The following is a 112024-nucleotide window of genomic DNA, read 5'->3' on the forward strand; positions in this document are numbered from 1 at the left end:
CACCACCCCCCCCCACACCCCCCCCCCCCACACCCCCCCCACCCCCCCCCCCCCCCCCCCCCCCCCCCACCCCCCACCCCCCCCCCCCCCCCCCACCCCCCCCCACCCCCCACCCCCCCCCCCCCCCCCCCACCCCCCACCCCCCAAACCCCCCCCCCCCCCACACCCCACCCCCCCCCCCCTTATCTCCTAAATCCCCCCTCATACTCCCCTACCTTCCTCTTTCCCACCCCTTCCAACCTCTCTCATTCCAACACATCTCTAAACCCACTCTTTTCCCCCTCCATACACCAAATCCTTTCTCCACTTTAATAAATTCTCCCTCCCTCCTCTTAAAACTATCACTAACCTTCCCTCCCTCCTAATCCCATCCTTAAACCCATTCTTTTCCTTATCCTTCCCCCCATCCACTACTCTTATAATAAATTCTCCCCTCCCCTATTAACCCATTATCACCCCTCCTCTCTCTTTTTAAACCCTTTCCTTTTTCTTTTTACCATATCCCCTTTCATCATCCCATTATCTTCTCCTAATTCACTTCCTCTCCATACCTTTCATCCTTCTCAAAATTCTCTCAATTCTCCATTTCCTCTCCTCTTATACTTCCTATACCCTTATCCTACATCCTCTTATATATAATCAACTATTCATATCACTCTTTCCTCTCACTTCCTTTTCTTATCTTCCTTTTATTATCATTACTCCTCTCTTCCTCTCTCTTCTCTTTACACACCTCACAATCCTTTTTAACCTCTTAACATATCCATCCTCTAACCCCTTTCTCCAAACTTCCCTATTATCAAACTCCCCCTTCCTAATACTTTTTACATTCCTTCCTTTCTTCCCACTCTCCTCTTTCTTACATTCTCATACACTCTTTCTCTCACTACTTTCTACTCTTATATCTCTCTACCTTCACTACTCTACTTTTTGCCTTACTACCTATTATCACCACTCTTTCAATTACTCATATAATTCATTATCTTCACATCCTCCCTTCTTACCCTCTCACTCAACTATTGTTCCGTCCCTATTTCTTTCTATCCTCCAAACTTCTACTTCTGTCCCTCCACTTATTAAAAAACCAATTCAACTCCTCCATGCTCTCCCACTCATCTTTTAATACTTTTTTCACCCTCTTACATTTCCAATCTTTTACACCACCTAATCCATCAAACATCATCACTGCCTCTTTATCTTTTCCCTATCTCCATTTAACCCTCATTCTCCTTTTCAACTCTTTACCTCCACCTCCTCAATATTATATCCTCCATCTCTTAACTCGCACACTCTTATCTTAAGGCTTCCATCCCTAACATTGGAGTCACTTCGATTAATCATTCTACCCTTCTTCTAACTCTTTACCCTATCACTATTCAATCCTTTTCCCCTCTCCAACTCCCCCATTACCCTATCTTACAAATCTTAACCTCCTACACCTACCCCTCCATTTAACCACCTACCAACCAAACAACAACCACCCAATAAAAAACCCCAACCAAAACCAACATACCCATAAAACCACACCCACATAAAACATTCACCTTTCCTCAAATCCTATTACCACCTATAACCCTACCTCACACCTCCAATTTCTCCTTACAACACTTTCCCCTACAATAAACTTCATCCTCCCCCATTCATCTCACAACTTCATCCTTCATCCCACTACTCATATAACACTCACCCCCCCTTAATAACATTCTCAACTCCCTTCTTATATTTAAATATCCTTACTCTACAAAAATAATATTTCACAACCATATAAAATAACAACTACCCCAACTTTTTACACATCTCATCCTTATCCCCTCCCTATTTATTTATATCTTCCTTCCCATTCTTTCCTTCTTTTATCTTTTCCAACTTATCCCCCCCTTATTATTTCAATCTATTCCCTACTTCTCCCTTTCAATCTAATTTATTACACTCCCTAAATCCTCATCTACCCCCTCCTTCCTCTAATTCATTATCTTATTTCCTAATCCCTACTTCACTCTTTCTCTTCCATTACCAATCCCAATCCAATCTCCCTACACATTTAATAAAACAATTACCTCCCCCTTTCCCATCCCAACAATACCAACCCCCACTTATCTTATTATTCCTCAATCCATATCCTATATCTAAAACCCATCATTATTTCCCAAATATCACTTCCAAACTAATTAATACTTCTTCTTATATATAAAACCTCAACCCCTCACCCACTTCTATCATCAATTAACCCCCTTATTTATTCACCTCCCTTTTACACTTTTTACTTTAATCCATATATACTATCATTTCAATTTCCCTTATTTATCCCTATCTCTTTCACCTCACTACCTCCCTAAACATAACCCTCTACCTATACCACCCTCACCAACTCTTCCCCCACAAACCAAAACCCCAACCACACTAATAATAATAATTCTCTCAATATAAATCTTCTACATAATTCATATCCTCATACCCTCCAAAATCCACATCTATTCAATTACCATACCCCCAAACTCTTTCCCTCACCCCATCTCCCTCTTCCTTTTCCCACCCCCACTACCCAAACTATACCCACTCTCCCCATCATCACCACACTATCATCATTTTACTCTAATTCCCCCCCCTCCACCCTGCCGATCGTTCGGCCCGGCCAGCGCGTTGTCGCTCGGTCGGACGGCAAGGGCGGCATGGTCGTCAGTGTCGAGAAGATCCAGGGCCGCGAGTTCGCGGTCAGCGCGCAGGTGACGGGGTACGTTCTGGACGCCCGGCTGCTGATGGACGTGCTGGGCAGCCTCAAGATGCCGGGCAGCTGGTTCCAGGTGTGGTGCAAGCTCGTGGCCGCGCAGGATCCGAGCTATCACGGGGTGGACCGGTCGAAGGCGCCGCGCGGGTACGTCCGGATCAACCAGCGCGAGCTCCAGAAGCGGTGCAGCCTGTCCGCAGCCTCGGTGAGCGAGCCGTCGCAGTTCTTCCACCACATCGGCTGGATGCGGACCGCGAAGCCCGGCGTGCTCCAGCTGAACCCGTGGCTCACGGTCGCCGGCACCTCTGCCGAGCAGGAGAAGTGGCAGAAGGAGTGGAACGCCGCGAAGGGCCCTACCTGCGTTATCCCGGCCCCGGACTACCCCGCCGAGTGGCGCGCGGAGCGGGCGAAGGCGAAGAAGGAAGCCGAGGCTGCGCGCCGTCGCGAGAAGGTCGTGGCACTCCCGCGGCGCCGGCTGCCCGCACGGAAGGCGAGCGCGTGACGCGGGCGGGCGGCATATCCTCAGAGCCAGACGACATCGACCAGGAGGCCCTCGTGAGCACCACTTACGTACCTGGCCCCCCGTCCGACGAGCCGATCGCGCTCACCCGCGACGCCCTACGGATGCTCGCCCTCGTGGACATCTCCTTGACCGCCCGGCGCGTGCTCGATGTCCTCCTGGCCTTCCAGGACCCCGACAACGGCGCCGTCGATATCAGCCAGGCCGAGATGGCTGCCGAACTCGGAGCAGGGAAGCCTGCGGTGAACCGCGGCTTCAAGGAGCTGAGGGAGGCCGGCCTCGCCTGGCTCCTGCGCCGCGGCTGCTACCAGCTCCACCCCGTCCTCACCGGCGGCCGGATCGCTGGCCCCGCGATGGCAGTGCCCGAGATCAACACGACGCCTGCAGAGGACTTCACCGAGCAGCGCCGGACCCGCTTCGCTGCCCAGGTCGCCAATCTCGCGCAAAGCGCCTGAGCGGCCGTACAGGGCTCTTCCTGATGCCACGGCGCCGCACCATGGGTGCAGCGCCGTTCACATACCCGGCGCGCCCCTTCCCGGTGGAGAGACCCGGCTCGCGGTCGGTATCACCAGGGGAACCGTCTTGTTCTGGTTCTCCAGAACAAGCACCGCGACGATGGGGCATGGCGGCGTCACCGTCCCCTCCAGAGGAAACCGCAGGTCAACGGCGTGCGGTGGGTCCGGACGGTATCACTAGGGGAACCGTCTTGTTCTGGTTCTCCAGAACAACCGGCGAGTGCTCCGGCAAGTGAGTACATCTTTGCCCCTGGCGGAGGGGAAACGCGCAGGTAGATGCGGCATGCGTGGCGGCTGGAGCAGGGGCCGTTGCGGCTGGCTGGGCGGCTGTACTGCGGACATCGTTCAAGAGCTGGGCTGCACCGCGGTGTTGCTACGCTGACGGCGAGGGACCCGGAGTCAATTCCAGTGACTCCGGGTCCCTCGTACGTGTGCGTTTGTCAGGCGGCCCAGCCGACGGAGGAAACGAAGGTGTAGGCGTCCCAATCTGTGCCCAGGCCGCCTTGGATGATCTCGTCCCAGATTGCTTCCAACTCTCGTGTGTCGCTGGCGATCCAGGCGTCGACAGCCCGGTCCCAGATGCTGCCACGTACGTTGATGGAACGCGGCTCCACATTGCGGCGGTGCCGGCGTTCGACCTGGGACTGGTCGGCCGGGTCGATCTCGATGCGGGTGCCGCGGCCGCGGTTATGGAGCCGGCGTTTGAGGTCGGCGACCACGTTGCGGCGGCGCAGTTCCCAGTAGGCGGCGTCCAGGCGGGCCAGGTTGGCTTTGCTGGGTGTCTGTTCCTCGGCCAGCCAGGCCATCAGGGTGCGGGGGCGGACGTGGACGCCAGCGCGGTCCATGGCTTCGTAGCCGGCGTCGGAGGCGGTCAAGTAGCGCAGACGGGCGGCCAGCCCGCGCTCGGAGGTGACGGGGGACTCGATGCCCGTGACCATCTTGTCGATGCCTTCGGCCAGCGCGACCCAGCCGGGCAGTCCTCGGGCGCCGAAGTGGCCGTACCGGCGCCAGCGGGAGTCCTCGGCCATCAGCGCGTCACCTTGCCGACGGTGTACTCACCAGAGGCTCTGGCGTCGCTGTACTTGATCTTCATCTGGGCGACGCCGCGGCCCTCGGGGAACACCTGGCGCCAGTCGCCAGTGAGGTGCAGTTCGTCGGTGCCCATCATGGCGACGACGTCCAGGCCGGCCTGATGAGCCTTGTACGCCTTGCCCCACAGGTTGGCGTACGCCTGACTGTGGATGATGTGCATCCAGTCCGGCCGCTCCATCTCCCGGTTGTGAATCGACTCCCCCATCGTGGAAACGAACTTCGAATACATCGCCTTGATGTATTCGAGGGTGATGGTGTCGTCCTCGGTAATGGCCTTCTCCCGCGCTGCCGTAAGGGTTTTGCGGAGGGCGTCGAGGAAATTCTCTGTCGCACCGCTGGTCCACGATTCGTGAATTTCGGGCGCTTCGAGAAGGCCGTATTTGGGCCCGGAGAGGCGCAGTAGCAGCCGGAGGGTGGCGTTGGTGACCCACAGGGGGCCGGGTCGCCATGACGTCGGGGATGGCGCGCTTGATCAGGGCCTGCAGCGCGACGTCGGCGTCGCCCTCGGCACGTTCCAGCTCCTCGTGCACCGCCCGGGCGATGAGGCCGGTGGTCTCCGCCTGGGCACGGGCCGCCGACTTCGTACGACGCTGCGGCCGCGTGGGCACCGGCGCTGCGACGGGCGAAGGCGATACCGCAGGAGCGGGTGCCGGGGCCGGCGGGTTCGTGGTGGGGGCGCTGGCGGCGTGGGGCTCTGCTGCGGGGGAGGTTGCGGCGGGGGGCTGGCACAGGGCGCCGGCGTGCAGCGGACGGCCATCGGTGGACTGGAAGTCCGTCACGACGCCGCAGCGGACACACGGGCCGGGTTCACCCCGGACGGCCAGGCCATCCGGAAGCCATGCGGTCTGGGCAGTGAAGTCCGGCGCCGGTGCGGCCGACGCTGAATTGGCGCCCTCGGGCGCCCGGGGCGGGGTGGGGGCGGGGTGGATCTGGGCGAGGCCCTCCAGCAACCGCAGGTACCGGGCCCGCCCCGGCGGCTGCGGGTCGGTGGTGCCGTCCTCCCAGTTGGCGATGGTCTGACGTCCGACGCCTACCGCCTTTGCCACCTGGGCGCGCGAGAGGTCGGCGGCCTGGCGCAGTCGCAGGCGCTCAGCCGGCTCTGGCATCCGCGCCGTCAGTCGCGCTTCCTCCAACAACGCTTCCACACTGTCGATTTGCTCATCGCTCATACGCCCAACCTACATCCAGCTAGGCGAAAACTGGAAGCAGATTAGGCAGTCATTAGCCATTCATTTGACGGTACCGGGCGCTGTGGCTTCCGGTCAGTCGATGCCGAGGGCGTCCGCGACAGCCTTGCGGGCACGGACGAGGTCAGCGTCGTTGACCGTCTCGTCGGCCTCCACGGTGCTCAACCACCCGGTGATGTCGTTGGGGTGCATCCGGTCGAGATCGCTTGGAATGACCAGAGGTCGGGTTGCGGTCATGTGCTTCTCCTTCGTGCTGGCTACCCCGTTCAACGGCCGTGGCGGGCGGCAGTGCCGCGCGGACCCGAAACAGGTGGGCAGCGGCCGAGCACGGTGCCGCGCACGTGTGACCGTTGCCGGTGCGGGGAGGCGCGCGGCGAAGCTGTTGGCTCGCCCGGGGAGAGGTGTCTGGTGACTCAGGAAACTGGTGCCGGGGAGGGTGCGGCTGCCGTTTCGGCGAGTTGGTCCAGCCGGTGGTACAGCGCGCGGACCAGGCGGGCCCGGTTCTGGCAGCACCGCAGGGTGTCCTGCCACGGGGTCGACAGGCGCCTGGCGGTCTCGCTGAGGATCGCGTCGGCGAGCACCCGCTGGAGGCTGCCCGCGGGGAGCGTGGATGCCGCGCGCTGGACGTCGGCGGCGACGGCACGGGCGTGCCCGGTCAGCTGTAGCGCGATGTGTTCGTAGTCGCGGGGGTGGGCGTCGTGGTCGCCGGCGGCCGGCTGGATCAGCAGGAGAGATGTTCCGGCTGGGTCGGATTCGGGAAGCTCGCTTTGGCCGCGTTCCAGTCCAGGCGGAACTGGGCGGGCAAGTCTTGGCGGTTGATGACACAGATCGCGATGGGGTCGATGGAGACGCGTTTCGCGTCCACGTGATGCACGAATCCGCGGGCCGCCAGCCGGTCGACGGATTCGTGAAGTTCGTCCGCCGTGAGGTAGCCGAGCGGGCTGAGGAGCAGCCCGAGCCCCAGGTTGTTGATCACCAATCCGTGAGGAGCCAGTGCCTCAGCACGGCCCAGAGCCAGCCGGATCAGGGCCGCCGCCTCGTAGGGGTAGTGCACCAGGTCGCGCATCGCCTCCTTGTGCATGGAGAGCACCAGTGTGTCCGCCGCGTCAGGATCCAGCTCCATACAGGTGCGGTCCGCATCCGGCGGCAGGATCCGGTGAGGCGGCAACGGCTCCAGGGCGCGCTGTGCGTCTCGGAGCCGTCCGCGGTGCAACTGCGAGCGTCCCGCCCGGTCGGGCGCACACTTCTCCCCCGGCGCGGCAAAGCAGTTCGGGCACGTACGGTTGCGGGCGCGTTCGCGGACTGCTGGTGGTACGGCTCGACTCACGCGTTCTGACCTTCGATGCGGGGGCAGCGTCTGCACAGCTTCTCCTGGGCAACGGAGCCATGGTGCGCAACGCGCCGTCTCCTGGGCTGCATGCCGGATTCTCGGCCCCTCTACCATCTGACCGTGAGGCGGCGGGGTGCAGGCCCGGAACGGTCCTTGGCCACAAGCACCTGGACCTCGGCGGGTTCGGTGCGGTCGACCAGGGCGAGAGTGTCGGCGTGGTACTCCAGCTCAGCGCCGATTCCCAGATCGTCGATCTCCAGCGGGTGGCCCTGACGGCGGGGCCGCTCCAGCCTGGCCACCAGCAGGATCGGTAGGTTGCCGAGCACAGGGTCTCCCAGCGCCATCCGCTTGAGATCCAAGCTGACCATTTCGGCATCCTCAGGCGTGCGTACTCGCTCCGCCTGCTCCGTATGCATCATCTGCAGCCGGTCGATGACGACGAGGTCCGCCGGCTCGCCCCGGCCAACCTTCGCCGTGAGCACGTCGTGCATGTGGTCGGTGGTCAGCAGTCGGGTCCGATCGATCGTCAGGCCCGGTACGGGGTTGCGCGCGGTGAGATCGGGGGCGAACAGGACTGCCCGTAGTCCGCATGCCACGTTGTGAACCGCAATGTCGTATCCAGCTTGGGCCTCTCGACTGCGTGAGCGTGTTCCCAGACAGGACAGACGGCCAGGGGACAGGTTGAGGACGTCGTCCATCTCCGGCCAGGGAGTTGTGACCTCCCGCTGTTCGGAGCGCTCCAGAATGTTGATGATGTGATGCAGCGACGTCCGCCCCACGAAGGGCGAGTTCATGCGCTGCGCCCAGTGGGCGAGCAGCCGGCTGGTTTCTGAGTCGTCGGCTTGGACCTGCTGCGGGATGGCGAGCACCCCGTTCCGGTTGACCCGGTGCTTCACCACGGTGAACAGGCGGTTGGCGCAGTCGGGGGCGTGAACAGGGTACGGGCCCCACTCCCATGCTGCCGGCTCGTGGCTCATGGCCAGCCCGGCGATGGTGATCGCCCCCGTCGGGCTGGGCTCGATCGAGTCTAAGCACACCGGGCAGTTGTAGTTCACGTTTGGTGCTCCTCCTCGGACGGTCGGGCCGGACGGACACTGGGACGAAGCCCTGCTGGCACGTCTGCCCGGCCGGTTGCTGCATCATCATGCGGAATCTATGTCGACATGGCAGCTTCCACATGGCCTGCGGCACAGTCGTGGCAGTACCAGCGATCGTGCTTCGGGTTCTGCGGCGAGGGGATGCTGTAGGCCGGTTCCCGATCCGGGGTCGTCGGGCGCAGGTCCGCACTGCACTCGCAGCACACCAGGTTCTTCGGGACCTCGTCCTTCCTCATCATCACCAGCCCGTCCCTCGTCGGCTGGAGGTAGCAAAAGGGGGGCGGCCCCAGCGTGAGGGTCCTGATCGTTCCATCCGGTTCAAGAGTCGGCCGGCCCATGAGTTCGACCAAGTCCTCGTACACGAAATGGCGAGCCTGAGACGGGCGCTCGAAGCGCAGGGCTGCGCACATCTCCCGTGTGACACGGTGCCCATTGATGAGGGGATGCTCGTCGTTGGGGTCAGGCGTCAGTGTCAGCTCTCGCTGTCCAAGCACATCCTGCCGCCAGTCGCCCGACTTGGCCTGCGGTCTCAGACGGTCCACGAGAACTTGGGCCTCGGTTTCGCTCCGCACGAGGTGCACGGAGATAGAGGGCCGGGTGCGGCGTGGCTTGTTCGACTTGTGTCGTCCCATACCTCGATGAACGCCTACGGGCGCGCCCTGTTACAGGTTCCATCTGCCGTGAGAGTGAGAGCCAGCCGGATCCGTCACCGCGTGGAGCAGGCACTGCAGGCGGTGGCCTTGTCGGGGTCGTAGCGGCGTCGGTGGCATGCACACCAAGGCCAGCCTGCGCAGGCTGGGCATCGAGTGTGAGGGGCGGCGACGGGCACGCCGCAGGCACCGTCCTGGCCGGTGCACTCGCGCATCGGCGGCCGGTAGGCGACCGCTTCGGCGGTGGTGCGGTCCGCGGCCGAACCCTGCTCCAGCTCCTCAGCGTCGTCCAGCTCGCGCCGTGGTACCAAGAGTCGTCCGCCCTGGCAGACGGTGCACGGTGCGTCGTCGCGGTTGGGCTGGTCAGCCAGGTGCCAGCCGTCCTCGCAGCGGCCCGCGCAGGCGGTGGGGGCCAGCAGCCACACGGCGACGTCGTCGGGTTGGTATCCCTCTCGGCTCGCCTCGGCCTCACGTTTGAGGGAACGTCCGGCCCAACTCCCCCACCAGCGCCGCTCCACCCGAGCCGCCAGCTGCCGCGGGGTGCGGTTCTGCAGCTCGGTGTGGATGGTGTCCATGACCGTGGGCGGGACGGCACCGCCACAGGCACGGACGACCTTGTCGGGAAGCGCCGCCAGGACCGCGCGCACCGGATCGCTCGCCGTGCCCGCGTCCTGGCAGCCATCGCACTGGTCCCAGTCCCACGTCCGCGGGAAGTACGTCATCGTCCACCGGTGTCGGTGATCCTTACGACGTTCCGGAGCCACGTGAACGACGTGGTCAGCCGGAGACCCGCGGTCCGGCAGCGGGGCGGAACAGGTCCGGCACATCCCCCGGCAGGTCCGGCAGCGTTGTCCGTCGCGGGTGGGAGCCTGGCAGGTGGGGCATTCGCGCCGGCACACCCGACATAGATGGTCCTCGGGATGGGGCTGCGGCAGCCAGCGGTGCTCGCCCTGGCAGCGCACGCACCGGCGCGGATCGGTCTCTTCGCGGTGGGTGGGCAGGATCGGTTGGCCCGGGCACTGGTCGCAGCGCACGATGGCTCGGTCCCGGTTGGGGGCGAAGCGCACGCTCATTCGGTCCTCCCGTGGTTCTGCGCCGCTGCGGCGGCGAGTTGGTCAGCGTAGTGGGTGGTGATCGCGCACCAGGTCGCGGTTGCCGCGGAACGCCGCCGCGCCTGCTCGGCCTCGGGAACCGAATCCTCGGTCGGGCCGTAGACAGCGATCGCGGCTCGGCGCGCGGCCTCGGCGGCGCGCGCCGCGATCGTCTCCAGGGCCTGCAGCTGTTCACGTACAGGCCGCGGCAGGATGTTCTCGTCCCCTGCCGATTCGTGCGTGGCCCCGACGGACATCAGCTGACCGGCCGACTGGAGGGATGGTGCTGCTGAAGCTGGAGTGCGCTGGGCCGGGAGTGCCGGCCGAGCAGCAAGGCGAGGCGGCAACGGGGCCTCCAGCGCTGCCTGCAGGGCCCGGGCTGCTTGGCGCCTCTCGTAGACAGCGAGCTCGCACAGGTCGCACCGGACGTTGTCGGTGGCCTTGCCCCGGACCAGATTCCGGCAGCCCCGCTGGGCGCACGGCACCATCGTCATCCCGCCGCGGGTGTAGGGCAGACCGATGCTCAGCGCCCACGAAACACCGTCCCGCCGGAAGGTATATGGGCGTTCCGCGGAACCGGTGGCCAACGGCCTAAGCCGTTCTCGCAGTCGCGCCGCGATCATCGCGTCATCCTCCCCCTCGATCAGCAGCCCGCGCACGAGCCGCTCCAGCCGGGCTTGCTGGTAGGCCGTCGGCGACGGTGCGACCTGGGCGAGGATGCCGGCCACCTGCGGCACCTGGTGACTCAGCGCAGGTCCGAGGCATCCAGGAGAGGACGGAGAGGGTGGGGTTGGCTGTTCCGCGCGTAGCGCGTCGTCCGCATCAGCCCCCGTCGCAGCAGGTGTATCGGCTACCTCGGGATCGACCTGGTCCTCGCGTGCGCACGCGCACTCCGGCACATCGCAGCACTCCACACGGCCGTAGCCGGAAAACCCATTACAACCCGCACTTTCATCTACCACCTGAGCCATAGGTGAGTGGTAAGCGTGAAGTCCTGCAGAAAGATCGCTTCCCTCACATACCGCTTCACCCTGCTTGACCTGCGATTTTGCCTTCTGGGCCAGGATCTGGTCCCGCCCTGCAGAAAGATCCACCCGCCGGGGACCCGGAACCAGCCTCCCAGGCCGGCCTGCAGCCCGCCGGAGGCGGCGCATCTCCCGGTACGCGGCCTCCACCGTCGGGATGACCAACTGCTCCCGCCCGCCCGTCGTCTGACGGACCTCCACGGCCCCCGCCACCTGCAGCCGGCCCAGAACCTGAGCACCAGCCGCCGACGAGCAGCCCAGCAACCGCGCCAGCGTCGCCGCCGGCCGCCCGTGCACATCCACCGCACCGCCACACAGCCGCACCACACCCGTCGGACGCGACTCCAACACCGCCAGCAGCAGCGCCAGACGATCCGTCGCCGCCCCCCGACCGGTCCGCCGGCCCAGCAACCCCGGCAGTGTCTGCGTGCCGTCGGAATGGGCCCAGCCCGGAGCGCACACGGCCTGCAACAGCCCGAGCAGAACGGCGAATTCCGGCTTCCCCAGCCGCAGCGGGTGGGTTGCGTCCTGGTGGTGACGGGCTTCCCACAGCGGCAGCAGCGGCCAGCGCACACCGGTCTTGATCCGGGTACCGGGCCGCAGCGTGTCCTCGGAGTTGGTGATCTGCCCCCGGTCCAGGTGAGGGCGCACCTCGTGTCCCACGGTCGATGCACTGACGCCCACCCAGCGGCCGAGCTCACGTGCCGTCATCTCCACCGCCAGGTCCGCGGCCGCGGCCGACGCCTTCGCCATGAGCACCAGTGCCGACATCCGCACCGGGTCCGACGCACCGACCAGGCCCGGTTGGTCCAGCAGCGCCTGCACCGCCGCCCGCAGCCGGTTCCGCATCGTGGTCGTCAGGGTCAGCGGATGCCCCGCCTCCCACGCCGGCACCAACTCTGCCGGCCGCGCGTTCACCGTCGCCCTGCTCACAGTCGCCTCCCACCAGCCGCGCGTCCGTACGCGGCGTGAGGGGCGACACCATCACCTGAACCGGACACGTCCGGCTTGGCGAGGAGAATGAGGGGCACGGTGAAGGAAGGCACTGGCCGAGGACCGCTGTTGGGCGCGGGAAAAGTGTTCATGCCGCACTCTGCGACGGATCGCCTGTGGATAGATTCCCCGCACCCAGCCGCTCCCGCCTGGCGGGAGCGGCCCGTCAGACTTCTGCATTTGCGTCCCGCCACGTGGGATCGGGGGCTGCCCACATGAGCGCGCGGCGTCCAAGACCGCTGACTACTAACCGAGGTCAGCTTCCGGCCGACCGCCGCATGGGCTTGCCGAAACGTGCCGAAATCCGTGAGCGAAGGACCCAGCGGACTGGGAACCCGAGAACTCTGCACGGCACCCACCGCCACGGCACTCACTGGTGCCCCCGGAGCGAGGTGGCGGACAGGCCCAGCTGAGCAGGAGCGACGTACGAAGCGATCACGTACAGAGAAGGGATCGCCGACCGGCCAGATGTGACAGGCAACCTGAAATCGATCATCCGGCCACGCTGAGGCGGCGTGCCTGGGGATAGCGGACGCCCCCGCGGCGCGACCGCGCCGAGCGACTGGAAGGCGCCGGCGGAGGTGGCGGAAACCGACCGGCGTGACGGCAAAAAAAGCCCAATCCGCGCCATTCGGGCATGGGTGGGCTGGCAGAAGGCACGAACGTAGTGCAAGATGTCACCGGGTCTCTTCTTAGTGGGAGGCACGACAAAGCCCACCTCGGTGGTGCTTGGTTCTGGGAGAACCTGAAAATCGCCTCGATCACCCGGCGCCAACCGGAATCGATCTAGGCCCCGGCCCGGTCGCCAAACCGGTCCGATGACACGAAGGCCGCGCACGGTGCGCCAACACCAGCGGCCAGGGCGGCAAAGCCGCCCAGTGGACTTACCTCATCTCCACCCCCTCCGGGGGAGAGGTACACCCGCGACCAGACCGTCGCGGAAGACGAGAGAAGGCGCCTGCCGGAGCGACGCGCGAGTCATCGCTGCTACGGCAGACGCCTTGCTGTGTGTACGCAAAAAAGTACGGGTATCCTTACCCACGTTGAGACCTTCCTTGTTAAGGTCCTTGGCCATGCCCCCCGGAGCGGTAACTCGCGGGGGGTTAGCCATGTCTGTATCGATCTTATCCTCAGACACGTTACCCCCCTCACGGGCAGCAACGACACCTCGGCACCACCCGTGTCGCCCTTGCGTAGAGCCTTTCTGACGCCCTGCCAGGCCGACGGCGCCCTGCCCCCTCGTCAACGGATTGGAGCTCATAACGGCATGATGAGCAGCATGCACGCGACGCCGACTGACCCTCTGGACGTGGAAACCTTCGCCCAACCGGTGCAACAGCACAGGTTCGTGGCAGCCATGGAGCGGATTGCCGCCAGCCGGGCTCCGGGAGCACTCACCCGCGTCTACATCAGCGTGCCTCCCCGAACGAGAAGCAGCGAGAAGTGGCAGAGCAGGCTTACCCAAATCACAGAGGCTCTGCCGGCGGGGGTTGAGGTGCTGCACTACGAGAATATTTTCGGTGGTGAACGAGCCTACGACTGGGAAGGTATTGCCGACGAACTCGACGGCCTGGTCGTTGTGGGCAGGGCGAAACGGCCTGGGAGTCGCGTCTACTTCCTGGGCCCCACTGCCCGCCACGAACTCCGGTCCCTCATCGCCCGTAAGCCCGTGCTCATCTACTCCCATAACCTCGGTCTGATCCCCGTCATCGACTGCAAGAGCCAAGTCCTCGACCACGATGACGCACCGCGACTGAAGCTCACCGCGCCGAAGCGATGGCAGCGGGATACTGCGACGCTCAACGCCGCACTCAACGCGCTCAAGCCAGCGGGGGCGGAACGCACAGCTGCGGCCGGTCACCTCGCTCATCCCTTCGCCACGCCTCCTTGGTGAGGTCATCTCAAACTGCTTGCCGTACAAACGTGCTGATCACCCATGATGTGAACAAACTTTGCTGTCGCCGCCAAGGGGATTCGAGTGGGCTGTTGCCGGCTTCCCGCCTGACGGGTGCCTTCGAGCCGTGCTCCCGTTAGGCGGGAAGCGCAGCGGTCGGCCGTCCGCGCGGCTTTGGCCTACTCAAGGGCATCAGCCCGCTCGGCGAGTTCAAGCAGTTCGCGAGGCGCATTGGGGCCGGCGATGAGTACCAGTTCACGGATGGTGGCGCGAGCTGCCTGGTGGGTCTGGATCATCTCGGGCGCGATGGCCTCCGCGCGCAGTAGGCAGTCGAGGGCTTCTCCTCCGTGCCGCCTCTGCGCGTGTGCTCGCCCCAGGTCCATCAGCACCCGCCCTCGACGCTCAGGTGACAGTTCGTCGGCGTTGATGCTGAGGCCGATGTCAAGCGCTTCTCCGGCGTCGCCAAGGTCAACTGCGGTGCTCACCGCTTGGACCTCGACGTTGGCCGGCCCGAACTCCAGGTTGAAGTCATTCCGGTCCTCACCGAGCTGAGTGGCGATCACGCGCGCCTGGTCGATCTCTGTCTTGGCATCGGCTCTGGCGCCGGCGCGGGCGTGAACGAGCGCGAGTGCCAGGTGGAGAGAGCCGAGGACCGACAGAGCCTCCGGTGAGCGACTTTCCTGTTCCCGCAATGCATCGATGGCCGTGCGAGCTGCGTGTTCGGCTTGGTCGAGACTCCGCAGCCGTACGAAGGCATGGACCAGACGAAAGACGCTGGCGCAGACGTGGAGGGGGTTCCCGGATCGTTCTGCGGCGAAGATGGCGCGGTCGGCGGCGACCCATGCGGCATCAGCTTCATCCTGCCGTACGAAAGCTGCGGACAACGCCTGGTAGGTCCGGGAGAGCAACAGCTGTAGCTCCGTGCGGTGCTCTTCCTCGGCTGTCCGGGCCCCTCGCTCGAGCTCGGGGAGCAGATCCGTTGCGAGGACGCTGACTTGTGCCAATTGTCCCCCGTGAGTGAGCTCCCAGAGGTCGTCGACATCGCCCCGGAGTGCCTCCAGCGGTTTCCCTCCGCCAGTACGGCTGCCGCTGAGCAGAGTGGGAAGCGCTGGGTGTCCGGAGATCAGCCGCCGGGTTTCCTCAAGGTCGTTGGCGAGCGAGAGAGCGGTGGGAGCCTGCGAACGCCCGCCCAGCTCCGGCGGCGTCCCGGGGCGCAGTTGCTGTACTGACACGCCCAGTTCGTCTGCGAGCTGCTGCAGCAGGTCGACCCGCTGTACTGGTTGGATGCCCCGCTCCACTTGAGACATCCAGCTGCTGGTTTTTCCGAGTGCCGCGGCGAGCTCGGTCTGTGTCCGTCCGCGATCTTTGCGGTACTTCTGGACGCGCTGGCCGAAGGCTCGGTCCTGCGGGTCGACGTTCTTCCCCGTTGGCTTCATCACCCCTCCATACCGGGGCGCTTGCTGACATCTGCCAGTTCCTTGAGGAAGGTCACCTCGGTGCTGGTCAGGAACTGCTCGCGGGTCGCGAGGAAGTGCCGGGTGTGTGGCTGCTCCTCATGGTCCTGGAAAGCATCCTGGTCCGCGTAGAGCTCGTAGAAGACCCGCACGAGCGGCTCCTCGATGGGCGTGTGCACGGCGTAGACGAGGGTCCCGGGCTCCATGCGGATACCGGCGGAGGTCCGCGCCACCAGCTCGTCGAACTGCTGGGCAGCCGCTGCATCTCGCAGGGTGAACCGCACTGTCAGTGCAAAGCCGCTGGCCACGGTGCACCTTCCTCTCTATGCCGCGATATCACGAACACAGATTCTCACACTCGACGCGTGAAGTGCTAGCTAGCACTGAATCTGTTGACTAGCACTGCAAGTGCTACTACTTTGGATGCGTGGCGCCGTTGAACGCGGACGGGCTTCCCTTTGGTCGTCCCTTGCTCGGAGCCACATGCACCACCGCGGTGGTTCGTCCGCCCCTCAGGGGTGGCCGGGAGTGATAGCACCACCAAATCCCCCGGGTTCTCGACCACTGCGTGCACGTCGCAGCGCTATGCGCTGTCCGTCCCCCAGGACGCCGGGTCGCCCCGTGCGCCTGGTGGGCGGAGAGAGCACCGCGACGCACCTCATCCCCCTCTCATTTGAGGAGTTCTCCATGGCCATCACCTCCGCGATGCCCACGACCGCCGCAACGCCCACGGCCAAGAAGCGGCCGAGGCGGACCCACACGAAGCGGGTCAGTCACCTGCCTGCCATCAAGCTCTCCCAGATCCCGCCCTCACACATCGACCTGCGGGACCCGCTGATGGCGGTCCTCTACTGCGAGAATTGCAAAACCTGGTGCCCCATCACCGGCATGCAGGGCCGCGAGCAAAAGCTCGTCCCGCACCACACCGGTAAGGCTGGCGAAGGCGCCGCGATCCGCTGCCGCAACAGCAATCGCCGCATCGAGTTCGACCTGACACTCCCCGAGTGGCACCGGGCCTTGGTCGACGCACACAACGACACACTGTCCCGCCGCCCGACCAACGTGCTGCGCAAGCCCAAGGTCGCGCCTGCGCCAGCAGTCAGCCAGATCGCCGCCCAGCTGCGATCGGTGGCGGACGACGGGGGCGACGGACGCACCCTGTGGTTGGTGCGGGAAATGGGCTGGGCCTCATCGGCGCCAGCGGTCAACGACGCCGACACCCGGCGCGCGCAACGACCCGCCGGTGATACGCCGCTGGGTAGCCCGCCGGTTCCGCTGACCACCCTTCACCCCCAGCGTCCCGTGCACTGATCCGCACGAACGACCACGGCCCCGACCACTCCGCGCTCGAAGCGGGTGGCCAGGGTCGTGGCTGCTCGTACGGCAGTCACAACGGCGACAGCCCCGGCGACTTGGAACCCCCCGGGGCTGTCCAGGACCTGCAAGGAGGACCTGATGCACAGCATCGCACAGTACGACGGCGACTCCGACCCGAACATGGACGAGGCCCTGCGCCGCGTCCGGAACGGGCGGTGAGCGGCATGGACTGGCGTCACCGCGCGGTCTGCCGCGAAGAAGACCCCGACCTGTTCTTCCCCCTCGGCAACACCGGACCGGCGCTCCTGCAGATCGAGGAAGCCAAGGCCGTCTGCCGCCGCTGCCCCGTCATCGAGCACTGCCTGCAGTGGGCACTGGAGGCCCACCAGGAACACGGCGTGTGGGGCGGGACGAGTGAGGACGAGCGGCGTGCATTGAAGCGTGCGGCTGCTCGTCGACGTGCCCGTCGCGCGGCAGCGGCCGGTCAGGCTGCTGCCGGCGTCGGAGCAAGGGGGGCTGTCTGATGGGGTGGATGGCCGATCAGATCGCTGATCAGGAAGCTGCTGACGCGCTCGCCCGGTGGCACATCGAGGAAGCCCAGCGGGCCGCGGAGGCCGCCGCAGCTGCGGCCCGGCAGGCAGCGGAACTTCGGGGTGAGCCCCAGTGAGTGAGCCCGACCCGCAGCACGACCGTGCCCCTGACACCACGGATCAGATGCCATCGCTGCCTCAGCGTCAGCCCGGGGGCTCGCTGTAGCAGTGACCTCCCGCCCGATACACCGGGCCCGTGCCGCGCAGCTTCGCGCGGCACGGGCCCTTGCCCTCTACGGGTTCGCGCATCCCGAAGCCCACAGCGCGCTGACAGCCGCCGCGGTGGCCGCCAGCGCGCTGTGGGACTCCGGCTATCCCATCCACGACCTGCACACACTCCGCTCTCGCCGAGGAGAAGCGATGATTCCCACCCAATTCCGGACCGTGCATGGCCCCTGCAGCCGCTGGACGCCCGCTGACTTCGATGCCTACGAGCACCTCGTCGAAGGCACCGATCCCGTTCTGGCCCGCGCCGCCTGCGACGGTCTGGTCGTCACCGGCCGGCACGTTGTCGACGGCGAGGTCGTCGTCAGCGTCGCCCTTTCGGCAGCCACTGGCCACGGCCTGGTCCTCACCGACTAACAAGGAGCCCCACGCACGTGATCGCCACCCAGATCGCCTGGCCCGAGGGTGTCATTGCCCGCTTCCTCACTGTCGCCGGCGAGGCCCTGCGCGACCCCGCCCTGACCGTCGACATCAGCCTCGCAGGCAGGCGCGGTTTCGCGACGGCGGCCTGCTCCGGCTGCGAGACCATCCACACGCCGATCAACTACGAGGGCTACTACCTGGACTGCGAGTACGCCCCCGAGGAGGCCCTCCAGAAGGCGCTCGACTCCGCCCGCGCGGACGCGTCGAAGTGGGCGCAGAGGCACGCCGAGAAGTGCCGCGCCCTCCCCCAACCTCAGCCCACCGCCTGACAAGGCAGGACAGAACCGGGCACCTCCGCTGATCACGCCATCTACCTCGATCGATCCAACGAAGGGAACACCATGCCTGCAACCAGTCGGCTTCGCCGTGCGAAAGTGCGTGGGAGGCGCACCACCAAGACCACCACTGGGTCCGTTGCTGAGCAGACGACCGTCATCATGCGCTTCCTGACCGCTGGTGGCGCCACCGTCGAGTTGCGCTCGCACCGCTTCTCCACCCGCTACACCGGACAGGGCCGGCCTTACGTCAGCGACGAGGTGCGCGACGTGGACGGTTTCGTCTGGAAGTGCCTGGGTTGCGACGCCGATGGCCGCAGCGACGGGCCCAACCCCATTCGCTTCGACGGCGGCCGCTACCTCCCGGGCGAGCGGGACGAGGCTCGCCGGGACGCCAACGCCCACGCACAGACGTGCCGCGCCATGCCCCTCCTGACGGCCTGACCGTTCTGTCGGTTGCCTCCTCAGCCCGCCCCACCGCCTGGTGGTGCGGGCTGAGTTGCAGGGAGCCGGACAGCCCGGACCGCACGTCGGACCAGGAGGAACACCATGGCACGCATCACCCGAGCCCGCATGAACAGCGACGCTGACTACTGGGAGAACACCGCCGCCCCGGCTGCGGACGAGGCGGCAGCCGACTGCAAGAGCGTCATCGCGGACCCGACTGCTTCCGAGTACGCGCAGCAGTCCGCCGCCCGGGCGCTCGACATCCACAGCGAGAACGCCGCCACGTACCGCGACATTGCGGAGTCCCTGCGCGCCGGCGAGGTCCCGGACGGTTACGAGTTCGACTGACCCGTCTGTCGGCTGCCTGACCCGTCCCACGGCACTTCTCCAGGCCGACCGCCTGCACCCCGGGCCGTCGGCCTTCCGCACGCCCCGGTCCGGGAACACCCCGGACTTCCGATCACGCAGGAGGACCGCAGATGCACACCATCCCGCTCCGTATGCCGCTGGACGACACCGGCCTGCCCCACCGCCAGGAGCCCAGCGCCCCGGCACCCGCTGCACCGGTCAACGCATCTCGGTACAACCACCCGCACTTCCTGGGCACCTCGCCGGGCGAGCGCGAGGGATGGATCGTCTACACCTTCGCGCCGTTCACCGGCACGGAGCCGACGCCGACGTTCCCCACCACCGCGTACGACGACACGTCGCTGACCTGGGAGCTGCGGGATTCGCTGCACGACCAGTACACCGCTGCCCGCATCGCGTGGTCCCACGCCCGGCTTCGACGCCAAGCCAAGGCACTCCTGCACAAGGCCGCGTCGCTCTGGACGGCCTGGACGACGGCACGGGACGAACTGATCGCCGTCTTCGAGGAGTTCTGGAGCACCAGCGACGGCCACTGGCGAGCGCAGCTGCTCCGCTTGACCGACGCGGAGCGCGCGGTGAACAAGGCAGCCGGCGACTGGGACACGGTCGCCGCGAAGCTCGCCAAGGTCGCCGCCGACCAGATCGACGTCGCCGGGTATGACGAGAAGCTGCCGCTCACCACCGTTGCCCAGGAGCTCGGGTACGACGCGTCGGACTGGATGATCCACCCCGTCGACGACTACGCCCACCCGCTCCCGCAGTACCGCATCGTCAGGAACGGCGTCGACTACTACGGCCGCGCCACCCCGCTGACCGCATCGGCCACGCAGCTGGTCGAAGCGCAGAGAGAGCGCCTGCGCGAGGTCGCCAACCTCGCTGGCGCCGCGGACCCGGCCGACCGCGCGCTCGACTGAGCTTCGCTCCCACCGCACGCCGTAGGCAGTTTCGAGCCCGCCCGGCAGCACTCCCCCAGACCGGCCGCCCATCCCCCGGGCCGCCGGCCTTCTTGTGCGCCCGGAGCGGGTAGAGCCGGTGTCCGTTTCGCAAGCAACCCTCCGCACCTTCCCTGACTTGAAACGAAGGAGGCCGTAGTGGCTAGCCCCAGTCCCCCACTTCTGGAACACGTGCCGTACAAGGAACAGGAATCCGAGTTGCCCGCAGACCCCGCGCCGCAGCGCGGTGAGCCTGGGACTCAGAAGGCGCAGCCCACGCGTGAGTCGCAAGTGATCGAGTGGTCGCGCGGTGAGAAGTGGCTGCTGGCGGCTGGAGTCGCCTCCGGCGTCGGCGTTGGCACGCTTGGTCTGGCGTCGTCGTACCGGGCACTGGAGCGCAAGGCCGCGGCGACGGCCGCCCGGGGCGGCTGGGGCTGGGGCGAGTACGCGTGGATGCTGCCGATCGGCGTCGACCTGGGCATCCTGACGTTCTCCATCGTCAACCTGCTGCTGGTGAAGGCGGAGAAACCGCTCGCCTGGGTCAAGTGGGTGCCCCGCGTCCTGACGATCGTGACCATCGTCCTCAACTGGTCGACGGGCGCGACACTCCCAGGCAAGCTCGGGCATGCCGCCCTCGCTGCTCTGTGGGTGGCCCTCTCCGAGATCGCCGCGCAGCTGTATGCCGCGCACATCGGCCGACTCAAGGGCCGTCGTCAGATGGAGCGGATCCGCGTCTCCCGCTGGCTATATCAGCCGGTCAGCTCGTTCCGCGTGAACCGGCTGATGAAGTCCTGGGAGATCACCTCCTACCAGGAGGCGCTGGAGCGTGACCGTGAGCTGATGGTCTACCGCTCCGGACTGCGCAGCGAGTACGGCCGCTGGTGGCGCTTCAAGGCCACGGAGGAAGACCTTCAACCGCTTCGGCTCGCGGCCTATGGCATGACCATCGAGCAGGCACTGGAGGAGCCCGACCGACAGGAGGCCGCGAAGGAACTTCGAGAGCAGAACCGGGACCTTCAGCGTGCTCGGGCACGGCTTCAGCGTATTGAAGCGGAATCTCAGACCAAGGCCGCAGAGCTTCAGGCGGAGGCCGCCGAGGTCCGGGCTGAGGGTGAACTGAGGGCAGCCAAGGCAGAGGCCGAGGCCGCGACCTCAGTGGCGGTTCAGCAGGCTGAAGCCGACCTTCAAGTCCGACGCGCGCAGGCGGATGCAGAGGCCAGGCGCTTGGCAGCCGAGGCCGACGCGAAGGTCAAGGAGCTGGAGGCAGAAGAGCAAGCACGCCAGGACAAGCTGGCCCGCCAGCGAGAAAAGGGCCAGCTCAGCTGGGAGTCGGAGCGCGCAGAGCTCCTCGCCCAGCAGAAGCAGGAAGAGCGTCGCCGCGAGCTTGAAGCCCGCCAGCTGGAGGCCGAAGGGCAGTTGAAGGAGAGCGCGGAGGCGGCCACCGCCCGCCGGATCAAGAAAGAGGAGGACAAGCGGGCCGCGGAGGCCGAGAAGGAGGCGGCTGAAGCCCGCAAGGCGGCACGTGAAGCGGATCTGAACGCCGAGCAGGACCGGTTGAAGAAGGCAAAAGCGGAATCCGAGGCGGAGGCGCTGGAGCGCAGGGCGGCTGAAGACGAGCGGGCCGCTCAGGCGGCCCGGTTGAAGGCGGCCGAGGACGAGCTGAGGGCGGCTGAGTTGGAGGCTGAAGCGCGGCTCACCCCGGCTGAACGGGAGGCTCGCAAGGTCGCCGACATGATCCGGGCAGAGGGCTTGAAGGCCGTCACGCTCACCCGGATCGAGCAGACCTTTGGCGTCTCCCAGGGCACCGCATCCGGCCGGCGCAAGCGCGCCATCCAGATCCTCCAAGACAACAGCGAACTGCCCGCCGAAGCTGCCTGAAATCAACCCTGACCTGCACTTTCGCCGAGCCGAGAGGACTTCAACATGAGCGACCTGACGTACGCGATCGGCCTGGTGCTCGCCCTGGTGGCCCTGGCCGCCGTGGTGGCCACGCCGTTCCTGCTGGCCCACGCCCGCACCGAGCACGACCACGGCCCCGGGTGCTGGTGGTGCCACCCCCGTCTGCTGCCGCGCAAGCGGCGCTGACCTGCACGAACCGCTGTTTCGACGGTTCCACCGGCCCCCGAGACGAAGGCAGCGCCTCGGGAGCGCGGTGAAGGCGCCGAAACGCCATCGCACAGCCTTCCACCTGGCTGTTCCCCGCACACCCCGAGACCTGGAGGTCTTGCCACATGTCCGAGATCAACAGCGCAGCCAGGTGGACGTCGGACCACCTGATGAAGCCCGGCGGCACCGCCCTGTACGGCGCCCAGCAGCGCGAGCGGCTGCGTCAGATGGCCGACGAGGTCAGGGCGCTGCTCCGCGAGTACCGGGCCGACCTGGAGAACATCAAGTTCGACGGGGACAAGCCCTTCGAGGCCCGCATCCGAGCCTTTCTCGCGTCGCGTCCGCTGGCGCAACTCGAAAGCGACCTTCGGCACGCCGTAAATCACGCCGGAAAGCTCGACGCCGAATACCAGCGGCGTTATGTCGAGCTGCCCGAAAAGCGTGAGAGGAAGGCGGAGAAGAAGGAGCTTGAGAAGGCCAGGAAGAAGGGCCTGAACACCGCCCGTGCGGTCGGCACCGCCGGGCATCTCAACGGCCTCTCGAACGCCCTGACCGAGCCGACCGGCGACGGGAAGGGAGTCGTGAAGAAGACCGCCACGGACGGTGGTGACCACACCTTCCTGGACTTCCTGGAAAAGAGGGCCCGATAAGTGGCCGCTCCGCTTTCCAAGGGCCAGGTCGCCCGCTGGGACAAGCGCCTGGCGGAGACCGCGACGAACAAGGCACGGGCGACCGCGCTGTGGGACCTGGCCCGCCTCCTGGCCGGCGCCGACGACAAGGCATGGGCCGACCTGGTCCTGCTGCTCCAGCGCTGGACGACGGAGCAGCAAGGCCGGCGGCCCGGGCCGTAACGCTCCGCGCTCATCACTGCTCATCATCACCGCTTTACTCCGTGAATCCGGGGGTCCTACACGCGCGCCTATACGCGCGCGTGAGACCTCCCGGGTTCATGACCCTGAGTGACTAATCGAAGGAGACGGCCGATGGCCGACGACGACGCCGGGGGGACCGTCCTCGGCTTCCCCGGCGGGCTGACGATCCCGGGGCCGGTGGGCAGCGGCCCGCCGCCGCCCGGGGCCGCTGCCCCGTCCCTGACCGACCTGCCCGAGCTGGCGCCCCCGCCCTCCCTGCTGGTGGCAGGAAATTCCGACGTCAGCGGCGGCGGCAGTACGACGACCGCACACACTGACCCCGGAATGCCGGACAGCTCGGAAGGGCAGGGAATCGCCGCCATGTCGGTGGTGATGATGGCCGGTATTACCGTCGCCGCAATGCGCGGCGCATGGAATGCAGCTGCTTATCTGAAAGCCCGCCACGAACACCATCGGGCAATTGCAGATCAGCAGCGGGCGGCGGCTGATAAAGCCGCGATCGGTGTTGAGGCGGCCCGCCAGAAAAGCCGCTTGCAGTCCGGTCCAGAATTCGGGCGCAGCATCCGCTCGGCAGGCGGCGGAGGTGGCCGGACAAACTCCGGAGAGAATTCCACGCCCAGCACGCTCCGCTCCTCCGGCGGCTCCAAGCCGTCGGGCGGCTCTAGGTCTAAGACGCCCAGCAAGACGCCTGGCGGCGGCTCTGGCGGCCGTACGCCCTCGCTGGGCACCGGCGGGTATGGAGGCAGTGGCGGAGGCCGTAGGGGCGCTCTGGAGCCCTCCGGGGCAAAGGGCGTCGGAAACACCGGGAATGGGGGCCGAAAGGCCCCGTCAACCGGTACGAGGAACAGCTCCGGCGGCCTTTCCGGAGCCGTTCGCGACCGTGCTGCCGACCGGATCCGCAACGGCCCGAGGCCGAAGAACGGGACCGGCCCCCTCGGCAAGGCCGGCTCGGGCGGCGGCACCACACCGTCCTCCGGGTCGAGGCCGGACCGCGGGACCGGCTCGAAGACCCCGACGTCGGGCACGAAGTCGAAGACGTCGGGGACGGGTTCGGGCGGCAAGGGCCGGGTCACGCTGCCCGAGGCGGTGGCGAAGGAGTCGGCGCGCCGGCTGGAGAAGCGCCGCAAACAGCTATCCCCGCCCGTCCTGACCACGGTCCGCAAGGGCAAGGGCAAGAAGGGCGCGGGGAAGCCGGGCAGCGGCGGCCCCGGCCCGAAGCGCAAGGGCAAGGGCCGGGTCACGCTGCCGGCGGCCATCGCGAAGGAGTCGGCGCGGCGGCTGAAGAAGCGCCGTAAGCGGCTGGACCCGCCGGTGCTGACCAAGGTCCCCAAGAAGAAGGGCAAGAAGCCCGCCCCGGCCCGGACGACACCGACGACGCCGAAGGTCGATCTGACCAAGAAGCCCAAGACCGGCACCACCGGCGCGGGCGGCCCGGCGGCCCCGAAGGTCGACCTCACGAAGAAGCCGAAGCCCGGCGCGGCCGACACCGGCGGCACGGCTCCGAAGGTGAACCTCCGCAAGAAGGTCAAGCTCACCAAGAAGCCGCGCAAGCCCGGGTCGGGCACGGCCGCCGCCGGCGGTACGGGACCGGCCGGGCCGAAGCCGACCGGGCCGACCACCACTGACCCCAAGTCGAAGGCGGACAAGAGCCGTTCCCGCCGCGGCTGGTGGGAGCGGGCGAGTGCTCGCCGCTCCGGCCGCCCGGCTCCCGACCCGTCCAGCTCCACCAGCTCCACCGGCTCCGGCACCGCGCCGGGTCCGGGCGCAGCACCGGGCGGAGGGTTCGGCCCACCCCCGGGCTGGGGCTACGCCGAAGGCACGACGATCACCGTCGAACAGGTCGGCGGCGAGGGCTGGACCGCCCGCCGACGGGAGAACCGCCGCGCGGCCGGCGTTCCCGCCGGGGCCATTCCGGCATCAAGGACAGGAGGAACCGGAGTGACTGTGCCCGTCCCGACGAAGGCACCGAACACCCAGTACGCGGACAGCGACCTGACGATCGCCGACGTCATCGACTCCGACGCCGACATGGCGGAGGAGATCATGGCGGGCGTCGACGAGGCCCGCGCCGCCGCTGAGGGCTGCGACAAGATGATGACGCGACTGGAGGCCCTGCACCAGAAGATCGTCGACCTCAAGGTGCCCGGCGTCCTGGAGGGCTGGGTACTGATCCTGGCGGAGAAGGCCGTCAGCGTGAAGGCGAAGGCGGAGGCCCTGGCGGAGAAGCTGCCCGCCGCCTCCGAGGCCATCGCCACCGCCGGCCAGAACGCGGAGCGACGCCACAAGCCGCTCGCCGACGCCGTCCGCGACGCCGGACACGCCGCGCCCGCTGAGCGCGACTACCACGTCGAATAGGAGAACCCACCGTGTCCGACCTCGTTCCCGTCATCGGCGGCGCCCTCCAGAAGACCGGCTCCGTCATCGTCGGCGCCGTCCGCTTCGGCATCGTCGTCGCGCAGCTGACCGCCGCCAGCGCCACCATGGCGGGCCTGTCCCACCAGGTCCGCTCCACATTCAAGTACGTGGAGGACTGCGCGGATTCGGTCGACAAGCTCGCCGACCTCGCCGCGTCCAAGGCTGTCGACCAGTCGACCGTCAACGAGCACCGCGAGGCGGCGACCGTGATGCGGTCCTGCAAGGAAGAAGCGGAGGCCATGGCCGTGGAGTGCGAGGAGATGTCCATGCTCTTCCACGAGACCGCCGACGCCCACATCGCCGACTACGGCGCGGTCGCGGACGCCGCCAACAACATGCCCGACGGCATCGAGATGGCCGACCGCACCTTCTACAGCAACCGCTGACCCACCCACCCACCGCACGAAGGGCGGCGAACCCACCACGGGTTCGCCGCCCTTCCCATGCCCTGACAAGGAGAGCCCACCGATGATCCGCCTCGGCCCCCTGCGCAGCCGCTTCGCCCTGGCCCGCAACGCCTTCGGCCGCGTCGCCACCGTGGCCGGCACCGGCGCGCTCGCCACCGGCACCTTCACCCACGACTTCTACGGCCCTTCCGTCCTGGCCGCCCTCGGCTGCGCCGGATGGGGCGCCCTGTGGTCGGCGACCCTGCCGCGCGATGCGGCGGGCAACACCGCCATGGGCCTGTATCTGTCCCCGTCGGTGTCGATGGCCGCGCTGCTCACCGCGCAGCGCATCGTGCCCGGCATCGACTGGTACTGGCAGCTGCTCGCCGACGCGGGCTGGACCGCCCTGGTGCTGTACGTGCGCCCGGCCCGCATGGCCCGCGTCCTGGTCGGCCGCGAGAAGTCGCTGACCCCCAAGGCAATCGAGCAGACCCAGGAGCTCCTGGCCGCCGACACCGACCAGGCCGGGCCGCAGCACCCGATGGCCGCCTACTGGGCGCAGCACGTCGCCATCGAGGGCGGCGCCGCCCCGAACACCATGCTGGAGCAGATCGAACGCACCGGTGAGGAGTCGATGACCGCCGTCATCCGCTCCACCCTCCCCGGCAAGCCGGTCCCGAAGATCGACCTGCTGGAGCTGTCCGCGGCCATCAACTGGCCCGAGGACGACATCGCCATCACCCCCGTGCCCAAGCAGGGCGCCGGGGTCCGGCGGCTCACGGTCGGCCAGGCCCCCGAAGAGGCCCTGGACATCTACACGGCCTGGGAGAAGCTCATCGCCCCCAAGGGCATGCCCTCCACCGTCATCACCGCGATCCGCACCGTCGACATCCCCGACGAGGAGACCAAGGAACTCCCCGCATGAGCAAGATCTACGAGCTGACCGTGGAAGCTGTGGAGGCCGGCGACATCATCACGTACCACCCGATGAAGCTTGCCAACGCCCTACGCATCAAGGACGTCAATCGGCTCGCGGTGGAGACCAGCGTCATGGGCGACAAGGCCCTGGTCACCATCTACCCGCACGACCCGCTCGCCCGCGTCATCCTCGCCGACCCGCAGATGCTAGTCATGGACGAACGCGGGCGCGTGTGGATCGGCCGCTACCACAACGGCCGGCCCTCCCTGCTGCGCCTGTACGACCCGGCGAGCGGCTCCGCGCAGCGCCTGCTGCTGTTCGGCACCACCGGCGCGGGCAAGTCCACGGCCGGGCAGATCATCCTCGCCGCGATGAAGCGGTCCGGGATCGCCGTGCTGTACGCCGACCTCAAGGGCGGCCAGTCCGCCCCCGAGGCGTACGGGCAGACCGGGCCCGGCGCGGACGGCAACGTCGCCTGGCGGGTCACCACGCAGGAAGGCACGATGGCGCAGCTGCGCACGACCTGGCTGACCATGATGGACCGCCAGGAGCGCTACGCCCGCCTGGGCCGCTCCAAGTTTCTGCGCGACCGGCCCGACCCGCTGCTCTACCAGATCGTGGACGAGGCCAACAGGCTGCTGGAGAAGGGCGCGCCCTACCGCGACGAAGCCACGTTCTACATCAAGGACATCGGCCGCACCGGCCGCTCGCTCGGGGTCGGCATCGGCCTGTTCGCGCAGGCTGGCCACCTCGAAGAGATGGGCGGCAGCGACACCCTCCGGGCGATGCTCAAGGAGGGCGAGGTCATCCTGCTCCGCTGGACGTCCAGCATGATGAAGCAGTTGGTGACCGACGGCCTGTTGCCCGCCGGTCAGGTCCTCGCCCCGATCCCGAAGTACGCGGGCGAAGTCGACCTCGTCTCGCAGTTCGACGAGGAACACACCGACGACGACCGGCCCGGCACCCAAGGCACCGCGTACAACGTCAACGGCCGCTACCCGACCAGCAAGATGCGGTTCTGGAACATCGGCTCCGACATGCCCACCGAGGGCCTGGACCCGATGGTCCTAGACCTGTATGGGCCCGGCGCCCCGCCGGAGATCGAGCAGGACGCCTGGGATCTCATTGGGGACGCCTACTGCCAGCGCCTGGACGGCATGGAGGCGTACCGGGCCGTCTTCCCCGAGCCCGAGGAAGACGAAGACGGCGAAGACGGCGGCGGAGGCAAGAAGAAGGGCGGCGGAGCCAAGACAGCCGCCTCCCCCGTCCCAGCCTCCCAGCCCAAGCCTCGCGCCCGCACCCTGCGCGACCGCATCCAGGCCGTCCTGGACGCGCACGACGACCCGCTGGACGCGCTCCAGATCCTGGAGCTGGTCAACGCTGACGGCGGCCGCGAGGTCAAGCTCGGCAGCGTCCGCAACACCCTGACCGCGATCAGGAACTGACCCCCCTCGCCCGGCCCCGCCGCCCTTCGCGCCCTCCCCGCCGCCACGGCAGGGAGGGCGCGCCCATACCCGAACGGAGACCAGCACGATGGACTTCCACCCCACCGACGGCCGCCCGATGTCCGACTCCGAGGCCACCGCCGAAGCCAAGCGGATCATCGAGACCGAGTTCCGGCCCGAGCAGCCGATCTGCCACTTCCCCACCTCGTTCCGCGACGACTCCCCCGCGCCCGCCTACGGCGACACCCCGCCCGTCCTCCAGCCCGACCATCGGATCGTGCCCGCGTGGGCGGCCGGGATCGCGGTGGCCTCCATCGGCGTCGGCGCCGGGGTCACCGGCATCGGCTGCGGTGCCTGGCTGGTTCTGCAGGGCCTCGCCTCGGTCACGCTGACCGGCGTCTTGATGGTCACCCTGCCGTTCGCCGGCCTCGCCATGGCCGCCACCGCGATCGGCGGCGCGATCAGTCGCGCCCGCTCCGCCGTCACCAAGAACGTCTACGCGGGCCCGGTCACCCACCACACCGAGATCCACAACAACAGCAGCACGAGCGGCTTCTGCGCCCGCACCCGCAACGACGTCCGCTGACCGGGCATCCTGCGTCGTACTTGAACCCCGCCCGCACGGCCGGGAGTCGAGTGCGGCGCAGGCCGCCCCGGGCAGCCCGCGCGATCAGTCGTCGTCCAGGTAGATCAGCAGGCGGCCGTACTCATCGACCTCCGCCTCATAGATCACGCCGTTGACGACCGCGTGGTCGACGACCACCTCGAAGTTGTCGTCGTCGTCGATCCACAGCACGCCGTCGTCGTCCGTGAACGCCGGATAGATCACCCCGTCGGCGATCACCGAGTCGAACTTGACTGCCATCGCGCCTCCTTGCTGCTCCCTGGCCTCGCCCCAGCCTGTCGCATCACCAGGCCCGGCAACAGGGCCATTCCCATCCCGTACGCAGCGTCACAGCCTTCGAAGGAGAAGCCGACCGTGGCTGACCACAACGACCGCACGCCGTACATCCCCGGCCAGCGCCAGGAGTCCTCGGCCGCCGACCACGGCCAGGCCCTCGACTTCCCCGAGGCCCCGCCGGTGCCCTCGCTCGAAGAACTCGACAAGGAGCCGCGGCTGGCGGGCCTGCGCGAGTGGTGGGCCGACGCCTGGGACGGTGGCGGCTTCCTGCACGACCGCTGGGAGGACCTGCGCCGCGCCCCCGAACTCGGCTGGCACGGCATGGCGAACTGGGTGAAGGCGGTGCTCGGACTCGCCGGGATCTGCGCGGCCCTCATCCTGCTGGACGGAGCGACCGACATCCTGGCCGACACGCTGCACCGCCTGCTGACCGCCGTGCCGCGCGTGCAGGTCGGCGCCGACACCTCCAACGGCGTCTTCGCCGTGGTCGACCAGCCGATCCGCTCGTACATCGCGGCCCACTCCGCCTCGCTGCCGATCAGCGCCTCCACCATCTACACCGTCTGGCAACTGGTCGGCATCTTTGGCCTGGTCGGCGGCTTCTTCCGCAGCAGCGGCGCCCGCCTCACCTGGACCGCGTGGGGCGCGGCCAGCATCGCCATGGTCTACAGTGCCGCGCCCGCCGACGGCCGCACCATCGCCATCGGGCTCGCCGTCCTCGCCTGGACCGCCGCCTCCGCGTTCGCGCTGCGCGGCCTGACCCTGCGCCCGACGATCTTCACCCACATCCACAACGCCGGTCACCAGATCGAGCCGCACATCCACCTCCCGGCCCCGCCCGCCCCGCCCGCCGAAGACAGTGCACCCCCTTCAGAAGCGCTGACCCGCCGCCCTGCCTGGTCCTCGCCCGCCCCGCGCGGGCGAGGACCGGACAGGCCGACCGGCCGCCTCACCCCACCCCGATCCCCGCGAAGGAGAGTCACCGTGGCTCCGTTTATCCGCCCCGCCCCCGCGCCCGAGGATCACCATCCAGATCGAGAACTGACAAGGAGGCCCCCATGGCCGTCCAGATCAAGGCCGACACCTTCGCCGCGCTCAGCGACTGCTTCGCCGCCGACCTCGCCGCCCTCATTGTCTGGACTACCCGCTCGGGCTCATCCCCCGCCCGCGCCACCGGAACGGCCGGCCCGCCCAGGTCGCTCCACACGGTCCAGCACCACCACCCGCTGGCGCGCCCGCGCAAGGCGCGCCTCGAATCCGAATGGAATCCCATGACGCTGCAGAAGAACGAGATCTGGGTCGGCACCTACCAAGGACGCCACGACGGCACTCAGGTCACGGTCACCGCCACCCGCGACGACACGCGCCCCGAGCCCTACGTCTGGACGTGCAGCTGCGGGGCGTCCCGGAGCTTCCCCGCCAAATACGGCGTGGACCGCAGCGCTTGGCGTCACACGCACCCCACCCGCTGGGACCAGCTGCGGCAGTGGACCGCCCGGCTATTCCGGACCCGGAGCACCAGCTGAGACCTGACGCCCTGCCTGGTCCTCGCCACCCCGCCCTGCGGGACCGGCGAGGACCGGACAGGCCGCCTGGCCGCACGCACCACCCCGCCAACGCAGCAACCGCCGGCGGGGCCTCGCGCTTCCGCAACCGCCGTACAGCCGACGCGCTGACGGCTACCCGTCCGACCATCCCTTGCGCGGGACCGGGACCGGGCGGGGAGCCGGAACAGCCGGCTCACACCACGCACAGACAAGGAGCAGCACGTGCCCGTCACCCTCACCGCCCACCAGCTCGGCCGCCTGATCGACCGCACCATCGACCACATCAGCGACGAACTCACCGAACAGCTGCACGGCATCCGCCTGGACGCCGACGACACCTACCTCTACGCGGTCGCCAGCGACCGCCACACCCTGGCTGCCGCCCGCTACCGCCACCACGGCCTGGACGGCCGCCGCTTCGCCTGCACCCTCCCGGCCGCCTCCCTGCACATGCTTCGCGAATGGACCGGCGCACAGCCCGGCAACGACACCGTCACCCTCACCCTGGAGGGCACCCGCCTGCAGTTCGCAGCCCCGGCCGGTGACCTGCGCATCGTCATCGACCCCGACCTCGCCTTCCCCGACTGGCGTGGCACCCTCCGCACCGTCCTCGACCAGAGCGCCCCCGCGGGCGGCGCGGCCTTTCCCGCCGTCGACACCCGTCTCCTGGCCAAGTTCCAGACCGCCGACAACATCATGCGCGTCCGCATCACCGCCGACCGCAAAGCCATCGCCTTCTTCGGCGAGGACTTCCTCGGCGCCCAGATGCCCTGCTCGCACCGACGGCCCGGCTTCCCCACCGACGAACCCGAAACGGTGGATCAGCTCGTCGCTTCCTGGCACCACACGTTGACCGGCAGCAGCCCCGCGCCGGTGACCACATTCGCCGCCACACCTGCGCACCCTGGCGACGAGGTCACCAAGGACATCACCGAAACCACTGCCGAGCTCCTACGCCAGACCCTGCACAGCACCCACAGCCTGCTCGGCGCGCTGCGCTCCCCCGAGGTGATCGCCGCCCACGCCATCGCCGGCGTGGGCGCGTGGACGGCCTACCGCTACCTCGACGCCCTCCACACCGCCGACCCCAAGCTCGCCGAGAAAGTGGTCGCCGACGTCGCCGAGGAACTCGATGCCGGGGAGCTCGGCGTCTACGCGTGGGACGCCGCTGAGCAGGCCGGCTACGACCCACGGCAGTGGCGGAAGGAGTTCGAAGCCGCAGCTGCCAAGGCCCGGATCACCACGGACGAGAAGCCCCCGCAGGCCGACACCGACCAGTCGGCCGCCTGACCGTTCTGACGGCTCTCTGTGCCGCCCCAGCCCACCTAGGCGGGGCGGTGCGGAGGACCGGACAGCCCGGCCCTGCCACCACCTCACAGAAGAGGAACTGCCGCATGTCGTACCGCAACGCCGCTGTCTTCGCCGCCTTACTCGGCCTGGGCCGTGCCGGCTCGAAAATCGGCGACTTCTGGGTACAGGACGACTTCTGTGCCCGTGTGAAGGGCGCCTCCGATGACCACCCGGTCACCTACCAGGACCCGGCCACTGAGAAGACCACCACCCACGGCACAGCCGATGGCCGCAAGGCGTGCCTTCACCACTGCCTCACCTACACGGCCACGCAGGCGATCGTTGCCGGGGCCGGCGCCCGCGCGCTCGGCATCCGGGTCCACCCGGCCGCCGCCGCGGCCGCGCTCGCCATCTCCTTCGGCACCCATTACGCCGCGGACCGCAGGGTGCCGGGCAAGGGCCTGCTGGAGAAGATCGCCACCAAGACCGGCAAGGGCGGCTTCTACAAGCTGGCCGACTTCGGCATGAATGGCGCCTTCCACCTGGACTCCGCCTGGCACCACGGCTGGGAGACTCTCGCCGCGCTCATCGCCAGCACCAAGGCAACCACCCGGTGACCGGCTGCGAATCCACCGTAAGCGGCGGGCAGATGATCGCCGACTCCGCCGCTTACGACGCGTGCGGATGGGACCAGGCCGTCTTCCGGTACCGAATGCCCACCATAGCGATCGTCGCGCGCACCGAGCTGGCCACCTGCCAAGCCAGGCAGGACGCGAGGCCGACCAACCGGCAGGTCCCAGCACAGACCATCGCCCGGCAGCACGCCGGCGTCCCGACCGGCGAGCAACTGCTCGCCGAAGGCTTCGACCAAGTCCACGACGCCGCCGACCTCGACCTGCTCTACCTGCTGCTGGCCCGCTCCGCTACTGCCAGCTTCGACCCTCTCGCCGAGATCCGCGCCACCTTCGGCCCGGACTCCGTCGGCGTGTTCGCCGTCGCCGGACGGCAGCTGACCGTGCGCCGGTCGGATCACGCCGAGGTCTTCGACCACCACTGGCAGGCTCACCTCCAGGGCCGGACCTGCGAGAGCTGCGGCGGCACGGCGTGGGTGAAAGTCACCGACGCCGCCGACCTACTGGCCGTCTACAACGGCCAACCACCCGAAGAGCTGTTCTGCGACTGGTGCGACGTCCCTGACTGGTACGCCGCCTGACCGACGAACCGACACCCCGTACACGACGAAGAGGCGCACCCCATGCCTGGACAGCCGGGTGCGCCTCTTCTGATACCCGCCCCGAGGGGCGGGATCGGAGCCTGCATCATGCCTGCCCTGACCGTCTTGCGCCAGCACCCCCGCACACTTCTGCTCACCGCGGCCGCTGTGCCACTTGCCCTGGCCGCCGTGGTCGATGACGTCCGCGTGCGTCGCCAGCTGGAGGTCGCACGCCGCGACCAGCTCACCGGCATGCCCTGCCGCGACGGCCTCACCGCCCACGACAAAAGGCAGTTCATCGCCCGGCACCGCGCAGGCGACCTCCTGGTCCTGGTCCTCGACGGCAACGGCTTCAAGGCAATCAACGACTCATACGGCCACTCCGCCGGCGACAAGGTCGTCATTACCCTCGCCCAACGGCTGCGCCAAGGGAGCGCCACCCGCCAGGGGCTGGCCGCGCGCCTGGGCGGAGATGAGTTCGGCGCCGCCGTCCCGGTGCCGCGCGCACGCTTCACCCAGGAGCTCGCCGGCCCGCGCCTTCACATGGACCGGCCCGTGCCGTACGAGGACCTGCTGCTGCCATTCATCGTGTCGATCGGCACCGCCTACGCCGTCGACCTGCCCGGCCGACCCTTCGGCGACGTCCTGCGTGCCGCCGACGTGGCCAGGTGCAAGGTGAAGACTGGCGAAGAGTCCTTCCCGCACCTGGGCACCGTGGCCGACGCTGACACCCCGGAGGTCAACGGCCGCCGACCCGGACGCCCCGGCACCGCCCTGCTGGAGCGTGCCGCATGACCGCCGCACTTGAAGGCGCGACTGGATCCGCGGCATCACGATCCGCCAGCCCTGGGCCACCTGCATCCTCGCCGGGAAAACCCCAGAGAATAGGCCCGTGCACTGGCCGTGGCGCGGCTGGGTGCTGATCCACGCAGGGAAGGAGCTGGAGCGCCCCGCGCTGCGCGACCCGCTGGTCGCCACGCGATCCGAGGCCGAGAGCTGCACCTCGGTGCGGTCATCGGTGTGGCCCGGCTTGTCGACTGCCACTTGGACCAGGGGCCTGAGCACTGCACCAGCTCCTGGGCCGAGCGCGGAGCGCACCACCTGGTCCTCGCCGACGTCCACGAACTGTCTTTGCCCGTGCCCGCCACGGGTGCGCTCTCTGCGGAAGCCGAGCCAGGACCTCGTGGACCAAGTCCTGCAGCAATCGCCTCGTCTGCGGCCGTGACCAGCAAGCGCGGCAAGAGGCCGCTGTGGGAGCCGGGCTGCATCCCCTCCCCGGGCGGCCTCCTGGACTGGCGCGACCTTCGCCATTTCGACGGTCGGCGGGACCTGCTGTGCGTGTTGTGCGAGAAGCCCACGCCGATGCGCTCTCACTACGGCGAGCCCGCCCACAAAGACCTGCGCCGGGCAATGGATCGCCGCGCATCCCACCGAGGCCCGCCGCGGCCGGTTCGCCTCCGACATCCACCCAAGCGCCGGCGCGACGACGACCACGCCTGAATTCCCTCCACTTGGAGGCACTCATGAGCAGCACCCCGCAGCACGACGTCGACCACGCCCTTGCCTACCCCGAGCCCCCCGCTCACCCGCTGTGGCGCCGGCACGGTCCGAGGCCCCAGCCGCTCACTGCCGACCAGCAGCAACGCAACACCGAGCAACTGCTTCGAGCCCTGCACACCAACCGCACCCGCTCCCCTCACCCCACCAAGACCCCGGCGGAGGCCAGCTGATGAACCCCCAGACGCACCTCGCCATTGACGGCTACGTTGACGCAATCCCGGCCCCCGGCACCGGCTGGGGCACCGCAACGTTCGACCTGATCCACTCCCCCGCCGACGCGGACCAGATCCCGCCCGACACCGCCGACACAGTGTTCGCCTGCACCACCGCAGACCCGCGCATCGCCGACGCGCTGCTACGTGAAGTACAGCCCGGCGACCTGCTGCACGTCACCGGCATCCTCGTCCAACCCGACGACCCGACCGCCCCGACCCAGCTCACCGTCGACGCCCTCGAGGTCCTGGCCACCGCGCCACTCCCCGTCCTGCACGACATGGTGCTGGAGCGATACGGCCCGTACGTCGTCGTGTTCGACGCCGACCGCGACCACGTGCCGGTCTTCACCCAGCACGGCAAGTGGGTCGGTGAAGCGGCGAGCCCCGACGCTATCGGCGCCCTCATCGCGCGTTACAAGAACGGCGGTGCTTCCCGATGAGCGAGGAACTCCCCCGTTTCGTCTACCTGCGAGCCACCTGCTGCGACCAGTGGCTCGCGCTGTTCGACCTGCCCAGCCAAGCTGAACCCAAGCTCGCCGACCTCGCGCCCAGCCGCGGGTGGGAACAGCAGGACGACGGCACCTGGCTCTGTGACGAGCACACCGCAACCAAGTAGCGCGCACCACCACGGAGCGCTGCGCCCGACCTCCCCGGCCTGACACGGCGCTCTGCTGCTCCTGTCCATCACCAGCAACCGGAGGCACCCTCGTGCGCCCGACGACCCACCCGATCCGCCTGATCTCGTTCGGCTACCTGCACCTCCCCACCGGCCCCGACGGCTCGCCCATCCCGCCGTCTGCCGACCGGATCGAGGACGTCCGTGACCGGCTCCGCGACCCCGCGGCCGCCCGCGACATCCTCGACCTGGACGGCTTCCACCCCCACGTCCAGGACGTCGTCTTGAACACCCCCGGCGCCCGCGAACTGCTCGCCAACCTCGCCGACTATGCAACCCTGCCCGCCGGCCCCCGCCGCATCGCCATCGGCTGTGCCGGTGGCCGGCACCGAGCCAGCGGACTTACGGAACTCCTTGCCCGAGTACTCCGGGACCGCGGACGCGAGGTCGAAGTCGAGCACCTGCACGTCCATCTGCCGCGCGTCCTCAAGGCGCCCGCCGACCCCCACACCGCCAACCCTGAGCAGGAGACCGCCCGATGATCCGTCGCATGTTCCGCCGCTACGCCCCCGCCCCCGCTCCCGAGGACCAGGCCGTCGTCGATGCGATCCGAGCGCTGATCGCCGCCGTGCGCGACCCGGAGCTCTGGACGCCCGGCCGCGCCCAGGACATCGCCGTGAGGGTTGGCCCGTTTATCGAGCGCGCGCACACCCGGCCCGGCGACGACCATGGCACCGACATGATCGCCGTGGCTCTGGTCCACCCTGATACCCCGCACGCTGCGGCCTACCTTCACGGCCGCCAGTTCGGCTACACCGACCGAGGCTGGCTGCGTTGCAAGACAACCGCGATCCTCGGCGTCTGGCAGTCGGCCTACACGATGCTCACCCACGCCGCCGCGGGCTTGTCCCTCCCCGATGACGTCGGCATGACCCCCGCTCACTACGCCGTCCACGTCGAAGCTCGACGCAGCGACGGCACCGGCTACACACTGCTCCGCCTCGGGCCCTACACCCAGACCTGGCTCGCCTCCCACGACGCCGACCGCCTCAACACCGAGTTGGAGGGCCGAGCGGCCACCGTCATCCCCGGCTTCACCGTCACCGCGAAGGATGCACTGTTCGACGTCAGCGACCACGAGAGCTACGCCGATCCGCACGGCACCGACATAGCCGCGCTCCTGGCCGACGCCGTCACAGGGGTGAGCCCGTGACCACCACGGTCCTGTACGAGATCGAGACCAGCGAGGGCGACGACGGCACCATGCACCCCGTCGAACAGCTCTGGACCCCCAGCGAAGACGCGGTGGAGAACGGCTTCGTCGCTCACCGCGGCCTGCACGTCATCGGGCTCGATGAGCCCACCGGCGATCACCTCTACCCGGTCGCGTTCCTCGTGCTCGGTCACCAGAGGTCGGCCGACATCAGCGAGGCCGCCGCCGCGTACATGGCCCACGTCCACGGCTGGCGCAACCTGCACCTCTACCCAGGCGACGGCCCCTCGGTACTCATCCCCCACATCCCGCGCGCCGTGCTGACCTGGGGCGTGTTCTTACGACACCCACACCCTGACCACGGCTGCGGATGCGAGTGGGACGACACCTGGCGCATGGCCTGGGCACCCAGCACCGAACCCGGCGCCATCCCGATCACCGCCATGCGCCACCCGGCTGCTCCGGTGACCGCCGCCGGCATCCCCAACCCTGATGAAGGTGCGCCCGCGACCTGGGCGACCTGACAGCCGAAGGCCTGGCTTCCCGCAGAGGATCGCGGGAAGCCGGGCCTTCTTGCGTTGGCGGGCGTCTACCTGTCCGAGAAGTTCTCCGTCACGCGTGCCATGTGTGGGGGGGCCGCTGCCTCCGGTGCGTCGATCGACCAGAGCGGGCCTGCGAGGAACTGGGCCACGCGGTCGGTGACCTCACCGAGGCGCTGACCCTCACCGGGGCCGACCGGCGCGATCGGCTGGCGCAGGCGCGCACGCATCTGCGCTTCGCCATCGAGATCACCCGCTGAACTTCCGCGAGTTGAGCGCACTCTGTGCCGCCCCGCCCCGTCACCACCGGGACGGGGGCGGTCGCAGCGGCCCCTCAACTGGCCGCTGACTGACGTGCCGGAGTAGTGCTGTGAGTGGGCTCAGCGTCATGTCGAACCACGGGGTGATTACGGCGTAATCACCACTCGCTCCACTGACTTTGCCGTTGAGGCGCGCTGCATGGCTCGGCCGCTGTGGTCGCGCGACGATGTCTCGCCTGTCGTGTGACCCTCTCATGTCGAGATGCGGGGCACGCCCAGGCCGTCGGCCGACCTGGCAAGGGGCGATTACGGCGTAATCACCCGTCTCTGACAAATATTTATGGAGACACTAACGTCCCGATGCTGGAATTGAGCTGACGCGTTAGTAAGGTTCTTTGTATGACGAGCAGTCCGCAAAGCGACCGCGAGAAGGTCGTATCCAAACTCCCCGCCGCCCTCTGGCAGGACCTCAAGGTCCGCACCGCACAGCGCGGCATCGCCCTCCAAGACGCTGTCGCCGAAGGCATCACCGCATGGCGCGGCCTCGGCTCCAACCTCTCCCCCATCGACACAGCCGGCGCAGAGACCTTCTCCACCTGGCTGCCAGAAGGCCTCTGGGAAGCCTTCCGCACCGATGTATCCGCCCGCGGAGTCTCGGGCATTCAGGGCCTGGCGCAGTCCGTGCAACTGTGGCTCGACACCAACCCGGCCCCCGCCGTTGAGCGCCCCACCATCCCCAAGCGAAAGATCATTTGCAACCAGAAGGGCGGCGTCGGCAAGACCGCCATGGCAGCCGGCATGGCACAGGCATACGCCGAGGACCCCAACACTCTCTTCCCCATCCGTGCCTCGAAGCAGATGACCGAGACCGGAAAGGAACCAGACCTCGAGCAACTGCCCGGGCACGGCCAGCGCGTGCTCCTGGTTGACTTCGATCCTCAGGGCCACCTCACCAAGCAACTCGGCCACGAACCACTCGATATGAAGGGCGACACGCTCTCCAAGCACATGGCCGCCGACAAGGACCGCGGAAACATCCGCGACCTCATCGTCAGCGTCAGCGGCGACCAGTTCGGCGGACGCCTGGACCTCCTGCCCGCAAGTCAGGACGCCTTCCTTCTGGACGTAAAGCTCTCCAGCGTCCGCGTCCGCGAAGCCGCACTGGAACGCGCCCTCTCACCCGTCGAAGGCGACTACGACGTCATCATCGTCGACTGCCCGCCAAGCCTCGGCCTGAGCATGGACGCCGCCGTCTACTACGGCCGCCGCCGAGACGGCGAACAACCCGGCCAGTCCGGCGTCGGCATCGTCGTCCAAGCCGAAGACAGCAGCGCCGACGCCTACGGCCTCCTCGTCTCCCAAATCGAGGACATGCGCGCCGACATGAACATCGAACTCGACTACCTCGGGCTCATCGTCAACCTCTACGATGCACGCCGCGGCTACATCGCCACCAGTTCCCTCGAGGAATGGAAAGCCATAAAGGATCCCCGCGTCGTAGCCGTCATTCCCGATCGACGGGAACAGCGCGAAGCCGTCCGCACCAAGACACCACTACTCGCCTACGCCTCCAACAGTGAGCAGGCGGTCAACATCCGCGCGCTGGCCCGGGAGATCGCATGAGCAGCAAGGCCGCAAAGCTCGGCGCTTCCGCTTCCTTCAGCCACGCCGCCCCCGCCGTCAGCGCCCGCCGCGCCGCGATCGCCGCAGCCACCGAGGCACCGACGAGCACACCGGCGCCCAAGAGCTCAAAGCTGTCTTTGAAGCTGATCAGCGAGAACCCCGACAACCCGCGTGAGCACGTCGGCGACGTTTCCGATCTTGCGCAGTCGATGCTCGAGGTCGGCCTCGTCAACGCCATCAGCCTCGTCACCGTCGACGCCTACCTCGCCGAGCGCCCCGATCGCGCCAGCGATCTCAAGGACGGCGCACGCTACGTCGTCGTCGACGGCCACCGCCGTTTCGCTGCTGCCCACGAGGCGGGGCTGCAGGAGATCAAATATACCGTCGACGACGCGTTCGCCACCTCGGACGAAAAGCTGCTGGAGGCAGCCTTCGTCGCCAATGTGCACGGCGAGAACATGACCGAGCTCGAAGAAGCCAACGCGCTCAAGAAGCTCGTCAAATTCTACGGATCGCAACGTAAGGCCGCCCAACGACTAGGAATTAGTCAAGGGCTCATCTCCCAGCGCCTCTCGCTCCTGCGCCTCGACCCAGCTCTCCAAGCTGAACTTGAGGCCGGTGAACGGACGGTCGAACACGTGCGGGGGCTCGGCAAGTTGCCGCCGCAACAGCAGCGAGCCGAGGCAGACAAGCGCGCCGCCGAGGCAACGAAGAAGGCTGAGCAGCGCAAGCGCGCAGGTAGCGACTCCGCAGCAGAGCAGCCGCACGCGAGTGATTACGGCGTAATCACTCAGCAGCCTGAGGGCTCGGCAGCCGCAGATGGAACCACCGCAATCAGCGTGCAGAGCACACCTGATCAGGGTCTTGGCAAGGAAACCCCAAGCAGCGACCGTGGGACGCAGCGGCCTGCAGCGTCGGCCGCTCCGCTTCCTGAAGCCCGAAGCGAAGGGCAAGAGCCGGCCGCTACCTCTCTGGACCTGCCATGGCAGGACGTCGATGCGATGGTCGCCCTCATCTGCCAGTACATGAACCCCGATCACATCCAGCAGCTGACCAAGAAGCTCGGGGCAGTTCACGCAAACTGAGACCACATGCCTCTTCAGGCCCCGCACTCCCGACGCTGGGGAAGCGGGGCCTGTTCCATGTGAATGCGCAAAGCCCCTCGGCAGCGGGCCGGAGTGATTACGGCGTAATCACCCGACGACGTCTTCAGCCCTGGGGGAGAGGCAGTGTGAGCGCGCCCTGCTAGGGATGTTGTTGACCGGGGCGCTCGCAGTCAGGCCCCAGGAGACACCCCACACACATCGACCCTCCTCGTCGCCGTTAGACCCCGTGTACCAAAACAGGCGTTTCTTCTCCTTCTGTCTGGGCTGGTGCATCCGCGGACATCAGGGGGACTACAAGGTGTTCACATTCGTCTGAGGACGGTGCCTGTACCCGGCGCCCATGCTTCCAGGCTCTGTGTCGAACACGTAGGTGCGTTCTTTCTGCGTGTCGCGGACCCTGTACAGCTCCCGCAAGCGATGCGCGTTCTGTGTTGGTGAGGACGTGAACGAGGCGCGGACACCTGCCCCGACAAGCACGATGTCAGGGGCCGGCAAGGATGTTGTGGGTGCCGATGCGGCGCCAGATGATGTGCTGCTTGCCGCGGACTATCTCCGGTCCGTAGGACCAGGTGGCCCGGCCGTCGCCGTCCCAGGTGAGTTCGTAGACACCGGGCGCGCTCTGGACGCCCTTAACGCGGAGGCCGGCGCGGAAGCGTCCGGCGCGCAGGTCGTGCACAAAGCCGGTGACGGTGCGGCGGAAGCGGCGGCGCTGTTCGGGAGTGAGGTGGTCCAGGTCGGCGGTGAAACGCGGCAGAGCCTCGTACGTCGGCACGATGGTGTCCTCCAGGAAGCACGAAGCCCCCGGCCGGGCGGCCGGGGGCGATGGGTGTCGGTGACGTGGTGCGGTCAGCTGTTGTGGTTAGCCGGGGGAGTGGCGGGTTGGTGCGTGCTGCTTCACCGTGGAGTCGGCTGCAGTGCGATTTCGGGGCTGGTGAGGCTCATGTGGTCGCGGCGCAGCATTCGCACGCTTGGTCAGGTCTCGTAGAGGGTGCGCATCGCCTCGGACCATTGCTGGGGCCGGACGGCCTTGAAGTCGGCGCAGCGGTATCCGCTTCCACATGTGGGCCGGGTGGTCCAGCTGAGCGGACGGGCGGCTGTGGCAGTTCCCGATCCGGGGGTGGCCTACGGCACAGCGGACAGGTGGTTCCGATTGGGCTTTGTTGGTCATGGGTGGGAGAGCGCGTAGGGCGGTGGCTTACCATCGCGTGCTGGCCAAGCGGCGCGCCCGGCGGGCGCCGCGGTACGGGGCTGGCTGAAGCGTCTGCGCGGCTGCTGATCAGTCATGACGTTGGGCCGGTCGGTCATGGCCGACCCGTCCTCCTGGGATGGCTGACCCGGATTACCCAACCGGCCATCGGTCACGGCACAGGCGCGCCTGCCCAACCGCGGGGAGCTGCGGGTATTCGCTGCGGGGTAAGCATGTGGGTAATCGGGCGGCGTCCCCGGGAACGAGCGGAACGCGGTCAGGGGGAGCAGTGAACGGACGTTGGCCCGCAGACGGCGCGGCCAGCCTGGGGTCAGCTCAACTACTCGTGATCAGAGCTGCGCCCAGAGTGCCGACGATCAAAAGCGGCCCGAAGGCCAGCGTGCTCTTGCGGTGTCCGCGCCGGGTGATCAGGAGCGCAACCGCCACTGTGGCGCCGAGGAGATAGGTCAAGACGAGCGCGAGGACTGCGGCCTGCCAGCTGCGCCAGCCGAGCATCGCACCGAGAGAGATCGCCAGCTTCGCGTCGCCCAGTCCCATCCCGCACAGCGCGAGCACCGTGAACAACCCTCCAGCCGCGGCCGCGACGGCCACGGCGCGCAGAAGGCTCCCGGCCTCGTGGTGAGCGGATGCCGAGGCGAGCAACGCCAGCGTGCCGACGGCGGCGGCCAGCGTCAAAACGTTCGGCAGTCGCTGCACCGCACTGTCGATCAGCAAAAGGGCGGCCCCGAGGAGCGCGATCCAGTACTGGGCGGCGGCGTACCAACCGGCGGCGCCACCGGCCGCGACCACAGCGAACGCGGCAGCGGTGGTGAGCTCCGGCAGCCAGGGCGCACACAGCCGCGCACGGCAGTTGGGGCAGTGGCCGCCGGGCGGAAGCAGCCGCAGGGCGTGCGGGCCCCACGCCGGCACCGGCCGCGGTGAGCAGGCCGGGCAGGTGACGCCGGCGGGCTGCCCGGCTGGGACGGCGAGAGCGACAACAACCGGGCGCAGTCCAGCTCCGGCCACAAGGCCCACAAGCGCGGCAAGCAGCTGGCTGAGCATGCGGCGTCCTCTCATACTGCGCCACCGGTGCGAGGCGCCCGGGTCGGTCAGGCGGACTTGCTGAGCTGGGCCAGGATTTCGGCGGTGGACTCCTCCATGTCGACGCCCAATTCCATGTTCAGCGTGTCGAGTTTCTCCGCGGCCCGCTCCAGCGCTTCGTAGTCGCCGAGGGCGGCGTAGGTGCGGAACAGGATGCGGTACAGGTTCTCCATCTCGGGTGCCGCGTCCAGCCCCTTGGTGGCCGCCCATAGCGCGCCGCGCGGATCGCCCTGGGCCAGGCAGTGCTCGGCCAGGTCCGCGGCGGCGTCCACGATCGCGGAAATCATGTCCTGGGCCTGATGCTCGGCCCAGGCGTAGCGCCGGCTGTTGACACCGGAGAACGGCCGACCCCGCACGAGTTCGAGCGCGGCGCGCAGCTGGACTGCGGCCTGAGCGCCGGGGCTCTTGACGGCTGCGGCGGTCAGGCGCTGGAAGTGGTGCCAGTCGGAGTCGACCGTCGGGGCCAGGGCGTAGCGGGCGTCGCTGGTGGTGGCGATGGGCGGGAAGAAGGGGTTGCCGTCTTCATCGATGCCCAGCCAGGTCCGCAGGCGGCTCACGGTGGCGTTGCGATACTTGCGGGCAGTCTCCCGGCCGGGCCACATCGCTTCGTCCACCGCATGGTGATCCAAGTTCGGGTGCAGCACCAGCCAGGCGGCCAGCTCGATGCAGGTCCGCTGGCGCTTGGACTCGATGCTGCCCCGGGCACCCACGATGTCCACGGGCCCCAGCATCCGCACCATGGGCCCGTCGCCCGCGGTGTCCTCCACCACGACCTCCGGCTCCGGCGACGGCTCCGGCGTCTCCTTCATCAGCGCGACATGTGCGTATACGGCCGGGCCGCGGTCCTCCGCCGCAGCCGAGGAAGAGCCGGACGGCGTGGACTCGTCCATCCCGCCAGCGGGGAGAGGAAGGCTTTCATCACCCTGGTCCCCGGTGTCGCCCACAGCGGCATCCGCCTCATCATCTGCTTCGGCCGGCGGTTCGTCTTCGTAGAGTGCGAACTGGGCCATCAGGCCCGGCACCTGGGCAGGGGAGCTGGCCGCCGCCGGGGGAGCGGCGGGCACGACCTCAGACTCCTCCGTCGCTGCCGTGTACTGCGGCAGATCCGGGACGGCCTTCGGAGTGGTGACTACGGGCTGGGCGGCGGGGACATCGTCCGCGCGGGTCGTCGCCAGCACCTCCAGTGCGTAGGCGTAGTCCTCATCGCTGAGCGCCTGCACGGTGCACGAGACCTCCACCTCGGTTCCCGGCAGCCGCAGCGTGACGGGCCCAGCCGCCGCATCGGCATCCACCACCTGGGCCCCGGACGGGACGGCAGCACCACTGCCGGTGGTCACCAGCGCGGTCGCCGACCGCGGAGAGTCGGCAACGACCTGCCGCAGCTCCTCAAACTCCCTGCCCGCACCGTCATCTCCATCACTGAACAAGAGGTGCGGGCACCACGCAGCGGCGGTCTCCTCCCCGGTCCGCGCGCGACGCAGACCAGGTACACCCAGAACGGCCAGGGCGCGCTGCTGCTCGGTGTGATGCGCCCGGAGAGCGCCCAGCGCGCTGGCGATGTCCGCATGCTCGATGACCCGCTCGGGCAGTTCCTCCCGCAGGCCGGGCGCCGACTGGCCGATGGCGGAGACGGTGAGGTGGTCGGCGAATTCGCTGGCCGCCAGCTCCAGCGCCAGGGTACGCAGCACCCTGTGCCGGTCGGCCCCTGTCAGGTGAAGGTGACCGGCGTTCTCCAGATCGAGCAGGATCAGGTGGCCCTGCTCGTCCCACCCGAGGGAAGCCAGCGTCGGGTAAGGAGATTCGACGTCGTCGGTCTGCTCCTGGGGCAGCAGTTCGCCCCCTCGCGTGGGGCAGGTCCACCGCTCAAGGGCCTCGGGGGCGGCGCTGAAGGGCGGTACGGGAGCTGCCGGTTCGGCCAGGTGCAGCACGATCTCGCGCGGACCGATCACCGCCGCCGACAGCGGCGGCAGTTCCCGGTCGGCAGCGGTGAGATGGACCGCTGCGGTGCGCAGGGCACCGTCGAGCATGGTCGTGTCCAGGGCCGCCTCAGCGGTACGCAGGTCTTGCTCGGTGGCCGCTGCGCCGTCCTTGGGAAGGGCGATCCGCCGACCGCGGTGCCGGCGGCGCTGTTGGAGGATACGGCGGGTGGCCACGGTCGACAGCAGAGCGGCGGCCAGGACACCACCGCCAATCGCGGCGATCTGGCTGGGGCTGACCTGGTTGGAGGCAACGGCGCGGGCGGGCCGGTACGGGGCAGGCGTGGCTTCGGCAGGAGAGTGCGGTGCCGACGGCTCAGCGGGATCGCGGTCGTCTCCAGCCGGTTCTCGCGATGGTGCCACGGTGTGCCCCTGCTGCCCTCCGTGCTTGCCGTCAGAGGCGTTTGGCACTGGGGGAGTCGGCTTGGCCTCGCTGCCTTCGCCGTGCTCCTGGCGCTCATGAGGGGGCGTGCCCTTGCTTCCGCCCTCCTTCTCGGGCGTGTGCTGCTCGTGCCTCGGGGCTGCATCCTGGTCGTGCTTGCTGCCTTTGCTCGGCGGGGCCGGGGTGACCTGCTGCCGGGGCAGGTCGAGACGCTGGCCGGGGTAGATCAGGTCGGGGTCGTGGATGGTGGTCTTGTTCTCGGCGTAGATGTCGTGCCACCGGTTGGCGTTGCCGTATTTCTCGTGCGCGATGCCGGAGAGCGAATCGCCCGTAGCCACCGTGTACGTCTCGTGTTGGCCGCTGCCGGTGCGGTCCCCCGGCGCCTGCTGCTTTCCGGCGCCGGCATCGACGGTCCGAGTCGCGGCGTCCTGCGGGGAGGGGCCGGTGCGCGCGTCGGCGGGGAGGCGGACGATGGTGCCGGCCGGCAGGGTTGCAGTGTCAGGCAGGTGAGGGTTCAGCGCGCGAAGCTCACCGTGTCGGCGGCCATCGCCCAGGTAGTGCTCGGCCAGGTCCCACACCGTCTCACCCGTCGCCCCCACCGTATGGGTGGGCCCCTCGTGCTGCGGCGCGGCCTGCTGCTGCACAACCGCGCCCTGCCGGGCGGTGGGGATGTGGGTGGCGGTCGCGGCCGGAGCTGCTGTCGCGGTGGCGGGTGCGGCCAGCGCGGTGGCGGGCGGCAGGAACAGCAGGCCGCCCAGCAGGACCGCGGCCAGGCGCTGCGGTGCGGCCAGTCCCCGGATCCGCGCCGCCGGCCGCCGGCGGAGCAGGGCGGCGGCCTCCACCAGGAGGGAGAGGACGAACCAGGCCCACAGGGCCCAGCAGATGAGGGTGATGGCGGTGAACAGCACCTGTCCGCCGTCGTCGGGCGCCAGGAGCCCTTGCCGGATGCCGTCCACGGTCGGGACGCCGACCGGGAGGGTGCCCACCTGCAGTAGGACCAGCGGAATGCCTGCGACGAGGGCGATCAGGGCGAGGAGGCTGCCGGTGAAGCGGGCGGCGGTCAGCGGCCACGGCCGGCGCGGCGACGGGCGGTGGGGCATCGGTTAGTCTCCGACCTGGTGGACGAGCTGGGCGGTGCCGTGTCCGGTGACGGGCAGGGTGGGGCGCCCGACACTGGCCAACAGGAGGCAGTGATAGGTGTCGTGGACGGTCACGGCAAGACGGCGTCCCCCGTCCTCGACGGTGACGGTTCCCTCGACGCCGGCCTGGTGCAGGAAGCTGCGGGCGGCGGAGGTGGCGGCGTCCGGGTCGACGACGACGGTGCCGCCGGGGATCGCCTTGCCGGCATCGATCTGCTGCCCGCCGGCCCGTGCCGCGGCGTTGGCGACGTCATCGGCGTGCGCGGAGGCTTTCAGCTCGCCTCCGCCGTCGACGACGAGGGCCAGCAGGGCGAGGAAGACGCCGGCGGCCACGACCCAGAACAACGTCGACGACCCCCGCTCACCGTCCCCACCGCAGCCGGCGAGGCGGCGGCGCAGCGTACGGCAGAGCCGCGTGGGGACGAGGTGCCGCATGGTGCCTACTTCCTGTCGGCGTACTGGTCGACGACGCTGATGGCTGAAGCGGTAAGCGTCTTGGATCCAGGCAGGCCGGGTACGGTCAGCTGCGAGAGCGGGATGGTGCAGGTGACGGTGGCGGTCACGCTCGCGGCCTGGCCGGGCGGGGCGGAAAACGCGCTGGTGTCGATGCGGATGGACCGGCTGGTGCAGTTGCGATCGTCCTGCCGCAGCGCGGCCTCGGCAGCGGTACGGCCGCGGACCTGCGCGATATCGGCGTCGGCAGCCTGGGAGGCGGCGCGGGCTGCGGAACTGGCAGCGCCTTCCACGGAGTTGTCGAAGATGCCAGCCAGGCCGTAGGCAGCCAGCAGCCCCAGGAACGGGATCAGCACCGCCACACAGATGACGGTCTCCAGCGTGTAGGAGCCGCGGTCCTGCCGCCACCAACCCACCACCCACTTCGGTCTACGGGTCATCGGCCCACGCTCCAGCGTTCAACTGGGACTTCGGCGCTCTTGGTCACCTGCGGCCGCCACCCCGGCACCAGCGACAGGCTGCTTCCGGTGACCGTGACCCGCACCCGGTCTGCCGTGGTGCCACTGGTGGAGACCCCGGCGTCCTGCAGGACGTGGACGTGGGAGAGCCAGGCGCGGGCGCGGGCAGTGCCGTCGGCGGGGGTGGCCTGGTAGGCGGCGCCGGCCGTGGCGGCTTTCCTGGCCGCGGTCACTGCAGCTTCCTGAGCCAGGTACCACATGCCCAACTGCATGCCGGTGCACAGCACGAGCATGACGATCGGCGCGAGGATGGTGAACTCCAGCGTCCCCATCCCCGCGTCGTCCTTCACCTTCGCGGCTATGCGCCGCCACTGTCCTTGAGCCGGATTGGGCATCTCAGAAGGAGCTCTTGAAGCTGTTCAGCAGGCTGTCGAACTTCCCCTTGAACACCAGCGCGAAGGCCGTCGCGGCGGCGATCAGCACCGCGCCGATGATGAGCTTCTCCAACGTCTCCAGACCGGCGTCGCGCCGGTCCAGGAGCTGGAGGAAGCGGGCCTGAAGACGGGCAACAACCCGCCGAGGCAATCTACGAAGAGTGGACTTCACGGTTTCCCCTTTCACATGACGGTCGCCGCCCAGGCGACCGCGGTGGTTGGTCAGTTGGCCAAGACGGTCTGGAACAGCGGGTAGCCGAGGGTGGCGATCAGCACGACGAACAGCAACGTGCCGGGCACCACGGACTTCTCGGTGCCGGCGTTGGCCTCGCTTTGCAGATCGGTCTGCAGCCGCTTCCGCAGCGTCCTGGCCTGGTTCTCCAGCGCGGCGACAATGCTGGCGCCCTCATCGCCGGCGTGCGCGAACGTGTCGGCGGGTCCGGCGAGTTCTGGCACGTCCAGCTGCTCGGCCAGCGCCTTGAGCGCATCCCACGGCGGCGTACCCGAGAGCCGAGCGCGCTCCAGCGCGGCCCGGATCCGCACGTAGACCCGCCCGTCCCCGACCGCGGCGGTCTCGTAGAGGGCCTTCTCCGGTCCGGCGTGGGCACCGCGCTGGAGCCGGGCCCGCTCCAGCAGGGAGGCGACGGCGTACCGGTACTCCAGCCGCAGCTTGGTCGCCTTGGCACGCACATTGGTGTCCGCCGACACCCACATCAGCGCCGCGGAGCCGGCGGAGACGAACAGGGGGAGGACGAAGGGGAGGTGGATGTCGGCCAAGGCGCACAGGGCCAGAGCCATCTGCGGCATCGCGAACCCGCCGATCGCGCCCACCACCTTGTCGCCGACGTGTTTGGCGGGGGAGATGCCCAGCAGATCCAGGTCCCGGCGTGGCACGGCCAGCCGTGTCCCGGCCGAGGCCAGGACACGGGCACCGACCCGCTCGGTCAGATCCGCACTCTTCGACAGCCCGGCCCGCGAGGAGGGCGGGGGAGTGGGGGTGGTGGTCTCCAGCCGGTCCAGGACGCTGCCGAGGTCCGGCCGGGCCGGCAGCAGCTCCCGCACCACCAGAAACAGGCCGATCCCGATCAACGCGCCGTAGACGGCACTGGCCATCGACATCACGCACCATCTCCTACGGTCGGGCGGAGGAGACGTGGGGCGGGCTTGACGGCGCTGAGCCGCCGCAGCCACGCCAACGCCCCCACGAATGCCGTGCCCATCGCCAGGAGCCACAGCTGCCCACCGAAGGTCGACCAGATCGGCCCGAAGTTGCTGCCCATCCCGACGGCCATGGCCAGCACGACGATCGCCACCCATCGGGTCTGGGTGCGGACCTTGTTCCGCTCGGCGTCCATCGTGCGCAGCGCGGCCGCCTCCTCCGCTGTCAGATCTGACAGGGTCCGCAGGGTCTCGACCATGCCGGTTCCGCGATCCTTGATGTGGGTGAGGAAGACCAGCACCACGTTGTCGACGGCGCCGTCCGCGAGCTCATCGGCGAAGGCCCGGTAGGCGGCCTCCTTGTCGACGCCCATCCGCAGGCGCGCCTCTAGCACTCGCACCGGCTCGGCGATCGGTGTCGGCACTTGCCGCATGGCGCCGCTGATCGCGGCCTCCAGGGTGTGGCCGACCACGTGGGCGCCGGCCAGGTGCTGCAACCAGGCCGACAGCGCCTCCAGACGCACGATCCGGCGGCTGGAGGTGCCGGCCGGGTGCCAGATCCACGGCACCCCGGCCACCACCGCCGCGGCGAGCAGGCCCTGCACCGGCCGGGCCGTGACGATCCACATCACCACCGCCGCGCCGCCGGCCACAACCACGATCCACCGGTAGGCCGCAGCCCACGGGTCGGGCAACCCTTCACAGATCCGCTCCCACAGACCCGCCCACCGCGGCGGTACTGCCGCACGCTCGGCCGGCACCGGGCGGAAGGCCCGCACCACCATCCACATACCGGCGACCATGAGCAGCCCACACAGCGCGCCGAGCAGCCCCAGCTGTCCCAGACTCACCTCTTGATCAACTCCATCGGCTTGGGCCAGCGGCCGTACTGCGGCTCGGTCAGCCAAGCCCGCTCGAACCCGACATCGGCCAGTTCCTGCGCAACCTCCCCGGACGGTGGCAACTTCGGCACCCCCCGCGAATCCCCGTCACCGGCCGGGGCGAACACCTCGCTGAACGCGGGCTTCCCGCCCTCGCCGGGGGAGACCTGGAGGATGTGGGAGACGTAGCGGTGGCGACGGCCCCCGATCGGGGTCTGATCGGTCTGCCGGATGAACACCACGAAATTGATCGCATTGCTCACGAGTTGGTGGACACTGTCGACGTCCATCCCGGCCGGCTGGCACAGCTGCACCAACCTGGGCAGCACCAGCCGCGGATACGCCGCGTGCAGCGTGCACATCGACCCGCGCCCGCCGGAGCTCATCGCATCGAGCATCGGTACGACTTCGCGGGAGCGGACTTCGCCGACCACGACGCGGTTGGCGTTCATGCGCAGCGTGTGCGGATACATGTCGGCGATGGTGATGCGGCCGATCTCCCGGCCGTCCCTACCGATCTCGCCGTTGGAGGCCCGCTCCTCCATCGCCATCACGTGCGCAGCGATGTCCGGATCCTCGTCCAAGAACAGCTCGCGGTCGGTCTCCAGCGTGATCACCCGCTCGCCCGGTGGGACCTGCCGCACCAGCGCCCGCAGCAAGGTCGTCTTGCCCACGCCCATGTCACCGGCGACCAGGATCGTCTGCCGGGCCAGCACGAGTCCCTGAAGGAAGGCGGACAGGGCGGGGCTGAGCGTGCCCCACTGCACCAAGTCCTCCAACGACGCCTTCATCACCCGGTGGCGGCGGATCACCATCGTCGGGTGCGTGGTCAACAGCGTGGCGGCGACGCGGGAGCGGTCCGGCAGCCGGAAGTTGACCATCGGGCTGGCCGGGTTGAGGACCCGGTCGCCGTGTCCGCTGCGGGCGGCGAGGCGGTTGATGAGGGCGGTCAGGCCGTCGTTGTCATCGGCCACCGGGTCCACGCGCCTTGTTGGCCGATCGAAGTACTCGACCTCGACCCGCGGCCCGTCGACGACGACGTTCTCCACGCCCTCGTCGTCCAGGTACTGCTGGAGGGGGCCGGCGCGGAAGAGGGCGTTGATGATGGCCTGCCGCACCGTCTCCAACTGCGAAGCACCGAGCGGCGCGTGCTGGCGGGCGTGTTCGACGGCCCAGGCCGAGACCCGCTTGGCCACCAGCGAGCGCGCCAGCTCCAGCCGGTCCTCATCCGACAGCGGCCGGCTGGTCTCCTCCTCCCGGGCCACCAGGTCCTGGGAGACCGCCACCTGAAGGGCCCGGATCACCGAGCGGGACACCGGTAGCGCACCCGGCATCTGCGCCAAACCTTGCGCCTCCGGCATCGCGGCCGCAGGCGCAGCGGGCGGCGTCGCTGGTGGGGGAGTGGCTTGCGTTGCTTGACGCTGCTGGGCAAGGGCACCGCGGAGCATGCCGGACAGCGGCGTGCCGTTCGTCGCCCCGCCGCCCGGGTAGGAAGTGCCGTTGGGGTGGTCAGCCACTGATCTTCGCTTCCTGCTGTGGGGCCAGCAGTCGCTGCACTACCCCGGCAACCACCGGCGACGTCACTGCAGGTGCCGGCAACTGCATCCGCAACCGCCGCGTATTGGCATCGACTTGCGCGTGGTGAGCGGCCTGCCGGGCCCGCTTGAGCAACCTCAGGGAGGCGGGCTTGATCTGCCGCGTCGTGCCGTGGGTCAGGATCCGTGCCGTCTTCTCGTCCCACGGCAGTGTGCCGATTACCGGGAGCTGCAGCCGCCGGGTGATCTCGTGATCGGGCACGTCCCCCTCCTGCACCAGCAGCAGCCGCAGCGCATCCGCCCCCGACCCTCGTTGCTCCAGTTCCTGCCGAAGCACCCGGGCCACCGGCAGGCACTGTGCAATCGAGGTGAGGGTGTTCCGGACGACCAGGACCACCAGGTCGGCGCAGTGCAGCAACGGCCGCGGACACAGCGAGGGGTGCACTCCGCCGGGCTCGACCACCAGCCGGCCGGCATCAATGACGACGTCGTACCCGGCGTGCTGATCCATCGCCTGCAACAGCACCCCCAGCGGCTCCCACGTCTGCTCCATGGCCGCGGCCTGCATGGGATCGGTCAGCCCCGGCAGCCACAACCGCGCACCCGCAGCGTCCAGGCGGCGCAGATGCGCTTCGAAGGCTTCGGCCAGGGCGCCTTCGCGGTCGGCCAGGGCCAGATGCCACAGCCCCACCTCACCGCCCCACTCACCCATCCGATACCCGGTCCGGATACTGCCGCCGGAGGCATCGCACTCCGCCAGCAACGAGGGCCGTGCACCGGACAGTGCCAGAGCCAGCGACGACACAGTCACCCCAGCGGCATGCGCGGACGTCAACGCGATCACAGACATGCCAGGTCAGCCCTTCGACGCCAGCACGATTGCCACCCGGCCCGTCGCCGCCCGCGCCGCCAGCACCGAACCGTCAGTGCTGGCCACGGCGACCTGCACCACCACGGCCCCCGACGCGTTCGGCGCGCCAACCTTCACGACCTTCGCCTGGACCTCCTCCGGCGGCGCCGTGTTCTTGGTGACCGCCTCGTCCTTGCCGGGCGTCGTTACGATCTTGACCTTGTCGCCGGACGCCAGTGCGTCGACCGGTGCCGCCCCACGCTGCACCTCGACTGCCACGAGCTCCTGTCCAGCAGCAAGGCCGGAGCCGCCATGCAATTGGCCGTCGGTGAGCAGTTCACCGGCGTGCAGGGCCGCGGTGGCCCGCCGACCGACCACGCTCGCCTTCTGGTTTGCCGGCACCGGCTTCAACGCCGGATCGGCCGGGAGCGCCGCCGTGGTCAGGTCTTCGGCAGTGATCTCCTGGCCGACCGGCACGTCCCGGGCGATGGCCAGAACGTTCACCCGGTCCCCGGCACTGCGGACCAACATGCTTGTGCCCAGCACGCCCACCAGCGTGGTCAGCACACCGAGCACGATGAGGGAGCGTTTGCGGCGCCTGGGGACCGGGCTGGTACCGATCGGGGTCTCGGGCCGCATCGGCGGGGCCGGAGGGGATGGAATCTGGGGTGGGCTGCTGGGGCTGTTCTTCATCGATCGCGCCGTCCTTCCGTGGTGCAGGCCGGGCCCGGGCCTGTCAGTTGAGGACCTTGAGCTGGCCGATGGTGATCTGGGTCCGGGACTGGCGGGTCTGGGTGAGCTGTCCGGACTGGCCGCCGCCGGTCCAGTCGACGTGCCACGTGGAAGTCGCCGTGACCGTGTACTTCTGGCCCGGCTCATCCTTGGACGATTGCCGGTAGAGGTAGCCGCAATCCGGCGACTTGGCCTTGCCATAGGAGGGCTCGTAGGGGGTGCCAGCTGTGGTGCACGTGACCGTGTGGCCATCCCCCATGTCCCACACGATCTGCGCCACCTTTGCCGTCGCGGTCACCGTCACCGGTCCCGCTGTGGCGGAGGCGGTGTTCGGCCCGTACGTCTCGGGTGACTTCGCAGTCCACATCCATACCGGCAAGCCAACCAACCCGGTTCCGCCTGGCTTGGGCACGATGCCGATTTCTGGGCCGCGCAGCGCCATCTTGTCGACGGCCTGCTGGGCTAGCGTGGCGGGGTCGACGGTGGGGCCTTTGGGGGGATCGGCGGCCCACACCATCCGGATCACGTGGTAGGCGCTATTGGCGTCGAAGGTGCAGGTTTGTTCGTACACTGCGCCGTCGCCAGGCTGGTGGCCTTCCCAGTCCAGGCTTCCGGCTGGTGGTTGGGGGTCGGCGCGTTTGTAGGTGCAGGTCCAGTGGCTTTTTGCGCCTCCCCCTCCTCCGTTGTCGTTGTCTTCGCCGCTGTGGCTGGCTCCGCCGTTGCTCCCTTTGCTACTGGATCCTGGGGCGTTGGCCTCGACTTGGCAGGTGAACAGTCCGCATTCGGCTCCGCCTGTGCCGGAAGGATCGTCGGCGCGGGCCGCGGTGGGAAGGGCGAGTGCAGCCAGAGTGAGGGCTGTGGCAATTGTGGTGCCCCGGCGGGTCAGCATGACTTGTTCTGCGGTTCGTCGCGGATGACGCGCCACCCGTCGGGCCAGCGTTCGACCGTGGTGACGATGACGTACTTGGTGAGCCGGTTGGAGGGCAGGGTGACCGGCTTCTTGGTGGTGGCGTCGACGACCTGCCACCGGGAGATGTCCAGGCAACTGGAGAGGGTGGCGTTGGGGACTTTGCCCTTCATATCAAGCTTGGTCACGGTGGGACTGCCGACGCTGACTTGCCCGATGTGGATTCGGTTGCGGTCGTGGGCGCGCTTAGCGTCCGACTCGGCGTTCTCCAACGCCGCTGATGCGGCGTACCCCTTGAGGTTCGCGCTCTTGCCGCTGCGGTCGGCGTAGAGCTTCTCCATCTCCTTCCAGTAGGACTGGTAGGTGGCGATGGCGTCCCTCTTGGCAGTCTCCGTGGGGTCCGTTGGCGTCGGCTTGTCGCTCGCGGGCTTCGAGGCCGAGGGCTTTGAGGGGGCATCGTTGGAGGTGCCGCTGCACGCGGTGAGGGAGAGGGCTGCCGCTCCGGCCAGAAACAGACCGATTGGCATGTTTTTGAGGTGCTGCGGCGCGAGGCGTGAAGTGAGTCGTCCGTGCATCGTGCTTCCTCCCCAGGTGCTGCTGACCAGGTACTTGACGCGCTTCGCTACGTTTAGCGATCAGAGATCACTCATCGCTAAGGCGGAATTGCGCCATCCGTGTGGCCGGTCTACGCACCTTACCGGGCATTTTCAAGACCGGCCACGCTGTTTTGTTCATGTCTGGTAACGACTCGGCATATGCCTGCTGCCGTTGTGTGTGACAAGACCCTCGGACTTCACGATGACCGGTTGCTGACCTTCCCTTCGAAGGTCACCAGCGTCGTACTCAGATCCCTGACCTCTACCGTCACCGTCCCCGGCCTCGTTCCGCCCGGAAGTGCGAAACGGAAGTGGTGGGTGGCTGCCCTTTGCGGTGCGATGAAGGCCGTTTCATCGGCGGTGGGGACAAGCGCCCCAACGAGGTCGGCTTCCTTGAGCTGGTCACCGTAGTAGACGCGTACGGCCGTCTTCATCGGGGTGTAGGGAGGCCCGGAGCCGTCAGTCGCGTCATTGAACATGGTCAGGTCCGCCCCATAGACGGGGCGGCCGTCGTCACCGGTTCCTTCGGCTCGTACGTTGCCGACCGACAGTTGCTGGTCAGACGTCCACTCGCCGAAGGCCAGTGTCTTCTTCGCCTCCGGGGCGGCCGGGCCGGGGTGGAGGACGACGTCCTTGCGGGCAGGGGCTCCAGGGAACGGGCCTTCGAAGAAGGCCACATCGCCGGTCGCGCCGAACATCGTCCTGGGGCGTGTGGTGATGGTGACCGGATCGCCGGCCGCATCAGCCGGCACTGCGACTCCCATCGTCACGGTGTACGCGCCTCCGGGCTTGACCCGCGGGGGATCACTGCTGATGGAGTCGGGCATCCCCGGGATACCGGTGTCGGTGAAGGTGACGGCCGACCGGCCCATCGAGCCGTACCGCACGGTGGGGGTGAGATCCAGCAGCTGCTGAATCTCACCGGTCTGGTTGGTCAGCGTCCAGGTCAACTTCGCCGCGCGCCACCCGCGGGGTAAGCCCTTGGCGCTGCTGGTCGGCGTCACCGGCGTCAGCGTCGACGGGGACAGGGTCCAGGTCTTGGCCTCCGTGGTCACGCTCTCGCCGAGTTTGTGCATGCCCTCGGGCAGTTCACGCTTCGGTGTGTGGGAGGCTTCTGGCTTGCTCTCGACGGCATGATGCTGCTTCGCCGGCGGGTCACCGGCGCATCCGGTCATCAGCCCCGCCACCGTCAGACCGAGAACGATCCATCCGGCCTTCCTCACTGCTGCCCCCTTGCCGTCGACCACCACGGCACCGCGCCCTGTTGGGGCGCCGATTGTGCCAGTTCAGGTGCGCGAAGATCAGGCGTACTGGAGACCGGGCCGGAAACCGACGGGCAGTCGTCCTGGTCAGGCCCACGGCCTGCACCGGCGTCGTCGGTCAGGAGGTCGTCGATGGTCCCGTGGCCGCCGGTTTGGTGGTGCCAGCCGGCCATGACCTGCCGCACGATCGAGCGGGCCAGCAGACGGTATTCGTCCGGGCAGCTCTCCCGTTCGGAGAGCCATTCCAGGTGTCGGGTGTGGGTGTGCAGGGCGATCATCTCGCTGACCAACGGGCCCATGGGATAGGAGATGGCGACGACATCAGCGCAGGTCTTCTCGTTGTGCCGGCTGGAGAAGGCGGTGATGTCGATGACGGCTATGGCCGGTACGGCCGGCGTACGGCGGCGCATACGGCGAAGGAAGCTGAACATGTCGTCTCCTAGACACAAGCCGCTGCCGCGGCAGCGGCAGACGGACGCAACAGGACATCGGTCGGGTTGGGGTCACCGAGGACGGGCGTGACGATCGGTGCGAACGGCCCCTGGCGGCGGAGCTGTTCGAGGGTGGTGATGCCGGCGTGCAGGTCTACGGCGGACTGCAGGCGGCCATCGGCGGCCGCCAGCGCCCGCAGGTCATCCGCTCGCTTCGCCAGCTGGCCCGCCGATGCTCCGTCCAGGACGAGCAGGACCCGGGGGAACGACGGATACCGGGCGCGCCACGCCTCCCGCCGGTACCCGGATGCCTTCGGTCGACCGCGGCCCAGGACCGGCTGTGGGATGTAGCGGGCGTAGCGCGCGTAGGCAGCGAGTTTGGCGGCCAGGCGGGCGATGCTCATGGTGGCGCGGTCGATCTCGCAGAAGAACGTCAGCAGCATCCGCTGCTGCTGCCCGCCGTGGCCGGTGGGGGTGGTGTGGATGTAGCGGAGCACCGCGTCGGGCACCAGGAACGCCTCGTCGCCCAGGCGGCTGTCGCCGTCGCGGACACGGTGGGCGACCTCGGGGTCCCAGTCCAGTGGGCCGCACTCGTCCCCAAGTTGCCGGGCGTGCTGCACGAACGCCAGCCCCACCTCGTTGACGGCCAGGGTGTGCTCCTGCAGCTGGCTGGCAGCCGCGTCCTCCGTCATGCGGTAGGCCCGCGGCGCGATCTCCCCGCCGCTCTCGACGACCTCGCAGCCCAGCGCGGTGGTGTACCAAAGGAGTTCGCCGGCGCGGCTGGTGCGGCGGATGGACGCGTCGACCAGGCCCCGGCCATGAAGCACCTCCAACTGCCGGCGCACGTAGCGGGTGGAAGCGGCGGCCGGGCGCAAAAGCTGCGTGAGCTGGCCGGCGGTCAGCAGCCGGTGACGGTAGAGGACGGGCAGGATCTCCTGCCCGAGCCGGGACAGGCCCCGGTCTGTGAGGTCTAGGAAGTGCGGGCGGGGCATCGGAAGTCCTTACGTTGTGGAGCAGGTCAGACCGGGCGGAGCGTGCGAACCACGTCGCCGGATCCGTGGCCGGATGGGCGCGGCGGTCGCGCTCGACCGGTGGTGAGGTGGGCGAGGATCGCGTCGTCCAGGCCGCGCTGGGTCGCGAGGATTTCCCCGACCGTGAGACGGCGCAGGTTCTTGTCGATCGCCGCATCCAGGGCCGGCAGCCCCGCCTCGTTGCGGTAGTCGGCGTAGACCTCATCAACCGAGACACCCCGGACCCTGAAAGGCGTGGTGCGCTTGCCGCGGAGCATCACGGACTGGATGTACTCGTACTTGTCCAGGCCCAGCACCGTCTCAGGGGCGATGCCGGGAAGACGCTTGGTGACGAAGCCGGCCTCGTCGAAGTCCGCGGCCGTCGCGGACAACAGCGATTGGTTTTGCATGAGGGCGGCCCGGGTCTCGTTGGACAGCCGCATCGCCATCTGCGTCATCCCCATGAAGCGGATCTCATATTTCCGCAGCTGTTCCAGGATCTTGGCGATGTAGCCATGGGAGGCACCGTCGACCGCGGTCAGCTCGTCCGCCCAGGCCCACAACGTCGCCAGCTCCTCGACCGGAGTGTCGGCGCGCGACATTCCCTCCCGGAACAGATCGAACAGAAGCAGCGCGGTAATCAGGTCGTCGCTCTCCCCGGTGCCCGAGGGGCAGACGAAGACGACCTGCCGTTCGTCCATCGCCCGCCGCACGTCGTACGCGGAGCGCGGCGAGCCGAGAAACGCCCGCAGCGAAAGGGAGTTGTCGAACCGGTAGAGGGCATTGGTGACCGGGTTGAGTGCGGAGGACTCCAGGTTTGGGAAGGAGCGCCGCCAGTAGGTGGCCTCGGCCGGATCCAGGACCGCCAGGACCGCTTCGCGCCAGTCCTCGTCCTCCAGCAGGGTGCGGATCTGGAACACCGTCGGCTGCAGCTCCAGATGCCCGGAGCTCACCAGGTGGTGCGAGAGGAGGGCCAGGGTGCGTACCGCGTTGGACAGGATCGTCCGTGCCCTCGTTGCGGCCTCGCCCCAGGAGTGGGCGGAGGCGATCGCCCCGACCACGGAGCCGACGACGTCCTGGACTTCCTCGACGGTCCGGCCCTCCATGGACAGCAGGTTCCAGCACGCCATCCGGTCGTCCATGGCCGGCCGGGCCAGGTTGATCTCCCACACCCGGTCGGCGACCGCGGGGTGGGCGAGGTAGGGGCGGGCTCGCTGCCACGCCGTCCGGTGCGGGTCGAGGAACCAGGCCCCGTCACCGGCATAGGCGCGGGCCAGGCACTCCACGAGCGCCTTCTCCGTCTTCCCGAACCCCGACTTTCCGTAGGAGGCACCGAAGAGCACATCTGCTGCGTAGGCACCCCCCAGCCGCTCGGTGCCGTCGGGGCCCGTCACTCGGCCCAGCGGCAGGACATCGCGCTGCCCCGTCCACGTCGGCAGCGCGGCCGGCGCCGGCGGGACGACACCACCGCAGCGGGCCACATTCGGGGCGTCGCAGCGGGCGGTGGGCGGCTTGAGCAGCCCGGCGATCTCCTGCCACGTCACCCACTGCCGACGGGCGGGCGCGAAATCCCCCCGCTCCAGCCGCCGGTCGAAACGACTCCGCAGCCACCACACATTCGAATACCGACGCCACGGGCCCCACTTCGGGCCGACCGGCACCAAGCGGTTCTCACCGCTGAACGCCTCCATCGCCGCCAGCATCTGATGCAGGCGAGCCTGCGCCTGCTGCGGATGCCGGGCCACACACCGCACCAGCACCTGGACAGCGAACACCTCCGCACCGGGAGTGAACTTCCCCACCCCCTCGGACAGGTCACTCTGCCGCGGCACCCGCGCCGTCCGCCTGACCCCTCCACCCGCGGAGACGCCCAGGCCATCACGCAGGATCTCCATCGCTCCGCCCGCGCGGCCGCCCTCGCCGACCTGCTCGCCGTACGCGGACGGCCCGCGCCGGGTGGCGCGGCGCATCAGGGCACGGCGCCGCCGTGCCACCCTCCGGCCGGGCACCGGGACCAGGTCGACGACCAGCTCGGCCTCCTCTCCGGCCTCGGTGCGCACGTGGGCGAACACGGCCGCCACGTGCTCCAGAGGGTCGGGGTCCAGTCCGGCCTTTCCCAAAGGGCGGTGATCCGGCCCGGCGAGCACCAGCTCGGCCCGCGCCACGTAGCGCGGCCCCTCCACGCTGCTGTCCTCGGTGGCAGGTTTGGTCAGGTTGACGGTGCCCACCACGCTCACCACGATCCACCCCGCTTCAGCGGCGCAGCATCGGCGAACCGGATGCGCCACCGTCGCTCGGAGGAAGCGCGAGGAGTGACAACCTCGACCCGCCGGTATCCGGATTGCCGCAACACTCCAGCTGCGCGCTCCGGCCCCTCCCACCAGTAGTGCAGGCGCCCCTCCTCACCCGCCGCGACTCGTATGCGCACCGCGGCCGCGCGCCGGGGAAGCGTCCCGCTGGCGGAGCGCACGCTGGCCAGCCGGCCGGCGACGCGCCCCACCTCCGTCAGCTCCGGGTCGAATGTGGCCGCCGGCACCAGTTCCACCCGCGTGCGGTCGGCAAGTTCGCGTACTGCCCGACGGCGCCACCACACCGCGGCCGCGACCCACACAGCCGCAGCGGCAAGGGCCGCAAGGGCGATCCACCACAGGCTCGCCAGGCCGGCCTCCACCAGCGCCCACAGCCAGTGCCCCACTTCCGACGTACGCGGCAGGATGCCGGTCACCACAGGTCCCGCTGGCTCATCGTGACCTCGTGCGAATTCATCTGCGCCTCCTCGCGGGGCGGCACACCTTGCCGCCTCATACAGAGAAGGGAGCCGAATCCATCCCGATGTGACACCCGGGCTCAACTTTTTCTCCCTTCGCGGGGAGAGCAGCCTCGACACGTGACCGATGACGCGAAGGCGGACCACCCGGCCTGTCCCACGAACAGTGGGCTCCTGCCGCCCGCCTCACGTCCGGGTGGCAGATCGGCAAGGGCCCACCGACAGCGCCAGCGACGCCGGGCGGGAGCCGTCACACTCTCAGTCCGGAGCCCAGAGCATAGGAGTCGGCCCCGGCTGCCGCCCCACGGGGGAAAGGGCAACACCGGGGCCAACTGCGTGCACTCCGTGGCGGGTTGACCAGCGGTCTTCATCGGTCTTAGCCCATCGAAGTTCTGTTCTTCGAGGTGGAGGCGTGGTTCCCGGAGTCGGCCGGGATCCCCGCTCTCCTTCGCTCCTGGCCGGTAGGCTGCACGGGGTGAACACATCCCAGCCGCAGGCTTTCCGACTGGTCGTCACCGGGGGTGGTACCGGGGGCCACACCTACCCGGCGCTTACCGCGACCCGCGCATTGCAGGAGCGGGTCTCTGCCGGGGGCGGGACCTTGGATGTGCTGTGGATCGGCACTGCTGACGGCCTGGAGGCGCGCGTCGCACCGGCCGAGGGGATCGCGTTCGCCACCGTCGCCACGGGCAAGATCCGCCGGTCCAGCAATCCCTTGCGGATGGTGTCTCCGGCGAACGTGCGGGACATGGCGCGGGTCCCGCTCGGCGTTGCCCAGGCCCGCAAGATCATTGCGGACTTCCGGCCGGATGTCGTCCTGGCAACTGGCGGGTACGTTGCCGTGCCGGCCGGTCTCGCCGCCCGTATGTGCCGGGTTCCGTTGGTCCTGCACGAGCAGACAGTGCGACTCGGACTGGCGAACCGGAAGCTGGCCGGCTCGGCGACGCGCATCGCCGTCTCGTCCGAGTCGACGCTGCCGCTCCTCCCTGAGACCGTGCGGTCTGCGGCCGTGGTGACCGGGAACCCGGTCCGGCCGGAGGTGTTGACCGGACACGCAGACGAGGCGATCACGGCGCTCGGGCTGTCGGGCTTCGACCGGCGGCTGCCCACGCTCTACGTGACCGGCGGTGCGCAGGGTGCGCAGCAGATCAATGACGTGGTCCGGGACGCCCTCCCGTGGCTGCTGGAGCGAGCCAACGTGGTGCACCAGTGTGGGCCGGCGAATGTCGAGGCGCTGCGCTCCAGCGCGGCCGGGCTCCCGCCGAACCTCGCAGCCAGGTACTACCTCACCGGGTTCGTCGGGCCGGAGCTGCCCGACGTCCTGGCGCTCGCCGATGTCGTGGTCTCCCGCAGCGGCGCCGGCACGCTGGCCGAACTGACTGCGCTGGGGAAGCCGGCCGTGTTCGTGCCGCTCGCCTCTTCGGCGGGGAATGAGCAGGCGCACAACGCACGGCACTTGGAGGAGGCGGGGGCGGCCGTCGCGCTCACCGGTGACGTCACCGCCGCGCGGTTGCGGGAGGCCCTCGGGCCGCTTCTGGCCGACCCGGCGCGGCGCGCGGGTATGGCGGAGGCTGCCCGGGCACACGGCCGGCCGGACGCGGCGGACAGGCTCGTCGACGTGATCCTGGCCGCCGCGGTCGGCTGACCCACTCCCTACGTGCGGTGTGCGTTGAGGTGCAGGGCCTGCCCGAGCGCCGAGACCACCTGGTCGATGTCCGTCTCGATGAGGTGCGGGTGGAAGGGCAGGCTCAGGATCTCCCCACCGACCTGCTCGGTCTCCGGCAGGGGACGGTGCCACGCGGCGAATGCTGGCTGGAGGTGGTTGGGCGGGTAGTGCACGCCCACCCCGATGCTGTGGGCCCGCAGTTCGGCGAACACGCGGTCGCGGTGCGGTACGCGGACCTGGCACAGGTGCGGCACCGTGCGGTCGATGTCGACGTTGACGAGCGTCACGCCATCCACCGGGGCGAGGGCTTCTCGGTACGTGCGCCATAGACGGCGGCGGGTGTGCTCGGTCGTGGTGAAACCGGCCAGTTGGGCAAGGCCGATGGCGGCGTTGAGGCCCGAGAGCTGGTAGCGCAGGCCGAAGCTGCCCACCCGGTAGGTGGTGGTGTTGGCGCGCTCGCTCTGGGACTGGGCGACACCCAGGAGTCGGATCTGGCGGATCGTGTCCGCTTCCTCGGGGCTGCGAGGGACCACCATGCCACCCTGGCCGCAGGTGAGGTTCTTGATCGGCCCGAACGAGAAGCACGTCAGGGCTCCGGTCGCGCCCACGCGTGGTGTGCCGTCGCGGGATCCGAAGGCGTGCGCGGCGTCCTCGATAACGACGATCCCTCGGTCGGCAAGCTCGTCACGCACGGGGGCCAGGTCGACTGCCCTGCCCCCGAACAGCACCGGGATGACGGCGGTGGTGGTGTCACTGACTGCCTCCATGACGAGCTGGTCGGTGACACACAGTGTGGCGGGGTCGATGTCGACGAAGCGCGGGGTGGCGCCGACGGCGAGGATCGCCTGGACCGTTGCGCAGAACGTCATGGACGGCACGATGACGTCGTCGCCGGGGCCGACCCCGGCGGCGAGCAGGGCTACGTGGAGCGCCGCGGTGCCGGAGGCGACGGCCACGGCGTCCGGGACGCCGAGGAAGCTGGCGACCTGGCGCTCGAACTCCTCGGTGACCTCGGTGTGCCCGTACTGGCCGGCCTCCAGTACGCGGGCGACCGCGGCGGCTTCCTGGCCGTACAGGTACGGGGAGGCGTTGCGCCCGGCGCCGGGCCGGGCGGTGGTCGTCATGCGGTGAGTCCCTTCGCGATCGGCCGGATGATCGGCCGAACCAGCGCGCTGGCCGTCTCCAGAGCCGAGAGTGCGTCCGCAACCGACGGTCCGGCAGCGACGAGCAGGCCGATCTTGTGGCCGGACTGGTCATGCGGCCGTACCAGGTCGCCTGGTTTGGCGTACAGCTCGATATCGGTGATCCCGGGGATGCTGCGGGCTTCAGCGATGCCCTCCCATGTGACCAGTTCGCCTTCCACGGCCAGCGATGAGCCGATCAGCTCCAGCGCCGCGTGCGCGGCGCGCGTCCGCTTCAGGTGGTCGCCGAACGGCTCACCGAGGGCGAGGGCGATGAGCGCACGCACGACGTCCACGCCGTAGGCGGCGGCGAGTAAGCGCGGGACGCCGTCACCCCCGAGACGCGTGTTGGCCTCGATGACACGCTCCTGGGCGTCTGCGCCGAGGACGACGTCGAAGTTCGCCGGCCCGTTGGCGATGCCGAGCGCACGACACAGCCGTTCGACGCTGGCCTCCAGCTGGTGGTGCGCCGCCGGCGCCAACTGCGCGGTGCGAAGCCGCCTGACGACGAAACTCCCGTCGACGAACTCCTTGTCCTTGACGCAGGTCATCAGCGCCCTGCCGTCCCGCATGAAGACCTCAATGGCCAGTGGGCGACCTTGAATGAACTCCTCAGCGATCACCGTCTGAGAGGCGGAGTAGGAGCGGGCGTAGGCGACGGCGGCGGGCAGATCGTCAGGGCGGGTGACGCGGGTGACGCCCTTGCTGCCTGAACCGTCCACCGGCTTGATCACGAGCGGGAAGCGCAACCGCACTGCCTTCGCGACGACTTCATCCGGGTTGTTCGACGCGGTCCATCCGTATCCGGCGATGCCGCAGGACGCGGCGACAGTATGGAAGCTGGCCTTGTCGACAGCTGCGAGTGCGCTCTTGGGGTACACGTAGGTGGTGCCGTACCGCATGCTCAAGGCGTGCCAACTGGCCAGCGCGGCGTCGCTCGCACCGCCTACGATCCCGGCGGGGCACGCGTCGCCCAGCGCGTCGGCGATGGCGTTGGTGTCCCGCGTGGAGATCTTCAGGGCCGCCTCGGCGAACGGGAGTGCGGGAGCGTCCGGCCTTATGTCCACCGCTATGGTCGGGATTCCGCGACGCCGCGCCTCCTGGTAGAGCGGTATCTGCTCCTCCGACGCGCCCAGCACAATCAGCGCGCCCTGGGGCCAGTGCTCAGACATGCTGCGGCTCCCGGGCCATGTCGAGGGTGACGCGCGCACGCATGGCCGGGAGCGGGCTGCGCGAGAGCGGCGCCCACCGGTCGGGGTTGCGCCGGAACCAGTCGACGGTCTCCTCCAGGCCGGCTTTGAAGTCGCGCTGCGGCCGGTAGCCGAGGGCGGCGGCCTTCGTGCAGTCCATCGAGTACCGCAGGTCGTTGGACAGCCGGTCGGGCACGTACATAACGGCGTCCCAGTCGGCGCCGCAGATCCGCAGCAGCTCGCCGGTCAGGTCCTTGCTCGTCATGTCGGTGCCGCCGCCGAGGTTGTAGATCTCGCCGGGCGTCCCGTGGCGCAGCACGAGTTCGATGCCCTGGCAGTTGTCCTCGACGTGCAGCCAGTTGCGGACGTGCTGGCCCCGGTCGTGGAGGGTGACCGGTTCGCCCCGCAGGAGCCGGGTGGCGAACAGCGGGATGATCTTCTCCGGGTACTGGCAGGGCCCGTAGTTGTTCGAGGAGCGGGTGACGCAGATCGGCGTGCCGTAGGTGTGCCAGTAGCTGAGCGCCACCAGGTCGGCCGCGGCCTTCGACGCGGCGTACGGGACAGTCGGGCGCAGCGGGTAATCCTCCGTGGCGGCGCCCTCCAGCAGCGGCCCGTACACCTCGTCCGTGGAGACGTGCACGAACCGCTCGATGCCGTGCCGCATGGCCGCGTCCGCGAGGGTCTGGGTGCCCAGGACGTTAGTGGTGACGAACGTGGAGGCCGCCGTGAAGGACCGGTCGACGTGGGACTCGGCGGCGAAGTGGACCACCATGGTGTGCTGGCTCATGAGGGTATCCACCAGAGTGGCGTCGCAGATGTCGCCGTGTACGAACGTCAGCTTCGGGCTGAGGAAGCCCTTGCCGAGGTTCGCGTGGTTCCCCGCGTACGTAAGGGCGTCGAGGACCGTCACCTGGGCGACGTCATCGGCCCGCAGGATGCGCTTGACGAAGTGGGAGCCGATGAACCCGGCCCCGCCGGTAACCAGCACTTTGTCCATGGATGCCTCCAGGAAGGTGCGAGCAGCGGGCCGCGGTACGCCGCCCGCCTTCACGCCCCACCATGGCCGCCCAGCAACAGGGACGAGACCACCTCGGGGCGTCCTCGCACGCCATGTGCGGAACCGGCACATGCTGTGCATCCGTACGCCCTACCGCCCCGTGCCCAGCGGCGCTAGCGTCGTCCGTCCCGTCGGCGCGAAGGAGGTTCCGATGGACCGCACAGGCGACTTAGGCGCCCTCATCCGCAGCGCCCGCAGCGCCCAACGCATCACGCAAGAACAGCTGGGCCAGCAGGTCGGATACTCGGCATCGGCGATCTCCCGCATCGAAGCCAACAAGATGCGGCTCGACCCGCACGTAGCGCCCCTCATGGCCCGTGCATTGCGCCTTCCGCTCCAGTGGTTGAGCGGTTCCACTGTCCCGCAGGTGGCCAACATCGCTACGGTGGCCACCGGGCGGATGCCGGACGAGGAGGACGCAGTGCGTCGCAGGGACCTATTGACCGGAGCAGCTGCCGCTGGGGCAATGGCCATCGTCGGCACGGGCCCAGCAGCAGCGCTACCGGCAGCCGACTTGGAAGACGTCCTGTTCAAGCTACCGAGCGCCGAACCCACCCCACTGCCCGCGCTGGTCGCCCGGACCAACGCAGCCAGGCGAGCCTTCACAGCCGCCCGCTACAGCGACCTCGGCCGCGCCCTGCCCGGCCTCCTCGCCACCGCTGAGGCGACGAGGAATGCGTCCGACGGCCCGGATCGTCGCCAGGCGTCCGCAGTACTGGCACGCGCCTACGTGCTCGCCGCTGAACACGCATCGAAGCAGCACTCCGACGCGGCCTGGGTCGCCGCCGACCGGGCACTGACCGCCGCACGCTCCAGCGGCATGCCCGTGCCCGTCGGAGAAGCAGCCCGCGTCTTGGCGATCACCATGCGCCGCTCCGGCAACTGGTCCTCCGCAGTCCACCTCCTGGCCCGCGAAGCATCCGAACTCGACACCGCCAACCCGCGCACAGGAGCCGTACGCACCACACTCCAGCTCACCGCCGCCTACTCCGCAGCCGCAGGCCAGGACCGCACGACGGCACTCGCCCTTCTCGACGCGGCAGACGACGACATCAAGCGCCACCCCGATGTCCCCGACGGCCTGTTCACCGTCGAAGCCACCCACACCCAAGTCGACGTCTACCGCATCGGCGTCCTCAACACCCTCGGCACACCAGACGAAGGCGTGAAGACCGCAGCCGACCTGAACATCGACCTCATGCCAACCGCCGAACGCCGCGCCCGGGCATGGACCGACATCGCACGCATGTGGCACGCCCTCGGCGACAGCCAACAGACATTCACCGCGCTGCGCCATGTCGAACAGGAAGCACCCCAGGAAGTACGCCGGCCATCCCTACGCGCACTAACGTCGCATCTGCTGTACGGACCCGCCCGAGTCCAAGGGCTCCGAGAATTCGCTGCACGCACAGGGGCACTCGCCGGGGCGTGACCCTGGTGGTTGCCCTTGGGGTGCGCGCTTGCCAGGCGCCGGGGCGCGGCGTCCTGATCGGCACGGGCGCAGCGGCGCTGAGGGCGCCGCCGTGGCGGGCTCGTCGGTGATGGAGACCGCGGCGGGCGCCGAGTGGGCGTGGGCGGCGCTGCTGATGACCACGGCGGGTGGGGCGGCCCCGAGTAGCGCCAGCACCGTCAACGGCCGCCATGCGGATAACTGGATCAGGGGTGCCGTAGGCGCGGCATGACGTCCGCTCACCGTTGCGCCCCCGGGCCCGTCGTGCCCAGCTCGACCCGCACCACTTTGCCGGTCGCTGTGGGGATGACGTCCCACGCGGTGGCGAGGGCATCCAGCACCGCCAGCCCCCGGCCGTGCTCGTCCTGCGGGCTCGCGCTGCGCCGCTCAAGATGCCGGCATGAGGAGTCCGCTGCCCAGATCTGCACGGTGCCCGGGGCGGGCCGCTCGACGGTCAGTCGGCACCGTCCCGGATCGTCCCCCGGAAACAGGACTGAGGTGGCGTGCTGTACGGCGTTGGACAGCAGCTCCGACACGATCAGCTCGGCGTCCTCGGCCAGGCCGGCCAGCCCCCAGCAGGTGAGCGTCGTGCGCACGCTCATGCGTGCCACCCGGACCGATGCCGGGATCAAGGCCAGCGTCTGCGTGTAGACCGGGATCACGCAGGTACCGGTCATCGGGTCGTCCCCCTGGCTTTATTGCTGGGCGCGAGCGGAGGCCACGAGTAGCAGACTTCGACGCCTCGGTCCTGCAACCACTGGATCTCGCGATGCCACATCTGGTGCGAGGGATCCGGGGAGATCGACGCTGGCCACCTGGCGATCACCATGTCGACTGTGCCCGCCTCGGCGAGGTCGCGGATCCGCGACCAGCCGCTGCGACGGCACGGGTCGGGCTCCCCGTACGCGTCCGTGACTACCCCGGTCAAGCGGAGCCCGCACGCGATGGCGAATGCGCGCCCCTCCTCCTCAGCGCGCTCCGCCGTGAGGTTTGGGGCCAGTCGCCCCTGCTCCGCGCACACGTACAACACGGCGGCGGACGGGTCGGGGGGCGTGATGCTCTCCGTGGTGCGCGTATTGGTCATCGTCGCCTCGGCGTTTGCGATGGGGTCGGTGCCCCGCCCGGGGGCGAAGCGCGGGCAGGGCCGTACACGACAGCTAACTCGCCGTCACCACCCAGCAGCCATGACGAAGTTGCGCGGACCGGTCGCGCTCAAACTGACGAAATGACCAGCCCTTTACTTTCTGTGACCGTCCGCACCTCATACCGTGACGTTATGGCGGAGTCCAGAAACGCAGCCTTAGCTGCCTGGATGGCGAAGGTTGGCATGTCGGCCGGGGAACTGGCCGACGCTGTCAACGACGCCATTCGCGACCTCACCGGACGGCTCGGCGCCACCAGCGAACGCACGGTATTTCGGTGGCTGTCCGGCGAGAACCGCTGGCCCCAGGAGCGCCAGCGCCGCGCGTTAGAGGCCATCAGCAGCAGGACTGTCGCAGACCTAGGGTTCGTGCCTCGGGGGAAACGCACCACCAGTCCACTCCCCCCAGCAGCGCCATCGGAGGACACAGTGCACCGTCGCCGGTTCGTCGGCGCGGCCACCGCCGCCGTCGCCATCCCCCTCATAGCCTCCCGCCCGCCGCGCGTGGGAACCTCCGACGTGGTCCGACTCCATGACAGTGTCGAAGCCCTCGTCGCGCTCGATGCCGAGCACGGTGGACACACTGCCCTCGAACGCGCCGCGCTTGCCGGGGCGGACGAAGCCCTTGGACTCCAGCGCCGGTCCACCACACAACGCGTGCGCCAACGCCTGTTCAGCCTCGCCGCCGACTTCACCGCGACCGCGGCATGGTCGCTGATCGACGCCCGGCAGCTCGACGCCGCCGGCAAGCATCTCGACCGCGCCCTCACCCTCGCCGGCATGGCCCAGGACACGGACATGGCCATGCAGGTATGGAACCTGCGGGCCATGCTCGCCCGGCAACAGAAGGACTACGGCACGGCCGTCGCCGCCGCCCAGGCCGCGCAGGCGACGCTCGTAGCGCGCAGGTCACCGCTGCACGCCTCTCTTGCCCACGCCCGAACCGCTGTCGGTCTCGCCAACAGCGGCGACCGGCGCGGGGCCCTGCGCTCTCTCGGTCGCGCCGAGGACACCATGGGCAAGGTCGACACCACACAACCGCGGCCTATCTGGATCGCCTTCTACGGCCCCGCAGAGCTGTACTCCCTCACCGCAACCGTTCGCGACGTCGTCGGCGACCCCGCAGAGGCCGAGGCCGCCGCCCACAAAGCACTTGCCGCCCTCCCCGACACCTACCGTCGCAACCGCGCACACACCACCGCCCGCCTCGCGCTCGCGCAGCTCCACCAAGGCGACGTCGAGCCGGCATGCGCCACCAGCGCAGACGTCTTCACGATCATGTCCGGGGACCCACTCCCCGGCCGCATGCGTCAGCTCCTCGGCACCTTCCACCGGGACCTGATCACGCTGGCACCCCCACGCATCGCACACGAGTGGGCCGACCGCTACCGGACCGAATGGAGCCCCGCATGACCAGCGCAACCGTTGAACTCCGCCACTTCGGGCACGATGACCTGCCCGTCATCCGCCAAACGCTCCTTGACGTACACGCCGACGCGTACGCCGACGAGTTGGAGGACGACGAGTTCACCCAGCGGTTTCCCTGGTTCGTCGACCACTGGGGAGGCAACCCCGGTTTCTCCTGCGTGATCGGCTACCAGGACTCCGAGCCCGTTGGTTTCGTCTACGGCGCCCCTGCGACGGAGGGGCGCGAATGGTGGCGCGAGCACGTGAGCGAACCGCCGGCAGACGCCTCGACATTCTCGGTTTCGGAGCTGATGGTCCGGCCGACGTGGCGGAAAACAGGGACCGCGGAGCGGCTCCATGCAGCCCTGCTTGCCAACCGGACCGAGGCCCTGGCCGTGCTCCTCGTCGACCCCGACCACCTCAAGGTCCAAGCCCTCTACGAGACGTGGGGGTACCGCAAGGTCGGGAATCGTCAGCCATTCCCGGACTCCCCGAACTTCGCAGTTATGCTCCGGGACCTGCACATCGCTGCCTGACCGGCGCGCGCAGGGCGGCCTGCGTTCCTCGCCCCGGACAACCGCTGGCGTCGACGCAGCTCACCGCGTTGCCCCGTCCGCGGCGTGCTGCCCGCCGTCCTCGCTGACGCCGACGCCTCGTTCCCTGCGTCTCTCCTCGGCATCCGCAGCCTGCGGCAACTCATATGCCGTCAGCGGCCTCGTGACGGGGCCGCTGACGGCCCGCCCTCAGGCTCCGAGCACCGTGTCCTTCACGGCCCGGACCAGTTGTCGCATACGCGTACCCAACCCCCGAAGGAGTGAGCCGTGAGCACCGTCGCCCTGGCCGCCGAGCAAGTTCCCGAACGCCACTACACCCACCACGAAGGGCGCGGCGCCACCCCGCACCGTTCCAACCCGGTGGTGGTCCACCGTGAAGTGACCACCCTCGACGTTCAGCCGGGCATGAACGTCGCCGAGTTCGGCACCGGCTCGGGCTACTCCGGGCGCCTGCTCGCCGAACTCGTCGGCTCTACCGGCACGGTGACCAGCCTCGACATCGACGCCTACCTTGTGAGGTGGGCCAATCTCATCCACCACGAATGCGGCATCAACAACGTCCGTTGCCACGTCGCCGATGGCACGGTTGGCTTCGCCGAACGGGCACCCTATGACCGGATGGTGGCCTGGTGCACCCCGCCGCTGCTGCCGAAAGCGTGGACGGACCAGGTCGCCAGCGGCGGCCTCATCGTCGCCCCGCTGCCGATCGCCAACGTGCCCAACATGACCCTCGTCGCCAAGATCCGCGTCAACGCCGGCGAGCCCACCGTCGAGGCCGTCTTCACCGGGGGCTACATCGAGGCGACCGCCTCACCCAAGGGCGATCTCGACCTGCCGGGCCGATGGGTGGACTGGGAGAACCGCGTGCAGGCCCTCTCCTGGATCTCCCTCTCGTGGCGGGGGGACGACGACCGGCTGCACACCGGCGCCCGCACCGCCCTGGACCGGCTCCTGCACGCCGCTCACACCGAGTCATACGAGGGTGCAGAGGTCGACTGGGCGAGCTGGCGAACCTTCGCCGCCGCCCTCCGCGATCCCCAGCTCACCGTGGCCGGACTCCGCCCGGACCTGTGGGCGATCGGCCACGCCACCCCCGACACTGCCGCCGTCATCCAGCAGGACGGCACGATCCTCGCCGACAGCCCGAACTCCCCCTCCCTGGCCGCCCTGCGCGACTGGCTCACTGCCTGGGAAGAGGCCGGACGCCCGGCTCCCGAGACCTACATCCCGAACCTGGTCCGCGCGGACGACGGCGGGCAGGGTCCTGTCGGCTGGCATCTGCGGCTGTCCCAGTAGCCGCCGACCACGAAGGGGGACCTATGCTGCGCGGCATCGGCACCGGGGTGCAGGTCGTCGCACCCTACCCCGCCTACCGCATGTAGGGCGTGTGCTTCGAACTAAGTGTTGGGTGCATACCGGAGGGCGAGGTTGGGGATGTTTGGGAACCCGTTGTCACAGTTTGTGCCAGCGAGTTCCGTCGTCTCTCAGAGGGTTGCCATGAGTGGTCTTACACCGGGCGTTTACGTCGACGAGGTACCCAGTGGGGTTCGGGTGGTGACAGGGGCGGGCACGTCAACACCGGCATTCCTTGGGCTCACCTATCGGGGGGATGATCCAGACTCCGACTCCCCGCAGCTCGTAAGGAGCTGGCAGGAGTTCCACGACCGGTATGCGACCGATGGCAGCGTCGGTCTCTTCGACGAACTGAAGAAGGCGGTCAGGCTCGGCGAGGACGTGATGAGGGGGGCGTGGTCCGCTGTCACTGGAGGGGAGGCTCCGTCCGACCTGCGCACGCCGGACCCCGGTGACGAGTTGGAACGCTTCCTGCCGCTGGCTGAGGCCGTTCACGGGTTCTTCGCCAACGGTGGGGCGTCCTGTTACGTCGTGCCCCTCGTGGTCGAGGACAACGAGTTCGCCTCCCTGCTGAGGGCTCTTGAGGGGGGCCTGGAAGCTCTCGAAAGTGTGCACGACGTACAGATGGTGGCCGCGCCGGACATCGCGGTGTGGGCCACAAGCACAGGCGATCTCGGCGCGTGCGCGCGGAAGCTCGCCGCTCACTGCCTGAAGATGCGCAATCGCGTGTCCATCCTGGACACGCTCTCCACCCACACGCCCGTCGACCTGGCAGAAGGCTTGGACCTAGGTCTCGACGGCGCTCAGAGGACCTACGCGGCCGTGTACTACCCATGGGTGCAGGTACCGGGACTGGACGGCAGGCCGCGCCAGGTGCCGCCCTGCGGTCACCTGGCCGGCATCTGGGCCGCCACGGACGCCACCCGCGGCGTCCACAAAGCCCCCGCCAACGTGGTCATCCACGGGATCACCGGCCTGACCCGCACGGTGAGCGCCGACGAGCAAGGCCCGCTCAACAACCACGGCATCAACTGCCTGCGTGCCTTCCCTGGCCAAGGGCCCACGGTGTGGGGCGCCCGCACACAGAGCCGTATGGAGAGCGATCCGGACTACGTGTACCTCAATGTCCGCCGACTGGTGTGTCAACGGACTTCTGGAGCTCCCCGGAGGCGGACTGCAGATCTCCCCACTGGTGGACATGAGAAGTCCCCACTGGTGGACGTGGTCTTCCCCCGGGGTGGGGTCAGTGCAGGGGTCTCACCCCCTTGCCTGAGGTGGCCTCGGTGAGACGGAATGAATCACCCTGTGTCACGACGACGTGAGCGTGGTGCAGGAGCCGGTCGACGGTCGCGGTGGCCAGGGTCTTGGGCATGATCTCGTCGAAGCCGGAGGGGTGGAGGTTGCTGCTGACGGCCATGGCGCGTCGTTCGTAGGCGGCGTCGACCAGGCGGAAGAAGCCTTCGGCGGCGTCCGCGGAGACCGGCAGGAGGCCGATGTCGTCGACGATGATGAGGTCGCTGCGGATCAGCCGGGTCATGGCTCGGGCGAGGGAGTCGTCGACGCGGTGCCGGCGGACCAGGGCTCCGAGGTCCTCGATCGCGAACCAGGCAACCGTCATTCCGGCCTCGACCGCGGCTTGACCGAGGGCTTCGGTGAAGTGGCTCTTGCCCGTGCCGGAGGGCCCGCAGACGCAGAGGTTCTCCTTGCGGGAGATCCATTCCAGGGTCTTGAGCGAGTCCTGGATCTGGCGGGGGATGGAGGAGGCGGTCTCGTCCCAGTCGCCGAACGTCTTGCCGGCGGGGAACCCGGCGCGCTTGCGGCGGGTCCGCAGGTTAGCTGCGTCCCGGCCGGCGGCTTCCTCGGCGAGGAGGACGCGGACGACTTCGGCGGGGTCCCAGCGTTGGGCCTTCGCGGTGGGGATCAGGTCGGTCAACGACCGGCGGATGTGAGGGAGTTTGAGCCGCTTGGTCAGCTCGATGGCCTCGGCCAGAGGGTCGCCGTTGGAGCCCGAAATGGTGCGGAGAGGGGTGGCCATCAGTGCGCGTCCTTGTCGTTGGTGAGGCCGAAGCTGGACCAGGCCGAGGTTCCGGGCTGGAGGCTGTGGTCTTCGGAAGCCCGGGTCGGTTCGGCGACTTCGCGGCCCAGGTGGTGGTCGAGGATGGACAGCAGGTCGTTCTCGGCGAACCGTCCGGCGATCGCGGCGGTTCCCAGTGCCCGGTCGATTTCGGCTGGGGTGTGGAGTTTGGCGAGGGCGACGGCCTCGGCCATCTTCGGCCGCATTCGTCGGGCGCCCGCGGCGGCCGCTTCGATCAGCCAGGAGGCGGCACCGGGCCCCAGCTGCAGGAAGGCGGCTTCTTCGGCGGAGGCGGCTTTCGGGGTGCGGTCGCCGTCCTTGTTCTCGCGGGGCGGGTAGTGCTCGTCCTTGATCGAGGGGTTGCCTGGGGTGGACCGCTGGTGGCGGGCGGCCTCGACGGCGCCGTCGGCGTTGACCGCGGTGACGACGAGCTCGTCGCCGTGGAAACGGGCCCAGACCGTCCTTCCGACGAGGTGGTGCGGGACGGAATACCGCACCGATTCCGCGGAGATCGTGGCGTCGGATGCGACTTTGCGGGTCGTGCCGAACGCCGCGGTGAACGGTTCGTTCGGCAGCGGGTGCAGTCGCTGCTGTTCCTCGGCCAGGGCCTCGGCGGGCCGGCGTCTGATCGCCCGGTGGACCTTGTTGTTCACCTCGTCGGTGAACTGGCGGCAGGCTTCCTCCAGTTCGGTGAAGTCCTGGTAGGCGGGGCGGAGGTTGACGTCCTTGGGCACCAGGTCCCGCTTGGCGATTCTCACGGTCGCTTCGGAGCCGCCCTTGGACTGCGGATCGGCCGGGACACAGGTGCGGATCGTGAGTCCGTAGTGGTGGCCGACCTCGACAATCTGCGGATTGCGTATGGGTATTCGTGCGATGTGGTCGGACGTCACCGTCCGCTCGTTGTCTGTGAGGGCATAGGTGGGGACACCGCCGATCTTCCTGAGTGTGCTGTCCAGGCAGCCGGCGATGGTTGGCAGTGTCTTGTCCAGGACCGGGATCACCACCCGGAATCTGGACCAGGCCAGCCAAGCGCACCACAGCCAGGTCTTGCGGCCGCCTATCTTCGGCCCATCACCCCAGTCCCATTGGACCCACAAGCCCGGTTCGGGAATCCAAGGCCGAAAGACACGGCGGTGACCAGCCCGATAGGACTCCTTCGCCGCAGCGACCGCCCGCCGGGTGGTGCGGTCCGTGCCCGCGAAGCCCATCGCCCGGATCTTGTCGTGGACCGCGTCGGCCCCGATCCGGCCGCCGGACCGCTCGATCAGCTCCTCGATCTTCGGCATGAACCCGTCGATCATCTTCGGCCGCTGCTGACGCCGGGTCGGGTCGTTCCCCTTGCCGCGAAGCTCGACATACCGCTTCACGGTGTGGTGGTCGACACCGGCCAGCTCGGCCGCCGCACGGTAACTCCCCGTGAGGTCGAACGCTTCCAAAATCTCCATGATCTCCTCTTTTGTCTTCACGCCGGCCAAGGAAACAGGCCGGCGGATCAACACGCCGGGGAGACCACGTGTCCGTCAGCGGGGAGGAATCGTGTCCGCCAGTGGGGAGCCGAATCGTCCACCTATGGGGAGCTTTGCACGTCCGCCGTCACTGGTGTGCTTCCTGCGTGACTCCATCGAACAGTCCACCCGCTGGGCGGTGTTCGAACCTAACGACCAACACCTGTGGGCCGCTCTGAGGCAGGCGGTCACCGCATTCCTCACGGATCAGTGGCGCCACGGAGCCCTCATGGGCACCACTCCCGATCAGGCGTTCTACGTCCAATGTGACTCCAGTACCAACCCGGAGGAGCGGGTCAACGAGGGTACGGTGACCTGCCGGATCGGCATCGCACCGATCCGCCCCGCCGAGTTCATTCCCTTCACCGTGACGCAAACAGCGGGACAGGCTTCGGCCGGGGAATGACACGGGTTTACCTTCGCCGGCGACGCTGGGCCTGCGCCGGGTTGGCGACGACGGCCAGGACGACGTGTTGCATCGGTCGAACCGGGCGCGACGATCCCGCTCACAGACGAGCCTTGCGGTCTGAAATGAGACCTGAGTCCCGGCGCGACCGGCGGTGAGCCATAGGCGAGACTGGGCGGGCCCGGCGGCCGGGTCCTGCGTCCGGCCGATGCTGCCGCCGCCGGGCACCTCACCCTCACGGTAGAAGACCTGGACGGCGTACGGTGAAGACATGGCCCGCCGGGGCCTGGCAGGGTGATCTGGGCCTCGTGTCCTACGCGACGCGCCGGATGTCCCAGGCGTAGTTCTCCCAGTATCCGGCCAGGCTGATGACCTCCACGGACTTTCCTGGCCTGGGGGCGTCGACCATGCGGTTCCCGCCGGCGTAGATGCCGACGTGTCCCCACCCGTCCTTGTTGAAGACGATGAGGTCGCCGGGCTGCATCTCACTGCGGGCGACGGGGGTCCCGACGTGGCGCTGTTCCTGAGAGGTGCGCGGCAGGACGACCCTGTGGCCGGTTCCTTGATACACGGCGTATGACGTCAGTCCGGAGCAGTCGAAGCCGCCGCCGGTGGAGCCGTTGATGGTGCCTCCGCCCCACACGTAGGGGGCACCGAGCTGGGTGAGAGCAGCCTTGACGATCGGGTTGGAAGCCCCACCGACATCCCCTCCAAGACCGCTGGGCTGCGCCGATGCATAGCTCTTGGCCTGGGCGAGGACTTTGTTCACGTACCAGTCGGCGTGGTTGTAGGAGTAGATCGCCTTGTAGAGGCCGTCGCTGGTGCCGGTTTTGGCGCCGTTGGCGCACAGCATCCGCGCCGCGGCATACACCGCATCGGCCGGGTCCCAAGGAGTGGGAGGGTTGGCGCCGCCCGGCGGGACCGGGTACGCGTACCCGGTGAACGTGGACGGAAGGAACTGCATCGGCCCAACCGCCCCGGCGTCTGAGCGCATGGTGGGGTGGCGGGCGTGGTCAGTCTCGACCTTGCCGATCGCAGCGAGCACCGACCAGTCCAGCCCGCGGCAGGCGGCCGGGGCCGCCTGCCGGTAGAGGGCCAGCATGTCCGGGGGTATGTCGCCCACCTGCCCACCTCGGGCCGAGAGCTGTGCCCCGGCCGCGCCCTGCTCCTCCTGGTGGCCAGCAGCGCCGTTGGCGACAGCGGCGATGAACAGCACCAACACGCCGATCAGCGCGATCGCTGCTGTAATGAGGCCGACGCCGGTAGCGATGGCGGGCTTCTTCACGGACGCCTCCCGGGCCGTGGGGGCCGGGACGGCGGGGGCTGGCGGCGCGGTGGTGCGGGCGGAGTGACGGGCCGGTTGGCAGCGGCGGCGCGGGTGCGGATGCGGTGCAGGCGCTGCTGCAGACTCGCCTGCTGGCTGGACGCCGGCGGGGTCAGCGGCCGCTGCGGCACCATCTGCGACCGGCGGCTGCGCCTCGGGGCCGCGGTGGGCGCCGAGTTGAGCGGCCGGTTCGGCGCGCGTCGCGCCGCCGGGGAGAGGGGGCCGGTGGTTCGGCGGGCCGAGCGGCCCGAGGGGCGGGAGGGCAGCTGCGGCAGGCCGCGGCGTGCACGGACGCGGTTGCTGATCCAGCGGCCGCCGATGCCGCGCCAGTACTCGTCGGCGAAGTCCCGCACCTGCGGCTCGTAGGTACGGCGCGCGTTGTCCAGGCGGTCCTTGAGCTGGGTGGCCGCGCTGGTGAGCTGGCCGGGGACTGCCTGTGCGGCGGCCGCGACGCGATGGGCGGCTCGCGGCCCGTAGACCGGCAGTCCCACGGTCGACTTCAGCCCGATGCGGCCTACCCGCATGCCGGTTCGGGCTCCGGCCCGCACGGTTCTCTCGGCGCCCCGCGCGAGACTCCCGGCACCCTTGGCCAGGCGCCCGGTGAGCGCGCGGGCACTGCCGGCCCGGCCCAGGCCGCCGCCGACCGCCCCGGCGGTGCCGCCGGTGGCGGCCATCAGGCCGAGCATCAGTGCGGCTCCGCCGATCTTGCCCAGGGTGCCGCGTCGGCCGCCACTGGCGCCGAGGTCGGAGGGGGCGGCCGCGCCGCCGAGCTTGGAGGCCCCGATGCGCGCCTTGAGCCGGGCGGCCATCTGGTGCGATTTGCGGACCAGGCGCTTGCGGAAGATCACCGCACCGACACACAGGATGTCGACGGTGACGAAGCGAACGACGATGCCGCCGGGAATGTCGCGCGGGGCAGCGGAGACCACGGCGGTGACCGCGACGACGAACACCCCGAGCCCCACCACGAGTCCGACGAGCAGCGCCAGGCCCCGGGCGATCGCGGCACCCCGCGACCACAGCCATGCCCGTCCGGGCCCCGGCAGGGTGCCGGCGATCAGCGCGCAGCGCAGCAGCATCGCCTCGGCGGCGAGCCATGCCTGGGCGGCCAGGTAGCTGCCGGCGAGCCCGATGATCAGCACGCAGACCAGCACGGCGGCCAGAAGCATGAAGAAGGCTCCCGCGAGCTTGTCCACGGACGCCTTCTTGGCCTCCTTGGCGTCGCCGGTGACACAGAGCTTCTCGAACTTCTCGTCGGGCTTGGTACCGAAGGTGTCCACGCCCCACTGCGCCGCCTTGCCCTTGACGAAGTCCTCGATCTTGCCGCCGGGCCCGGGCAGGAGGATGTCCCCGGCGCCCGGCATGTCCCTGATGGTCTTGGTCTGCTCGGCGACCTGCTGGTTGACGAAGGCCGTCTCGATCCGGGAGGACGTGAAACGCGACGCGCACTTGTCCTTGGTGTCGTCGGTGAACGTCTGACCGTAGGTGAGCACCTGGGAGGGCTGCACCACGAACGCGTTGACGAGTTCGTCGGTGATCGGTGTCGTGATGCCGGCAACTGTGTCGGTCGCCGAACGTCCGGTGGGGTCCTTGTCGCCCATGACGATGGCGGCCACGGCCACTCCCAAGTCGCGTGCCTTGCCCACCGCGCCGTCGGGGCCGAGCAGCGTCTGGGGCGGCGAGGCGAGGCTGGTGACGGCGAGCGCGGAGATCAGCAGGGACGCCGTGAGCTCACCCCAGCCGCGGGAGCGGTCACCGAAGAAGAAGTGCCACGCGGCGACGGTGCCACTGAAGGCGAGGAACAGGCCGGGCAGGCCGAGCTGGAGCAGAACGCTGTTGTAGAGGGAGTCCGATACCGCGAGGGCCGGCTTGAGGAGCAGCGAGGCCAGCTTGAAGCCGAGGGCCCACAGGAGCAGCCAACAGGCAAAGGCGACCAGCCACTTGGTGCACATGAACAGCAGGCTGGTCAGCCACTCTTCGACTTTCAGGTCCCAGTCGGACCACTCGCCGCTCTCGGAGTCCACCTTGAACGCGGAGACCGGGATGCCGTGCTCATCGGTGACATGGAAGGAGTCGAGCAAGTCGTCCTTGCCGATGCCCATCCGGTGCAGCTTCTGGCGCAGACTCTCCTTCTGCTCCCGCAGCGCCTTCCGCGACGCTGCCTTACCCTCAGCCGTCTGCGAGTACCGCAGTCCGCCGGCCGACGGCGCACCCGAACCGTTCGATGTGCCCGGCGCCGGCGTCTTACCGGAATCCGCGGAGTTGGACGGGGTGGGCTGCTGCGCACTGGCCGACGCGGACGGGGCGGGGGAGGGGGCGGCGGCCGCGTGCGCGGCCACGGCCGTGGTGAGAACGGCCGCGGCGCACAGCGCCAGCAGCAGCTGCCAGGCTCCCCGCCGCCCTATCCATGCCGTGTGCCCGGCCAGGCGCAGCCACTTCATGCCGACATCGCCGGGTCGGAGTGAATATTGGCCTCTGCCTCGGGGTCGGCGGGGATGACGACCTGCATCCCGCCGATCCGCCCGTACAGATCCCGGTGCAGGCACTCGCCGGCACGCTGCGCGCGGAGCTCGTCGTCCACGTCGATGGGGGACAGGCCAGTGGTGACCAGCTCCACCAGGTCCTCGTCGGTCGGGTCGAGGTCGAGGAAGGCCAGGCCGCGCTTGGCGAGGGTGACATCGGTCTGCCGGAAGAGGAACTTGCGGGGGAAGAGTCCGCGGATGACCTGCCCGGTGGCTGATGCCTCCGGGCCGATGTCCTCGCCGTCGTGCGACCCGGCCAGGACCCCGGCCTTGTGCTTGCGGCCGTCGCGGACGAGCTCCAGGAGCAGGGCCATGCCCTCGGGGGAGGAGGTCAGCCACCAGCACTCGTCCCACACCGCCACGCAGAACTCATGGGGGTTGGCGAAGCAGATTTCCCGGCACAGCGCCGCGATGAGATACAGCGCCGCCCGGCCGAAAGTCTTCTCGTACTCCAGCGTCGACAGCCGGTCAGCACTGAGTTCGTTTTCCTTGGGCAGGGCCAGGTTGGCGGTGGCGAAGACGATCGCGTCCGCCTTCGAGGAATCCACCACCGGCAGCGTGGGGTCGAAGATGGTGCGGGCCAGGTCCTTGCGGGCCACCGCGGCCAGCTTGCGCGCCACGGCGTTCGAGGTCGCATCGCGCTTGCCGCGTGCCTGCAGTTCGCCCACCAGCGCTGCCATGGACGGCACCGGCCCGGCCAGGGTTGCCTCGATCGCCTCCGACAGCGCGATGCCCTGGTCGCTCATGGGGCCGATGCCCAGCAGCAGCGTCAGGAACGACTCCGTACGGCGCTGCGCCTGGCCGGCGTCGCGGATGGTGCGCAGCGGGTCGAGGGAGACCTGGGCCTGGTCATCGATGGTGATGACCTGGGTGGTGCCAGGGCACGCCTTGGCGAACCGCAGCCACTCCTGCTGCGGGGTGCGGTCGACGATGACCGCCCGGCCTCGGCTTCCCGGCTGCCCCGTCTTTCGGCCGGCGGCGAGGATGTCGTACACGGCGGATTTCATCGCGACGCTCTTGCCGCCGCCGAGCTCACCGACGAACGCGGCAGACGCGGAGGCGGACTTCTGCGGGCCCAGGGACCAGTCGGTGAGCACGGGCCGGGTGCCGCCGCCGGCCAACTGCAGCCCGTACAGCGGCCCCTTGGCATCCCCCAGCGCCGATCCGGCGAAGGCGCCGGCCATCGCGAAGTCCCTCGCAAGCAGCACCTGGGCGTAGGACAGCATCACCTTCGGCGTGCGGGCGCCCGGCAGCATCCCGTAGAACAGCCGCTCCTGCTCGCCCACGGGGCGGATGAAGGTGTAGTCGTGCTTTCCGAAGTGGGTCTTCAGATCGGCGGCGCGGGCCTCGGCTTCGGCCGGGGTGGTACCCCACACGCACAGCGTGCCCATGGCCTGGACCTCGACCTCCGTTTTCGAGCGGGTCACCGCACTGCGGAAGTCCTCCATGTCTTCGGCGGCCTGATGCACATGCGACGGCACACCGGAGACCTCCCCCTCGTACTCGCCGGGCTGGTTCGCCAGCTCATTGGCCTGCCGACGCGCCCTGGCGTCGGCGACAGCACCCGGGGTGACCTTCAGGCGCATCACCCAGTCCACCGGAAACCCGAAATCGTCCAGGCTTGCGAGGTATTCGCTGCCGGGGAAGACGAACCGCTCGGGCATCTCCGCCAGCGACAGGAACGTCTGGTAGGACTCGCCCCACTCCGTGGAGACTTGCAGCCAGCGCCGCCCGAACCGGCTCTTGCCCGCCTCGTCTTCTTCCCGTCCAGCCTCGGCGGGGTTGCTGCCCTCCGCGAGGATGACCTCGCCCAGAGCTGCAGCTCCGCGGCCGCGGCTCCGTCCGGTGCTCTGCTCCGGTTCGGGCAGCAAAGGCTCCAACACTCCCCGTCGGGCGCTGTGCCCGTAGATCCACAAGATTTCCGCCTCGCTCGCCGGACGCAGCGCGATCGTCGAGGGCCACGTCCCGGCAAGCGCGCGCGCCTGCTTCAGCCGGCGCTCCTCTTCGCGGGCGCTGACCGGCGCGGGCAGCAGGCCCAGCTGCAAGGCCATTTCAGCGCGAGCCGCATCGAACGCCATGCCGGCCGCATGCTTCTTGCTGCCGGCGGGCAGCGGGACCGCCAACCAGTCCGCGCGGCTGGTGAGCTCCATGCGCTCCAACTGGTCCCACACCCGCGTCGCCAGCTGCGCGTAGCGCTCGGACGCGGCCAGGTCGACGCCGTCGGTCATCTTGCGCACCACCGCGGCCGGGTCGACCTGCGGACACAACGACAGCAGCATCGCCTCGCCCTGCAGCTGCTTGACCAGAGATTCCAGGGCGCGCAGCCGGCGTTCCTTGACGGTGCGAGAGGACTGCGCGTGACCGCTGCCCTCCACCCGCCACAGGGCCCAGCACGTGCCGTGCTTGGTCCAGATGACGTTGCCGGCTACGTGCCGGACCGGGATCCGCATTACTGCCCCCGCTCGTTCGAGTTCGTGGTGGCGGCCGGGTCGGCGGCGCGGGCGGCGAGCAGTGCGCCCACGCCCGACGCCACGCGCACGACGGGTGCGTCGGCATCCGGCCGGCCGGATGCCGACGCGATCTTCGGGGCACCGGTTGCGGGAACAGTGCGTACCGGCTTGGTGAGAGTGGGGACGGCCTGCGGCCGAGCGTTCGCGCTGCCCGTCCCGTTCGCCGGCTGCCATGTCAGCGTGCACAGCCCCACCGCGGCACCGCGCCGGGGACGCCGCACAGGGCGTTCGCCCAACCGACCGGAGCTTCCGCTCACGGCCAGCCCGAGTGCACTGGCGGCGACAGAGAGGGGGTTGCGGCCATCGATGTGGATCCGCCCGACGACGAGCGCCAGGGCGTAGGGCACACCGAGCAGCGGCAGGAGGTCCAGCACGCCGTGATGGGCCCACATCCCCCGGGTCACCAGCAGCGCCGCGATCGCGGCCAGGGCGACGAAGATCTGCGGCCAGGTGTAGGGCCCGCCCCAGATCCGGCCGCCACCGGGCCAGTTGCCGACCACGTTCTGGTGCCGACGTGCCTTGGTGTAGCAGCGGCCGATCAGCGGCTCGGGCCGCACAGCGGGGGTGCTCATCGCCGGCCGCCGTCGAGCGGGTCGATGCGGTCGACGATGCGGACCGCGGCCGGGGCCGCGTGGCCGGAGGGGTTCTTGATGTCCTCGCCGACCTTGTCCCGCAGCGCGGTCATGTTGACGACGATCGCCATGACCACCGCCCCGCCGATCGCGGCCACTGCGGCTTTCATCACGCTCTTGGTCTGGCCCCACACCAGGGCGATCGAGACGACATACATCAGCCCCAGCACGCCCACGAGGAAAAAGTTCTTGAGCTGGGTGACGAGGCTGTTGGCGTCGGAAATAGCCCCGGCCATCTGCATGAGCCCGTTCATGAGCCCTGACCTTTCTGAGGAAGTGAAGAGTTGTCGGACGTCGCCAGGGCGGGCGCGGCTTCCAGCGCGGCGATCTCCCACCGCCCGCCGCGGGCGCGCAGCTCGATCGCATACGTCATCGGCCGCCCGGTCGCGCGCGGACTATCGCCCTCGATGTCGACCAGGAGGTGCCGCTCAACGCCGTCCGGCGGGACCTGGGGGGCGGCGCCCTCGGCCGGGCCGGGTCCGTGTTCGGCGATCTGCGTGAGCGTCACCGCCGTGTACGGCGCCGGCCGCACGGGGCGCAGCGTGGTGCCGGGGGAGAGGTAGCGCTCGACATCGCCCTGCCCTGTCAGATACGCGGCGAGGAAACCGCGGATCGTCTGCACCGCCGGGTCGGAGGCCAAGGGCGTGTGCCTCGACCCGTACGACAACTCCCGGGCCTTGGCCGCCTCTGCGGTCGGGGCTGCCACCTCGGCGGGCAGCGCGGCCGCCACCCACCCGGTCGCCGTGCCCTTCGTGCCGGCTGTGGAGCGGACCGGTACCTGGAAGTAGTGGAGTTGGCCCTGGCTCGCGTCGTCCTTCGACGACCCGGTGATCCGCGCGGCTACGGTCACCGACCAGTAGCCGGCCGTGACCTGCCGCACCTGTACCGCGGATGCCGACTCCGCGCGCTCCGCCCCGCCCTGAGACGGCCAGGTCATGGACTGGGCAGCGGGGTAGAACGCCGCGAGCTCCTGCACGGCCGCATCCCCCTGCCCGGCCTTCACATAGGCCGCGACGTACAGCTCGGCGAAGCCAGCCGGTGCCACCGCATCGGCCGACGCCGGCTCTACGCGCGGCGCCTCTGCTTGCGTGGGCGCGGCTGCCGGCTGGGTGGTGGAGGCCAGCGCCCAGCCGCCGAGCAGTGGACCGGTCAGCAGCAGGCCCCAGGCGCTCCACCGCACTACGGCCGTCCAGTTCGCCAGGGCGCCCGTCGACATCGACGTGGTGGCCCAACCGGTGTCCGGCTGGGCGGATTCCTCCACCGGAGGAGCCTGTTCTTCCTTGCGGCGCCACTTCATGACCGCGGCCCCTTCCGGAGCAGATGTCCCCAGGTAGCCGTCGGGTCCAGAACCCAGATGCGCCGACCGTCGCGGCGAGCGGCCGCCAGCTGGTTCCTGACCGCTGCCTTCAGGACTTGGCTCGTTCCGTAGCCCGCAGGGCCGAACGTCGTCGCCTTCACGCCGTCACCTCGCCCTGCACGGTCTTGGACCGGGTCAGCTCGGCGATCCGCTCGCGCAGCCGCGCCGGCGGAAGCGCCAGCACCTCCCGCACCAGCACCTGCGCCTCATCGGCGTCCCGCTCCACGTACGAGTGCAGCTGCGCATGGGTGTCGGCCGAGAACGGCTCCGTCACCAACGCGACCGCCAACTGCGTTGCCCGCCGGCGAATCGCCACCAGCCGCAACTCCTCCGCCTTCAGCTCCACCGCTTCTCCCTCATGTCCCAGCCCCTCGCTCACGCCGGCTCCCTCCGCTGTGTCGGTGCGCGGAATCCCCCCGCACACACAGAGAAGGGAGCGAGATCGGCCCTGATGTGACACCGGCGCCCGAAAAACTTCCGACGGCTTCCTCACGCCGCCTCGGCCCACTGCGGCGCCGCCTGCCGCAGCCGCGACACCGCCCGGCTACGCCGTCGACGCAGCGCCACCGGGCTCACCCCCCACGCCGACGCCGCCGCGGCATCCTGCACCGCGCCCTCGCGGTAGTGGTCGCAGATCCCGGACGCCGCCTCCGTGGTGAGCACCTCGCGCTCCAGCGCCCACACCAAGAGCGCGACCATCTCTCCGCGAGCCCCCTCCAGCTCCTCCACCGCACTGGCTGCTGCCCGAAGGCCGGCCTCCTCGGCGGCCCGTGCCAACAGCACCGGTTCGACAGCGTCCGCAGGCTCAACACCACCCGGAAGAGCTGCCACCCACGCTTCATCCAGATGCTCAGAGGGCGCCAGCTCCCGCTTGAGCTCACGCGAAACCCGGTGCCACAACTCCATGCGCAGACCCGTCGCGACCCTCCGGAGCCGCCGCGCAATCGGGTAGGTGCGCACTACCTCCCACAGGGAGGCGATCACCACCTGCGCCACGTCCTCGCTGCTCTCGCCGCTGCGCACGCAGTCGCGCAGCATGCGGCAGGCGAGCGGGAGCATTGCCTGGACCAGTACGCGGGCAGCCAGTTCAGCATCCCGCCCGTCGCCGGCACTCACCCGGCGCAGCAGGACACCCATCCAGGCGTCGCTGAACTCCGGTTCGTCCCGCTCAGAGCGTTTCCGCAGAAGAGTGCACAACTCACCCAGCTCGGCGGGGGCCTGGTCCTCATCAAGCACACCGGCATCGAGCATCCAAGACCGCACCCGATCTGCGTTGCCGCGGTCAGCGCACAGCCACTCCCACTCGGCATTCAGACGTGTGACCAACGTCGGCTGTACGGCATCCACGGCAGGCTCCTTCCGGATCGACTGCCGTGAACTGTGCTCAGCACCCCTTACCAAACTGCTTGCCCCAAAACGACAAAGGAGCAGGTCAATTGGGGTATCCAGCGGGGTAACCAGTGAGGTATCCGCACCGCCGGTCTCGGGTATCCGCCTGCGGGGCCTTCCGGGGGTAGACCGTGCTGCCGTCGACGCGGAGGCTGGTTGTGTGGCATCCGCTGCGCTCGGCCAGTGCCGCGTCCGGCCAGCCTTGTCAGGCGTTGTCTCCCCGCCGCTGGTACGCCCGTGCACCTCGCTCTCGGCACCGTGGCTGATGTTCCAGAGGCCGGCAGGGAGCCTCATGGCCGGTGGCCGATGCATCGGCCATGCCCGATCTGGTGTCGTGACCGATGCCGGCCAATCGGCCACGCTGGCCAGCAGGAGCAGCGCACGCTTACTCCAGCCGCAAACTGGCCGCCAGGGTAGGTCTGGAGCGCCGCAGGCGTGGCCCCGCCACCGAAGGCGCCGCCACTCACCTCGTTGTCCGCCGACCTCACCACCGAAACCGACCACCCGAGAGGACCCAACACCTGATGTCCATATGGGCTTCGATCATTGCCGTGCTCGGTACCCTCGCCGGTGCCCTGACCGCCGGACTCCTCCAGCACCGTTCGGCACGTACCGCACGCGCCGAGGAGCGCGCCGAGGGCCACCGCCAGAACCAGCTCGGCGCCGTCACCGACTTCGCGGCCGCCCTGGACGCGCACCGCTCGGCGATGTTCCACCGGGAGCGTCTGGCCCTGACCGAGGCAGGCACCGAGCACCAGCTGGAGGCCCAGACGAGATCCCACGACACCCGGGCGGCAATCACCGCGCCCCACATCCGCCTTCAGATCCTGGTCCCCGAGCTGGCCGGCCCCGCCCAGCAGGCCGCAGATGCCACGTACGCGCTGCGCAAGGCCGTCGACCGGACCGAGCTGGACGCCCGGCGGCATACGGCCAAGGAAGCATCCGTCGCCTTCATCGCCGCCGCCGCCACGTTGCTGAGCCCCAACGACCGCTGACTGAGGGCGACCACTGCTGGCGTCCTGGCCGTCCGGTCGTGCCGGTCCCACACGCCCTACAACACTCGTAGTGGTATGTGTCATGAACCATCCCGCTCATGGCGACGACACCGAAGCGACAGCCGAACCCTCAGGCGTTGATCGAAGAGGACCTGAAAGACGGCACCGTGAAGGCGTTCCTGAAGGCCCAGGAGAAGGTCAAGGCGGCCGGGCGGGCGCTGAGGGAGGCCGAGGCGGAGCGGGATGCCGCGGCTCTCGCCACTAAGGAAGCCGATGTCGCGCGAGGGCTTCCGCAGCGTCTGGCCGACCTGTACGGCATCACGCGGCACGCGATTGAGGACATGCGTCGTCGCGGCGCGTCCACGACGTAGCAGCATCTCGAAACAACGTCAGACCCCCGGAGGCTGCCCCGGGGGTCTTCTTGTTGCGCGGGTGCCCTCATTGCCTCCGGTCGTGCAGTCGCTGGTCGTTTTCGAGGCTGCGACGGAGCCCCTCAAATCTCCTGCGGGTGACGTCCTGTCACTTCATCGCGGAGTCGTCCTGGACCGGTACCACCGTAGGTACCACCGTGGATACCACGGTGCGTTCCGCCCTACGTTCCACCGTGCGTACCACCCTGCGTACCAGGTCGGTTTGGAATGCGGGCGTATTTATGCAGGTCAGGGCGTAGGGGTATGCGGTCCCCGCTGCTGACACCTCTTCCTCAGGAGGAGGAAGAGGCAGTTTCTCTCCGTTAGGGACCCGCCGGGCGGTGCGTAGCTCGGTGGGTACTACGTCAGCTCCCGGTATTCCACGGCTTGGTGCCTGCTGCCCTGTAGCTCCTGGCGCCGGCGTCCCGGCCAGTCGGCCGCCTTCGAGACCCTGGAAGTGCCAGCCGGTGCCCGCGCCGGGGGTGTCCTCGCTTTTCGGTGGTTGTCGGTGGCGGGTGCGAGGCTGGGGGGATGGACGAGCTGATGCGCGGCCGCGTCTACGGCGCGGACCATGATGACCCCGACCCCGGCCCGCAGCCAGGTCACGTCTACCGGGAACTGGTCGGTGGCCCGCTGGACGGTCTCCTGCTTGACGTGACCGGTTGCAGCGAGAGCGAGCTGGAGGAGGGCGAGGCACTGATCACCGAGATCGGTGCGTACGGGCCGGGCGGCCGGGCCCTGTACGCACCACGACCGGCGGACGCGCATCGCTGGGACTGGGGCGGCGACGTCCCCTGACCGGGCTCGCACGGCGGGCGCAGGGCATCTGGGACCGGCAGGGTGGGGGTATGCCCAAGCCCCGGCCCCGCATCGTGGTGCATCCGCCGGCCCCGACCGGCGGCCGCCGTGTATCTGTCGATGCCGAGCGCCTGGGCGTCGCCTTCGACGTGGCCGATTTGCGGGAGTTCCTGCGCCGAGCCGGCCTGGACCCGGAGGACGTCCGACTCGACGACCCTGCGATCGAATGGCGCGGCGGCGGCCCCGATGTGTGGAACATCGCGACGGAATGACGGCGGAGAGCCCGGCGCAGTCGGCGGTGCCCGTCGGCACCCAGCCCGCCGATGGTGATCAAAACCGAAAGCGGCCGCCCAGGGCACCGTCCCCAAAGCACAGCCGGGTTCCACCGTGCCGTGTGACACTGCGCTGATGATCGAGATCGAGACCCCGCGCCTGATCCTGCGCCGCTTCCGCATCCAGGACGCGGCCGCCATGGCGGAATACCGCAATGCCCCGCACATAGCCCGCTACCAGGCATGGCCCTCGCCCCTCACCCCCGAAGCCGCCATCGAGCAGGCCCGTGTCCACAGCGAACAGGATCCCGAGCGGCCCGGCTGGTTCCAGTACGCGCTTGAACTCAAAGCCGACCGGAGTCTGGCGGGCGACCTTGGCGTGGACCTCCACGTCAACCGTCGGCAGGCCGAGATCGGCTAGACCCTCGCCCCTGCTCTGCATGGCCAGGGATATGCCACCGGAGCGGTCTGCGCCGTGGTCGGCCACCTCTTCCGCCGGGGACTGCACCGGGTCTCCGCCGAAGTCGACGCTCGTAACACCCCCTCGGCTCGCCTGCTGGAACGCGTCGGCTTCGAACTCGAAGGTCGGCGCCCCGGGTTCACCTTGAACATCAACACCGGCGAATGGGCCGACACCCTCCTCTACGGCCTGCTGGCCAGCCGCTGGAAGAAGCTGACAGCTGACCAACAGGCCGTAGAGGCCACCGGGCTCCAGCACCGGTAGACGGCCTCAGACGCCTGGCGTCGGCTTCTTCCGGGCCTCCTCCAGCAGGCTTCGGCAGGTCAAGCACAGCGGATTCCCGCCGGCGCCGTACCTCTGGCAGGGCTGGTGGCACCGCGCGCACCTTCCGACGTCCTTGGGTGCACAGTTCAGTGGCACAGGGCTCGGTGCGTTCGATGTGGGTGTGGTCATTGCGAAACCTTTCTCTCAACCTCATGACAATCCGGCAGGGCGCGGCGGCATTCCTCAGTCCACCTGGAGCTCACGATCGGGCTGGCACAGCACGCACGGCTGGACCCCGACGGCAAGTGCCTCGATCGCGTCCCGGCGGGAGATCCGCCGCATCCTGGCGCTGCGCACGGTGCACTGGCCGTGGTGCACGGCGATCGGCCGCGGATCCGCTCCGATACTCATCTGCAGCGTCCACTCCGGCGGTACCGCGGGCCGCGCCGAGGCCCGTCGGGTGGCCTCCCACTGCTCCACCTCGACAATCCGCCGGTGCACGCGCTCCAGCTGCAGCTGGAGGTATGTGGCGATTGCGTGCAGCCGCGGGAGGTCGGGAGGCAGCGGAGGAGTGTCGATCACGAGTTCGATTCTAGGGCTCCGGGGGACTTCGGAGTTCCGCCGAACCCTGTGTGACTGAGCGCTCCAGTTGGCCCCTGAGTGTTTGAGTTGGCCCGGCTGAGCGTCGCGGTTGGCCCCTGCCGTTAGGGCTTGGGTGCATCGCCCCAGCTCAGGGCATGTTCCAAGGCGGCTCGGTGCTGGGTGGTCCACCGATACTCGACCTGAATCTCGCCTACCACTCCGGCGTCGCGCAGGCGGACCATCGCGGGCTCGCCCATGTCCGCCGCGTCTGCGATGCCGCGCCAGCACCGGTCCTGCCACCACAGCACGGACGCCACCAGCTCATCACGGCTGGTGAGTCCGTAGGCGTCGGCGATCAGCCGCATCCGCCGACCGACGCCAGCAACATCGGCGTCGGGGCCGAGATGCACGTACTGCCAGCAGACGTGCGCAACGTCGTGGATGCGATCACCGGGGGCGGCAAGGTCCCAGTCGATGAACCCCACCGGCCGGAGGCCGTCAGCCGTCGGCCGATAGACGGTGTTCTTGGGTGCCAGGTCGTTGTGACACACGACCTCCGCTGTCCCAGCCAGCTCTGTACCCGCGGTCAGGTCGTGGAACTGCCGCACCAGCCGGGCTACCGCGGCCAGGCTCTCGTCCGCGTACACGTCTGCCGGCTGCTCCGCCTCCCAGGCCACATGTCCCTGTACGTAGCCGAGCACCTCCCGGCCTTGGCCATCCAGGCCGAGATGGCGCGGCGCCCCACTCCAGCCGCGTGCCTCGAACAGCTTCAGCAGCGCGGCGATGAAGTCCGCCCGCTCTGGCGGAGGGCGCCGCACCGTGTCCCCGACGCGGACGACGCGATTGATGAGTCCTCCCGGCAACGGAACCTCAGTCATCCGCCCAGACTGCCAGAGTCAGACTTGGCGGCTCTCACGAACAGCGCTCCTGGACGTCGAGGCCAACTGTGATGCTCACCGGGCCAACAAAGGTGCTCAGGGGCCAACTGGAGCGCTCAGTTGATCTGACCACCACCGCGCGGTCCTGGAATCCGCGGGACTGGCGAGGCCACCAGCGGGGCCCCGGCCGAGCTGCGAGACGAAGCTCGCAGCCGTGCTTCGGCACCACTTCCGCGCTATCCCGTCCGGTGGCAGGCTGGAGGAGCGGGAGGAGGCCGGCATGCGTGTCCCGGATATCCGGATCGGCGAGACCTACCAGGTGAAGGTCCCCCAGCGGATTCCGCCCGCCCTACGCCGCGTCCCGCACACCCCAGCGGAGCTCATCGCCCAGATGCGGCTGTATCGGCATGCAGGCAACCGGTTCGAGCTCACCGTCACCGACCTGCGCGCCGAGAACGCCACCGTCGACGGCTACGAGACCGCCACGACCAACCGCACCACTGTGCCGCTCACCTCCGAGCAAGCCGAGCGTCTCGGCCTCCCCGCCGGCCCCACCTACAAGATCGACGGTTTCGTCACTGACACCGGCGGCAACGACGCCTCGTTCACCGTCACCGTCGCCTACACCGGCCTACCCGTCACCTGGCTGCGCCCCCTCGCCGAGCCGGTCCCCATCGCCCCCAGTACCGCCCGCTTCTACCGCGCACGGATCCGGGAGAAGGCCGCCGGCCTGTCCGCCGACGAGGTCGACCGCGCCGCCGATGAAGCGCAGGAACACCAGCGCGACATGGCCGGTCAGGCACTCGACAGCTACCGCGCCGAGCAATGGCTGCGCACGGCAGAAGTGGAACACCAGGAATGGCGCCGGATCTCGTCACTCATGACGGAAACGGGCATGGGTGCCTACGACTCCAGCAAGGACCCGGAAGGCGCCGAAACGGATCCCTGAATCCGATCCCGCCGACCGCCCACATCGTCACCCCGAGTTCCCAGACGCTGCGGACCGGACGCTGGCAGACGGCCGCTGCCGTCGCTTGCTTGTGAGGTACACCTCGCGTGCCACGCACGCCGGATCGTCCCAGGACACCTCGGCCTCAGGGCTCGTGAGGCGATCGGTCATGCGGCAAGCGCGTGCATCCGTTGCACAGTGGATCGTCGCTGACGTGACCATTGCAGCGCAGGCCCCTGTCGCCGGTCATCGTGGGGACGTAATCTGTCCGACCATGACTGATGATCAGCACAATTCCGCTGGCCTGCAGGGCTTTCTAGCTCGTTTCATTACCCGGTGGCGTCACAACGGCTCGACAACGCGCAGGCTGTCGTTGGAGCAGGCCGCCGACGATCTGGAAGGCCGATAGGCACCTGCCCGAGAAGCGGCCCTGAGTGTGTCGAGGGCACCTTCGGCGATCGGGGAGGCGGCACCCAGCCAGCCGCGCGCATGGACCGAGTCGGAGCGCCTTGTGCCATCAGTGTCAGAACTGGTCGGCGCGCATCGGGACGAGTTCGGCGACCTCGAACGTCGCCCCGTACGTCGACCGCGAAGTCCTCGCCGGACAGTTCGCCCGCGAGGAAGAGTAACGACGCGCTCTGGTCGACTTCGTGCGGGGCTGGGATGCAGCGGGCGGAATGCTGCAGCTCTAGGCTGCCGCCGATGGTGCGGACGCCGGGCCCGGGTGACTGGGTTCGGGCCCGGCTGTATGGATACCGACGGTTCAACGATCCGATCGTTTGGAGGTCACACCACAGCAGACTTGGGCTCTTCGAGACAGATCGCTGGTTCCAGCTGGGAGGAGTTCAACCTCCGTGCGGAGATCATTGATGACGCCCTCGCGGCCTTGATGAGTGCCATTGGCCGGCTCGCGGTCCAGCTGCGGGATCGGATCCTGGACCAAGTCGTGGCGTCGAATCCGCCACCGGAGACTTCGTCCAGCGACTGCTCGGAGTAGGACGGGCTGCGCAAGGATGGGGGCATGATTCAGCTCGCTGGCCTCACCGCCGGCGAGGGTGGGGAGCGCGCTGCGCAACTCGCCGTCACCGAGGCCCGCCTGTTGCCTGGGGGGCTATGAGGTCGCGGGAGGAAGGGTACCGAGGAACTTTCCGAGGTGTTTCCGGACTTCTGCTGGGCTGGTCGACGGTGTGTGCGCGCTCGCACGGGGGCGCAGGGGAAGGAGGGCTGTCAGCAACGGGCCTCCGAGGGTGTCGGGGGTAAGGGTGTGGCCGCCAATGTGGTCGCTAAGGCCTTCGAGGGCTGCGAGGATGGGCAGTTGGCCGGGCGTGGCGGCCTCGCGCTGCTCCACGAGATTCCGGAAGGTGTGAGGTGTGGTGGGACTTGGGGCGTCGTAGGGCATCCCCGGTTCGAAGGACTCGATACGCCGGCTGTCCGCCCAGTGTTCAAAGGTGTGTGTGGCGTCCTCAGCGAAGTTGACTGCGAGGGTTTCGGTGTCCGCGGAGAGCTCGGTGAGGGTGTCGGGCATGAGGCCTTGGACGCCGTAGGTTTCGAAGCAGAACGCCCAGTTGCCCAGCCTGCCTGCGCGCAGGAGTGAATGGTTTCGCCCCGTGGGGATCGCCGCGTGAGCGGTCTGCCCGTCCATAGTGCGCGTGGTCTGAGGGTCGGCTCCGTAGCGTTCGAGTACGGCGCTGGGTGCGAGTTGGTGGGTGAAGGTCAGGCAGAACGCCAGGGAGCCGCTGGCGAGTACCCAGCCCCAGGAATCCGGGGTGTCGGTCATTCTCTCTCCATGGTGCGGGCCGCGCCCCGGGTCTGGACTGGCGGGGCGCGGCGTGTTGATCGGCGGTGTCAGGCTGTGATGGTCACCGTGAACTTTTCATCGTTCAGTACGCGTTCGTCCTGGACGAAGTTGCCGTACCTTCCGCCGGCCGCAGAGTTCTCGTCGTGGGGGACGTGGCCGCGTACGCAGGGCTCGTTGCCGGTCACGGGCCGCTTGTCGTCCGCGTTGAAGGTCTTCCACTCGCCGGTGACGCCGTCGCGGAGCGGGACGATCTCGGCGCACAGCCCCCCGTCGTTGCCGCCCTCCATGGTGCCGGCGAACGGGTACTCGTCACAGCTGTCGTCCTTGACGATGATCTCGTCGTATTTCACGAACGGAACGGAGCTCTTGTAACCGCAGGTGCGCTGACGGTTCTCGTAGGCAGTCCGCCGGTCGTCGTTGCGCCTGAGCGGATTGTCGACTACTCCCCAGTGGTCCTTCAGGTTGGTCTGGGCGTAGAGGTAGGTCGCGGCTGCGGCGCCGTATTCGTGCAGCGGAAGGTTGAGGTCGGCGCGCAGGTCGGCCTGGCTGTATACGCAGCCGGTGCCCCAGTTGCCCGTGTTGTCGCGCATTTCGGCGTCGCAGCGGATCTGGCGGGGGTTCGACCAGCTCACGTTGGGCTTGGTCGGGACCGTCCCGGCCTGAGTGATGTACATGTTGTACCTGGTCGACACGTGGCTGCGTCGTTGGGCGGCGACAGTGCTCTTGTAGGTGACCGTTCCGGTGGCGCTCTGGCCCAGGCTGAGCGTCTTACTTCCCGCCCAGGGGCGGTCTGCTGTCATCGTGCAGAGGCCATCGCAGGCGGCTTCGAAGGTGATGTTGAGACTCTTGACCTCGCCGGTCACTTCGGCGACCTTGATCGTTTCGGTCTCGTTCCAGGTGCCGCCCCTCGCGTCGAGGGTGGCGCTGTTGTTGACTTTGATCAACGCGGTGCCCAGGACGCCGCCCTTGTCGCCTTCAAGGGTGAAGGTCACGATCTTCCCGTTCAGGCACGAGGTATGGCGGGTGAACTGCCAGGTCCCAGGCTTGGCAGTACAGGTGTCGGCGCTTCGCTTTGCCCGCGCGGCCGGAGCTGCGTCGGCCTTGCTGGCGGCACCGGAAGACTGGACAGGAGTGTCCTGCACGCAGGCCTTGGTTGCGCCGGCAGCACGCTCGCGGGAACCGGGAGCGGTGGGCTCGCAGGTCTTTTCGGAAGTGATGGGGGCCTCGACCAGGGCGGACGGCGGCTGGGGCTGCCGAGCGTCGGGGACAAGGCTGCCGATCAGCTTGCCGTGAGGAGGACTTGTGTCAGCGTGCGCGACCGATGCCCCGGTGAGTGTTGCAGTTGCGGCAGCGGCCAGGGAGGCCGTCGCTGCCAGCAGGCGTCTGGGTATTTTCACAGAGTTGTCCTTCAATACCTGGTGTTCCTCATATATCCGCACATGAGTGCAAACAGAGGTGATGTTATGCACCGTCATCCACCGGATTGAACCGGGGTACGGATTGGGGTTCGTTGAGTGGCCCCGCGTGGCGGGCAGCTCACCAACCGGAACTGTGGACGCCAAAGGGGACTGGCTCAGGCAGCTCGAAGAAGAGCATGAGCGACCCGGTTGCCGGGCCCGGGCTGCCCGCCGTACAGCCGGGTTTCGCCCGGAGTGGTCCCCGACCTCTACGCCGGGCGATACCGTTGCAGGACACGACAGTTCTGCCTTACGGAGCCTGTGATGAGCCAACAGCCGGCCCCCGTCGACACTGCCCGGCAGCAGCTGGAGCCCGCGGCCGCTGACGCGGTCCGCGCGTATGCGGCCAAGACCCGTGCGAATGCTGACCAGTTCGCCGCCGTCCTGGAGGACATCGCCACCAACGGACTGCCCGCGGTGGAGGACTGCACACCCTGGGAGGAACTGCGCGAGGCCCACCTCGCCCGCCTCGCCGCACAGCGCCCGGCCGTCGCCTGATGGCCCCGCAGTCCAGCTCCCGCCGCGCCCGCATCGCCTTCTCCGACGCCGCAGCCAAGCAACTGGAGAACATCACCACCGAGACGGAGATCCACGCTCTCGACCGCGCCCTGGTCGTCCTCTCCGTCGCCCCCGACGCCGGCGAACCTATCCCCGGCGACACCACCGGCCCCCAGCTGCGCCAGTACACCGACGAAGTCGAGTCGGTGAGGGTCTTGTACTTCGTCACCGCGCTGCGCACCGTGGTGGTCGTGGCGTATATCGAGGTCTAGGTGCGCGACGGAACCGAGGTGCCGTCCGACAGCGTGCCGTTCTACTCCGACCTGGCCGACGCCGTGCGGCAGCACCTTGACCACTTGGTGAGCAATGAACGGAGGGACGCCACGAAAGCGCCGGAATGTGCCGACGGTTCCGTGGCGTCCCGTCCCGTGATCCGCGGAGAGCGGGTCGGCGTGAGTCGGTCAGCCGATTCCGACCTTGGACAGTGCGGTGGTCCAGTCGGTGGCGATGGCGCTGCGCGCGGCGTCGAGCTTGACGGTGCCGTTGCACACGGCCACCTTCAGCTTGTTCTCCACGGAGTCCTTGCTGGCCGCCGGCTGCTTGCCGTACCGGGGCTCGGGCCACAGGTTTTTCGGGTCCTTCGGTGCGCCGCCCAGTTCGAGGGGAATGAGGTGGTCTTCCTCGTAGTCGGCGGTGGTGGTGTCGGTGTAGCCGTACTGGCCGATCTGCTTGATCTTGAGGGGGGTGGTGTAGGAGACGGGTGGGCGAACGGTCTTGGTCCAGCCGGGTACGCAGATCGTCGAGCGAATCGTGGACTGAGTGACGTCGGGGTTGTAGGCGCCGGGCTGGCAGGCGGCGTCGGGCAGCGGCAGATGGGACTGGGAGCAGGCGGTGGCTGCGTGGGCGCTGCCAGTGGTGAGGGCGAGCCCGCCGAAGGCGAGCGCGATGGCCGCTACCGCGCAGGACAGTCGTTGTGTCGATCGCATGCGTACTCCATGTGTGGGGGGAGTGCCCGGCAGGGTCCCGGGCACGTCACGCCATGGCAGCAGCCCCGTGGTCTATGCGGGTAGATGCTCGCGGTGAACAACAGGTTTCCATTCCGAATTCTGACCGACCAGTGGCACACTTTTGGCCAACTCGTGCCCAGGGCAAGGGTTTTCGGGCCGTTCTTCGAAGCGAACGCGACAACTTGCACTTCACCCGAGGGCCGGGCGGAGCCGTCGCATCGGACGGATGGCCTGCCGCAGCATCTGGGGCTGGTGGAGTTGAACGCGCGACCGGACTCCCGAGCGTTCCGATGGTGCAGTGCTGCAGTAGGCACTGCAGCACTGCACGGCCGTGATCACGCAACCAAGGGGTCGCCGCCGGGCTGGCGGCCCCACAGGTGCACGGTGTAGCACGCGGCCTCACTCGCCCTGGCGATCGACCAGGCATTCGAGAAGCCCGGAGCCTGAAGATCGCCCACCGTGGCACCCCGCACGGCTCCAGCCCCGGCAAGACGCGGTGGGTGGTGGAGCGCACCTTCGCCTCCACCAGTTCAAACGCCTCCGCATCCACTACGAGATACGCGCCGACCTCCACCAAGGACTCCTCGAACTCGCCTGCTCCATCATCTGCTTGAGACGACTACGCATCGCATTCTGAAGACCGCCGGTACAACGCTGGCCAAGACGTCCGAACGCCTCCGCGGGCTGACGCCAGTGCAGCCGGGGTGGCCGCGAATAAATTCGCGGCCAGTGCCTCCCGGTCCCATACCGGCGTCGGCCACCGTCGTCCCGTGGGGTCCTGCTGCTGCAGATTGGGCGTCAGTTTGCAGCAACTTAGGCGTCACGCCAGGACGGCAAGAGTTCGTTGAGGAGGGCCTCGGTTCGGGGCGGGAGGCTGTGGGCGCCGCCGCTGTGCTCGTGATGGCGGGCGATGAGCGATGCTGCTGTTGATTCGAGCGTGGCCGTATCGCCTGTGGCGTGTGCGGCGCGTAGAAGTTCGTTCCAGAGTCGCTCGTCCGTCGGCGTGATGGTCAAGGCCGTGTTGAGGGCGTTGAGCGCTGGTGTCGGGTTGCCGGCCTCCAGGTGGTGGGCGGACAGCGCCAGCGCGACGTCTGCCACCAGTAGGGGCAGCTGGGCCTCGACGATCTCGTGGGAAAGCCAGGCGTAGCGGCCCTGTGGGCGGTTGGCGAGCAGGGGGCCGCGGGCCAGTGCCAGGGCGTCGTTGAGCAGACGTTCCCGTATGTGTGCGTTGCTTGAGCCTCTGCCCGCGGTGGCCTCGTAGTGGAGGGTGCGGAGCACGTCGAGGTCGGAGACGACGGACGGCGCGAGGGTCAGCCGGCCAGTGATATCGGTGCCGAGCCGCGGGCTTCCGTCGGGGTCGTTGCCCAGCCAGGTTCGCAGGCGTTCGATGAGGGCGTCACGGGCATCCTCGGTTACGCCGCGGGGCCACAGCCCGGAGGCCAGAACGCGCGGGTGCACTCCTTGGCGATGGAGCAGGAGCATGACCAGCGCTTCGTGGAGAAGCGGGCTGTGCTCGGCGTCAGGTGTGTCGAGGCCGGTGATCTCGTAGGTGCCGACCAGCCGTGCGTACACCGCGGGTCGTCCGCTCGGGGTGATGTCGACCATGAACTGTGGGGCGCTGGGGTCCGGGTCGCGGTCGTCGTCGGTTGTGGCGTCGGCGAAGAGCTGGACCACGGCATCGTGCTGGGCCTGGGGCAGGAGCTGTGCTTGCAGTTCCAGGCCGAGGAAGGGGGCCAGGAGGCGTCCGTCGGGGGTGATTTCGATTTTCCAGGCCGTGCCTGGCAGGCTGTTCGCCTCGGTGGCGGCCACGTAGCTGATGCCCAGCCGACCGGAGTCGGCAACGAGCTCGGCGATCTTCGCTGCCTGATCCTCGGTCGGCTGTGCGGCGAGGAGGACCAGGTGGGGCGTCCATTGGGTGTGCTGTGCGGAGCCGGTGCGGCTGGCGAGTACGGATTCGTGGCCCGTCATGGCGAGGGCACCGCGCCGCTTCCGGGTTTCGGCGTCCATGGTTTCGAGAAGGGCTTCGATGTCGTCGAAGTGGCGGACGCGGGTGGGGTCGAGCGTGGTGAGTTCCGTGCCGAAGCCGACGAGGGTGAGTGTCATTCGGTCCGACCAGCCGCTGGTGGCGAGTTCTGCGGCGACCGATGTGAGGACGGCGCTTTGGTCCGCGTGCGTGCCGGTGAGTGAGACGAGTCCGGGGACGGCTTCGAGGTTCAGCAGCACACGCGCGCCGTCGAGGCTGCCGAGGCTGACCAGGCCCGGGTAGGGGGCGGCAGTGCCGGCGTCCGTTTCGTGCGCCGCGATGTCGGCCCGTTGGATGCGCCAGAATGTCTCGTTCTGACCGAACTGCCATGGTGCTGGGGGCTTACCTGCGGGATGGGCGAGCTGGAGGTTGAGCTCGCTGTCGGTGAGCCTGGCAACGTAGAGGGTCGGCAGGGTGCGCGATTCGACGGTCAAGGCGGCCGCCAGTCCCCTCAGGGCATGGTCGAGATCGCGTACGGCCTGCGGGTCGGCCCCGACGAGCAGGGCATCTTGGGTGTCGGCGGCGGCACCCGTCGGCTGGCGAAGCTCCGGGGTGTGGCGGCCCTTGGCGTCCATGGCGGACTGCCACAGGGCTGTGCGGCGTCGGCGGCCGAGCGCCGCGAGCAGGCCGGCGGCGAGTAGCGGGGCATCCACGAGGGCCTTGGGGAGGCCGGAGGACGAGGTGGAGGACGGCGAGTTGGGGCCGGCGTTCTGGCCACCGGCTTGATTCCCGGCCTTGCCCGGGATGGTCAGGCTGATGCGGTGGCCGGGGTTGAGGCGGACCGGGAGGCCGGTGGCGGCGAGGTGATGGCCGGTGATCTGTTGCCACTGGTGCCAGGTGTCGGGGGCGTGGGTGGGGTGGGTGAAGGCCGGGATGTAGCGGCTGCCGTCGTCCTCGACGACGGTGTAGAGGCCGGTCTGCCCCTCCTGGGCGAACAGGATGAGTGTGGCGTCGCGGAAGGCCGTGAGGAGTTCCTGCTCGCTGCCGTAACCGGTGACAGCGCGCTGCAGGGCTCCATCCAGGGCGGTGACGGGGGGCGGGAACTCCAACGCCACCGGCGACGGGCGGTAGTTCGGGTTGTGCGTGAAGGAAACGAGCTGGCCGGAGCTGTTGACGGACCAGCCGCCCACGATGCCGTACGGGGGGACGGCGCCGTTGGGGTCGAAGTACGGGTCGATCGCATACACGTAGCCGTCGCGCTGCCGTGCGGCCTGGGCGCGCAGAGCCTCGGTGACCGGGGGAACGACGGCGGCAGGGCTGGACGGGGTGGTCACAGCGACTGGCTCCACTGCTCTTCGAAGGCGATCTGCTCGGCGACGGTGGCCAGCGTCTCGCGGGGGGCGGGGTGGAAGGTCTGGATGCGGTCGGCGCTGGTGGGGCGGAGCCCGAGCCTGAGTCGGTAGACGAGGAACCCCCCGGTCCCACGGCACATCCCGGAGGGCCAGGTGTCGCGACGCGAGCCGTTGACACCCAGGAGCCACCCCTGGGGTTCGATCTGCTCGCGGATGCGGGTGAGCGCCTCGAAGCAGTCGTCCGCTGTGCCGGTGACATGCCCCCAAGGGCCGTTGGCGGTCACGGTGAAATCGTGGTTCTCGCCTTCCCAGTGCAGGACGGCGTCGGCCTGCTGGTCGCCGTTGAAGGCGAGGATTTCGAAACGGTCGGGGACCAGGCCATTCATCGGGTCCATCCTTCGGGCAGTTGACTGGCGGGCGGTGCTTCAGGGGCGGGAGCGACGGGTTGTTTGGGGATGTGAGGCTCGTAATGGGGATTCGGCGCCCATTCTCCCTTGGTCCCGTCGGGGAGGATCTCCCAGGCCCCCTTGATGTGCTTGCGGTCGATGCCCCCGGCGAAGGCGATCTCCTCCTCACCTCGGTACTTGTTGTTCGGCAAGGTCTGGTTGACGTCGATGCCGCCGGGAGCATCCACCTCGTACCGGTATTTGGTCAGCCAGTTGGCATCGGCGTCCTTGGTGGTGCCCACAAAAGCCGACGCCTGGTTGCCCTCCACATAGCCATGAAGGTTTGTGTTGGACGCGTCGCGTGGGTGGAAGCCCTGGTCGAAGATCTCCTGGGGATGGCGGTTGTCGTTGCGATACAGCGGCTCGTGGTCTTCGCGCCACACCGGCGTGTGGCTGATGCTGTCGACGTCGACGCTCTTGTCTGCGGCTGCGGGAAGGCTGCGAGGGTCGTCCGGGTCCAGATCCCTACCCGCCCCGGCGGCGTCATCAGCGTGCTCGGCAACGTCATCGGTATGCCTCACCGCATCATCGGCATGCCGAGCTGCGTCGGTCGCGTCGTCGGCGTGCCTGGCAACGCCGGCGGAGTCCTCGGCGGCGGTCTGGCTGAAGGTCTTGGCAGCGTCTTTGGCGACAGCGCTTTCCGCGCCGTGGGCGACGGCCTTGGCTCCGACCTTGCTCGCGGCGCCTGCGCCGCCGAGGAAATTCGTCGCGAAGGCGCCGATGGCCTCGTTGCGGTCGGTGCTCCACCCCTCTCCGATGACGCCCTTGGCCAGCTCGGTGGGGTGGTTGGCAGTGTGAATCAGGCCGCCGGCGACACTGGTGAGGTTGGTGATGTAGTCGGCCGGGTGGGTCAGGTTGTACGGGTCCTGGAAGTTGACCGTGCGGACCAGGCGCAGCATCGAGGTGCCGGTCTTGATGATGCCGCCCAGCTGGTGCTCGGCCCCGACCAGCTGGTTTTTCACCGTGTTGCCGGCTTCGATCTTGAGGCGGTCCAGGCCTTGGGGCTCGGCGGGTGCCTGGCTGATGCCTCGGATGAGCTTCGCGGCCAGTTGGGTGCCAGCGCTGTCGCGCTGGCTGCGGGCCGTCTTGAGCAGGTGCTCTGCGGATTCGCGTCCCTCGGCGCCGGGGTCGTGGAACGGGCCCGGCGCCTGCGGAGACTGGTCCCCGGCGTCATCGGCCTGCTGGGTGTAGTTGTCGACCTTGCGCTGGTATTGCTCCAGGGCCGCCGCGGTCTGCTTCTGGGCCTGCTTCCACCGCTCGACCGCCTCACGGGCCTGCTTACACGCCCACTCGACGGTGTCGGCGTAGTGATCCATCGCAGCGGCCGCGTCCTCGAACGAGTCGGCGGCCCTCAGCCAGCGCTTGGGGTGGGTCTGCACCTTCTCGCGAAAGCGGTCAGCGGCCTGTCCGTGCCAGTCCGAGGGATCCATCTTCCGCAGCGCCAAGCCGGTACGTTCGAAGGCCTCGCCCAACTTCTTCAACTGCCCTGCGGACTTACGGATGCTGCTCGCGTCCCCGTGCAGCAGCAGGGCGGGGTCGTCGCTCTCGCCCAGCTGGAGCTCGTGGGTCTGGGCACCCAGCTCGTTGGCCGCCCAGGAGCCGGCTGCGTCGGCCTTGTCCGCCCAGCTGTGTGCGCCCACTGCATCAAGCAGCTTCGCAGTACCGTGGGTGACGGTCTGCACCCCGTCGGCCAAGCCGTCGCGGGCTGACTGGGTGACGCGGTCCAGATCGTCGAAGAGGCCCATCACTTCCCCTTCGCCGCAGTGCCGGCGTCTTGCCCGTCGTCGTCATCGCTGAAGGGCGCGGAGCCGACGGCCTTCACCACCCCGATCTGGCTTCCGGTCACTCCGGTCTCAGTGACGTCTGTCCAGGCGTTGGAGAGGTTCTTTCCGCTCTTGTGCAAAGCGTTGTCGAAACTGTCAGCGGAGTAGTCGGGGGTGTAGGCGTCCTTGATCTTGCCGCCCACCTGGCTCCAGGACATCTTCTCCGCATCCTTCGACGTCAGCGTCGGGTCCGCAGTCGCGGACAGCACAACGTCCTTGAGGACGTCCATGCCGTACTCCTCCGCCTCGTGGTAGTAGCCCGCGTTGAGATCCAACGTGCCGGCCACCTCGTTGCCCTCGTCCAAGAGGGCCTGGACCTCCCAGCTCCAACGCTCGGCGAAGTCGTCCAGCATCTGAGAGGCATCGGAGTGCCCCATCACGATCGGTGACACCGACAGATCGGAGAAGCCCTGCCCCGTGGACGCCTCAGTCGCATCCGTGATCTTCTTCAGCTCGTCCAGCGCATCGTTGATGCCCTTGGACACCTGCTTCAGAATCTGCGGATCGACCCCGAAATCACCACCGCTCACCACGTGGCCGGCTCCCCCTTGGCTACGGATTCCATATCGAGCGCAATCCCATCCGGCACGATTCCGGACACAGGTGGCAGGAAGGCGCGAAGTCCAGAGGACACGTCCACCACGACCCCCATCGGAACCCGGTCCCGCTCCACCAGCCCAGGAAGCAGCTCTTGCAACAGCTCCTCACCGCCCACGCGCAGGTAGCGTGCGTACCGGGCCAGTTCGGCGGGCAGTTCGCCGGGCTTGGCTGCCTCCCACTTTTGCTGCAGAAAGGCGTGCATCTCACGTGTGCTGGTGAACGCGAACAGCCAGCGAATGTCATCCAACTCGCCACTCCATACGGCGCCTTCACCGAGCAGGGGGAGCAGAAGCTCTGCGCCCTGCACGGCTTCGACAAGCGCCTGTGGATCCCCTTCACCTCGTAAGAACGCGGCCATCTGCGCGCGCAGTTCCGCCGTCCCTGCCGATTGCTCCCCACCCAACTGGCTCCGCACCCCCGCTTGTGCCGACCTGCCACGACTTCAGCACATGCCAGGCCAGGCAGCTCGGTACGACTAGTAATCACATGGCATGAGCAAAGGCGATACTAGATTGACGCCTGTGATCCCCGCGAATTGGGAGAGGGCGTGAGTCCTTCCCGTAGGCGCAATCGGCGGTGACCCAGGCGATATCGATCGCGACGTCCTCCCCGGACAGATTGCCCGCGAGGAACAACAACGCCGTGCCTTGGCCGAATTCGTGCGAGATTGGGACACAAGTAGGCGGAATGCGCAGGTCTAGGCTGTCGCCGATGGTGCGGACGGCTGGGGGTGTTGCCGGGCCCGGCTATATGGATACCGCCGGTTCAACGATCCGATCGTTTGAGGGTCACACCACGACAGACTCGGACTCTTCGAAGATGTCAGCGACCTCGTGCACGTCTCCGCAATGCGGACGATTTATTGCCGCGTTGGAGCATTCGCAGATGGTGAGCGTGGCGGGACCGGGTCCCGCCACGCTCCCTCCGATTGGCGATGAGGAGGATGCTCAGGATTACGCCTGTACACCTGCTGGAACACATCAGGTCGAGTCCGCGACGCGCGCGTCGCCGGTCAAAGCCGCGTCGGTGAGGCGGGCGGGCAGGTCCGCGTAGGGCAGGTCGAAGAAGAAGTCGACCTTGAGTAGCCGCACTCATGTGCGCTGCCGCGTTGGAGGGTTGGCTTTTGTCCATGGAACAGATGCCGTACCCGTACGAAGGTGAGCCGAGGCGTCCGACGGACGAGGGTCGTGGGCCCTTGCGGATCGCAGCTCCGGCGATCTCGACCGCCGTGGTCCTGATCGAGGTGTTCGTGCTCGGCTGGCTGTTCATCATGACGGCCGCGCTGTGCGGCAGTGCTTGTCACTACGGGCGCGGCGCGATGAGATTCTCGTTCATCCTCACGGTGTGCGGCTGGGGGCTCGTCATCCCTATGGCACTGCTGCTGATTTGCTGGCTCCTGCCGTGGCGGCGGCGCTATGACCAGGCGCGGAAGGCCGCTGCGATTCTGGCGCCGCTCTCCCTCGGAGCGCTCTACATCCTCTTCAACGTACTGCTCGCCGTGTCGTGAGCCTCTGGGGTGCCAGCACTGCCGACCAGCGTCGGCCTTGAGACCGGCATGCATGGGGCGGGGCGGGGCCTGACAGCGGCAAGATCTTTCCCGCGTACGGCCAGCGGTCCCCACGCACGGTCCCCACCGGCGGCCAGTTGCACTCCCCGGGGAGAGAGGATCGCTCGCGGAGGTGCTGTCGCGTCCCGCCGATGCGGACACCGCCGATCTGCGGGCCCGGCCGGTCCCGGATGTGCTGGCGATCTTCCGCCCGATGTCCGCCGATGAGATCGACTTCGACATCGATCTTCGCGAGCTGCAGGGCCAGGACGGCGTGGACACCCTGTGCGGCCTCCTGGGGGCGATCGGCCGCCGGCTCGGCAAGCCGGTGGTCATGACCGGCGAAGGCGACTACGGAAACCCGGTGCTCGGGTTCGACCCCGCAGCCGACCGTGTGGTGCTCCTGGCCGATCCCCAGCGATCGCGCTGACCGGTATCGCCGCGGGCGGCGTCGGCTCAGATGAATGACGCGCGCGGCGAGAACCACCGAGCCAAGCACCGGTCACCCACAGTGATGACTTTCGCGGCCAGTTGACTCCCCGTCAGCTGCCTGCGGGGGGGGGGAAGGTCCGACTGGCCGCCGACAGGGGCCCGGCAGGAAGGCGCTGCCGACGGCGCTGTCGAGCGGATCCGCGTCACCCACGCCACCACCGTTCGGGTCTCGCTCTGCCTACTGCTGATGAGGCCTTGAGATTGTGGCTCTGCGGCTATCGGGGCGCGCTTCCTTCGCAGCCAAAGCTGGCCGTTGACCTTGTCCCTGGGGCAAGCCACAGCATCAGCGGGCCGGCTGAAGCACACCCCGACAGGAGGGAGGAGCGCGGATGGACACTGAGATCCACCGGCTGCGTCACCAGGAGCTGATGCGGCAGGCTGACCAATACCGTTTCGCTCGCGAGGTCATGAAGACCAAACACGGCTTCCCAAGTCACCGCGTCCGGCAAGCGTCGACCGAGTCGCCTGCCCGCTGCGTGGGCTGCGATCACTTCTCCACCGACGGGGCTGGCCTGCGGACGGGGGTCGGCCGGGAACGTCACGCTACTGCACCGGCACCACTGGACAGGGACTCACCGGGCGCCTCCTCGCCGGCTGCTTGCCAGGCACGGAGCTGGCTCGGCCGTACGGTGGCACCGAGCGCCGCCGCCGACACCGCGACGACCAGGAGCCAGATGGCGCCCGCCACGGCAAACGCCGCTTCGACCTGATCCTCCTCGACTGATGTGGCGAGCTGCGGCCTGACCATTGCCTTGGGGTCGCGGACCACGTTCACCTGCTCGCCGGGCCGGTCGTCGTGCTCACAGAAGACGGTGTCCGGCCTCTGGACCGGGTTGTCTTCGCGGACGGTACAGAGATACTCGGTGACCTTCCCCCGCCAGGGCGTGACCGCGGTGACGACTCCGGAGCGGGTCACGCCGCGCTCGCGCAGCACGACCGCCCCGGCCGAGTCGGAGGCGATCACCGGAACCGCGAGCAACGCTATGAACATCAACGCGTATGCCAGCGGTCGCACCAACGGAGTGGCCAGCACCGACACCACCTTCATCAGCCCCACCGCACTGACCACGCAGGGGCACCCCGGGCAGCCCCATGCCGTTGACGGCATGCAGCGCGCCGCCCAGAAGATGGAGCACCACAAGGACCGGAATCAGCACGGCGAGCAGCCACGGGTGACGCGGGTACCACGGAAGCGGTTCCGCACGCCCGCGGTGCCGTCCGCGGAGTCTTACAGAACTCCGTCCGCTCCCCAACACCTGTGCCGCGTCGGGCCGTCCTTCCGCGTCAGCATGCCGCTGCGGCCCCGGACGCTCCGGCGCGCCCTCCCCCGTCGCCATCATGTACGACATCCTGGCACCCGCCACCTGCTGCTCGGTCCTGGACCTGCAGGCCCAAGACCGGTCGGGCCAGGGGAGCGGTCACAGGCTGTCTCAGCGCCCGATCGGCGTTCCGCACCTGGGAGGTGGCATCATGTCGGGTCGTGTCCCGCGCCGTTGGTTTCCCGGAAGCCCGGCGGCCGGGCGGATCGTGCTCGACTACGGACGGTGGGCCGGCCATGGGGCGTACCGGGAGTTCGTACGGAACGAAGCCGGAGAGCTCCACTTGGGCGTGAGCTTTTCGGGCCGGCGGGGAGAGGTGGGTAAGGGCGGTGACCAGCACGAGTCCGGGCGATGGGACGGACGGGCCGCCGCTGCCGCCACCGGGTGCCGGCCGCTCCGCCCGGCGGTCCCGGGGCCGGGTGTGGCTCGGGGGATTGACGTGGCTCATGGTGGCCCTGATATCGGCAACGGCCTGCTACGTCGTGTTCGCCGTGGTGCTGCCCACCGACGCCAAGCTGTACCGAGACTACGCGACGGCCAAGCACTGTCGTGCCCACGCTCCGGAGGAGGGGTGGGAGGACTGCCTGCGTACGGTCCCGTTCACCGTCGAGCGCACGAGGGTCGACCACGGCATGCGGAACTCCACCTTCGAGGCGACCTTGTCCGGCGCGCCTTTCTGGAACGGGGTCGTGCGGTTCCGTGGTGAGGAGCCGCTGCTGGCGCACCTCCGGCCGGGAGAGCAGGTCAGCGGTACGGTCTGGCGCGGCGACATCGTGGCGGTCGGCAAGGGGAGCCTGCGGCAGGCCACCTCCCGCGAGCCCGGCTACGACCCGCAGTTGACCGCCGCCCTCGGCACATTCACCGGTCTCCTGGCGGCCCAGGGGCTCGGGTTCGGTGCTGTGCGACTGGTCAGGCGCCGTGGCCACGAGCCCTTCACCTGGCTCCCGTACGGCCGGGCGTTGTTCTCCGTCATGGCGCTCACCTGCGCGGCCGTGGGAGTCCCGGGCTGGTGGCTCGGCTTTGCGTGGTGGGTGATTCCCGTCGTCGCCGTACCGGTCGCGGCGCTGTCGGCCCGGTGGCTCTACCGGTTGTGGCGCCCCCACCGCCGGCCCACGGCGGTGGAGACGCCGAACCAGGGCGGCGGTCCGTTCCGTTACGGGACCGAACTCTCCTGACGGACCGGGGCCGCTTTGACGGACCGGGCCCTGGGCCGATCGAGGATGGCGGAGGCACCGGGCGCCTTTCACCCGGGACCCGTAGCACCCGGCCACCACAGCATGAGCCACGGAGACGCCGCCCCTGAGCAACGAACGTATACACCCTGGTGGGGGCGCAGGGGCATGCCCCCCTCAAAGCGGCCCCCGTCTCAGCTGTGAACGCTTATCAGGCGGGTTCGTCGGGATCAGCCCATACCTCGGAGGCGGTGTCGAGCGAGTCCAGTACCAGGGTGTCCTGCTGCAGAAGCCGGACCAGGCGGGCGACCTGGTCGTCGGAGAGAGGCAACAGCAGGCACTGCCCTTTGGCTGCCGGGTCCGGCGGGGCGACGACGATACGGGCGGTCGGTCGGCCGGGAAGACGGGGCATCGCGTTGACGGTGAGGTTCACCCAGCCGATGAGGGCATTGCCCAGGCGGCCGTGGTCCGTGCTGTCGTCGAGGTCGACCCATCCGACGGTCGCCGTGCTCAGCATGTCCTGCGGAGGATTCGACATGCCGTCAGGCTGCCACGGCCATACTCGACTGGCTCTGCTCCTCTACCGCGTCGGCGCGTCCCCACCCCCTGATCTGTTGCAGTGGGAAGTTGAAGCCCTCGAACCCGACGAACTTCAGCGCCTGGTCCTCGCCGCCGTCGCCCCGTACATCGACCGCGAAGTCCTTGCCGAACAGATCGCCCGCGAGGAACAACAACGCCGCGCCTTGGCCGACTTCGTGCGGGGCTGGGACGCAGCGGGCGGAATGCCGCAGCTCTAGGCTGCCGCCGATGACACGGACGCGGGTGGGTGGTGCCGGGCCCGGTGACTGGGTTCGGGCCCGGCTGTATGGATACCGACGGTTCAACGATCAGGTCGTTCGAGGGTCACACCACGGAAGACGTGGGCTCTTCGAGGATGTCAGCGACCTTGCGGGGCACCGGCGAAATGTTGAGCACCTCATCGACGAGACTCACTACCGTGGTCGGCACGGCGAGAGGTGGATCCAGTGAGCATCAAGGAGTCCAGTGAGCTCCGTATGCAGGAGATCGAGGCGACGCTACAGGACGTCCTGACGCACATCCGCCCTCAGGGGCACCCGAGCTGGGGGCTCAACACGTGCCTGGTCACCAACGATCAGCTGGACCGGTGGCGTCAGGCTGCGGGACTGCCTCCGGCCGATCGGGAAAAGTCCGCGCGGGAATCCAGGCGCGGCTAGAGGGGAACGCCAGATCGTAGGGAGCCGGAACCCACAGGCGTCCCGGTGCCCGCCCGCACATGTCTCCGCGATGCAGGGGAGGCTGTTGTCCGATCAGGTGACCGCGGCAGCGGCATGTCGTTTCCAGGACGTGACGAATGAGCGCCTCGATTCGGTGATCAAAGCGAATGACCTGATTCAGGCTCAGCTGGAGGGGATCGCCATGGCCGTCGCTCCCGAACAGATCGCTGGTTCCAGCTGGGAGGAGTTCAACCTCCGTGCGGAGATCATTGATGATGCCCTCCGGCTCTGTGAGGACGCAGAAGCCGCGATCGATTCCGGTGAGCCAGATGACGCCCTCGCGGCCTTGATGAGTGCCATTGGCCGGCTCGCGGTCCAGCTGCGGGATCGGATCCTGGACCAGGCCGTGGCGTCGAACCCACCACCGGAGACTTCGCCCAACGATTGCTCGGAGTAGGACGGGCTGCGCAAGGATGGGGGCATGATTCAGTTCCCCGCCCGCCGCCGACACTACGGCGGCCCGCGAGGCTCTGCATCGCGCGCTGCGGCTCCTGGACGACCAGGACAACCCGCTTGCGCTCGACGAGGCCCGCGAGGCGGCCCAGGCGGCTGCGGACGCAGTGCCATACCCGTGGCGGGCGCGGCACTGCATTGCATACCGGCGCAACGCGAGGGAAGACACCTGCCGCAGCCGCACCTGCACCCGTTGCGCCGCGTTCAGGGCCGGCGACCCCATGCCACCCGACGACTACTGATCAGCAAGCCGGACTGCTCTCGGTGGTACGGGCGCACCGGCTACCGGTGATGGGGCTCTTTGAGTTTCTTCAGAGTCGCTCTTCCCGTCGCTTATTTGGATGTTGAACGGTGTGCGGGAACTGGCGAGCAAGAGCATGTGAGGGCCCGGCGACCGGCAGGTCGTCGGGCCCTGGAGATCAGTGAGCAGTCAGCCGGAGTTGATTAGGGAGTTCTCCGCAGCGGGACGACGCCGGGTCCGGGGATGGCCGGCCGGGCGGCTTCCGGGGTGGCCAGCAGCGCAACGATGGTGATGGGCTGCTGGCAGTGCGGGCAGTTGCGTGTGGCGGTGGGTTCCATCGGGTCCCGCTCAGGTGGGAGTTGGCGACTTCCGCTGGTTCGGGTAATGGGTTTGGGTGGTGGCGGAAGCGCGGGACGGGGTGCGGGCGGTGGTGTCTCACCGAGCCGGCGGGCTCGTTCTTGGTCGCGCTGCTGCCCGCGTTTGCGGTCGGCGGCTCGGCGGCAGGCCGGGGAACAGTAGTGCTGGCGGGTGGTCCGGGGTGCCTGGAAGGTGGTCTCGCAGACCGGGCAGACACGGTCGTCGAGCGCGTCGGCGCCGGTGCGGGCCGTGAGGCGGCACTCGGTCGAGCAGTATGACCTGCGGGCACTGGAGGTAGTGGTGAAGTCCTGTCCGCAGGCCAGGCAGTTTCGCTGGAGCGGGGTCTGTTTGCGGTTCTTCTCGGCGCAGGTGGGCGAACAGTAGATCTGGCGACTCTTTGCGGTGGTGAGGGTGAAGACGGTCTCGCAGATGGGGCAGCGTCGGGCCATGGCGTCACCGATTTCCGGGGTGTTGGTGAGGTCACGAGACACGGGCGTTCACTCCCTGACGCAGGGTGTCGGCCTGGCTTTGGTGGCCGCGGAGTCGGTAGGACGGGCCGTCGATACCAACGACGGCGGCCCGGTGCAGGAGCCGGTCGAGCATGGCGGCGGCGACGGTGGCGTCACCGAAGGCGCCGGCCCAGTCGGCGATGCCGACATTGGTCGTCAAGATCGTTGACGACTTCAGATACCGCTGGTTGATCACCTGGAACAGGGCCGAGGCCCCGTCCTCGGGCAGCGGCAGATAGCCGAGTTCGTCGATCACCAGCAGCTTGGGGCCGGCGAAGAAGTTCATGCAGGTCTTCCACCGGCCTTCCAACGCGGCCTTGTGGCACTTCGCCGCGAGTTCGGCGGCGGTGGTGAAGTAGACGCGGTGCCCGGCATCGACGGTGGCCCGGGCCAGCGCGACGGCGAGCATGGTCTTGCCGACGCCGGGCGGGCCGACGAACAGGACGTTGGAGGCGTCATCGAGGAATCGCAGGGTAGCCAGGTCACGGACGAGTTTCTCGTCGACGCCAGGCTGGGCAGCGAAGTCGAAGTCGTTCAAGGTCCAGGGCTCGGGCAGGCAGGCGAACCGGAGCCGGGAGGCCAGCCGTCTGGCCTCCGTGGCCTCGACCTCGATCTCCAGCAGCCGCTCCAGGGCTGCGGTAAGGGACATGCCCTCAGCCCGCGCCTGGTCGCAGACGCGGTTCAACGCCTCGGCGGCATCGTTGAGTTTGAGGTAGGAAAGGTGGCCCCGCAGCTGCTGGAAGCGGCGTGCTTCGCTCATCTTCATTGGCGGCGTCATGCTCACTCCGTGTTCTCCTCCTCCGGTGAGGGAGCGTGCCGCAGCCGGTCGGCCACGGCGGCATAGTGGGACAGGTCGATCACGACCCGTTCGGCGGTCGAGGCAGCAGCGGCCTGCCCCGCGCGGAGCCGCTCGGCCTCGGCCAGCGCCGCCGGCGAGGGCGGGCGGCGGACCTTCGTCTTGCAGGGCGCCTTCTGGGAGAAGGACTCCAGGACCTTGCGTTCCAGGGCGACGACATGGCCGGCGTCCCGGACCGTCTGCCCGGACCCTCGCAGGGCCCTGCGGTGGCGGGCAATGACCGCTCCGCCGGCGGTGAGGATGTCCAGGAAGTCCTCACCCAGACGGTGGCGGACCACCACCTGGGTTCCGGACAGCCCTGGCGGCACCGAGTACGAGTTGCCCTCGAAGGACACCAGGGCCTGCGCGGTGATCGTGCGTTCGACCGTTACTTCCGCCGGGAAGGGTAGCGAAGGAAGATCCAACAGCACTTCGGCATCAGCGAGTTCACCGACGGTGGTCCGGACACCTTCCAGAGTCCGGCGCCGCCCGTCCATCCGGCCAGCCAGTTTGTCGACGCCGGACTGAGCCTGCTCGACGGTCAGACCGTCAGGGACCGTGCGCCACCAGCGTTGCGCGGCGGAGTGGTTCGCCTTCTCCACCACACCCTTGCGGTTCCCGCGGCGCGAGGGACAGATGTCCACGCCGACGCCATAGAACTTCGCGACCGCGGCGAACCCCGCAGTGACCTGCCCGCTGGACGGGTAGCAGACCGTGGACATGCGGTCGAAGCGCCATCGGCGGGCGGTCCCGCCCAGTTTGCGGACCACCTGATCGAGGGCCTGGACCAGGTGCGGAAAGTCCTCCCGCTCGGCCAGCACCGCTCGCCATCGACCTGAGTGCGGAAGCGCGCCGACCAGAAGATGGGCATGCTCCCCAATACCCCATTCATCAGGAGGAGTTGGAAGTTCCAACCAGTCAAACTGGATCTCCTCTCCCGGCGGGTGGGCGATGACCGCGACATCGCGGCCCTTGGTCGCCTGGCACGGTTCGCAGTGCGGCCGGACGTCATGGCGGCGCAGGGCCCGCGTGAACGTGGAATAGCCGCCCTGATAGCCGAGCTCGATGACCTCGTCGAACAGGGCCGTCGCCCACAGGTGCGGATCATCGGCGAGGCGCTGGCGGCAGTAGTCCAGGAACGGCACGAACGCATCCGGCGCCTGCCGCCGCTGACCAGGCGTCCTTTCCCCATTCAGGTAGTCCCGGATCGTCTGCCGGTCACGCCCCAGATGCCGGGCAATCGCCGAGATCGTCCATCCCTGACGACGCAGAGCGTGTGCGTCCACGTCTTCCTCCCGCGTGAGCATCCAGGCCCCCGAACAGGCCGACCTTCAAGCACACGCAGGCTCTCCACGACACACCGACGCCAGTTCGACACGCCGGGCAAGATCACACAAAGGGTGGGGAGATCAACTGAGCACGTTTGCCGAGCCCCGTGAGCAGGGGTGGCGAAAATCAAAGAGCCCCATCACCGGCAGGACCACGACGGTTCACGGCGACTGGTGCTCGCTTCAAATCCGCGTCGGTGAGGCGGGCGGGCAGGTCCGCGCAGGGCAGGTCGAAGAAGAAGTCGACCTTGAGTAGCCGCACTCATGCGCGCCGCCGCGTTGGAGGGTTGGCTTTTGCCCATGGAACAGATGCCGTACCCGTACGAAGGTGAGCCGAGGCGTCCGACGGACGAGGGCCGTGGGCCCTTGCGGATCGCAGCTCCGGCGATCTCGACCGCCGTGGTCCTGATCGAGGTGTTCGTGCTCGGCTGGCTGTTCATCATGACGGCCGCGCTGTGCGGCAGTGCTTGTCACTACGGGCGCGGCGCGATGAGATTCTCGTTCATCCTCACGGTGTGCGGCTGGGGGCTCGTCATCCCTATGGCACTGCTGCTGATTTGCTGGCTCCTGCCGTGGCGGCGGCGCTATGACCAGGCGCGGAAGGCCGCTGCGATTCTGGCGCCGTTCTCCCTCGGAGCGCTCTACATCTTCTTCAACGTACTGCTCGCCCTGTCGTGAGCCTCTGGGGTGCCAGAAGACGCCACTACGTCGGGGCTCGGGCCGGCTGCGGTGATCTGAACGAGGTTCCCCTAGCTTGTCGTTTACACGTCGCCGCGCCGCGGATGGAGGGCGTCCTGCACGCTGGGGTAGGACCAGGTGCTCGGGTGGAGGCGCGGTGCCCGGGATGTCGGAGTCGCCCGTGACAGCCTGTGGGCATGGCAGACGCGTTGGATGTGGCGAGTGCTGGGTGGGTTGACCTCGACGAGCAGTCGGACCACGGCCGCCTGGCTCAGGCGTTGCTCGGGTGGGCGAACTTGACCATCAACGCGATCCCGGGTTTCCACGGTCCGCCGACCGCGCGGGTCGTCATCGCACCGTCGGAGGCCGCGGAGCCGGGCGAGTGCCTGCGGTAGGTGCTGTCAAACGACCAGGTTGAGCGCCTGGTTGCTCTGCTCGACCAGGACACTCAGGTCCTCGACGCACTCGACGAGCAGTAGAGCCTGGGCCTGCGGCCATCGGCTCGCGCTCGTGCGCTCTTGAATTGCCGCCCACTGCTCCTCGGGATCCGAGATCGCCGCCAGGGTAGTTGACGTCCCCCGCGTGGACCAGCGTGGCTCCGGTGCCCGGTGGCATCGGGGCCACGCTGCCTCGCCTCCTTGATCATTCGTCCCCGCTGGGGCTGTCAGCTGCGGCTACGCCCAGTCCAGTCCCAGCCCGGCCAGGGTGGTGAGCTGGTCGCTGGTGAGCTTGGCGCGGCGGGTTTTGGTGTTCGATAGCCATACCCCCAGCCGCACAATGACCGGGTCACCGCCGTCGGCGGGGTGGAGGCTTTCTTCGTGTTTGCGGGGGACCTTCGTGTGGCCTTCACGTGCGGTGTACTGCGCCAGCGCCGTGATGCCTCGTTCGAAGGCC

117 protein-coding genes and 5 pseudogenes (1 of these 122 cut by a window edge) are annotated in these 112024 nt (G+C 68.5%); 60 read left to right on the plus strand and 62 right to left on the minus strand.

Annotated elements, in window-relative coordinates:
- Positions 1–2669: 2669 nt before the first annotated feature.
- Together ACRAS8_RS36390 and ACRAS8_RS36395 are read left to right on the plus strand one after the other, a co-directional pair.
- A complete protein-coding gene (locus tag ACRAS8_RS36390) occupies positions 2670–3227 on the plus strand; it encodes a hypothetical protein (RefSeq protein WP_438490704.1) in 558 nt (185 codons plus the stop codon).
- 53 nt (positions 3228–3280) lie between these two features.
- On the plus strand, positions 3281–3700 hold the full coding sequence (locus tag ACRAS8_RS36395; protein ID WP_438490705.1) for a helix-turn-helix domain-containing protein: 420 nt from the start codon (positions 3281–3283) through the stop codon (positions 3698–3700).
- A gap of 500 nt (positions 3701–4200) precedes the next feature.
- On the opposite strand, the gene ACRAS8_RS36400 is transcribed toward ACRAS8_RS36395, so the two are convergent.
- The 10 genes and pseudogenes from ACRAS8_RS36400 to ACRAS8_RS36445 all read right to left on the minus strand — a co-directional run bounded on the left by ACRAS8_RS36400 (position 4201) and on the right by ACRAS8_RS36445 (position 12165).
- A complete protein-coding gene (locus ACRAS8_RS36400) occupies positions 4201–4788 on the minus strand; it encodes a transcriptional regulator (protein ID WP_438490706.1) in 588 nt (195 codons plus the stop codon).
- Entirely contained in the window at positions 4788–5057 is a 270-nt protein-coding gene (locus tag ACRAS8_RS36405; RefSeq protein WP_438490820.1) for a hypothetical protein, read from the minus strand. Before ACRAS8_RS36405 ends, ACRAS8_RS36400 begins: the two co-directional genes overlap by 1 nt.
- A 796-nt stretch (positions 5058–5853) precedes the next feature.
- A pseudogene (locus tag ACRAS8_RS36410) lies at positions 5854–6021 on the minus strand (helix-turn-helix domain-containing protein); the annotation flags it as partial.
- 93 nt (positions 6022–6114) lie between these two features.
- A complete protein-coding gene (locus ACRAS8_RS36415) occupies positions 6115–6276 on the minus strand; it encodes a hypothetical protein (protein ID WP_438490707.1) in 162 nt (53 codons plus the stop codon).
- 176 nt (positions 6277–6452) lie between these two features.
- The gene (locus ACRAS8_RS36420; RefSeq protein WP_438490708.1) at positions 6453–6620 is read right to left on the minus strand and encodes a hypothetical protein; all 168 of its coding nucleotides are present in this window, start codon (positions 6618–6620) and stop codon (positions 6453–6455) included.
- Positions 6621–6760: 140 nt separating this feature from the next.
- Positions 6761–7162: a hypothetical protein gene (locus ACRAS8_RS36425; RefSeq protein WP_438490709.1), complete on the minus strand. Its 402-nt coding sequence runs from the start codon at positions 7160–7162 to the stop codon at positions 6761–6763.
- A 314-nt stretch (positions 7163–7476) separates the two neighbouring features.
- On the minus strand, positions 7477–8424 hold the full coding sequence (locus ACRAS8_RS36430; protein WP_438490710.1) for a DnaB-like helicase C-terminal domain-containing protein: 948 nt from the start codon (positions 8422–8424) through the stop codon (positions 7477–7479).
- 98 nt (positions 8425–8522) lie between these two features.
- Positions 8523–9038 (minus strand): hypothetical protein, encoded by a 516-nt coding sequence (locus tag ACRAS8_RS36435; protein ID WP_438490711.1) that lies wholly within the window; start codon positions 9036–9038, stop codon positions 8523–8525.
- Positions 9039–9172: 134 nt separating this feature from the next.
- Complete coding sequence (locus tag ACRAS8_RS36440) at positions 9173–9838, minus strand: hypothetical protein (RefSeq protein ID WP_438490712.1); 666 nt, start codon at positions 9836–9838, stop codon at positions 9173–9175.
- A gap of 347 nt (positions 9839–10185) precedes the next feature.
- A complete protein-coding gene (locus tag ACRAS8_RS36445; RefSeq protein WP_438490713.1) occupies positions 10186–12165 on the minus strand; it encodes a hypothetical protein in 1980 nt (659 codons plus the stop codon).
- Between the two features lie 1339 nt (positions 12166–13504).
- Between ACRAS8_RS36445 and ACRAS8_RS36450 the strand changes: the two genes are divergently transcribed.
- Positions 13505–14119 (plus strand): hypothetical protein, encoded by a 615-nt coding sequence (locus ACRAS8_RS36450; RefSeq protein ID WP_438490714.1) that lies wholly within the window; start codon positions 13505–13507, stop codon positions 14117–14119.
- 179 nt (positions 14120–14298) lie between these two features.
- Here ACRAS8_RS36450 and ACRAS8_RS36455 read toward each other — a convergent pair whose 3' ends face one another.
- On the minus strand, positions 14299–15555 hold the full coding sequence (locus ACRAS8_RS36455; RefSeq protein ID WP_438490715.1) for a helix-turn-helix domain-containing protein: 1257 nt from the start codon (positions 15553–15555) through the stop codon (positions 14299–14301).
- The gene (locus ACRAS8_RS36460; RefSeq protein WP_438490716.1) at positions 15555–15881 is read right to left on the minus strand and encodes a putative quinol monooxygenase; all 327 of its coding nucleotides are present in this window, start codon (positions 15879–15881) and stop codon (positions 15555–15557) included. Before ACRAS8_RS36460 ends, ACRAS8_RS36455 begins: the two co-directional genes overlap by 1 nt.
- 379 nt (positions 15882–16260) lie before the next feature.
- Between ACRAS8_RS36460 and ACRAS8_RS36465 the strand changes: the two genes are divergently transcribed.
- From ACRAS8_RS36465 to ACRAS8_RS36545, 17 genes are all read left to right on the plus strand, one after another.
- Positions 16261–16884 carry a hypothetical protein gene (locus tag ACRAS8_RS36465; RefSeq protein WP_438490717.1) on the plus strand — a complete coding sequence of 208 codons (624 nt, stop codon included), beginning with the start codon at positions 16261–16263 and terminating at the stop codon, positions 16882–16884.
- A 230-nt stretch (positions 16885–17114) separates the two neighbouring features.
- Positions 17115–17414 (plus strand): WhiB family transcriptional regulator, encoded by a 300-nt coding sequence (locus tag ACRAS8_RS36470; protein WP_438490818.1) that lies wholly within the window; start codon positions 17115–17117, stop codon positions 17412–17414.
- Positions 17415–17422: 8 nt separating this feature from the next.
- The gene (locus ACRAS8_RS36475; protein WP_438490718.1) at positions 17423–17557 is read left to right on the plus strand and encodes a hypothetical protein; all 135 of its coding nucleotides are present in this window, start codon (positions 17423–17425) and stop codon (positions 17555–17557) included.
- Between the two features lie 283 nt (positions 17558–17840).
- Positions 17841–18062 carry a hypothetical protein gene (locus ACRAS8_RS36480; protein WP_438490719.1) on the plus strand — a complete coding sequence of 74 codons (222 nt, stop codon included), beginning with the start codon at positions 17841–17843 and terminating at the stop codon, positions 18060–18062.
- A 17-nt stretch (positions 18063–18079) separates the two neighbouring features.
- Positions 18080–18397 (plus strand): hypothetical protein, encoded by a 318-nt coding sequence (locus tag ACRAS8_RS36485; protein ID WP_438490720.1) that lies wholly within the window; start codon positions 18080–18082, stop codon positions 18395–18397.
- Between the two features lie 168 nt (positions 18398–18565).
- Entirely contained in the window at positions 18566–18847 is a 282-nt protein-coding gene (locus ACRAS8_RS36490; protein WP_438490721.1) for a hypothetical protein, read from the plus strand.
- 105 nt (positions 18848–18952) lie between these two features.
- Positions 18953–19198, plus strand: a complete 246-nt coding sequence (locus ACRAS8_RS36495; RefSeq protein ID WP_438490722.1) for a hypothetical protein — start codon at positions 18953–18955, stop codon at positions 19196–19198.
- A 131-nt stretch (positions 19199–19329) separates the two neighbouring features.
- A complete protein-coding gene (locus ACRAS8_RS36500) occupies positions 19330–20133 on the plus strand; it encodes a hypothetical protein (RefSeq protein WP_438490723.1) in 804 nt (267 codons plus the stop codon).
- A 210-nt stretch (positions 20134–20343) separates the two neighbouring features.
- On the plus strand, positions 20344–22029 hold the full coding sequence (locus tag ACRAS8_RS36505; protein WP_438490724.1) for a DUF2637 domain-containing protein: 1686 nt from the start codon (positions 20344–20346) through the stop codon (positions 22027–22029).
- Positions 22030–22074: 45 nt separating this feature from the next.
- Complete coding sequence (locus tag ACRAS8_RS36510; RefSeq protein WP_438490725.1) at positions 22075–22236, plus strand: hypothetical protein; 162 nt, start codon at positions 22075–22077, stop codon at positions 22234–22236.
- A gap of 146 nt (positions 22237–22382) precedes the next feature.
- Positions 22383–22907 (plus strand): hypothetical protein, encoded by a 525-nt coding sequence (locus ACRAS8_RS36515; RefSeq protein WP_438490726.1) that lies wholly within the window; start codon positions 22383–22385, stop codon positions 22905–22907.
- Positions 22908–23108, plus strand: a complete 201-nt coding sequence (locus ACRAS8_RS36520) for a hypothetical protein (RefSeq protein WP_438490727.1) — start codon at positions 22908–22910, stop codon at positions 23106–23108.
- 1107 nt (positions 23109–24215) lie between these two features.
- On the plus strand, positions 24216–25484 hold the full coding sequence (locus tag ACRAS8_RS36525) for a hypothetical protein (RefSeq protein WP_438490728.1): 1269 nt from the start codon (positions 24216–24218) through the stop codon (positions 25482–25484).
- Positions 25485–25495: 11 nt separating this feature from the next.
- Positions 25496–25930 (plus strand): hypothetical protein, encoded by a 435-nt coding sequence (locus ACRAS8_RS36530; RefSeq protein WP_438490729.1) that lies wholly within the window; start codon positions 25496–25498, stop codon positions 25928–25930.
- An 82-nt stretch (positions 25931–26012) separates the two neighbouring features.
- Positions 26013–26855 (plus strand): hypothetical protein, encoded by an 843-nt coding sequence (locus ACRAS8_RS36535; RefSeq protein ID WP_438490730.1) that lies wholly within the window; start codon positions 26013–26015, stop codon positions 26853–26855.
- Positions 26852–28294: a DNA/RNA helicase domain-containing protein gene (locus ACRAS8_RS36540; RefSeq protein ID WP_438490731.1), complete on the plus strand. Its 1443-nt coding sequence runs from the start codon at positions 26852–26854 to the stop codon at positions 28292–28294. The genes ACRAS8_RS36535 and ACRAS8_RS36540 overlap by 4 nt, the downstream gene beginning before the upstream one ends.
- Positions 28295–28382: 88 nt before the next feature.
- Positions 28383–28880 carry a hypothetical protein gene (locus tag ACRAS8_RS36545; protein ID WP_438490732.1) on the plus strand — a complete coding sequence of 166 codons (498 nt, stop codon included), beginning with the start codon at positions 28383–28385 and terminating at the stop codon, positions 28878–28880.
- Positions 28881–28964: 84 nt separating this feature from the next.
- Here the strand turns inward: ACRAS8_RS36545 and ACRAS8_RS36550 are convergent, their stop codons facing one another.
- The gene (locus ACRAS8_RS36550; RefSeq protein ID WP_438490733.1) at positions 28965–29159 is read right to left on the minus strand and encodes a hypothetical protein; all 195 of its coding nucleotides are present in this window, start codon (positions 29157–29159) and stop codon (positions 28965–28967) included.
- A gap of 114 nt (positions 29160–29273) precedes the next feature.
- Between ACRAS8_RS36550 and ACRAS8_RS36555 the strand changes: the two genes are divergently transcribed.
- The 16 genes and pseudogenes from ACRAS8_RS36555 to ACRAS8_RS36630 all read left to right on the plus strand — a co-directional run bounded on the left by ACRAS8_RS36555 (position 29274) and on the right by ACRAS8_RS36630 (position 40356).
- On the plus strand, positions 29274–30470 hold the full coding sequence (locus ACRAS8_RS36555; RefSeq protein ID WP_438490734.1) for a hypothetical protein: 1197 nt from the start codon (positions 29274–29276) through the stop codon (positions 30468–30470).
- Positions 30467–30721 (plus strand): hypothetical protein, encoded by a 255-nt coding sequence (locus ACRAS8_RS36560; RefSeq protein WP_438490735.1) that lies wholly within the window; start codon positions 30467–30469, stop codon positions 30719–30721. Before ACRAS8_RS36555 ends, ACRAS8_RS36560 begins: the two co-directional genes overlap by 4 nt.
- Positions 30722–30964: 243 nt before the next feature.
- A complete protein-coding gene (locus tag ACRAS8_RS36565; protein WP_438490736.1) occupies positions 30965–32032 on the plus strand; it encodes a hypothetical protein in 1068 nt (355 codons plus the stop codon).
- A 104-nt stretch (positions 32033–32136) separates the two neighbouring features.
- Positions 32137–32649, plus strand: coding sequence for a hypothetical protein (locus ACRAS8_RS36570; RefSeq protein ID WP_438490737.1), 513 nt, complete (start codon positions 32137–32139; stop codon positions 32647–32649).
- Between the two features lie 32 nt (positions 32650–32681).
- The gene (locus tag ACRAS8_RS36575) at positions 32682–33245 is read left to right on the plus strand and encodes a hypothetical protein (RefSeq protein ID WP_438490738.1); all 564 of its coding nucleotides are present in this window, start codon (positions 32682–32684) and stop codon (positions 33243–33245) included.
- A gap of 108 nt (positions 33246–33353) precedes the next feature.
- A complete protein-coding gene (locus ACRAS8_RS36580) occupies positions 33354–34040 on the plus strand; it encodes a diguanylate cyclase domain-containing protein (protein WP_438490739.1) in 687 nt (228 codons plus the stop codon).
- A 25-nt stretch (positions 34041–34065) separates the two neighbouring features.
- Positions 34066–34470, plus strand: a pseudogene (locus tag ACRAS8_RS36585) (hypothetical protein).
- A gap of 298 nt (positions 34471–34768) precedes the next feature.
- The gene (locus ACRAS8_RS36590; protein ID WP_438490740.1) at positions 34769–34975 is read left to right on the plus strand and encodes a hypothetical protein; all 207 of its coding nucleotides are present in this window, start codon (positions 34769–34771) and stop codon (positions 34973–34975) included.
- Entirely contained in the window at positions 34975–35460 is a 486-nt protein-coding gene (locus ACRAS8_RS36595) for a hypothetical protein (RefSeq protein WP_438490741.1), read from the plus strand. The genes ACRAS8_RS36590 and ACRAS8_RS36595 overlap by 1 nt, the downstream gene beginning before the upstream one ends.
- Positions 35457–35636 carry a hypothetical protein gene (locus ACRAS8_RS36600; protein ID WP_438490742.1) on the plus strand — a complete coding sequence of 60 codons (180 nt, stop codon included), beginning with the start codon at positions 35457–35459 and terminating at the stop codon, positions 35634–35636. The genes ACRAS8_RS36595 and ACRAS8_RS36600 overlap by 4 nt, the downstream gene beginning before the upstream one ends.
- Before the next feature lie 92 nt (positions 35637–35728).
- Entirely contained in the window at positions 35729–36178 is a 450-nt protein-coding gene (locus ACRAS8_RS36605) for a RapZ C-terminal domain-containing protein (protein ID WP_438490743.1), read from the plus strand.
- Positions 36175–36849: a hypothetical protein gene (locus ACRAS8_RS36610; protein ID WP_438490744.1), complete on the plus strand. Its 675-nt coding sequence runs from the start codon at positions 36175–36177 to the stop codon at positions 36847–36849. Before ACRAS8_RS36605 ends, ACRAS8_RS36610 begins: the two co-directional genes overlap by 4 nt.
- The gene (locus tag ACRAS8_RS36615) at positions 36846–37373 is read left to right on the plus strand and encodes a hypothetical protein (RefSeq protein WP_438490745.1); all 528 of its coding nucleotides are present in this window, start codon (positions 36846–36848) and stop codon (positions 37371–37373) included. The genes ACRAS8_RS36610 and ACRAS8_RS36615 overlap by 4 nt, the downstream gene beginning before the upstream one ends.
- Before the next feature lie 101 nt (positions 37374–37474).
- The gene (locus ACRAS8_RS36620; protein ID WP_438490746.1) at positions 37475–37648 is read left to right on the plus strand and encodes a hypothetical protein; all 174 of its coding nucleotides are present in this window, start codon (positions 37475–37477) and stop codon (positions 37646–37648) included.
- 399 nt (positions 37649–38047) lie between these two features.
- Positions 38048–39271 (plus strand): ParA family protein, encoded by a 1224-nt coding sequence (locus ACRAS8_RS36625; protein ID WP_438490747.1) that lies wholly within the window; start codon positions 38048–38050, stop codon positions 39269–39271.
- On the plus strand, positions 39268–40356 hold the full coding sequence (locus ACRAS8_RS36630) for a ParB/RepB/Spo0J family partition protein (protein WP_438490748.1): 1089 nt from the start codon (positions 39268–39270) through the stop codon (positions 40354–40356). Before ACRAS8_RS36625 ends, ACRAS8_RS36630 begins: the two co-directional genes overlap by 4 nt.
- Before the next feature lie 502 nt (positions 40357–40858).
- Here the strand turns inward: ACRAS8_RS36630 and ACRAS8_RS36635 are convergent.
- The 19 genes from ACRAS8_RS36635 to ACRAS8_RS36725 form a co-directional block, all read right to left on the minus strand.
- The gene (locus tag ACRAS8_RS36635; protein ID WP_438490749.1) at positions 40859–41149 is read right to left on the minus strand and encodes a hypothetical protein; all 291 of its coding nucleotides are present in this window, start codon (positions 41147–41149) and stop codon (positions 40859–40861) included.
- A 750-nt stretch (positions 41150–41899) separates the two neighbouring features.
- Positions 41900–42625 (minus strand): prepilin peptidase, encoded by a 726-nt coding sequence (locus ACRAS8_RS36640; RefSeq protein WP_438490750.1) that lies wholly within the window; start codon positions 42623–42625, stop codon positions 41900–41902.
- 47 nt (positions 42626–42672) lie between these two features.
- On the minus strand, positions 42673–46122 hold the full coding sequence (locus ACRAS8_RS36645) for a LysM peptidoglycan-binding domain-containing protein (protein WP_438490751.1): 3450 nt from the start codon (positions 46120–46122) through the stop codon (positions 42673–42675).
- A 3-nt stretch (positions 46123–46125) separates the two neighbouring features.
- On the minus strand, positions 46126–46596 hold the full coding sequence (locus ACRAS8_RS36650; protein ID WP_438490752.1) for a hypothetical protein: 471 nt from the start codon (positions 46594–46596) through the stop codon (positions 46126–46128).
- A gap of 5 nt (positions 46597–46601) precedes the next feature.
- On the minus strand, positions 46602–47054 hold the full coding sequence (locus tag ACRAS8_RS36655; protein ID WP_438490753.1) for a hypothetical protein: 453 nt from the start codon (positions 47052–47054) through the stop codon (positions 46602–46604).
- Positions 47051–47467 (minus strand): TadE family protein, encoded by a 417-nt coding sequence (locus tag ACRAS8_RS36660; RefSeq protein ID WP_438490754.1) that lies wholly within the window; start codon positions 47465–47467, stop codon positions 47051–47053. Before ACRAS8_RS36660 ends, ACRAS8_RS36655 begins: the two co-directional genes overlap by 4 nt.
- A gap of 1 nt (position 47468) precedes the next feature.
- Entirely contained in the window at positions 47469–47678 is a 210-nt protein-coding gene (locus ACRAS8_RS36665) for a hypothetical protein (RefSeq protein ID WP_438490755.1), read from the minus strand.
- A gap of 50 nt (positions 47679–47728) precedes the next feature.
- Positions 47729–48625: a hypothetical protein gene (locus tag ACRAS8_RS36670; RefSeq protein WP_438490756.1), complete on the minus strand. Its 897-nt coding sequence runs from the start codon at positions 48623–48625 to the stop codon at positions 47729–47731.
- Positions 48625–49515 carry a type II secretion system F family protein gene (locus tag ACRAS8_RS36675; RefSeq protein ID WP_438490757.1) on the minus strand — a complete coding sequence of 297 codons (891 nt, stop codon included), beginning with the start codon at positions 49513–49515 and terminating at the stop codon, positions 48625–48627. Before ACRAS8_RS36675 ends, ACRAS8_RS36670 begins: the two co-directional genes overlap by 1 nt.
- Positions 49512–50879, minus strand: coding sequence for a CpaF family protein (locus ACRAS8_RS36680; protein WP_438490758.1), 1368 nt, complete (start codon positions 50877–50879; stop codon positions 49512–49514). Before ACRAS8_RS36680 ends, ACRAS8_RS36675 begins: the two co-directional genes overlap by 4 nt.
- Before the next feature lie 175 nt (positions 50880–51054).
- Positions 51055–51930, minus strand: a complete 876-nt coding sequence (locus ACRAS8_RS36685) for a hypothetical protein (RefSeq protein WP_438490759.1) — start codon at positions 51928–51930, stop codon at positions 51055–51057.
- 6 nt (positions 51931–51936) lie between these two features.
- A complete protein-coding gene (locus ACRAS8_RS36690; protein ID WP_438490760.1) occupies positions 51937–52497 on the minus strand; it encodes an SAF domain-containing protein in 561 nt (186 codons plus the stop codon).
- Positions 52498–52666: 169 nt separating this feature from the next.
- Complete coding sequence (locus ACRAS8_RS36695) at positions 52667–53551, minus strand: ATP/GTP-binding protein (protein ID WP_438490761.1); 885 nt, start codon at positions 53549–53551, stop codon at positions 52667–52669.
- On the minus strand, positions 53545–54096 hold the full coding sequence (locus ACRAS8_RS36700; RefSeq protein WP_438490762.1) for a hypothetical protein: 552 nt from the start codon (positions 54094–54096) through the stop codon (positions 53545–53547). The genes ACRAS8_RS36695 and ACRAS8_RS36700 overlap by 7 nt, the downstream gene beginning before the upstream one ends.
- 266 nt (positions 54097–54362) lie before the next feature.
- Complete coding sequence (locus tag ACRAS8_RS36705; RefSeq protein WP_438490763.1) at positions 54363–55415, minus strand: hypothetical protein; 1053 nt, start codon at positions 55413–55415, stop codon at positions 54363–54365.
- On the minus strand, positions 55385–55858 hold the full coding sequence (locus ACRAS8_RS36710; protein WP_438490764.1) for a hypothetical protein: 474 nt from the start codon (positions 55856–55858) through the stop codon (positions 55385–55387). Before ACRAS8_RS36710 ends, ACRAS8_RS36705 begins: the two co-directional genes overlap by 31 nt.
- An 8-nt stretch (positions 55859–55866) precedes the next feature.
- Positions 55867–56850 carry a replication-relaxation family protein gene (locus ACRAS8_RS36715; RefSeq protein WP_438490765.1) on the minus strand — a complete coding sequence of 328 codons (984 nt, stop codon included), beginning with the start codon at positions 56848–56850 and terminating at the stop codon, positions 55867–55869.
- 26 nt (positions 56851–56876) lie between these two features.
- A complete protein-coding gene (locus ACRAS8_RS36720; protein WP_438490766.1) occupies positions 56877–59099 on the minus strand; it encodes an ATP/GTP-binding protein in 2223 nt (740 codons plus the stop codon).
- 2 nt (positions 59100–59101) lie between these two features.
- Positions 59102–59593: a hypothetical protein gene (locus tag ACRAS8_RS36725; protein ID WP_438490767.1), complete on the minus strand. Its 492-nt coding sequence runs from the start codon at positions 59591–59593 to the stop codon at positions 59102–59104.
- A gap of 517 nt (positions 59594–60110) precedes the next feature.
- On the opposite strand from ACRAS8_RS36725, the gene ACRAS8_RS36730 reads away from it, so the two are divergent.
- Entirely contained in the window at positions 60111–61280 is a 1170-nt protein-coding gene (locus ACRAS8_RS36730; protein WP_438490768.1) for a UDP-N-acetylglucosamine--N-acetylmuramyl-(pentapeptide) pyrophosphoryl-undecaprenol N-acetylglucosamine transferase, read from the plus strand.
- An 8-nt stretch (positions 61281–61288) separates the two neighbouring features.
- Here the strand turns inward: ACRAS8_RS36730 and ACRAS8_RS36735 are convergent, their stop codons facing one another.
- Genes ACRAS8_RS36735 through rfbB form a run of 3 tightly spaced genes read right to left on the minus strand, consistent with a single transcriptional unit; the run spans position 61289 to position 64669 of the window.
- A complete protein-coding gene (locus tag ACRAS8_RS36735) occupies positions 61289–62425 on the minus strand; it encodes a DegT/DnrJ/EryC1/StrS family aminotransferase (RefSeq protein WP_438490769.1) in 1137 nt (378 codons plus the stop codon).
- Positions 62422–63654 carry an ATP-grasp domain-containing protein gene (locus ACRAS8_RS36740; RefSeq protein WP_438490770.1) on the minus strand — a complete coding sequence of 411 codons (1233 nt, stop codon included), beginning with the start codon at positions 63652–63654 and terminating at the stop codon, positions 62422–62424. Before ACRAS8_RS36740 ends, ACRAS8_RS36735 begins: the two co-directional genes overlap by 4 nt.
- Entirely contained in the window at positions 63647–64669 is a 1023-nt protein-coding gene (gene rfbB / locus ACRAS8_RS36745; RefSeq protein ID WP_438490771.1) for a dTDP-glucose 4,6-dehydratase, read from the minus strand. Before rfbB ends, ACRAS8_RS36740 begins: the two co-directional genes overlap by 8 nt.
- Before the next feature lie 211 nt (positions 64670–64880).
- On the opposite strand from rfbB, the gene ACRAS8_RS36750 reads away from it, so the two are divergent.
- A complete protein-coding gene (locus tag ACRAS8_RS36750; protein WP_438490772.1) occupies positions 64881–66161 on the plus strand; it encodes a helix-turn-helix domain-containing protein in 1281 nt (426 codons plus the stop codon).
- A gap of 257 nt (positions 66162–66418) precedes the next feature.
- Here ACRAS8_RS36750 and ACRAS8_RS36755 read toward each other — a convergent pair whose 3' ends face one another.
- Positions 66419–66856, minus strand: a complete 438-nt coding sequence (locus tag ACRAS8_RS36755) for an ATP-binding protein (protein WP_438490773.1) — start codon at positions 66854–66856, stop codon at positions 66419–66421.
- A gap of 893 nt (positions 66857–67749) precedes the next feature.
- On the opposite strand from ACRAS8_RS36755, the gene ACRAS8_RS36760 reads away from it, so the two are divergent.
- From ACRAS8_RS36760 to ACRAS8_RS36775, 4 genes are all read left to right on the plus strand, one after another.
- On the plus strand, positions 67750–68733 hold the full coding sequence (locus ACRAS8_RS36760) for a hypothetical protein (RefSeq protein WP_438490774.1): 984 nt from the start codon (positions 67750–67752) through the stop codon (positions 68731–68733).
- Positions 68730–69263, plus strand: coding sequence for a GNAT family N-acetyltransferase (locus ACRAS8_RS36765; RefSeq protein WP_438490775.1), 534 nt, complete (start codon positions 68730–68732; stop codon positions 69261–69263). The genes ACRAS8_RS36760 and ACRAS8_RS36765 overlap by 4 nt, the downstream gene beginning before the upstream one ends.
- 285 nt (positions 69264–69548) lie before the next feature.
- A complete protein-coding gene (locus ACRAS8_RS36770) occupies positions 69549–70577 on the plus strand; it encodes a protein-L-isoaspartate O-methyltransferase family protein (protein WP_438490776.1) in 1029 nt (342 codons plus the stop codon).
- 201 nt (positions 70578–70778) lie between these two features.
- On the plus strand, positions 70779–71921 hold the full coding sequence (locus ACRAS8_RS36775) for a phage tail sheath family protein (RefSeq protein WP_438490777.1): 1143 nt from the start codon (positions 70779–70781) through the stop codon (positions 71919–71921).
- Here ACRAS8_RS36775 and istB (ACRAS8_RS36780) read toward each other — a convergent pair.
- Both istB (ACRAS8_RS36780) and istA read right to left on the minus strand, forming a co-directional pair.
- Positions 71878–72669, minus strand: a complete 792-nt coding sequence (gene istB, locus ACRAS8_RS36780) for an IS21-like element helper ATPase IstB (RefSeq protein ID WP_438484312.1) — start codon at positions 72667–72669, stop codon at positions 71878–71880. The two genes, ACRAS8_RS36775 and istB (ACRAS8_RS36780), sit on opposite strands and share 44 nt — an antisense overlap.
- Positions 72669–74174, minus strand: a complete 1506-nt coding sequence (gene istA, locus ACRAS8_RS36785) for an IS21 family transposase (protein WP_438484311.1) — start codon at positions 74172–74174, stop codon at positions 72669–72671. The genes istB (ACRAS8_RS36780) and istA overlap by 1 nt, the downstream gene beginning before the upstream one ends.
- Before the next feature lie 103 nt (positions 74175–74277).
- Here istA and ACRAS8_RS36790 point away from each other — a divergent pair, with 103 nt between their 5' ends.
- A complete protein-coding gene (locus ACRAS8_RS36790; protein ID WP_438490778.1) occupies positions 74278–74619 on the plus strand; it encodes a phage tail sheath C-terminal domain-containing protein in 342 nt (113 codons plus the stop codon).
- Between the two features lie 313 nt (positions 74620–74932).
- Here ACRAS8_RS36790 and ACRAS8_RS36795 read toward each other — a convergent pair whose 3' ends face one another.
- The 8 genes from ACRAS8_RS36795 to ACRAS8_RS36830 all read right to left on the minus strand — a co-directional run bounded on the left by ACRAS8_RS36795 (position 74933) and on the right by ACRAS8_RS36830 (position 84311).
- On the minus strand, positions 74933–75904 hold the full coding sequence (locus tag ACRAS8_RS36795; protein WP_438490779.1) for a C40 family peptidase: 972 nt from the start codon (positions 75902–75904) through the stop codon (positions 74933–74935).
- Entirely contained in the window at positions 75901–78384 is a 2484-nt protein-coding gene (locus ACRAS8_RS36800; protein WP_438490780.1) for a hypothetical protein, read from the minus strand. The genes ACRAS8_RS36795 and ACRAS8_RS36800 overlap by 4 nt, the downstream gene beginning before the upstream one ends.
- On the minus strand, positions 78381–80915 hold the full coding sequence (locus ACRAS8_RS36805) for an ATP-binding protein (RefSeq protein ID WP_438490781.1): 2535 nt from the start codon (positions 80913–80915) through the stop codon (positions 78381–78383). Before ACRAS8_RS36805 ends, ACRAS8_RS36800 begins: the two co-directional genes overlap by 4 nt.
- The gene (locus tag ACRAS8_RS36810) at positions 80915–81547 is read right to left on the minus strand and encodes a hypothetical protein (RefSeq protein WP_438490782.1); all 633 of its coding nucleotides are present in this window, start codon (positions 81545–81547) and stop codon (positions 80915–80917) included. The genes ACRAS8_RS36805 and ACRAS8_RS36810 overlap by 1 nt, the downstream gene beginning before the upstream one ends.
- Entirely contained in the window at positions 81544–81861 is a 318-nt protein-coding gene (locus ACRAS8_RS36815; RefSeq protein ID WP_438490783.1) for a hypothetical protein, read from the minus strand. The genes ACRAS8_RS36810 and ACRAS8_RS36815 overlap by 4 nt, the downstream gene beginning before the upstream one ends.
- Positions 81858–82904 carry a conjugal transfer protein gene (locus ACRAS8_RS36820; protein ID WP_438490784.1) on the minus strand — a complete coding sequence of 349 codons (1047 nt, stop codon included), beginning with the start codon at positions 82902–82904 and terminating at the stop codon, positions 81858–81860. Before ACRAS8_RS36820 ends, ACRAS8_RS36815 begins: the two co-directional genes overlap by 4 nt.
- Before the next feature lie 157 nt (positions 82905–83061).
- A complete protein-coding gene (locus ACRAS8_RS36825; protein ID WP_438490785.1) occupies positions 83062–83343 on the minus strand; it encodes a hypothetical protein in 282 nt (93 codons plus the stop codon).
- Between the two features lie 110 nt (positions 83344–83453).
- On the minus strand, positions 83454–84311 hold the full coding sequence (locus ACRAS8_RS36830) for a hypothetical protein (RefSeq protein ID WP_438490786.1): 858 nt from the start codon (positions 84309–84311) through the stop codon (positions 83454–83456).
- A gap of 566 nt (positions 84312–84877) precedes the next feature.
- Between ACRAS8_RS36830 and ACRAS8_RS36835 the strand changes: the two genes are divergently transcribed.
- From ACRAS8_RS36835 to ACRAS8_RS36855, 5 genes and pseudogenes are all read left to right on the plus strand, one after another.
- On the plus strand, positions 84878–85348 hold the full coding sequence (locus ACRAS8_RS36835; protein WP_438490787.1) for a hypothetical protein: 471 nt from the start codon (positions 84878–84880) through the stop codon (positions 85346–85348).
- Positions 85349–85446: 98 nt separating this feature from the next.
- Complete coding sequence (locus ACRAS8_RS36840; protein ID WP_438490788.1) at positions 85447–85719, plus strand: hypothetical protein; 273 nt, start codon at positions 85447–85449, stop codon at positions 85717–85719.
- 570 nt (positions 85720–86289) lie between these two features.
- The gene (locus tag ACRAS8_RS36845) at positions 86290–86556 is read left to right on the plus strand and encodes a hypothetical protein (protein ID WP_438490789.1); all 267 of its coding nucleotides are present in this window, start codon (positions 86290–86292) and stop codon (positions 86554–86556) included.
- Positions 86557–86606: 50 nt separating this feature from the next.
- Positions 86607–86828, plus strand: a complete 222-nt coding sequence (locus ACRAS8_RS36850; RefSeq protein ID WP_438490790.1) for a hypothetical protein — start codon at positions 86607–86609, stop codon at positions 86826–86828.
- A 136-nt stretch (positions 86829–86964) separates the two neighbouring features.
- Positions 86965–87552: pseudogene (locus ACRAS8_RS36855) on the plus strand (GNAT family N-acetyltransferase).
- Positions 87553–87795: 243 nt separating this feature from the next.
- On the opposite strand, the gene ACRAS8_RS36860 reads toward ACRAS8_RS36855, so the two are convergent.
- Entirely contained in the window at positions 87796–88134 is a 339-nt protein-coding gene (locus ACRAS8_RS36860; protein ID WP_438490791.1) for a DUF6233 domain-containing protein, read from the minus strand.
- Between the two features lie 122 nt (positions 88135–88256).
- Positions 88257–89012, minus strand: a complete 756-nt coding sequence (locus ACRAS8_RS36865) for a phosphotransferase (RefSeq protein WP_438490792.1) — start codon at positions 89010–89012, stop codon at positions 88257–88259.
- 280 nt (positions 89013–89292) lie between these two features.
- On the opposite strand from ACRAS8_RS36865, the gene ACRAS8_RS36870 reads away from it, so the two are divergent.
- Positions 89293–89961: a hypothetical protein gene (locus ACRAS8_RS36870; protein ID WP_438490793.1), complete on the plus strand. Its 669-nt coding sequence runs from the start codon at positions 89293–89295 to the stop codon at positions 89959–89961.
- A 1111-nt stretch (positions 89962–91072) separates the two neighbouring features.
- Here ACRAS8_RS36870 and ACRAS8_RS36875 read toward each other — a convergent pair.
- On the minus strand, positions 91073–91738 hold the full coding sequence (locus tag ACRAS8_RS36875; RefSeq protein ID WP_438490794.1) for a DUF6461 domain-containing protein: 666 nt from the start codon (positions 91736–91738) through the stop codon (positions 91073–91075).
- A 68-nt stretch (positions 91739–91806) separates the two neighbouring features.
- Entirely contained in the window at positions 91807–93234 is a 1428-nt protein-coding gene (locus ACRAS8_RS36880) for a NucA/NucB deoxyribonuclease domain-containing protein (protein ID WP_438490795.1), read from the minus strand.
- A 246-nt stretch (positions 93235–93480) separates the two neighbouring features.
- Between ACRAS8_RS36880 and ACRAS8_RS36885 the strand changes: the two genes are divergently transcribed.
- Together ACRAS8_RS36885 and ACRAS8_RS36890 are read left to right on the plus strand one after the other, a co-directional pair.
- On the plus strand, positions 93481–93714 hold the full coding sequence (locus ACRAS8_RS36885) for a hypothetical protein (RefSeq protein ID WP_438490796.1): 234 nt from the start codon (positions 93481–93483) through the stop codon (positions 93712–93714).
- Positions 93714–93986, plus strand: a complete 273-nt coding sequence (locus ACRAS8_RS36890; RefSeq protein WP_438490797.1) for a hypothetical protein — start codon at positions 93714–93716, stop codon at positions 93984–93986. Before ACRAS8_RS36885 ends, ACRAS8_RS36890 begins: the two co-directional genes overlap by 1 nt.
- Positions 93987–94175: 189 nt before the next feature.
- Here the strand turns inward: ACRAS8_RS36890 and ACRAS8_RS36895 are convergent, their stop codons facing one another.
- Entirely contained in the window at positions 94176–94700 is a 525-nt protein-coding gene (locus ACRAS8_RS36895; RefSeq protein WP_438490798.1) for a hypothetical protein, read from the minus strand.
- 467 nt (positions 94701–95167) lie between these two features.
- On the opposite strand from ACRAS8_RS36895, the pseudogene ACRAS8_RS36900 reads away from it, so the two are divergent.
- Positions 95168–95358, plus strand: a pseudogene (locus tag ACRAS8_RS36900) (IS5/IS1182 family transposase); the annotation flags it as partial.
- A 176-nt stretch (positions 95359–95534) separates the two neighbouring features.
- Here ACRAS8_RS36900 and ACRAS8_RS36905 read toward each other — a convergent pair.
- From ACRAS8_RS36905 to ACRAS8_RS36925, 5 genes are read right to left on the minus strand one after another with little or no spacing between them, the layout of a single operon-like run.
- Positions 95535–98018, minus strand: a complete 2484-nt coding sequence (locus ACRAS8_RS36905; RefSeq protein ID WP_438490799.1) for a type VII secretion system-associated protein — start codon at positions 98016–98018, stop codon at positions 95535–95537.
- On the minus strand, positions 98015–98422 hold the full coding sequence (locus tag ACRAS8_RS36910) for a hypothetical protein (protein ID WP_438490800.1): 408 nt from the start codon (positions 98420–98422) through the stop codon (positions 98015–98017). The genes ACRAS8_RS36905 and ACRAS8_RS36910 overlap by 4 nt, the downstream gene beginning before the upstream one ends.
- Entirely contained in the window at positions 98419–100227 is a 1809-nt protein-coding gene (locus tag ACRAS8_RS36915; RefSeq protein ID WP_438490801.1) for a putative T7SS-secreted protein, read from the minus strand. The genes ACRAS8_RS36910 and ACRAS8_RS36915 overlap by 4 nt, the downstream gene beginning before the upstream one ends.
- Complete coding sequence (locus ACRAS8_RS36920; RefSeq protein ID WP_438490802.1) at positions 100227–100838, minus strand: hypothetical protein; 612 nt, start codon at positions 100836–100838, stop codon at positions 100227–100229. Before ACRAS8_RS36920 ends, ACRAS8_RS36915 begins: the two co-directional genes overlap by 1 nt.
- Positions 100832–101308 (minus strand): SseB family protein, encoded by a 477-nt coding sequence (locus ACRAS8_RS36925; protein WP_438490803.1) that lies wholly within the window; start codon positions 101306–101308, stop codon positions 100832–100834. The genes ACRAS8_RS36920 and ACRAS8_RS36925 overlap by 7 nt, the downstream gene beginning before the upstream one ends.
- 726 nt (positions 101309–102034) lie before the next feature.
- Between ACRAS8_RS36925 and ACRAS8_RS36930 the strand changes: the two genes are divergently transcribed.
- Together ACRAS8_RS36930 and ACRAS8_RS36935 are read left to right on the plus strand one after the other, a co-directional pair.
- Positions 102035–102412: a hypothetical protein gene (locus ACRAS8_RS36930; RefSeq protein ID WP_438490804.1), complete on the plus strand. Its 378-nt coding sequence runs from the start codon at positions 102035–102037 to the stop codon at positions 102410–102412.
- Positions 102413–102578: 166 nt separating this feature from the next.
- A pseudogene (locus tag ACRAS8_RS36935) lies at positions 102579–102881 on the plus strand (hypothetical protein); the annotation flags it as partial.
- A gap of 600 nt (positions 102882–103481) precedes the next feature.
- Here the strand turns inward: ACRAS8_RS36935 and ACRAS8_RS36940 are convergent.
- Entirely contained in the window at positions 103482–104012 is a 531-nt protein-coding gene (locus ACRAS8_RS36940) for a hypothetical protein (RefSeq protein ID WP_438490805.1), read from the minus strand.
- Between the two features lie 579 nt (positions 104013–104591).
- On the opposite strand from ACRAS8_RS36940, the gene ACRAS8_RS36945 reads away from it, so the two are divergent.
- The gene (locus ACRAS8_RS36945) at positions 104592–105437 is read left to right on the plus strand and encodes a hypothetical protein (protein WP_438490806.1); all 846 of its coding nucleotides are present in this window, start codon (positions 104592–104594) and stop codon (positions 105435–105437) included.
- Between the two features lie 208 nt (positions 105438–105645).
- On the opposite strand, the gene ACRAS8_RS36950 is transcribed toward ACRAS8_RS36945, so the two are convergent.
- Positions 105646–105972, minus strand: coding sequence for a hypothetical protein (locus ACRAS8_RS36950; protein WP_438490807.1), 327 nt, complete (start codon positions 105970–105972; stop codon positions 105646–105648).
- Here ACRAS8_RS36950 and ACRAS8_RS36955 point away from each other — a divergent pair.
- The 3 genes from ACRAS8_RS36955 (at position 105971) to ACRAS8_RS36965 (ending at position 107126) form a co-directional block, all read left to right on the plus strand.
- Positions 105971–106231 (plus strand): hypothetical protein, encoded by a 261-nt coding sequence (locus ACRAS8_RS36955; protein WP_438490808.1) that lies wholly within the window; start codon positions 105971–105973, stop codon positions 106229–106231. The two genes, ACRAS8_RS36950 and ACRAS8_RS36955, sit on opposite strands and share 2 nt — an antisense overlap.
- Positions 106232–106459: 228 nt before the next feature.
- Positions 106460–106669, plus strand: a complete 210-nt coding sequence (locus tag ACRAS8_RS36960; protein ID WP_438490809.1) for a hypothetical protein — start codon at positions 106460–106462, stop codon at positions 106667–106669.
- Between the two features lie 85 nt (positions 106670–106754).
- Entirely contained in the window at positions 106755–107126 is a 372-nt protein-coding gene (locus ACRAS8_RS36965) for a hypothetical protein (RefSeq protein WP_438490810.1), read from the plus strand.
- A gap of 500 nt (positions 107127–107626) precedes the next feature.
- On the opposite strand, the gene ACRAS8_RS36970 is transcribed toward ACRAS8_RS36965, so the two are convergent.
- Genes ACRAS8_RS36970 through ACRAS8_RS36980 form a run of 3 tightly spaced genes read right to left on the minus strand, consistent with a single transcriptional unit; the run spans position 107627 to position 110431 of the window.
- Positions 107627–108271, minus strand: coding sequence for a hypothetical protein (locus ACRAS8_RS36970; RefSeq protein WP_438490811.1), 645 nt, complete (start codon positions 108269–108271; stop codon positions 107627–107629).
- Positions 108261–109055, minus strand: coding sequence for an IS21-like element helper ATPase IstB (istB, locus tag ACRAS8_RS36975; RefSeq protein ID WP_438490819.1), 795 nt, complete (start codon positions 109053–109055; stop codon positions 108261–108263). The genes ACRAS8_RS36970 and istB (ACRAS8_RS36975) overlap by 11 nt, the downstream gene beginning before the upstream one ends.
- Positions 109056–109069: 14 nt before the next feature.
- Positions 109070–110431, minus strand: coding sequence for a Mu transposase domain-containing protein (locus ACRAS8_RS36980; protein WP_438490812.1), 1362 nt, complete (start codon positions 110429–110431; stop codon positions 109070–109072).
- A 321-nt stretch (positions 110432–110752) separates the two neighbouring features.
- Between ACRAS8_RS36980 and ACRAS8_RS36985 the strand changes: the two genes are divergently transcribed.
- Both ACRAS8_RS36985 and ACRAS8_RS36990 read left to right on the plus strand, forming a co-directional pair.
- Positions 110753–111130 carry a hypothetical protein gene (locus tag ACRAS8_RS36985; RefSeq protein WP_438490813.1) on the plus strand — a complete coding sequence of 126 codons (378 nt, stop codon included), beginning with the start codon at positions 110753–110755 and terminating at the stop codon, positions 111128–111130.
- Positions 111131–111327: 197 nt separating this feature from the next.
- Complete coding sequence (locus ACRAS8_RS36990; RefSeq protein WP_438490814.1) at positions 111328–111525, plus strand: hypothetical protein; 198 nt, start codon at positions 111328–111330, stop codon at positions 111523–111525.
- A 279-nt stretch (positions 111526–111804) separates the two neighbouring features.
- Here ACRAS8_RS36990 and ACRAS8_RS36995 read toward each other — a convergent pair whose 3' ends face one another.
- A protein-coding gene (locus ACRAS8_RS36995; protein WP_438490815.1) for a Helicase associated domain protein crosses the window boundary here: on the minus strand, positions 111805–112024 show its 3' portion. Its footprint extends 2573 nt past the window's final position; the window shows 220 of its 2793 coding nt (coding positions 2574–2793); its start codon lies off the right edge, out of view — the gene reads right to left on this strand; its stop codon occupies positions 111805–111807.

Origin of the sequence: Streptomyces sp. S186 (assembly GCF_051603415.1) — a bacterium.
In the GTDB taxonomy this organism is placed as follows: domain Bacteria; phylum Actinomycetota; class Actinomycetes; order Streptomycetales; family Streptomycetaceae; genus Streptomyces.

Coding starts and splice junctions, on each gene's coding strand:
- ACRAS8_RS36390 (WP_438490704.1), top strand. CDS start 2,670: ATGGTCGTCAGTGTCGAGAAGATCCAGGGCCGCGAGTTCGCGGTCAGC.
- ACRAS8_RS36400 (WP_438490706.1), bottom strand. CDS start 4,788: ATGGCCGAGGACTCCCGCTGGCGCCGGTACGGCCACTTCGGCGCCCGA.
- ACRAS8_RS36405 (WP_438490820.1), bottom strand. CDS start 5,057: ATGGGGGAGTCGATTCACAACCGGGAGATGGAGCGGCCGGACTGGATG.
- ACRAS8_RS36415 (WP_438490707.1), bottom strand. CDS start 6,276: ATGACCGCAACCCGACCTCTGGTCATTCCAAGCGATCTCGACCGGATG.
- ACRAS8_RS36425 (WP_438490709.1), bottom strand. CDS start 7,162: ATGGAGCTGGATCCTGACGCGGCGGACACACTGGTGCTCTCCATGCAC.
- ACRAS8_RS36440 (WP_438490712.1), bottom strand. CDS start 9,838: ATGACGTACTTCCCGCGGACGTGGGACTGGGACCAGTGCGATGGCTGC.
- ACRAS8_RS36450 (WP_438490714.1), top strand. CDS start 13,505: ATGCACGCGACGCCGACTGACCCTCTGGACGTGGAAACCTTCGCCCAA.
- ACRAS8_RS36455 (WP_438490715.1), bottom strand. CDS start 15,555: ATGAAGCCAACGGGGAAGAACGTCGACCCGCAGGACCGAGCCTTCGGC.
- ACRAS8_RS36465 (WP_438490717.1), top strand. CDS start 16,261: ATGGCCATCACCTCCGCGATGCCCACGACCGCCGCAACGCCCACGGCC.
- ACRAS8_RS36470 (WP_438490818.1), top strand. CDS start 17,115: ATGGACTGGCGTCACCGCGCGGTCTGCCGCGAAGAAGACCCCGACCTG.
- ACRAS8_RS36475 (WP_438490718.1), top strand. CDS start 17,423: ATGGCCGATCAGATCGCTGATCAGGAAGCTGCTGACGCGCTCGCCCGG.
- ACRAS8_RS36480 (WP_438490719.1), top strand. CDS start 17,841: ATGATTCCCACCCAATTCCGGACCGTGCATGGCCCCTGCAGCCGCTGG.
- ACRAS8_RS36490 (WP_438490721.1), top strand. CDS start 18,566: ATGCGCTTCCTGACCGCTGGTGGCGCCACCGTCGAGTTGCGCTCGCAC.
- ACRAS8_RS36495 (WP_438490722.1), top strand. CDS start 18,953: ATGGCACGCATCACCCGAGCCCGCATGAACAGCGACGCTGACTACTGG.
- ACRAS8_RS36500 (WP_438490723.1), top strand. CDS start 19,330: ATGCACACCATCCCGCTCCGTATGCCGCTGGACGACACCGGCCTGCCC.
- ACRAS8_RS36510 (WP_438490725.1), top strand. CDS start 22,075: ATGAGCGACCTGACGTACGCGATCGGCCTGGTGCTCGCCCTGGTGGCC.
- ACRAS8_RS36515 (WP_438490726.1), top strand. CDS start 22,383: ATGTCCGAGATCAACAGCGCAGCCAGGTGGACGTCGGACCACCTGATG.
- ACRAS8_RS36535 (WP_438490730.1), top strand. CDS start 26,013: ATGATCCGCCTCGGCCCCCTGCGCAGCCGCTTCGCCCTGGCCCGCAAC.
- ACRAS8_RS36540 (WP_438490731.1), top strand. CDS start 26,852: ATGAGCAAGATCTACGAGCTGACCGTGGAAGCTGTGGAGGCCGGCGAC.
- ACRAS8_RS36545 (WP_438490732.1), top strand. CDS start 28,383: ATGGACTTCCACCCCACCGACGGCCGCCCGATGTCCGACTCCGAGGCC.
- ACRAS8_RS36550 (WP_438490733.1), bottom strand. CDS start 29,159: ATGGCAGTCAAGTTCGACTCGGTGATCGCCGACGGGGTGATCTATCCG.
- ACRAS8_RS36560 (WP_438490735.1), top strand. CDS start 30,467: ATGACGCTGCAGAAGAACGAGATCTGGGTCGGCACCTACCAAGGACGC.
- ACRAS8_RS36570 (WP_438490737.1), top strand. CDS start 32,137: ATGTCGTACCGCAACGCCGCTGTCTTCGCCGCCTTACTCGGCCTGGGC.
- ACRAS8_RS36575 (WP_438490738.1), top strand. CDS start 32,682: ATGATCGCCGACTCCGCCGCTTACGACGCGTGCGGATGGGACCAGGCC.
- ACRAS8_RS36580 (WP_438490739.1), top strand. CDS start 33,354: ATGCCTGCCCTGACCGTCTTGCGCCAGCACCCCCGCACACTTCTGCTC.
- ACRAS8_RS36590 (WP_438490740.1), top strand. CDS start 34,769: ATGAGCAGCACCCCGCAGCACGACGTCGACCACGCCCTTGCCTACCCC.
- ACRAS8_RS36595 (WP_438490741.1), top strand. CDS start 34,975: ATGAACCCCCAGACGCACCTCGCCATTGACGGCTACGTTGACGCAATC.
- ACRAS8_RS36600 (WP_438490742.1), top strand. CDS start 35,457: ATGAGCGAGGAACTCCCCCGTTTCGTCTACCTGCGAGCCACCTGCTGC.
- ACRAS8_RS36610 (WP_438490744.1), top strand. CDS start 36,175: ATGATCCGTCGCATGTTCCGCCGCTACGCCCCCGCCCCCGCTCCCGAG.
- ACRAS8_RS36625 (WP_438490747.1), top strand. CDS start 38,048: ATGACGAGCAGTCCGCAAAGCGACCGCGAGAAGGTCGTATCCAAACTC.
- ACRAS8_RS36630 (WP_438490748.1), top strand. CDS start 39,268: ATGAGCAGCAAGGCCGCAAAGCTCGGCGCTTCCGCTTCCTTCAGCCAC.
- ACRAS8_RS36640 (WP_438490750.1), bottom strand. CDS start 42,625: ATGCTCAGCCAGCTGCTTGCCGCGCTTGTGGGCCTTGTGGCCGGAGCT.
- ACRAS8_RS36645 (WP_438490751.1), bottom strand. CDS start 46,122: ATGCCCCACCGCCCGTCGCCGCGCCGGCCGTGGCCGCTGACCGCCGCC.
- ACRAS8_RS36650 (WP_438490752.1), bottom strand. CDS start 46,596: ATGCGGCACCTCGTCCCCACGCGGCTCTGCCGTACGCTGCGCCGCCGC.
- ACRAS8_RS36655 (WP_438490753.1), bottom strand. CDS start 47,054: ATGACCCGTAGACCGAAGTGGGTGGTGGGTTGGTGGCGGCAGGACCGC.
- ACRAS8_RS36660 (WP_438490754.1), bottom strand. CDS start 47,467: ATGCCCAATCCGGCTCAAGGACAGTGGCGGCGCATAGCCGCGAAGGTG.
- ACRAS8_RS36670 (WP_438490756.1), bottom strand. CDS start 48,625: ATGTCGATGGCCAGTGCCGTCTACGGCGCGTTGATCGGGATCGGCCTG.
- ACRAS8_RS36680 (WP_438490758.1), bottom strand. CDS start 50,879: ATGCCGGGTGCGCTACCGGTGTCCCGCTCGGTGATCCGGGCCCTTCAG.
- ACRAS8_RS36685 (WP_438490759.1), bottom strand. CDS start 51,930: ATGTCTGTGATCGCGTTGACGTCCGCGCATGCCGCTGGGGTGACTGTG.
- ACRAS8_RS36695 (WP_438490761.1), bottom strand. CDS start 53,551: ATGCTGACCCGCCGGGGCACCACAATTGCCACAGCCCTCACTCTGGCT.
- ACRAS8_RS36700 (WP_438490762.1), bottom strand. CDS start 54,096: ATGCCAATCGGTCTGTTTCTGGCCGGAGCGGCAGCCCTCTCCCTCACC.
- ACRAS8_RS36710 (WP_438490764.1), bottom strand. CDS start 55,858: ATGTTCAGCTTCCTTCGCCGTATGCGCCGCCGTACGCCGGCCGTACCG.
- ACRAS8_RS36715 (WP_438490765.1), bottom strand. CDS start 56,850: ATGCCCCGCCCGCACTTCCTAGACCTCACAGACCGGGGCCTGTCCCGG.
- ACRAS8_RS36735 (WP_438490769.1), bottom strand. CDS start 62,425: ATGACGACCACCGCCCGGCCCGGCGCCGGGCGCAACGCCTCCCCGTAC.
- ACRAS8_RS36740 (WP_438490770.1), bottom strand. CDS start 63,654: ATGTCTGAGCACTGGCCCCAGGGCGCGCTGATTGTGCTGGGCGCGTCG.
- rfbB (WP_438490771.1), bottom strand. CDS start 64,669: ATGGACAAAGTGCTGGTTACCGGCGGGGCCGGGTTCATCGGCTCCCAC.
- ACRAS8_RS36750 (WP_438490772.1), top strand. CDS start 64,881: ATGGACCGCACAGGCGACTTAGGCGCCCTCATCCGCAGCGCCCGCAGC.
- ACRAS8_RS36755 (WP_438490773.1), bottom strand. CDS start 66,856: ATGACCGGTACCTGCGTGATCCCGGTCTACACGCAGACGCTGGCCTTG.
- ACRAS8_RS36765 (WP_438490775.1), top strand. CDS start 68,730: ATGACCAGCGCAACCGTTGAACTCCGCCACTTCGGGCACGATGACCTG.
- ACRAS8_RS36775 (WP_438490777.1), top strand. CDS start 70,779: ATGAGTGGTCTTACACCGGGCGTTTACGTCGACGAGGTACCCAGTGGG.
- istB (WP_438484312.1), bottom strand. CDS start 72,669: ATGGCCACCCCTCTCCGCACCATTTCGGGCTCCAACGGCGACCCTCTG.
- ACRAS8_RS36790 (WP_438490778.1), top strand. CDS start 74,278: ATGGGGAGCTTTGCACGTCCGCCGTCACTGGTGTGCTTCCTGCGTGAC.
- ACRAS8_RS36800 (WP_438490780.1), bottom strand. CDS start 78,384: ATGAAGTGGCTGCGCCTGGCCGGGCACACGGCATGGATAGGGCGGCGG.
- ACRAS8_RS36805 (WP_438490781.1), bottom strand. CDS start 80,915: ATGCGGATCCCGGTCCGGCACGTAGCCGGCAACGTCATCTGGACCAAG.
- ACRAS8_RS36810 (WP_438490782.1), bottom strand. CDS start 81,547: ATGAGCACCCCCGCTGTGCGGCCCGAGCCGCTGATCGGCCGCTGCTAC.
- ACRAS8_RS36815 (WP_438490783.1), bottom strand. CDS start 81,861: ATGAACGGGCTCATGCAGATGGCCGGGGCTATTTCCGACGCCAACAGC.
- ACRAS8_RS36820 (WP_438490784.1), bottom strand. CDS start 82,904: ATGAAGTGGCGCCGCAAGGAAGAACAGGCTCCTCCGGTGGAGGAATCC.
- ACRAS8_RS36835 (WP_438490787.1), top strand. CDS start 84,878: ATGTCCATATGGGCTTCGATCATTGCCGTGCTCGGTACCCTCGCCGGT.
- ACRAS8_RS36840 (WP_438490788.1), top strand. CDS start 85,447: ATGGCGACGACACCGAAGCGACAGCCGAACCCTCAGGCGTTGATCGAA.
- ACRAS8_RS36845 (WP_438490789.1), top strand. CDS start 86,290: ATGGACGAGCTGATGCGCGGCCGCGTCTACGGCGCGGACCATGATGAC.
- ACRAS8_RS36850 (WP_438490790.1), top strand. CDS start 86,607: ATGCCCAAGCCCCGGCCCCGCATCGTGGTGCATCCGCCGGCCCCGACC.
- ACRAS8_RS36865 (WP_438490792.1), bottom strand. CDS start 89,012: ATGACTGAGGTTCCGTTGCCGGGAGGACTCATCAATCGCGTCGTCCGC.
- ACRAS8_RS36870 (WP_438490793.1), top strand. CDS start 89,293: ATGCGTGTCCCGGATATCCGGATCGGCGAGACCTACCAGGTGAAGGTC.
- ACRAS8_RS36875 (WP_438490794.1), bottom strand. CDS start 91,738: ATGACCGACACCCCGGATTCCTGGGGCTGGGTACTCGCCAGCGGCTCC.
- ACRAS8_RS36880 (WP_438490795.1), bottom strand. CDS start 93,234: ATGACGGTGCATAACATCACCTCTGTTTGCACTCATGTGCGGATATAT.
- ACRAS8_RS36885 (WP_438490796.1), top strand. CDS start 93,481: ATGAGCCAACAGCCGGCCCCCGTCGACACTGCCCGGCAGCAGCTGGAG.
- ACRAS8_RS36890 (WP_438490797.1), top strand. CDS start 93,714: ATGGCCCCGCAGTCCAGCTCCCGCCGCGCCCGCATCGCCTTCTCCGAC.
- ACRAS8_RS36895 (WP_438490798.1), bottom strand. CDS start 94,700: ATGCGATCGACACAACGACTGTCCTGCGCGGTAGCGGCCATCGCGCTC.
- ACRAS8_RS36910 (WP_438490800.1), bottom strand. CDS start 98,422: ATGAATGGCCTGGTCCCCGACCGTTTCGAAATCCTCGCCTTCAACGGC.
- ACRAS8_RS36915 (WP_438490801.1), bottom strand. CDS start 100,227: ATGGGCCTCTTCGACGATCTGGACCGCGTCACCCAGTCAGCCCGCGAC.
- ACRAS8_RS36930 (WP_438490804.1), top strand. CDS start 102,035: ATGGAACAGATGCCGTACCCGTACGAAGGTGAGCCGAGGCGTCCGACG.
- ACRAS8_RS36955 (WP_438490808.1), top strand. CDS start 105,971: ATGCCGTCAGGCTGCCACGGCCATACTCGACTGGCTCTGCTCCTCTAC.
- ACRAS8_RS36950 (WP_438490807.1), bottom strand. CDS start 105,972: ATGTCGAATCCTCCGCAGGACATGCTGAGCACGGCGACCGTCGGATGG.
- istB (WP_438490819.1), bottom strand. CDS start 109,055: ATGAAGATGAGCGAAGCACGCCGCTTCCAGCAGCTGCGGGGCCACCTT.
- ACRAS8_RS36980 (WP_438490812.1), bottom strand. CDS start 110,431: ATGCTCACGCGGGAGGAAGACGTGGACGCACACGCTCTGCGTCGTCAG.
- ACRAS8_RS36985 (WP_438490813.1), top strand. CDS start 110,753: ATGGAACAGATGCCGTACCCGTACGAAGGTGAGCCGAGGCGTCCGACG.
- ACRAS8_RS36990 (WP_438490814.1), top strand. CDS start 111,328: ATGGCAGACGCGTTGGATGTGGCGAGTGCTGGGTGGGTTGACCTCGAC.